Source organism: Streptomyces sp. NRRL F-5650 (assembly GCF_000721365.1).
In the GTDB taxonomy this organism is placed as follows: Bacteria; Actinomycetota; Actinomycetes; order Streptomycetales; family Streptomycetaceae; genus Streptomyces; species Streptomyces ardesiacus.
This window is the reverse complement of record NZ_JOGV01000024.1, coordinates 1-93352: the sequence shown is the minus strand read 5'-3', so window position 1 is coordinate 93352 and position 93352 is coordinate 1. Positions and strand designations below refer to the sequence as shown.

Here is a 93352-nt window from a genome sequence, read left to right as displayed (position 1 = left end):
GGCGCGGGGTGGGGGGAAGGGGCCCGGTCCCGGGTGAAGGGCGTGCCGGTCGCGGCCGGTGTGTGGCCGCCGGGGGAAGGCGGTGCACCGGCCGGGTGCGGTGGGGCCGCGCCGGGCGCCGGGGGCGTCCAGTGCCGCGCGGGAGGCGGACCGCCCGGCGTCGCGGCCACGCCCCCCGGCGCCGCACCGGGGGCGGCGGGATGCCGCTCGCCGGTGGACGTCGTACCGGTCGGAGTGGACGTCGTACTGATCGGAGTGGGCGGGGCGCCGGTCGGAGTGGGCGGGGCGCCGGGCGGCTGGGCGTCGTGCGCCGGGTCCGTGGAGGGCGCGCCGAGGAAGGCGCCGGACGGTGGCGTCGCCCACGGGGGAGGCGGCGGCACCTGTGGAGCGGGGCCCGGGTCCGCGGCGGTCGCCGTGTCGTCCAGGCCGGACGCCCTCCTGAGCGGCCCCTCGGGGCCGAACCCCGGTGGAAGCGGGCCCACTTGGTCGAAGATCTCGATCAGCTCGTCGTCGGGCCCCGGCTCCGGCAGCAGCTCCACCGCCGCGGCCAGTGCCTTGCGCGCCCCCGTCGCGGTACGGAACCTCGCCGACGGGTCCGGCTGCACCAGCGCCGCCACGACCTGCCACAGTGGTTCGGGCACCCCCCGCGGCGCGGGCGGCGTCCCGTGCTCGGCGAAGTGCTCGACGAGCGACTTGGCGTCCGGCTTGGCCCCCTCCAGCAGGTACAGGGCGACCAGGCCCACCGCGAACAGGTCCGCCGGGAAGTCCGGCTCCGCGCCCAGCATCTGCTCCGGTGCCAGGTAACCCGGCGTCCCCACCACCAGGTTGGTCTCCGTCAGCCGGGGTTCACCCAGCCGCATCGCGATACCGAAGTCGGACAGCCTCAGGCGCGGACGGCCCGTCCCGGTCGCCTCCAGGAGCAGGTTGGCGGGCTTGATGTCACGGTGCACCACGCCCTCCCCGTGCACCGCCGCCAGGCCGGACAGGAGCTGGTCGAGCAGCGTGCACACGAAGTCGGGCGGCAGGGGGCCGTAGTCCCCGACCAGGTGGACCAGCGAACCGCCCGTGACCAGGTCCATGGTGAACAGGACCTGGTCGTCGTCGGCGGCCCAGCTCGCGGGCGCCAGCACATGGGGATGATCGATCCGCAGCGCCTGCTCGCGGACGAACCGCAGCAGCGAGTGCGCGTCCCGCTGCTGGAGCACCTTCGCGGCCACATAACGCCTGCGCCGGTGGTCCCAGGCACGCCAGACGGCACCCACCCCGCCCCGGCCGACCGGGTCGACCAGTTCGTACCGGCCCGCGAAGACCTCACCCATGGCTGTGCGCCGCTCCTCCCCTGGGACCTGTCGCGCCACTCCCGCGGGCCCGGCCGCCGGCCTCCCGGCGAGCGGACCCGCGGGGTCAGTTCTGGTGGGACTGGTAGTGCGCGACCGCGTCCGAGGTGCGGCCCGCGCCGTACACCCGCAGGAACTCCGCCAGCTCCGGATGCGAGGAGGAGAGCGCGTCCGCCGCGTCGATGATGTCCCCCGCCGCCGCCACCGAGCGCAGCAGCGACTGGATCTCACGGACCACCCGCTTGACCGTCGGCGCACCCGAACTGCTCGTGGTCGCCGTGGTGTTGCTGAGTACGGAGCCCCCCTGCGACTTCTTGATCTCGTCCATGCGCTCCGCCGCCTCGGCCGCGCTCACACTGCCGTCGGCGACCTGGCCCGCCAGGTCCTGGAGCAACTGCACCCGCTGCACCACGGCAGGATTGCCGATCTTCGCCCGCTGGCCGCTCATCAACTGCGACAGCATCGGCGCGGACAGCCCCAGCACCCCCGCGAGACGAGCCTGGTTGAGACCGAGATCGTCGATGAGCCTGCGGAAGAGCGCCCCCAGTGGTTCCCCGTACCAGTTCCGCTGCAGTTCCCGCGCCCTCGCGGTGGCTTCCTGCTGTGCGGCGTCCATTGCGTCTCCCCATCGCTTCCCCAAAAACCGCAGTTCGCTCCAGCGAACCACGCCGAGCATCTTACGGAGCGTGGTCGTTCCCCGGGAGCCCCAATCATTTGTGAGATACGTGGGGCGACCCGGTACTCTTGTCCGCGGTGACCGGCGGTCCGCGACACCCGGACCGGCGACACCTCCCGAGGGGCCTTAGCTCAGTTGGTAGAGCGCTGTCTTTGCATGGCAGATGTCAGGGGTTCGACTCCCCTAGGCTCCACCGCGAAGAGCGCCTCCGACCTGCGGAAACGTAGGACGGGGGCGCTTTTTCCGTTCAGGGTCGCTTCGACGTGACTCACAACACCCGGAGGAACAGGCCCAGTTGACTGCCTGGAAGAATGCTCCGACGCCCGCGCCGCCATCGGCGCGGGCCCGCCCACGGGCCCTCTCGTCGCCCGGGCGGGGCTGTCTGCTCTTGATATCGTCACCCCACAGGGCATCAGCGCCACACCCCCGCGGGGCGGTGCCACGTGGCTCATCGCCGTCGGAGCAGTTCAGTCGCTACCGACGAGGTGGAAGGGGTTGACCATGCGAGCGAAGGTACGGGCCGCTCTCGACGCGCTCTACATGAAGCGGCTGGTCAGAGAGCTGGAGGGCCGTCCACGCCCCCAGCACATCGGCATCATGCTCGACGGCAACCGCCGGTGGGCCAAGATGTCGGGCATCGACGACCCGCGGGAGGGCTACCGGGCCGGCGGTGCCAAGGTGCTGGACTTCCTGCGCTGGTGCGACTCGGCCAAGATCGAGCACGTCACCCTGTTCATGCTCTCCGACGACAACCTCCACCGGCCCGAAGAGCAGCTCAACCCGCTCATCGACATCATCGCCGAGGTCGTCGAGCAACTGGCCGCGCCGGGCAACCCCTGGCCCGTCGAGGCCGTCGGCGCCCTGGACCTGCTGCCCGCCGAGTCCGCGAGCCGCCTCAAGACCGCCACCGCCGCCACCCAGGGACGCAAGGGCGGCACCAAGGTCGACGTCGCCGTGGGCTACGGCGGCAGGCGCGAGATCGTCGACGCCGTGCGCTCCGCCCTCACCGAGCACAGCTCGCAGGGCGGCGACATCGACGACTTCATCGAGACCTTCACCATGGAGCACATCTCCAAGCACCTGTACTCCAAGACGCGGTCCGAGTCCGACCTGATCATCCGCACCTCCGGCGAGCAGCGGCTCTCCGGGTTCCTGCTCTGGCAGTCCGCCTACGCGGAGGTCCACTTCTGCGAGACCTACTGGCCGGACTTCCGCGAGATCGACTTCCTGCGGGCCCTGCGCTCCTACTCCCTGAGGGAACGCCGGTACGGCCGCTGAGCCGCGTACGGCGTTGTTTCACGTGAAACGCCGCGGGGCGGGAGACACAAGGTCTCCCGCCCCGCGGCGATGAGAAGGCAGTCGGCGCCGGGACCGCGGTCAGGATCAGCGGGGCTCGTCGCCCTCGGCCGCTTCCTCCTGGGCCTGCTTGGCCTGTACCTCGGGGTCGAGGATCGCGTCGCCGGTGCCGTCCACCGACGTCAGCCGCCCCGACTCGGGGACCTCCGTCGCCTCCGGCGGCTCCACCAGCCAGTCCGGGTTGGCCTGCTTGTCCCACCACTTCCACGCGGCGAAGGCACCGCCCGCGACGATGCCCACCACCGCGAGAACCTTGGCGACCCGGCCGGCGCTGGCCCGACGCCGGTTCCTGCGGGTGAGCCGCTGGATCTCCTTGGCCGTCACCTGACCGCGCAGCGCGGCCAGCGCGGCGGCACCCCGGGCCGTGGCCTCGTCCCGCACGGGACCGGCCGCGGCCACGGCCTGCTCGATCCTCGGCCGTGAGTATTCGGCGGCCTGCCGAGCGGCCAGCCGGGCACGGACCGCGGCCTCCTGCGCGGCCGCGTCCATCTTCGGCGGCACATGCGTACGGGCCTGTTCCAGCCGCGGCGCGACATGCGTGCCGTACTGATGACGTGCCTGGCACGTGGCCTGCGACACCTTGGGCGCCAGCCGTACGCGCGCCTCCTGTGCATAGTGAGCGGCCCTGTCCTTGGCCGTGTCGGCGTAGGGCGCCACCACTTCCGCGGCGTGCAGCACGCTGTCCTTCGCCGAACCGGTCGCGGCGCGCACGCTGTCGATGCGGGTCACGGGTTCCTCCTCCTCGGTGGCGTACGGTAATTCGACTTTCCACCCTTTTACGGATCATGCCTGGGGACGCGTCACCAGGCATGCGAGGGCGGGCATCCGGGTCACGGGCGATGTCGCCGGGACCGCTGGGACAAGTGGGTACGAAGTTGCGAACACGAGCTGATCCACGTCAATAACCGCTGCATACCGGGCAGCACGAGCCTGTCCCCGACCATGCCACGGATCGGCCCCGCACGCTCGTGACCCAGCGGTAAGAGAGCCGAACGTGCCACCGGCCGTGCGAGGATCGGTGCGCATCACAGGACGACGGAAGGCACACCGTGGCCGAGCAGCTCTACGCCACTCTGAAGACCACCCAAGGCGACATCGAGGTCCGGCTGCTGCCGAACCACGCGCCCCGGACGGTCAGGAACTTCGTCGAGCTGGCCCGCGGCGAGCGGGAGTGGACCCACCCCGCCACCGGGGAGAAGTCGACGGCCCGGCTCTACGACGGCACGGTCTTCCACCGGGTCCTCAACGGCTTCATGATCCAGGGCGGCGATCCGCTGGGCAACGGCACCGGCGACCCGGGCTACCAGTTCCCGGACGAGTTCCACCCCGACCTCGCCTTCGACCGGCCCTACCTGATGGCTATGGCCAACGCGGGCCCCGGCACCAACGGCTCCCAGTTCTTCATCACCGTCTCCCCGACCACCTGGCTCAACCGCAAGCACACGATCTTCGGCGAAGTGACCGACGCGGCCAGCCAGAAGGTCGTCGACACCATCGCCGCCGCCCGGACCAACCCCCGCACCGAACGCCCCCTCAACGACATCGTCCTCGAATCGGTCGTCGTCGAGACCCGCGAGGCCTGACGGGGCCGTGGGCCGGGCAGGAACCAAAGGCCCCGCTCATCCGTAAAGAAGGACGGGGCGGTGCATGTGCACACACCGCCCGCAGGACGACCAAGGGGATGTCATGGACCACGCGGCCGCCGGCCCGCCGGACGCCGGCCCACCGGGAGCCCACAGCCTGCCCCGCTGCTATCGCCACCCCGACCGCGAGACCGGCATCCGCTGCACCCGCTGCGAGCGCCCCATCTGCCCGGACTGCATGGTCAACGCGTCCGTGGGCTTCCACTGCCCGGACTGTGCGAGCGGCCGTACCGGAGGAAGCGGCCCGGCGCCCGCCGCGTCCCGGCCCCGCACCCTCGCCGGCGGTGTCGTCGCCGCCGACCCGCGACTGGTCACCAAGGTCCTGATCGGGATCAACCTGGCCCTCTTCCTGGTCCAGCTCTCCGTCGGCGACCGCTTCACCCAGCAGTTCGAGCTGCTCGGGCGGGCGTACATCACCTTCCCCGGCCCGGTGGAGGGCGTCGCCGAGGGCCAGTGGTACCGGCTGCTGACCGCGATGTTCCTGCACAGCAGCTACCTGCACATCCTCTTCAACATGGTCAGCCTCTGGTGGCTTGGCGGACCCCTGGAAGGGGCGCTGGGGCGGGCCCGCTACCTCGCCCTCTACTTCTGTTCCGGACTGGCGGGCAGCGCCTTCACCTATCTGATCGCCGCACAGAACCAGCCCTCGCTCGGTGCCTCCGGCGCGATCTTCGGCCTCTTCGGCGCCACCGCCGCCCTGGTCCGCCGGCTCAACGCGGACATGCGGCCGGTCGTCATTCTCCTGGCGATCAACCTGGTCTTCACCTTCACCTGGTCCAACATCGCCTGGCAGGCACACGTCGGCGGCCTGGTCGCCGGAGGGCTGATCGGCTACGCCATGCTCCACGCCCCGCGTGAGCGGCGGACGCTCGTGCAGTACGGGACCTGTGCGCTGGTCCTCGTGGCGGTCGTCGTACTGACCCTGGTGAGGACCGCCCAGCTCACCTGAGCGCCCTGTTGTCCACAGTAGGTGGCGGATCTTGTGCACAGTGTGCGGGAACACGTGTGCCCCCTGTCGCTGACCAGTGTTCGTGCAGGTCAGGCAGGGGGCGAACGTGTTTTCGGGAGCGGGGTCCGACCGGTACTTCCGTCACACCGGCGTCAATGCCCGGTGGGTTATCCACAGATCGTCTTTCTTTTCCCCAGCGTGTGGACAGCGCCTGTGGATAACTCCGTGAATACCCCTGGGCAGAGCCTCCGGAGAGCTACCGCCCGGCTACTTCCACTGCGTCGAGACGCCGAACCCGGCGGCGATGAATCCGAAGCCCACCACGATGTTCCAGTTGCCCAGCGAGTCGATGGGCAGGGAACCGTCGGTGACGTAGAAGACGACGATCCAGGCGAGGCCGATGACGAACATGGCCAGCATGACCGGCGCGACCCAACTGCGGTTGGTCAGCTTGATACTGGCCGTCTGCTTCGAGGGCGGCGGCGTGTAATCGGCCTTCTTGCGGATACGTGACTTCGGCACGAGGGTCTCTCCTGTCGATGCGCTGCGTGGCCGCGCAGGGAACGGGGGGTCGGTCTCGGTGGGCGGCGTACATGGGGACAAGGGAACTTGGAGCGCTCCCCCGGGCGTCCGTTAGCGTAGTCCTTCCGTGGCGCCGAAGGAGATAAGGGTACGTTGAGCAATTCTGCCGACTCCCCCGGAACGGGATCCAGCCCTGGCCGCCGGCGCCGTTTCCGGCCCGTGCGGGTGCTCACGGCGGCCGTCTTCGCGCTCGCGGGACTTATTTTCTTCACCAGCTTCAATACCGCGAAGGGCACCAATATCCGTACGGACGCCTCTTTGCTCAAGTTGTCCGATCTCATCCACGAGCGCAGCCGGGAGAACGGCGCTCTGGAGGAGTCGAACGGTGCCCTGCGCGAAGAGGTCGAATCGTTCGCCGCGCGCGACGACGGCCGGACGAAGTCCGAGGACGACAAGCTCGCCGCGCTGGAGAAGAAGGCGGGCACCCGGAAACTGAAGGGCGAGGCGATCACCGTCACGCTCGACGACGCCCCGCCGGACGCCACCGCGAAGCTCCCCGGCTATCCGGAGCCGCAGCCCGACTACCTGGTGATCCACCAGCAGGACCTGCAGGCCGTGGTGAACGCGCTGTGGCAGGGCGGCGCCGAGGGCATCAAGGTCATGGACCAGCGGCTGATCTCCACCAGCGCGGTGCGCTGCGTGGGAAACACCCTGATCCTCCAGGGCCGCGTCTACTCCCCGCCCTACAAGATCCAGGCGGTGGGCGATCCCGAGCGGCTGAAGAACGCGCTGGCGAAGTCGCCGGCGATCCAGAACTACATGGTGTACGTCAACGTCTACGGGCTCGGCTGGAAGGTCCAGGACGACGGGCGGGTGACGCTGCCGGGCTACTCGGGCACGGCGGACCTGCAGTATGCCCAGCCTGTGGATTAGGGCCGTTCCGGGGACCCCCGCGCCGCTAGTCTGGTGCCGTGCGGCGTGAGTCTGGCGCCGTGGTGCGACGGAAGGGACGGCATGTACGGCTGGATCTGGCGGCATCTGCCGGGGAACGCGTGGGTCAAGGCGCTGCTCTCGCTCATGCTGGCGATGATCGTGGTCTACGTGCTCTTCCAGTACGTCTTCCCGTGGGCGGAACCGCTGCTGCCCTTCAACGATGTGACGGTGGACAACCAGTGAGCGCGCGCATCCTCGTCGTCGACAACTACGACAGCTTCGTCTTCAACCTGGTCCAGTACCTCTACCAGCTCGGCGCCGAGTGCGAGGTGCTGCGCAACGACGAGGTGTCGACCGCCCGTGCCCAGGACGGGTTCGACGGCGTGCTGCTCTCGCCCGGCCCGGGCACGCCGGAGCAGGCGGGCGTCTGCGTCGACATGGTCCGGCACTGCGCGGCGACCGGGGTGCCGGTCTTCGGCGTCTGCCTGGGCATGCAGTCGGTGCAGGTGGCCTACGGCGGTGTGGTGGACCGGGCGCCGGAACTGCTGCACGGCAAGACCTCGCCGGTGGAGCACACGGGCAGGGGCGTCTTCGCGGGCCTGCCCTCCCCCTTCACCGCGACGCGGTACCACTCGCTGGCGGCCGAGCCGGCCACGGTCCCGGCGGAGCTGGAGGTGACGGCCCGCACCCCCGACGGGATCGTGATGGGCCTGCGCCACCGGGACCTGCCGGTGGAGGGCGTGCAGTTCCACCCGGAGTCGGTGCTGACCGAGCACGGGCACCGGATGCTGGCCAACTGGCTGGCGGAGTGCGGAGACCGGGACGCGGTGGCGAGGTCGGCGGGGCTCGCCCCGGTGGTGGGCAGGGCCACGGCGTGACCGCGCTGCGCCCCGAGCGCGACTCCGGCACAGCCGGTGACCAGGGATCCTCGTACGGGCAGCCGTACGGGGATTCCGGTGCGTTCGGGGACGACTGGTACGGCGGGTTCACCTCCGCCGGGCCGGGTGAGCCGTACCGCCCGCCGCCCGTCGACGACGAGACGGTGGCGCTGCGGATCCCGCAACCCCCGGTGCCGCGGACGGCCACCGGGACGGGTTCCGCAGCGGACGGCCCCGTGGGCGGCGGTCGCGCGGCCCGCCGGAAGGCCGCCAAACGCCGTCACGGGCGCCGTGGGGCGCCCCGGGCGCGGTCGGCGGAGGCGGAGGGCGAGGAGCAGCCCAAGGCGCCGCTGTCGCGCGTGGAGGCCCGTCGGCAGGCCCGGGCACGGAAGCCCGGCGCCGCGGTGATCGCCAGCCGGGTCATGGGCGAGCTCTTCATCACGACCGGTGTGCTGATGCTGCTGTTCGTCACCTACCAGCTCTGGTGGACCAACGTCCGGGCGCACGCGCAGGCCGACCGGGCCGCGAGCAGCCTCCAGGACGACTGGGCGAACGGCAAGCGCAACCCGGGGACGTTCGAGCCGGGCCAGGGCTTCGCGCTGCTGCACATTCCCAAGCTGGACGTGGTGGTGCCGATCGCCGAGGGCATCAGCAGCAAGAAGGTGCTCGACCGGGGCATGGTCGGGCACTACTCCGAGGGCGGGCTGAAGACGGCGATGCCCGACGCCAGGACCGGCAACTTCGGGCTCGCGGGCCACCGCAACACCCACGGTGAGCCGTTCCGGTACATCAACAAGCTGGAACCGGGCGACCCGATCGTCGTGGAGACGCAGGACAAGTACTTCGTGTACAAGATGGCGTCGATCCTGCCGGTGACGTCGCCGAGCAACATCAGCGTGCTGGACCCGGTCCCGAAGCAGTCGGGCTTCAAGGGACCCGGCCGCTACATCACCCTCACCACCTGCACGCCGGAGTTCACCAGCAAGTACCGCATGATCGTCTGGGGCAAGATGGTCGAGGAACGGCCGCGCAGCAAGGGCAAGCCGGATGCGCTCGTCAGTTAAGGGCGGATGACCAGTGGCAGCGACCACCGACACGGAGCAGCAGGAGCACGCCGGCGAGGACGGACCGGCGGAGTCCGGGACACGCCGCCGCCGGGGTCCCGGACGGATCGTCGCCCGGGCGGTCAGCGTCTTCGGCGAACTGCTCATCACCGCGGGCCTGGTGATGGGCCTGTTCGTCGTCTACTCGCTGTGGTGGACCAACGTGGTCGCCGACCGCGCGGCGGACCGGCAGGCCGACAAGGTCCGGGACGACTGGGCCCAGGACCGGGTGGGCCCGGACGGTCCGGGAACGCTGGACACCAAGGCGGGCATCGGCTTCCTGCACGTCCCGGCGATGGGGAGCGGGGACATCCTGGTGGAGAAGGGCACGTCGATGAAGATCCTCAACGACGGCGTGGCCGGCTACTACACCGACCCCGTCAAGGCGACGCTGCCCACCTCGGACAAGAAGGGCAACTTCTCGCTCGCCGCCCACCGGGACGGGCACGGCGCGAAGTTCCACAACATCGACAAGATCGAGAAGGGCGACCCGATCGTCTTCGAGACGAAGGACACCTGGTACGTGTACAAGACGTACGCCGTCCTGCCCGAGACCTCGAAGTACAACGTCGACGTGCTCGACGCCGTCCCGGAGGAGTCCGGCAGGAAGAAGGCCGGCCACTACATCACCCTGACGACCTGCACGCCGGTCTACACGAGCCGCTACCGGTACGTGGTCTGGGGCGAACTGGTCCGCACGGAGAAGGTCGACGGGGACCGGACGCCTCCCGCGGAGTTGCGGTGAGGCGAGCGAGTCGCCCGGCGCGGCCCGGCCCTCCGCCGGAGCGCCGTGGGGATCCCGCCGGGACATGACGCATGAGGGCACGTTCGACGCTGCGGCCCGAGCGGCTCGCCCACCTGGGCGGGCTGGTGGTGATGGGCGTCGCGCTGCTGTTCCTGTTCGGGGCGGTCGGCTCCGTCGTGGCCGTCGTGGTCGCGATGCTGTGCGTGGGGATCGTCGCCGGGGGCCGCGGTGGCGTCCGGGCCGTTCGTGAGCGGGCGTGGACGCGGCCCCGCACCTGGCTGTCGTGGGGTGCGGCCGGTGTCTCGGCGGGAGCGGCCGGTTCCGCCGTCGCCTACGTGACCGGCGTCCTGTCCGGGGGCCTCGATGTCGGGGAGGCGTGTGTCCACGGCCACGGTGTCCGCTACGACGCCTCCTACCGGGCCGCGCACGCGGAGGAGTTCGACCGCTGGTTCCCGCTGCGCAGCAAGTGCAACGAGGACTTCGATCTCGTTCCCGCCTGGGTGAACCCGGCCGTCGTGTTCTTCGTGCTGCTCGGGGCGGCCGGTGTGCTCTGTCTCGTCGTCGCGGTGGTGGCCGCCGTGCGGCGGCGGTCACGGGCGTAGCGGTGGCGGTGACGCCGCCGTGCCGCCGGGCCCGCGTCTCCGGAACCGCGCCGGCGTCCTGGACCGGCATCGCCGGCCTCCTGCACCGGCAGCACGGAGCCCCGGCCCCTCGGGTGAGGGACCGGGGCTCCGGTCGTCCGGGGGCGGGTCAGTCCCGGCCGCGGAGGCCGCCGATGAAGCCGCCGCCGTTGTCGCCGCCGCCGTTGTTGGCGTTGTTGCCGCCCACCGTGGTGAGGGTGATCTGCGTGCCGGCGGGGTCGTCCACCTCACTGTTGGCCGGCGGGTTCTGCCCTATGACGATGGCGTTGCCGTCGTTGGGGCCGCTGACCTGGATGTTGGTGAAGCCGGCCTGCTGCAGGGTCTGCTGGGCCTGGGACAGCGGCGTACCGAGCTTGATCTCGGGCACCTTCGTCTTCTCCGCCACCTTGCCGACGAAGATCGTGACCTTGGAGCCCTTGTCCACCTGGGTGTTGGCCGCGGGGCTGGTGGAGATGACCTTGCCGTTCTGGTTCGGGTCGTTCGTCGGCTGCTCCGCGCACTCGGCCGTGAGGTCGCCGCTGCTCTCCACCTGGGACTTGGCCTCGTCGCAGGACCGGCCCACCACGTCCGGCACCGTGGCCTTCTCCTGGGCCTTGGCGACCTCGAGGGTCACCGTGGAGCCCTTCTCCAGCTCCTTGCCCGGGTCCGGGTCCTGGCTGAGGACCGTGCCCTCGTCCTGGGAGGACTCGGTCTGCTTGGTCTCGACCTTGAAGCCCTTGTCCTCGAGCTGCTGGGTGGCCTCGTCCACGTTCTTGTCGATCACGTTCGGGACGGCGACCTTGGGCGCGCCCGTCGAGACCACGAGGTTGACGGTGGTGCCCTTGTCGACCTCGGTGCCCTGCTTGGGGTCCTGGGCGCAGATGCTGCCCTTCTTCTGGTCCTCGCAGGGCTTCTGCTCGACCGTGCCCAGCTTGAGGTCGGTGTTGGTGAGCTGTTTCTCGGCGTCGTCCTGCGTCTGACCGATCAGCGCGGGCACGGGCACCGTGCTGTCGCCCGGCCCGCCGCCCCCGCTGAAGGCGTACCTGCCGATCAGGATGGCGCCCACGAGGACGAGGATGCCGGCCAGCACCAGGAGGATCGTGGAGGTGTTCTTCTTGCGGGGCTGCTGGCGGCGCCGGTCTGGGCGGTCGTCGTAGCCGTAGCCGCCGTCGTCCGGGTTCATCGGCGGCAGCATGGTCGTGGCGGCGCCGCCCCCGTCCGAGCGCAGCGCGGTGGTCGGCTGGTCGTCGGGGTAGCCGCCGTAGCCGCCGGCGGCCATGGCGCCCATCGCGGCGGTGGCGCCGACGGGCTGGCCGTCGAGGCAGGCCTCGATGTCGGCGCGCATCTCGTCGGCCGACTGGTAGCGGTAGTCCGGGTCCTTGACCAGGGCCTTCAGCACGATCGCGTCCATCTCGGGCGTGATCTCGGGGTCGAAGACGCTCGGCGCCTGCGGTTCCTCGCGCACGTGCTGATAGGCGACGGCGACCGGGGAGTCGCCGACGAAGGGCGGCCGGACCGTGAGCAGCTCGTAGAGCAGGCAGCCCGTGGAGTACAGGTCGGACCGGGCGTCGACCTGCTCGCCCTTGGCCTGCTCCGGGGAGAGGTACTGGGCGGTGCCGATCACGGCGGCGGTCTGGGTCATCGTCATGCCGGAGTCGCCCATGGCGCGGGCGATGCCGAAGTCCATGACCTTGACCTGGCCGCCCCGCGTCAGCATGACGTTGGCCGGCTTGATGTCGCGGTGGACGATGCCGGCCCGGTGCGAGTACTCCAGGGCCTGGAGGATGCCGATGGTCATCTCCAGCGTCCGCTCCGGCAGCAGCTTGCGGCCGGAGTGGAGCAGCTCGCGGAGCGTGGAGCCGTCGACGTACTCCATGACGATGTACGGGATGGAGACCCCGTCGATGTAGTCCTCGCCCGTGTCGTAGACCGCCACGATCGCGGGGTGGTTGAGCGAGGCGGCCGACTGGGCCTCCCGGCGGAACCGGGCCTGGAAGGACGGGTCGCGCGCGAGGTCGGCGCGCAGCGTCTTCACCGCCACCTGGCGCCCGAGCCTGGTGTCATGCGCGTGGTAAACCTCCGCCATGCCACCACGGCCGAGCACCGGGCCCAGCTCGTACCGGCCGCCGAGGCGACGCGGCTCTTCCATAGCTACCTACCAGCCCTCTCCGTCGGTCCCGACCGGCATGCTTGTACGGTCGGAGGCTGCCGTCCGGCCTACCGTACCCGGCTCGCTCCGGGCCCCTTGGCCGAGCCGGGCAGCCGATACGGGACCGGTATCGCAACGTGCGCCGATGTGAAGGAGACGTGACGGGAGTCACGTCCCGTTCGGGGCGCGGTCACTTCTTGCTGTCGATGACGGCCTCCATGACGTTCTTCGCGATCGGCGCCGCGAGGCCGCCGCCGGAGATGTCGTCGCGGCCGGCGTTCTCGTCCTCGATCACCACGGCGACGGCGACGGGCGAGCTGCCGTCGTCGGTCTTGGCGTACGAGATGAACCAGGCGTAGGGGTTCTCGCTGTTGTCGACGCCGTGCTGTGCGGTACCGGTCTTGCCACCCACCGTGACGCCGTCGATCCGCGCGTTGGTTCCCGTGCCGTCCTCGACGACGGTCTCCATCATGGACTGGAGGATCTGGGCGTTGTCCGCCGACAGCGGCCTGCTCATCTCCTCGGGGTCCGTCTTCTGGATGGTGTCGAGGTTGGGGGCCTGGAGCGCGTCGACCATGTACGGCTTCATCAGGGTGCCGTTGTTGGCGACGGCCGAGGTGACCATGGCCATCTGCAGCGGGGTGGCGGCGGTGTTGTACTGGCCGATGGAGGAGAGCGCGACCTGGGAGTCGTTCATGCCGTCGGAGAAGACGGAGGCGCTGGAGCGGACCGGGACGAACTGCTCCTCGGTGAAGCCGAACTTCTTGGCGGTCTCCAGCATCTTGTCGTTGCCGAGGTCGTAACCGACCTTGCCGAAGACGGTGTTGCAGGAGACGCGCAGGGCCTCGCGGAGGGTCGCGTCCTCGCAGGGGAGGTCGCCCTCGTTGGGCAGGTCGGTGCTGGTGCCCGGCATCGTCCAGGGCAGCGGGGAGTCGGTCTTCTCGTCCGCCGAGCCGTACAGGTGGTGCTCCAGGGCCGCCGCCGCGGTGACCACCTTGAAGGTGGAGCCGGGCGGATAGACCTCGCGCAGCGCGCGGTTGAGCATCGGGTCGTCGGGGTTGTTCTTCTTCTGCAGCCTGTTCCAGGCCTCGCCTGCCGCGTCGTCGCTGCCCGCGATCGTGGTGGGGTCGAACGAGGGGTACGAGGCCATGGAGAGGATCTTGCCGGTGGACGGCTCGATCGCGACGACGGCGCCCTTGGCGCCCTGCTTCTTCAGGCCCTCGTAGGCGGCCTTCTGGGCGGCGGTGTTGAGGGTGGTGACGACGTTGCCGCCCTCGCGCTTCCTGCCCGTGACCATGTCGAGGGTGTTGCGGAAGAAGAGCCGGTCGTCGTTGCCGGTGAGGATGCCGTCGTCGATGGACTCCAACTGGGTGGCGCCGAAGGCCTGGGAGACGTAACCGGTGACGGGCGCCCACATGGCGCCGTCCTTGTAGGTGCGCTTGTACTTGAAGTCGCCCTCGGTGGCGGCGTGTCCGGTGATGGCCTTGCCGTCGACGATGATGTCGCCGCGCGGGGTGGCGTACCGCTCGATGGCGACGCGGCGGTTGTGCTCGTCCTCCTTGAGCTCGTCGGCCTGGACGTACTGGATCCAGTTGTCCCGGACGAGCAGGGTGAGGACGAGGAGCCCGCAGAAGATCGCGATGCGGCGCAGCGGCTTGTTCACGAACGCACCACCTGGGTCATCTCGGCATCGGGGCTGGCGGGCGCGGCGGGGGCCGGCCTGCGCGCGGTGTCGCTGATGCGCAGCAGAATGCCGATCAGCGCCCAGTTGGCGATGACGGAGGAACCGCCGTAGGCCAGGAAGGGCATGGTCATACCCGTGAGCGGGATGAGGCCCATGACGCCGCCGGCGACGACGAAGACCTGGAGGGCGAAGGCGCCGGAGAGGCCGATGGCGAGGAGCTTGCCGAAGGGGTCGCGGGCGGCGAGGGCGGTGCGCACGCCGCGTTCCACGATCAACGCGTAGAGCAGGAGCAGGGCCATCAGGCCGGCGAGGCCGAGTTCCTCGCCGAAGGTGGCGAGGATGAAGTCGGAGTTGGCGGCGAAGCCGATGAGGTCGGAGTGGCCCTGTCCCCAGCCGCTGCCGAGGGTGCCGCCGGAGCCGAAGGCCCACAGGGCCTGCATGGACTGCTCGGTGTGGCCGAAGATGCCCTGCCGGCTGAGCTCGTACTCGTGCATCGGGTCGAGCCAGGCCTGGACGCGCTGCTGTACGTGGGACTCGAAGGAGGCGACGCCGACGGCGCCGGCCGCCGACATCAGCAGACCGAAGACGATCCAACTGGTCCGCTCGGTGGCGACGTACAGCATGATCACGAACATGCCGAAGAAGAGCAGCGAGGTGCCGAGGTCGGTCTCGAAGACCAGGATCAGGATCGAGATGATCCAGACGACGATGATCGGACCGAGGTCACGTCCGCGGGGCAGGTAGAGGCCCATGAAGCGGCGGCTGGCGAGGGCCAGGGCGTCGCGTTTGACCATGAGGTAGCCCGCGAAGAACACCGCGAGGATGATCTTGGCGAACTCGCCGGGCTGGAGAGTGCCGAGGCCGGGGATCTTGATCCAGATCTTGGCACCGAAGGTGTTGTGCCCGAGGCCCGGAACCAGCGGCAACAGCAGCAGGACCAGCGCGCCGGCCATGGAGATGTAGGTGTAGCGCTGGAGGACTCGGTGGTCCCTGAGGAAGACGAGCACCGCTACGAACAGGGCGACGCCGAGTGCGGAGTACAGGAGCTGGCGAGGCGCCGCCTCGACGAACAGCTTGCTCGCCTGGAGACGCCCCGACTGGTCCAGGCGCCAGATGGCGACGAGGCCGAGCCCGTTGAGCAGGGTGGCCAGCGGCAGCAGCAGCGGGTCGGCGTACGGCGCGAACTTGCGCACGACGAGGTGGCCGACGCCGGCCAGCAGGCCGAGGCCGAAGCCGTAGCTCAGCAGCCCGGCGGGCACCTCGTCGTTGATGGCCAGGCCCACGTTGGCGTAGGCGAAGACCGGGATCAGGACGGCGAACACGAGCAGAGCCAGCTCGGTGTTGCGCCGGCTCGGGGCGCCGATGGCGCCGATCGTGGACGTGTGGTGCGTCGACGGGTTGGTAGTACTGCTCATCGTGTGACAGGGCCTCTCACGGCTTGCCTACTGCTTACCGCACAGCGAGACGACCTTCTGTTCTTCCTCCGAGAGGGTCGGTCCTGAGCCTGGGTTGGGTGCGGTCGTGGACTCGGGCGATTCGGGTGCCTCGGCCGATCCCGAGGGGGTCGGGCTCGGCGAGGCCTTGGACGTGAAGGAGGCGGGGCTGGTTCCCGTGGTGCCTCCGGCCTCGCCCTCACCGGTCTTCGCGTTCTTCTCGGTCTCCGTGGAGCGCTTCTCCGCCTGCTTCTTGCAGGCGGAGGCCTGGACCGCCAGCTCCTCGATCTTGGCCCGGGCGTCGTTGAGGTCGCCCTCGGGGATGGTGGCCTCGACCAGTTTCTGCTGGTAGGGCGGCAGGTACTTGAGTTCGATCTCGGGGTGGTCCTTCTGGACCTTGGAGAGCGAGACCCAGGCGAGGTCCTGGCTGATGCCCCGGTACAGCGCGAGGTGGTCGTCGTTGGTGCCGACGTAGTACTGGGTCTGCGTCCAGCGCCAGCCGCCGTAGGTGCCGCCGCCGATGACGGCGAGGGCGAGGGCGGTGTACAGGGACCGCTTGAGCCACTTGCGGTTCTTGCGGGGCTTGGCGAAGTCGTCGGGGCCGTAGTCGTCGAAGCCGTCGGTGGAGACGAAGCCCGTGGTGTCGCCGCTGCCGGGCGGGCCGAACTCGCCGCCCCCGCCGCGCGGCCGGCCCAGACCCGCGGCGCGGCCGGCCGGGGTCTGCATGATGCCGTTGTCGCCCGTCTGGGCCTGGTTCTCGGCCACGGCGCCGACGACCACGGGGGTGTCGGAGAGCTGTGCGGCGAGGGTGTCGCCGGTGTCCAGGTCCAGGACGTCGGCGACGATGACGGTGATGTTGTCGGGGCCGCCGCCGCGCAGGGCGAGCTGGATCAGCTCCTGGACGGTCTCCTGGGGGCCCTGGTAGCTGGCGAGGGTGTCCTCCATCGTCTGGTGGGAGACGACGCCGGAGAGACCGTCGGAGCAGATCAGGTAACGGTCGCCGGCCCGCACCTCGCGGATGGACAGGTCGGGTTCGACGTGGTCGCCGCTGCCGAGGGCGCGCATCAGCAGGGAGCGCTGCGGGTGGGTGCCCGCCTCCTCCTCGGTGATGCGTCCCTCGTCGACGAGGCGCTGCACCCAGGTGTGGTCCTGCGTGATCTGGGTCAGCACGCCGTCGCGCAGGAGGTAGGCGCGGGAGTCGCCGACGTGGACCATGCCCAGGCGCTGCCCGGTCCACAGCAGGGCGGTCAGGGTGGTGCCCATGCCCTCCAGGGCCGGGTCCTCCTCGACCATCTGCCGGAGCTGGTCGTTGGCGCGCTGCACGGCGGCGCCGAGGGAGGTGAGGACGTCGGAGCCGGGCACGTCGTCGTCGAGGGCGACGATGGTGGAGATCACCTCGGAGGAGGCGACCTCGCCGGCCGCCTGGCCGCCCATGCCGTCGGCGATGGCGAGCAGGCGGGGCCCGGCGTAGCCGGAGTCCTCGTTGCCCTCGCGGATCATGCCCTTGTGGGAACCGGCGGCGAAGCGCAGTGACAGACTCATGCGCACCTCGCCCGTCGGCTCCGACTGCAGCCGGTCGTGTCGAGCCACACTGCCCACCCTCCGGTCGGGAGCGCGCCGGGGCCCGGGGTGCCGGCCGCCGCTGCGTGCTCGCTCCGCTCGCGCTCATTCATTGGTGTAGCACTACTTCCGCAGCTCGATGACGGTCTTGCCGATGCGGATCGGCGCCCCCGGGCCAATCGGGGTGGGGGTCGTCAGCCGGGCCCGGTCCAGGTAGGTGCCGTTGGTGGAGCCCAGGTCCTCGACGATCCACTGGCCGTTCTGGTCCGGGTAGATCCTGGCATGGCGGCTGGAGGCGTAGTCGTCGTCCAGCACGATCGTCGAGTCGTGGGCCCGGCCGAGCGTGATGGTCTGGCCCTGGAGGGCGACGGTGGTGCCGGTGAGGGTGCCTTCCGTCACGACCAGCTTGGTGGGCGCGCCCCGGCGGCCGCGGCCGCCGGACTGCTGGCGCTGCTGCGGAGGCGCCTGCCCCTGGCGCGTGGCGGTCTGCTGCGGTCGGGCGGCGTCGCGCCGCGCGCCGCGCTGGGTGACCCGCGTACCGAAGAGGTCGCTGCGGATGACCTGCACGGCCACGATCACGAACAGCCACAGTACGGCGAGAAAACCCAGCCGCATGACCGTGAGGGTCAGCTCTGACATTGCCCCCGGATCACCCTTCGGCTTGCCTGTAGATAACGGTGGTGCTGCCCACGACGATCCGCGAGCCGTCGCGGAGCGTAGCGCGGGTGGTGTGCTGCCCGTCCACCACGATGCCGTTGGTGGAGCCGAGATCCTGGATCGTCGAGGGCGTTCCGGTCCGGATCTCGCAGTGCCGGCGGGAGACGCCGGGGTCGTCGATCCGCACGTCGGCCTCGGTGCTGCGGCCCAGCACGAGCGTCGCGCGGGAGATCTGGTGGCGGGTGCCGTTGATCTCGATCCAGTGGCGGGTGCGTCCGCCGGGGGCGGGCGTCGCCGGGGGCTGCGGGCCGCCGGCGGGCTGCGGGTAGCCGTACCCGCCGGGGCGGCCGCCGGGCGGCGGCGCGGACGGCATGGGCGGGGCGCCCGCGGGGGCGGCCGGCGGGTAGCCGTACCCGCCGCCCGGCTGGGCGGGACGCGCGGGGGGCGCCGGGGGCGCGGCGGCGGCCGGGCCGCCCTGGTGGCTGCTGGAGGAGGCGAGGGTACGGCTGCGCACCCGGTACAGGCCGGTGTCGAGGTCGTCCGCCTTCTCCAGGTGGACCTTGATCGGGCCCATGAAGGTGTAGCGCTGCTGCTTGGCGTAGTCGCGGACCATGCCGGCCAGCTCGTCGCCGAGCTGCCCGGAGTAGGGGCTGAGGCGCTCGTAGTCGGGCGTGCTCAGCTCCACGATGAAGTCGTTGGGCACCACGGTGCGGTCGCGGTTCCAGATGGTCGCGTTGTTGTCGCATTCACGCTGAAGCGCTCCCGCGATCTCCACGGGCTGCACCTCGGACTTGAAGACCTTCGCGAAGGTGCCGTTGACCAGGCCTTCGAGCCGCTGCTCGAACTTCTTCAGGACTCCCATGGGGCACCTCCTCCGTCGCTGCCGTCCTGTCCGCTTCCACTGTCCTGCGTAGTGCTGTGCGGGCGCGCACCGCCCACCTGGTACTGCTTACTGATCGTATCCACGCGCCGGTCGATCGGCTGGTTCCCCCTGTCGGCCCGGTCGACGGGTGTCGACGCCTCTCGGAGTTCCCGCCCGGGCTCCCCTTCGAACTCCGGCGGGACCTTCGGGGTGTGCTCCCTCAGGTACTCATGCCCAGGATCGTAGAGGCGGCCGCAGACCAGTGTCCCGCACCTGGCCGCGGTCCCCTACCGGCTCCTGGGGAGACGGGCCGGACCGGTACGAGGTTGATACGTGAACGGCCACGGACCGGGACGAGTGCCCGAAGGAGGGCGGGCGCCCCGCTCCGCCCGGGGAAAGGGATGTGAATCGACCCGTTCCAGCGTGCTAATGTTCTCGTGTCGGAAGGCGCCGGACCGCAAGGAAAGGCCCGGAAGACACACCCAATGCGCGGGTGGCGGAATAGGCAGACGCGCTGGATTCAGGTTCCAGTGCCCGCAAGGGCGTGGGGGTTCAACTCCCCCCTCGCGCACCAGCCGGAAGCCCCCCAGGTCTCGGACCTGGGGGGCTTCCGCGTGTCCGGGCACGGCGGCCCGTGGCGCGTGCTGTGAGGAAGGTCTCAGGACTCCGGAGCCCACAGGGCCGGCACGTTCGGCGGCTCCCAGCCCGTCATCGCGGTGTGCGCCTGGAGGCAGCGGTACGAGCGGCCGCCGTACGTCACCCGGTCACCGGAGGTGTAGGCGTGGCCGGTCGCCCAGGTGCCGCTCGGCGGGTCGGTGGGCGGGTCGGTGGGCGGATTCGTGGGACCGGTGCCGCCGTCCACGTCCAGGACGAAGTCGAAGGTGCCCTCCTTGCCGTTGCCGGCGCCGCGGACGTTCATCAGCAGGGCCGGATCGAAGATCGCGTCCGTGCTGTTGCGGGGCTCGCCGGGGAAGTAGAGCTGGGTGGTCAGGACGGGTTTGCCCGGGGCCTGCACCTTGACGTGGATGTGCCGGGTCCGGCCGGGGTAGAGGCCGGGGACGATCGTCTGCAGGGTGAAGGCGCCGGTGGAGTCGCTGAACTGGTGGCCGCGGAAGGTGTACCCGGCCATGTCGTAGTTGCCGTTGGTGTCCGCCTGCCAGAAGTCGAGCAGCACGCCGGACAGCGGGACGCAGTTCCGGCCGAAGACGTAGCCGCTGACGGTCAGCGGGGTGCCCGGGGTGCCGGGCGTGACCAGGCTGGTGCGCAGCGGCGAGTTCGGCTTGAAGTACGGGCCCTCCATCTGGTCGGGCGTCAGGTCGTCGCCGTCGTCGCAGTACGGCGTCGGCGTCAGGGTCCGCCCGTCGTCGGCGCGGGCGGCGTCCCGGGCCAGCGCGATGCCGCCGGTGGCGAGCAGCGGGACGGTGGCGCCGGCGGCGACGGCCGCCCTGAGCAGCGTCTTGCGGCTGATGCCGCGGTCGCCGCCGGAGTCCGTGCCGGGGCCGGACTCGTCGGGGGTGGTGGGGGTGTGGGAGGTCATGGCGGTTCCTCGGTCTCCTCGGTGAGTGGTCCCTGGGCGAGCTGAGCGGGACGTGCGGCATCCGGGACGTCGGGGACAGGGAGCGCGCCCGCCGGCGCGGGGCAGGCTGCTGTGGTTGCTTCGGCGGGCGCGCTCCGTGGTGATCGCTGGCCACCGTAGGCGGGCGGCGGGGGGCGCGGGCACCTCCTGTTTCGCCCCCTGCCCGGCGTTATGCGGGCGGGCGGGCCCGGCCGTGTACGCGCGGTGCGGCCCGGCGGTACGGTCGTGGCGCGCCGGGGGCGGGGCGGCGGACCCGGCCCGTGGCGGGGCGGGGCCGTCGGCGTTCTCCGTGGGCCGGGCAGGTGTCCGGTGCGGGCCGGCCCGACGTACAGGTACGGACGAGGGACGTGGAGGGGGCCGGGATGACCGGGGCGACAGTGCACGGAGGCGTGGCGGGGGCGGAAGGCGTCGGCGGGGCGCGCGGGGGCGCAGGGGCTTCGCGGGGCGGGCGGGTGCCGGTCGTTCCGGGGTTCGCGCGGTGGCCCGCGGAGGGTTCGCCGAAGGCGGAGGGCAAGGCGCTGCGCACGCGCGTCGCCCGGTCCGCGCACGCCGACCTCGATCTGGACCCCGCCCGGCCGGACGCGGTGAGCGCGGTCGAGGAGTCCCACCGCGGCCGGATACCGGGGCTCACCCCGATCCGGGCCGGGCGGATGGCGGCCACGCCGTTCGCGTTCCTGCGCGGGTCGGCGGGCCTGATGGCGTACGACCTGGCCCGCACCCCGGTCACCGGGATCGGTGCCCAGATCTGCGGTGACGCGCACGCCGCGAACTTCGGCCTCTACGGCGACGCCCGCGGCCGTCTGGTCATCGACCTGAACGACTTCGACGAGACGGTCCACGGACCCTGGGAGTGGGACCTCAAGCGGCTCGCCGCCTCGCTCGTCCTCGCGGGCCGGGAGGCCGGTGCCGACGAGGACACCTGCCGCGAGGCCGCCCACGACGCGACCGGCGCCTACCGGCGCACCATGCGGCTGCTGGCGAAGCTCCCCGCGCTGGACGCCTGGAACGCCATCGCGGACGAGGAACTCGTCTCCCACACCGACGCCCACGACCTGCTCGGCACCCTGGAACGGGTCTCCGAGAAGGCGCGGGCCAACACCAGCGGGCGCTTCGCGGCGAAGTCGACCGAGCCCACCGGGGACGGCGGGCGGCGCTTCGTGGACGCGGCTCCGGTGCTGCGCCGGGTGACGGACGCCGAGGCGGCGGCGGTCGCCGGCGCCCTGGAGGCGTACCTGGACACGCTCTCCGAGGACCGCCTGCCGCTGCTGGCCCGGTACGCGGTGCACGACGTGGCCTTCCGCGTCGTCGGCACCGGCAGCGTGGGCACGCGGTCGTACGTCGTGCTGCTCCTGGACCACCGGGGCGAGCCGCTCGTGCTCCAGGTCAAGGAGGCCCGGCCCTCCGTGCTGCTGCCCCACCTGGCGGCCGCCGGGTTCGACGCCCCCGAGGCCGCGCACGAGGGCCGCCGGGTGGTCCTGGGGCAGAAGCGGATGCAGGTGGTCAGCGACATCCTGCTGGGCTGGACCTCGGTCGACGGGCGGCCCTTCCAGGTGCGCCAGTTCCGCAACCGCAAGGGCAGCGTCGACCCCGGGGCCCTGGCCGCCGACCAGCTCGACGACTACGGCCGCATGACCGGCGCGCTGCTGGCCCGCGCCCACGCGCACAGCGCCGACCCGCGGCTGATCGCGGGCTACTGCGGCAAGAACGGCGAGCTGGACGAGGCCGTGGCCGCCTTCGCCGTCGCCTACGCCGACCGCACCGAGGCCGACCACGCGGACCTGGTGGCGGCGGTGCGCGCGGGGAGGGTCGCGGCGGAGCTGGGGGTGTGAGGGGCGGTGGGGCCGCGCGGGCGGCTCCCGGTGCCGGAACCCCCTAGGCTGGTCGGGTGACGACGCCGGAAGCTGAGCCCGAGCAGCAGGGTGCGCCGCGTCCCGAGGAACGGCTGGAACAGGCCGTACGGGCCGCCGAGCAGGCACTCATCGAGTACGAGATCGCGCTGGAGACCTTCCGCGTGGAGGTCGAGAACTTCTCGCGGCTGCACGAGCAGCGGCTCGGCCCGGTGTACGCGCGGCTCGAGGAGCTGGAGGCGGAGATCCTCGAGGCCCGCGCGGCCCGCACGGGCGACGCCGAGGACCTGCGCCGGGCGGACGAGGCGCGGGCGCGGCTGATGCCGATCCCCGGGGTCGAGGAGCTGCTGAACGGCTGGATGGACGGGGACGGGCTGTTCCCGGAGGCCGCCGCGATGCTCACGGACCAGGCGGTCCGCCCCCCGCAGCGGGTCCGGCCGAGCGAGGAGGCCCGCAGGCTCTACCGCGAGCTGGCCCGCAAGGCCCATCCCGACCTGGCGCAGGAGGAGGCCGAGCGGGTCCGGCGCGAGGAGTTCATCACCCGTGTCAACGCCGCCTACGCCGCCGGTGACGCGGCCCGGCTGCGCGAGCTGGCCGAGGAGTGGGCCGCCGGGCCGGTGCCCGAGCGGCGCCCGAGCCGCGCCGAGGAGCTGTACGCGCGGCTCGAATGGCTCGACCGGCGCAAGGAGATGCTCACCCTGCTCGCCAAGGAGCTGGAGGAGAGCGCGATCGGCGCCATGCTCAGGCTGGCCCCGGACGACCCCGACCGGCTGCTGGAGGAGATCGCCGAACAGCTCGCCGCCCAGGTGCGCGAGCGGGAGGCGGAGCTGGCGGGGATGCTCGCGCAGGACTGAGTCCGCCCGCGGCTCCGGTAGCGTCTGGGGCATGAGTTTCGGAGCTGGTGTGCCCACGGTCGGCATCGACGACCTCAAGGACGGCGACTTCCTGCTGGACGTCCGCGAGGACGACGAGTGGCAGGCGGGCCACGCCGCCGGGGCGCTGCACATTCCCCTCAGCGAGTTCGTGGCCCGCTACGGCGAGCTGGCCGAGGCCGCGCCGCAGGACGGCCGGGTGCACGTGCTCTGCCGCGTGGGCGGCCGCTCGGCGCAGGTCACCATGTACCTGGTCCAGCAGGGCGTCGACGCGGTGAACGTCGACGGCGGCATGCAGGAGTGGGCCGCGGCCGGACGGCCCGTGGTCGACGACAAGGGCGAGCCCGGGCACGTCCTCTAGCGGCGGGCGCGCCGGACCCGTCGTCCTCGCCGCGACCCGCCGGGGCCGGGCCGTCCCGGCCGGTGTGGTGACGGCCACGGTGCGGCCGGTCCGGAGGGGGCTGTACGGCCGGCCGGTCCTGAGTACCGTTCCCGTTCGAACGTCGCCGCGCGGCCGCACGGGTGGCGCGGGGCGTCCCGGGACGGGACGGGCGGACGGACGGATCGGGACCGAACGGGGCGGAATGGACGCGTACGACAAGGGCTCGGACGCCCGGCAGGGGCCGGGGCGGGACGACCCGGACGGGCCGGGTGGCCTGGACGGGCCGGGTGACCCGGACGGGGCCGGGACCGCCTCCGGGGAGGACGGTGCCGCACTTCCCGGCCCGCGTCCCGGCCCGCATCCCGGCCTCGCCGCGCTCTCACCGCGCTACCAGGCCGGTGCCCTGGCCGCCCTCGCGGTGGTCGCGGTCGCCGTCTGCGCCCACCTCGGGCTGGTGTTCCTGCACGTGGCCCCGTCCAACACGCTCACCAAGCAGCACGGCGCCGCGGTGGACGAGTGGGTCTTCCCGGAGTTCGAGCAGAACTGGAAGCTCTTCGCGCCCAACCCGCTCCAGCAGAACGTCTCCGTCCAGGTCCGCGCCGAGATCGGTACCGCGGACGGCGGGATACGCACGACCGGCTGGTACGACCTGTCCGCCGAGGACGGCCGGGCCATCGACGGCAATCCGCTGCCGAGCCACACCCAGCAGAACGAACTGCGCCGTGCCTGGGACTTCTTCGTCGCCACCCACGACTCGGAGCACCGCCCGGTGGGGCTGCGGGGCTCCCTGTCCGAGACGTATCTGCGGCGCATCGCGCTGCTGCGCCTGGAGCGCAACGACGCGGCCGGACCGGGGGGCGTCGTCGAGCGCGTGCAGTACCGGTCCCGGACCACGAACGTGGAGCCGCCACCGTGGAGCGGCGAGAAGGTCTCCCCACGGCCGTCCGTGCGCGAGCTGCCCTGGTGGTCGGTGGCCGCGGAGACCGGGGGCGCCAGGGCCGGGGGCGCCGCGTGAAGGGCATCGTCGCCCCGGTCTCCCGGTCCGTCGCCCGCGTCACGGGCGCGGCGCTCGGCCCGTACCAGACCGCCGTGGTCCGCATCGGCTTCAGCGCCACCTGGCTGCTCTTCCTGCTGCGCGAGCTGCCCCACCGCCACGAGCTGTACGGCCCGGACAGCCCCTGGGGCCACGACCTCGCCGAGCAGTTGACCGCCGACAACGGCTCCTTCACGGTGCTGATGTGGTCGGACGGGCGGATCTGGTTCGAGGCCGTCTACGCGCTGGCCGTCCTGAGCAGCGTGCTGCTCCTGCTGGGCTGGCGCACCCGCACGCTGTCCGTCCTGTTCATGGTCGGCGTGCTCTCGCTGCAGAACCGCAGCGTGTTCATGGGGGACGGCGGCGACAACGTCGTGCACCTGATGAGCATCTACCTGGTCCTCACCCGGTGCGGCCGGGTGTGGTCGCTGGACGCGCGCCGTGCCCGGCGCGTGGCTGCGGCACGCGCGCGGGGCGAGCGGGCCGTGGACAGGACCGGGCCGGTGCTCTGGTGCGTCCTCGGGTTCGCACTGATCGCGGCGACCTCGGCGGGCCTGCTCGACGGCGACTGGTTCGTGCCGGCGCTGCTGTGGGCGGTGTGGGTCTCGCTCGGCCTGTGGTGGGCCGCGGGGCGCGGTGCCGAGGGCGGCGGTCAGCCGCGGATCCTGCTGGACGTGGTCACGAACGTCGTGCACAACGGCGCGCTCGTCGTGATCATGGCCGAGGCGTGCCTGATCTACGCGACCGCCGGCTGGTACAAGATCCAGGGATCGCGCTGGCAGGACGGCACGGCCGTCTACTACCCGCTGAACCTGGACTACTTCTCGCCGTGGCCCGCGCTGTCCGACGCGCTGGCCGCCAACGGCACGGTGATCATGCTCATCACGTACGGCACGGTCGCCGTGCAGGTCGCCTTCCCGTTCACGCTGTTCAACCGGCGGATCAAGAACGTGCTCCTCGCCGTGATGATGACCGAGCACGCGGTGATCGCGGTGACGCTCGGGCTGCCGTTCTTCTCGCTGGCGATGATCGCCGCCGACGCGGTCTTCCTGCCGACCCCGTTCCTGCGCCGGCTGGGCGGCCGGGCGGCCCGCGCGGGGGGCCGGCTGGCGCGCCGGTTGCCCTCGGCGGTGTTCGCGGGGACGGCGCACGGGGACGCCGACCGGGACGGGGACGAGTACGGGCACGGGCACGGGGAAGGTCGTGCGGCGACGGTGCCAGGGCCGCGGACCCGGGGAGACGACGCGGGGGCCGCCGGAGCCGGGGCGGGTGCGGTGGAGGACAGGGCCCCCGACCCGCGCACGTAGGCTTCCGCACATGACCGACCCCGCCGACCCCGCCGACCCCGCCGCCCCCGGCCCGCCGGCCGCCTGGCGGCTGCACGCCGGCCGGTGCGTGCTCCTGGACGGCTTCCACGCCCTCAAGCACGCGCTGCGCTTCGGCGCCGAGGTGCCGGTGGCCGTCACCAGCGACCGCGCGGGCGCCCTGGCCCTCGCCGACGAGCTGGCGCCGGACGTGCGCGAGGCGCTGGCGGGGCTGCTGACCGAGGTGCCGCACGAGACGTACGCGTCGCTCGTCGCCCGGCCGCACCCCACCGCGGTGGCCGCCCTGGCCGTACGGCCCGCGCGGGCGGCCGGTCTGGAGGCGCTGGCGCGCCTTCCGCGCCGCGCCCCCGTCGTCGTCCTCGACCAGCCGCGCAACCTCGGCAACGCGGGGGCCGTGATCCGGCTGGCCGCCGGGTTCGGGGCGACCGGTGTGGTCACCACCGGCACGCTGGACCCCTGGCACCCCACGGTGGTGCGCGGCGGGGCGGGGCTGCACTTCGCGACCGTCGTGGAGCGGCTGGAGGCCGCCGGTCTGCCGCCGGGGCCGGTGTTCGCGCTGGACCCGGAGGGCGAGGACATCCGGGGGCTGAGGCTGCCGGACGACGCGCTGCTCGCCTTCGGCTCCGAGCGCAGCGGGCTGACCCGGGAGCTGCGCGCGCGGGCCGACCACCTGGTGGCCCTGCCGATGCGCCCCCAGGTCTCCAGCTACAACCTCGCGACCAGTGTGGCCATGACGCTCTACCACTGGAGCGCCGGCGGGGGCGCACCCCGGATGCCGTAGGAGCCCCGGCTCAGGCCGGGCGGCGGACCTCCACCACCCGGAAGCGGTTGGCCACGAAGGCGCCGTCGCACAGGGCCGCGTTGGCCGCCGGGTTGCCGCCCGAGCCGTGGAAGTCGGAGAAGGCGGCCGTCTGGTTGACGTACACCCCGCCGGTGAGGTTGAGCGAGAGCTGGGCCGCCTCCTCCAGGCAGACCTCCCGCACGGCCTCCTCGACCTGCGGGTCGGTCGTGTACGCGCCTACCGTCATCGCGCCCTTCTCGCGGACGCTGCGGCGCAGCAGCTCCACGGCGTGGTCCGCCGAGTCGACGGCGACGGCGAAGGAGACCGGGCCGAAGCACTCGTTGGTGCAGGCGGCCTCGTCCTCGGGCTTGGCGCCGTCCAGCTTGACGACGACCGGCGTGCGTACGACGGCGTCCGGGAACTCCGGGTTGGTGACCTCGCGGGAGGCGAGGGCGATCTCGCCGAGACCTGCGGCGGCCTCCAGGCGGGCCTTGACGTCCGGGTTGACGATCGCGCCGAGCAGGGCGTTCGCGCGGGCGTCGTCGCCGAGGAGGCCGTCGACGGCGCGGGCCAGGTCGGCGGTGACCTCGTCGTAGGACTTGTCGCCCTGGTCGGTGCGGATGCCGCCGCGGGGGATCAGCAGGTTCTGCGGGGTGGTGCACATCTGGCCGCTGTACAGGGACAGGGAGAAGGCCAGGTTGGCGAGCATGCCCCGGTAGTCGTCGGTCGACTCCACGATCACCGTGTTGACGCCGGCCTTCTCCGTGTACACCTGGGCCTGGCGGGCGTTGGCCTCCAGCCAGTCGCCGAAGGCGGTGGAGCCGGTGTAGTCGATGATCCGGATCTCGGGGCGGGTGGCCAGGGTCTTGGCGATGCCCTCGCCGGGGCGCTCGGCGGCCAGCGCGACCAGGTTCGGGTCGAAGCCCGCCTCCGCGAGGACCTCGCGGGCGGCCCGGACGGTGAGCGCCAGCGGCAGCACCGCGCGGGGGTGCGGCTTGACCAGGACCGCGTTGCCGGTGGCCAGGGAGGCGAACAGGCCCGGGTAGCCGTTCCACGTCGGGAAGGTGTTGCAGCCGATGACCAGGCCGATGCCGCGGGGGACCGGCGTGAACCGCTTGGTGAGCGCGAGCGGGTCGCGCTTGCCCTGGGGCTTGGTCCACTCCGCGGTCCCGGGGGTGCGGGACTGCTCCGCGTACGCGTACGCCACGGCTTCCATGCCGCGGTCCTGGGCGTGCGGGCCGCCCGCCTGGAAGGCCATCATGAACGCCTGGCCGGAGGTGTGCATGACCGCCTGCGCGAACTCCATGGTCCGGTCGGCGATCCGCCGCAGGATCTCCAGGCAGACCACCGCGCGCAGCTCCGCGCCCGCGTCCCGCCACGCCTTCTGGCCGGTCCGCATCGCGGGCAGCAGCACGTCGAGGTCGGCGTGCGGGTATTCCACGCCCAGCTCGATCCCGTACGGGGAGACCTCGCCGCCGACCCAGCCGTCGGTGCCGGGCTGGCCGAGGTCGAGGCGGGTGCCGAGCAGGGCGTCGAAGGCCGCCTTGCCCGCGGCGGTGTCCAGGCTGCCGTTCTCCCCGTAGGCCTTGGGGTGCTCGGGGTGGGGGGACCAGTACGCGCGCGTGCGGATCGTCTCCAGCGCCAGGTCGAGGGTCGGCCGGTGCTGGGCGATGAGCTGGTGGGCGGTGAGTTCGGCGGCCATGCGGGACCAACTCCTCGTCTCTCACGGACTCGCCGTCGAGTCCGTGGACCTGGGGGAAACCTGGGCGGAAACAGGCGGACACGGCTAGAGTAACCGAACGATCGGTCGGGACAAGGGGGACCGCCGCATCTGTGGAAAACCCCGTGCGGGAGGATCGCGCACATGACAGCACTCGACCTCAGCAGCCCCGTGGCCGTCGTCGGCACCGGCACCATGGGCCAGGGCATCGCCCAGGTGGCGCTGGTCGCGGGCCACCCGGTGCGGCTGTACGACGCCGTCGCCGGGCGGGCCCGGGAAGCGGCCGACGCGATCGCCGCCCGGCTCGACCGGCTCGTCGAGAAGAAACGCCTCACCGGTGCCGAACGGGACGCCGCCCGTTCCCGGCTCGCGCCCGCCGGGAGCCTCGCCGACCTCGCCGGGTGCGCGCTCGTCGTCGAGGCCGTCGTGGAGCGGCTGGACGTCAAGCAGGAGCTGTTCCGGGCCCTGGAGGACGTCGTCGGCGACGCCTGTCTGCTGGCCACCAACACCTCCTCGCTGTCCGTCACCGCCGTCGGCGGCGCGCTGCGCGTCCCCGGCCGCCTCGTCGGCCTGCACTTCTTCAACCCCGCGCCGCTGCTGCCGCTCGTGGAGGTGGTCTCCGGGTCCGCGACCGACCCCGCGTCGGCCGCGCGCGCGTACGAGACGGCCCGCGCCTGGGGCAAGACCCCGGTCGCCTGCGCAGACACCCCCGGCTTCGTCGTCAACCGCATCGCCCGGCCCTTCTACGCCGAGGCCTTCGCGGTCTTCGAGGAACAGGGCGCCGACCCGGCCACGATCGACGCCGTGCTGCGCGAGTCCGGCGGCTTCAGGATGGGCGCCTTCGAGCTGACCGACCTCATCGGGCAGGACGTCAACGAGTCCGTCACGCACTCCGTGTGGCGGTCGTTCTTCCAGGACGTGCGCTTCGCCCCCTCGCTGGCCCAGCGCCGCCTGGTCGAGTCCGGCCGGCTCGGCCGCAAGAGCGGGCAGGGCTGGTACGACTACCGGGACGGCGCCGAGCGCCCCCGGCCGCACACCGCCGGACCCGCCGGGGCGCCCGCGTCCGTCGTCGTCGAGGGCGACCTGGGGCCGGCCGCCGAGCTGGTCGAGCTGATCGGCGAGGCGGGGATCGAGGTCCGCGCGGAGGACGGCGGGAGCACCGGGCAAGTCGTGCTGCCCGGCGGCGGCCGGCTCCGCCTCACCGACGGGCGGACCTCGGTCGAGACCGGCGGCGTCGTCCACTTCGACCTCGCCCTCGACTACCGGCGGGCCGCCCGGATCGCCCTCGCCCCCGGCGCGACCACCCCGCCGCACGCGCTCGCCGAGGCCACCGGCCTGTTCCAGGCGCTCGGCAAGGAGGTCAGCGTCGTCGGCGACGTGCCCGGCATGATCGTGGCGCGCACGGTCGCGCGGATCGTGGACCTGGCGTACGACGCGGTCGACCGCCGCGTGGCCTCGGCGGCGGACGTCGACACCGCCATGCGCCTTGGCGTGAACTACCCGCTGGGACCCGTCGAATGGGGCCGCAGACTGGGACTGCGGTGGGTCTACGAACTCCTGGGCGAACTGCGGGAACTCGACCCGTCCGGGCGCCACGCCCCGTCCCTCGCGCTCCACCGCCACACGCACGTCTCCGACGCCGGGGAGGGCACCCCCTCATGACCACCGCCAGGCGTGACACGTACACGCCCGAGACGCTGCTGTCGGTCGCCGTGCAGGTCTTCATCGAGCGCGGCTACGACGGCACCTCCATGGAGCACCTGTCCAAGGCGGCGGGGATCTCCAAGTCCTCGATATACCACCACGTCAGCGGCAAGGAGGAACTGCTGCGCCGGGCCGTGAGCCGGGCCCTGGACGAGCTCTTCGGGATCCTCGACGAGGAGCACGCGCGCGTGGGGAGCGCCGCCGAGCGCCTCGAGTACGTGGTGCGGCGCATGGTCGAGGTGCTCATGGCGGAGCTGCCCTACGTCACGCTGCTGCTGCGGGTGCGCGGCAACACCGGCACCGAGCGGTGGGCGCTGGAGCGGCGGCGCGAGTTCGACCACCGGGTCGCCGCCCTGCTCAAGGACGCGGCGGCCGAGGGCGACGTGCGCGCGGACGTGGAGGTGCGGCTCGCCACGCGCCTCGTCTTCGGCATGATCAACTCGATCGTGGAGTGGTACCGCCCGGACGGTCCCGACGGCCGGGGTGCCACGGGCCGGCAGGAAGTGGTCGACGCGGTGGCGCGGCTGGTCTTCGGCGGGCTGCGCAAGGCGTCCTGAGCCGCGCGGGACCGGCCCGTGCGCTATCCGGCCGGTCGCGCCGCTCAGCCCTGCGGTTCGAGGTCCTCGGTCTCGAAGACCAGCAGCGTGCGGGTGCTGAGCACCTCCGGGATGGCCTGCAGGCGGCTGAGCACCAGCTCGCGCAGGGCCCGGTTGTCCGGGGTGTGCACCAGCAGCAGTACGTCGAAGTCGCCCCCCACCAGCGCGATGTGCGAGGCCCCGGGCAGCTTCCGCAGCTCGGCGCGGACCGTGCGCCAGGAGTTCTGGACGATCTTCAGGGTGATGTACGCCGAGGTGCCGTGCCCGGCGCGTTCGTGGTCGACGCGGGCGCCGAACCCGCGGATGACGCCGTCCTCGACGAGGCGGTTGATGCGCGCGTAGGCGTTGGCGCGCGAGACGTGCACCCGCTCGGCGACCGACCGTATGGAGGCGCGGCCGTCGGCCTGGAGCATGCGCAGGATGTCGTGGTCGATGGCGTCCAGCGGGCGTGGGGGCGGCGCGGCGGGCTCGTCGGGGCCGCCGCCCTCCCCGTGACGGTCGGCCATTTGTTCATCTGCCACGTGCCCCCGCCTTCCCCTGGTGGACGTACTGCGTCCATCACAGGCTGTGGAGAACCGTTTGTCCACAGCCCGGGGCCGCATGTAGCCAAAATGTGCCGACGACCGAACAATCGGTAGGTGAGGCCCGTCACACCCGTGACGAGCCCAGAGCTTCGCTCCCACGAGGAGGTGCCGTCATGACGGTCATGGAGCAGCGGGGCGCCTATCGGCCCACACCGCCGCCCGCCTGGCAGCCCCGTACCGATCCCGCGCCGCTGCTGCCGGACGCCGAGCCCCACCGCGTCCTGGGGACCAAGGCCGCGGACCGCGCCGACACCGAGCTGCTGCGCACGCTCTACGCCCGGCTGGTGCGCGGCCGCCGCTACAACGCGCAGGCCACGGCGCTGACCCGGCAGGGTCGGCTGGCCGTCTATCCCTCCAGCACCGGCCAGGAGGCGTGCGAGGTCGCCGCCGCGCTGGTCCTGGAGGAGCGGGACTGGCTCTTCCCCAGCTACCGCGACACCCTCGCGGTCGTCTCCCGCGGCGTCGACCCGGTCGAGGCGCTCACCCTGCTGCGCGGCGACTGGCACACCGGCTACGACCCCTGCGAGCACCGGGTCGCACCGCTGTCCACGCCGCTGGCGACCCAGCTCCCGCACGCCGTGGGCCTCGCCCACGCCGCCCGCCTCAAGGGCGACGACGTGGTCGCGCTCGCCATGGTCGGCGACGGCGGCACCAGCGAGGGCGACTTCCACGAGGCGCTGAACTTCGCCGCCGTCTGGCGGGCCCCGGTTGTCTTCCTCGTGCAGAACAACGGCTTCGCGATCTCCGTCCCGCTCGACAAGCAGACCGCCGCACCGTCGCTGGCCCACAAGGCCGTCGGCTACGGGATGCCCGGCCGCCTGGTCGACGGCAACGACGCCGTCGCGGTGCACGAGGTCCTCTCCGACGCCGTACGGCACGCGCGCGCGGGCGGCGGTCCCACGCTGGTGGAGGCGGTGACGTACCGCGTCGACGCGCACACCAACGCCGACGACGCCACGCGCTACCGGGGCGACGCCGAGGTGGAGACCTGGCGCCGGCACGACCCGGTCGAGCTGCTGGAGCGCGAGCTGACCGAGCGCGGCCTGCTCGACGAGGACGGCGTCCGCGCCGCCCGCGAGGACGCCGAGGCCCTGGCCGCCGACCTGCGCGCCCGCATGAACGAGGACCCGTCGCTGAACCCGTTGGACCTCTTCGACCACGTCTACGCCGAGCCCACCCCGCAGCTTCGCGAGCAGCGCGACCAGTTGCGGGCGGAGCTGGAGGCGGAGTCCGAGAGCGCGGCCCGGGACATGGGAGCGGCGGAAGGGGGACGTCGATGACCACCGTCGCCGTCAAGCCGGCCACCATGGCGCAGGCCCTCACGCGCGCGTTGCGCGACGCCATGGCCGCCGACCCGGGCGTGCACGTCCTCGGCGAGGACGTGGGCACGCTCGGCGGCGTCTTCCGGATCACCGACGGGCTCGCCGCGGAGTTCGGCGACGACCGCTGCACGGACACGCCGCTCGCCGAGGCCGGCATCCTCGGCACGGCCGTCGGCATGGCGATGTACGGGCTGCGGCCGGTCGTCGAGATGCAGTTCGACGCCTTCGCGTATCCGGCGTTCGAGCAGGTCGTCAGCCACGTCACCAAGATGCGCAACCGCACGCGCGGGAAGATGCCCCTGCCGCTGACCATCCGCATCCCCTACGGCGGCGGCATCGGCGGCGTCGAGCACCACAGCGACTCGTCCGAGGCGTACTACATGGCGACTCCGGGGCTCCATGTCGTCACGCCCGCGACCGTCGCCGACGCCTACGGGCTGCTGCGCGCGTCCATCGCCTCCGACGACCCGGTGGTCTTCCTCGAACCCAAGCGGCTGTACTGGTCGAAGGACTCCTGGAACCCCGAGGAGCCCGCACCCGTTGAGCCGGTGGGCCGCGCGGTGGTGCGGCGTTCCGGCCGGAGCGCCACGCTCATCACGTACGGGCCGTCGCTGGCCGTCTGCCTGGAGGCGGCCGAGGCGGCCCGGGCCGAGGGGTGGGACCTCGAAGTCGTCGACCTGCGCTCCCTGGTGCCGTTCGACGACGAGACGGTGTGCGCCTCGGTGCGGCGGACGGGACGAGCGGTGGTCGTCCACGAGTCGGGTTCCTTCGGGGGCCCGGGCGGGGAGATCGCGGCCCGGGTCACGGAGCGCTGTTTCCACCACCTGGAGGCACCGGTGCTGCGGGTGGCCGGTTTCGACATCCCGTATCCTCCGCCGATGCTGGAGCGTCACCACCTGCCCGGTGTGGACCGCATCCTGGACGCCGTGGGGCGCCTGCAGTGGGAGGCCGAGAGCTGATGGCACACGCTTCTGACGGGCACAGCCTGGAGTTCAAGCTCCCCGACCTCGGTGAGGGGCTCACCGAGGCGGAGATCGTGCGCTGGCTGGTCGAGGTCGGCGACGTGGTCGCCGTCGACCAGCCGGTCGTCGAGGTCGAGACGGCCAAGGCGATGGTCGAGGTGCCCTGCCCCTACGGCGGTGTGGTCACCGCCCGTTTCGGCGAGGAGGGCACGGAACTGCCCGTCGGGGCGCCCCTGGTGACCGTGGCGGTGGGCGCGACCGCGGCGGACGGACCGGCGCGTGCGTCCGGCACCGGCACTGCTACCGGTGAGGCACCGGCCGCCGAACCGCCGGCCGCGGAGAGGGAGCCGGAGGGCTCCGGCAACGTCCTGGTGGGGTACGGCACCTCCGAGGCTCCCGCGTCGCGGCGGCGCCGGGTGCGGCCCGAGCGCCGGGTCGCCACCGGCGCCGCCGGGCGGGCCAACGGCCGGGCCCGCGACGCCGGGGGGCCCACCGGACCGGCGGGCCCCGTCGGCGAGCCGGTGGAGGGCCCGGTCCCGGTCATCTCCCCGCTGGTGCGCAGGCTGGCCCGCCAGCACGACCTGGACCTGCGCGAGCTGGCCGGTTCGGGACCGGACGGGCTGATCCTGCGCGCGGACGTCGAGTACGCGCTGCGGGCCGCCGCCGCACAGGGCGGCCGTACGGCGGACCAGGCGGCCGGGACGAGCGGGGCGCGGGCCGCGGCGGCGGCACCCTCCGACGGCACCCGCGTTCCTCTCAAGGGCGTGCGCGGAGCCGTCGCCGACAAGCTCTCCCGCAGCCGGCGCGAGATCCCCGACGCCACCTGCTGGGTGGACGCCGACGCGACGGAGCTGATGCGGGCGCGCACCGCGATGAACGCCGCCGGGGGGCCGAAGATCTCCCTGGTCGCCCTGCTGGCCCGGATCTGCACGGCGGCCCTGGCCCGGTTCCCGGAGCTGAACTCGACGGTCGACCCGGAGGCCCGGGAGATCGTCCGGCTCGACCGGGTCCACCTCGGCTTCGCCGCCCAGACGGACCGCGGTCTGGTCGTGCCGGTCGTCCGGGACGCGCACGCGCGGGACGCCGAGTCGCTCACCGCGGAGTTCGCCCGGCTGACCGAGGCGGCCCGGGCCGGCCGGCTGGCCCCGGGGGAGCTGACCGGCGGCACCTTCACGCTGAACAACTACGGCGTGTTCGGCGTCGACGGCTCCACGCCGATCATCAACCACCCCGAGGCCGCCATGCTCGGCGTCGGCCGCATCGTCCCCAAGCCGTGGGTGCACGAGGGCGAGTTGGCGGCGCGCCAGGTCGTGCAGCTCTCGCTCACCTTCGACCACCGGGTGTGCGACGGCGGCACGGCGGGCGGCTTCCTGCGGTACGTGGCGGACTGCGTGGAACAGCCTGCCGTGCTGCTGCGGACCCTGTGAAACCCGCGCCGGCGCCGCCCGGGTGACGGCGCGTCCGACCACGCTTCGATCGCGCGGGCTCCCCTGCGTTCCCTGTGATCGCGCAGGGCCCCATACTCGGGGGATGACCGCGTACGAGCCCGCCGGCGCCCCGCGCGCCGGCAGCGACCCCGCCCCGGACGCCGGTGCCGGGCCGGTGGAACCCCCGCCGGGTTCCGGCCCCGCCGGGTACGACGCCGTCGTGCTCGCCGGAGGGGCCGCCCGGCGGCTCGGCGGCGCGGACAAGCCCGGACTGCGGGTGGGCGGCCGGGCGCTGCTCGACCGGGTACTGGCCGCCTGCGCCGGGGCCCGGACCACCGTCGTCGTCGCCGAACCCCGGCCCACCGCGCACCCCGTGACCTGGGCGCGCGAGGACCCGCCCGGCGGCGGACCGCTCGCCGCCCTCGCCGCCGGCCTGCGGCACACCACCGCGGAGCACGTCGTCGTGGTCTCCGCCGACCTGCCGTTCCTCGCCGGGCCGGCCGTCGAGAGGCTGCTGTCGGCCCTCGCCGCGGGCGACGCCGACGGAGCGCTCCTCACCGACGCCGACGGCCGCGACCAGCCGCTCGTCGCCGCCTACCGCGCCTCGGCACTGCGCCGTGAGCTGGCAGTGCTCGCCCGGGACCGGGCCGAGGGGGCGGAGGGGACCGAGGGGGCGGAGGGGGCCCCCGAGGGGGCCGCGCTGACCGGGCTGCCGTTGCGCCGCCTGACCGGCGCGCTGCGCCTCACCCGCCTCCCGGACGCCGTCGCCTCCTTCGACTGCGACACCTGGGACGACATCGCCACCGCAAGGGCACGCATCAGGGAGCATGGTCACGTGTTGGATGAATGGATTACCGCAGCCAAGGACGAGTTGGGCATCGACCTGGACGTCGACACCAAGGTCCTGCTCGATCTCGCGCGCGACGCCGCACACGGGGTGGCCAGGCCCGCGGCCCCGCTGACCACCTTCCTCGTCGGTTACGCCGCCGGGCGGGCCCAGGGCGGCCCCGAGGCCGTCGCCGAGGCCGCCCGCAAGGCCGCGGCCCTCGCGCTGCGCTGGGCCGAGGAGAGCGCCGGCACCGGTACCGCCCCCGCGCAGGGCACACCCGACGCCGCCCCCGACACCCGCCCGGACGCGTGATGACCTCCCCCGGCACGCGGGACGACGCGGAGACCGAGGACCTCGACGTCGAGGAGGCGCTCGCCCTGGTGAGGGAGAACTCCGGCCCCGCCCGCCGCGGCCCCGGCGGTCACGGCACGCCCGACCCGCACGCCCCGCACCGTCCGGCCGACTCCCACCCCCGCGCCCTCCCCTGGCCCGAGGCCCGGGCGACCGCCGAACGGGCGGCCCGCGCCGCCGCCCGTTCGGCCCGCCGCTCCCCGGTATCCGTGCCCCTCGACGCCGCCCTCGGCCTCACCCTGGCCGCGCCCCTGGCCGCCCTCACCGACCTGCCCTCCTTCGACACCTCCGCGATGGACGGCTGGGCCGTCGCCGGACCGGGCCCCTGGGCCGTGCGCGACGAGGGCGTCCTGGCCGGACACGCGGTACCCGCGCCCCTCACCGACGGCGAGGCCGTCCGCATCGCCACCGGCGCACGCGTCCCCCCGGACACCACCGCCGTTCTGCGCACCGAGCACGGCCGCACCGACGAGCGCGGCCGTCTGCACCCCACCCGTGAGGCCGTCCACGGCCAGGACATCCGCCCGCGCGGCCAGGAGTGCCGCAGCGGCGACCACCTGCTGCCCGTCGGCACCCTCACGACCCCCGCCGTACTGGGGCTCGCGGCGGCCGCCGGGTACGACACGCTCACCGTGGTGCCCCGCCCCCGCGTCGACGTCCTAGTCCTCGGCGACGAGCTGCTCACCGAGGGCCTCCCGCACGACGGCCTCATCCGGGACGCGCTCGGCCCGATGCTGCCGCCGTGGCTGCGCGCGCTGGGCGCCGAGGTCCGCACCGTCCGCCGCCTCGGCGACGACGCCGAGGCCCTGCACCGCGCCGTCACCACCTCCGACGCCGACCTGATCGTCACGACCGGCGGCACCGCGGCGGGCCCCGTCGACCACGTCCATCCCACCCTGCACCGGACCGGAGCCGAGCTTCTCGTCGACGGCGTCCGGGTCCGCCCCGGCCACCCCATGCTGCTGGCCCGCCTCAAGGACGACCAGCACCTCGTCGGGCTGCCCGGCAACCCCCTCGCCGCCGTCTCCGGACTGCTCACCCTCGCCGAGCCCCTGCTGCGCACCCTCGCCGCCCGGCCGGCGCCCGAGACGTACGCGCTGCCGCTGCGGGACGCGGTGCACGGGCACCCGCACGACACCCGGCTCGTGCCGGTCGTGCTGCGCGGGGAGGGCGCCGTGCCGCTGCGGTACAACGGTCCGGCGATGCTGCGCGGCATCGCGGCAGCCGACGCGCTGGCCGTCGTACCCCCGGGCGGAGCGCGGCCGGGGCAGGAGACCGAGCTGCTCGACATGCCCTGGGCGGCCGGCGGAATCGGGGTGTGTTTCACGTGAAACTTCCGGGCCAGGACGCGATCGCCCGCCAGGCGGACGAACACCTGGTGACCCACAAGGTGAAACTCCCCAGGAAGCTGGTGGAGCACCCGTTCCGTCAGGTCGCCAAACGGTTGTCCATCGCCCTGGTGGTCCTCGTGGTGACGGCCGTCATCGTGTACGCGGACCACGACGGCTACACCGACAACTCCGACGGCTCCGTCGACCTCCTCGACTCCTTCTACTACGCCACCGTCACCCTCTCCACCACCGGGTACGGTGACATCACGCCCGTCAGCGACGCCGCCCGGCTGACCAACATCTTCGTCATCACGCCCCTGCGCGTGCTGTTCCTGATCATCCTGGTCGGTACCACGCTGGAAGCCCTCACCGAGCGCACTCGGGAGGAGTGGCGCCTGAACCGCTGGAGGTCCGCCTTGCGCGATCACACCGTCGTCGTCGGCTTCGGGACCAAGGGCCGGTCGGCGATCCAGACCGTCTGCGCGACCGGGCTCCGCAAGGACCAGGTGGTCGTGGTCGACCCCAGCGGAAAGGCCATCGAGGCCGCGGCGGCCCACGGCTACGCGGGCGTGATCGGTGACGCCACCCGCAGTGACGTGCTCAACCGGGCCGAGGTGTTCCGCGCCAGGCAGATCATCATCGCCACCCAGCGCGACGACACGGCCGTGCTGGTCACGCTGACGGCCCGGCAGCTCAACCGCGCGGCGAAGATCGTGGTCGCGGTCCGCGAGGAGGAGAACGCGCCGCTGCTGAAGCAGTCCGGCGCCGACGCCGTGATCACCAGCGCCAGCGCGGCGGGCCGGCTGCTCGGACTCTCCGTGCTCAGCCCCGCCGCCGGCATGGTGATGGAGGACCTCATCAGCCAGGGCAGCGGCCTCGACCTCATCGAACGGCCCGTCATAAAGTCCGAGGTCGGCAAGAACCTGAGGGAGGTGGACGATCTCGTGGTGAGCGTGCTGCGCGGGCACCGGGTCCTGGGTTACGACGATCCGGCCGTCGGCGGACTGGAACTGACGGACCGCCTGATCACGATCGTCCGGGCGACCCCGGCCACCCACGTGGCCCCCGACGCCCGCCCGCTGCCCCGCGACTGAACCGCCCCCGCGCGGCCAGGTGAACGGGGCGGCGGCGTTCTCGGGGCCGGGGCGGGACACAGGAGTAGCGTCGCCCTCATGCATGCGATCACGATTTCCGAACCCGGCGGCCCCGAGGCGCTGGTGTGGACCGAGGTCCCCGATCCGCAGCCCGGCGAGGGCGAGGTCCTGGTCGAGGTGACGGCCAGCGCCGTCAACCGCGCCGACATCATGCAGCGCCAGGGCTTCTACGACCCCCCGCCCGGTGCCTCCGCCTACCCCGGCCTGGAGTGCTCCGGGCGCGTCGCCGCGCTCGGCCCGGGGGTGTCCGGCTGGGCCGTCGGCGACGAGGTGTGCGCGCTGCTCGCGGGCGGCGGCTACGCCGAGAAGGTCGTCGTCCCGGCCGGGCAGCTCCTGCCGGTGCCGCAGGGCGTCGGTCTGAAGGAAGCGGCGGCGCTGCCCGAGGTGGTCTGCACGGTCTGGTCGAACGTCTTCATGGTCGCCCACCTGCGCCCCGGCGAGACGCTGCTCGTGCACGGCGGCTCCAGCGGCATCGGCACCATGGCGATCCAGCTCGCCAAGGCCGTCGGTGCGAAGGTCGCGGTGACGGCGGGGACGAAGGAGAAGCTGGAGCGCTGCGCAGAGCTGGGCGCGGACGTCCTGGTCAACTACCGCGAGCAGGACTTCGTCGCCGAGGTGAAAGACGCGACCGGCGGTGCGGGTGCCGACGTCATCCTCGACAACATGGGCGCGAAGTACCTCGACCGCAACGTCCAGGCCCTCGCCGTGAACGGCCGGCTCGCCATCATCGGCATGCAGGGCGGCCGCAAGGGCGAGCTGGACATCGGCACGCTGCTCGCCAAGCGCGCCGCGGTGAGCGCCACCTCGCTGCGGGCCCGCCCCCTGGAGGAGAAGGCGGCCATCGTGGCGGCCGTACGGGAGCACGTCTGGCCGTTGTTCGCCGGGGAGCACATCCGTCCGGTGGTCGACCGTGAGCTGCCGATGAGCGAGGCCGCGCAGGGCCACCGGGTGGTGGAGGAGAGCGGCCACATCGGCAAGGTGCTGCTGGTCACCTCGTAGCCGGCCGGGGGTGGCCCGCGGGCGAGTGGCGGCCCCTACCCCCGGCGCAGGCGCAGCCCCACGAGGCCCAGGGCGAGGCCGAGGCCGATGAGGACCAGCCCGGTGCCCAGCGGGAGGACCCGCAGCCCGGGCTCGGCGGCCTGCTGGGTCCGCACGCCGGCCGGCGCCGCGGAGCGGGACGGGGAGACCGAGGGGACCGGCGCGGCCTCGGACTCTCCGGCCGGAGCCGCGGTGACGGCGGCCGGGGGCTCGGGTACGCCGTCGCCGTCGTCGTCCGGGTCACGGCCGGTGTCCCGGTGCGTGTCCCGGTGGTCCCGCTCACGCTCCTCGGCGCGGCCGGGCCGCTGCCGTCCCCCGCCCGGCCCGTCCCCGCCCCGGGAGGGCTCCGGGGCGGGAGTGGCACGGGAGGCGGACGGGGCGGGGGAATCGGGGGACGGCTCGCCGGAACCGTCCGGGGGGCCGGCATCCGCGGTGGGCCGGGAGGCGGGCGGGGGGTCCGGGCGCTCGGGCCGGCCGGGATCGGCGGGGCGCCCGGGACGTTCGTGACCGCCCCGTCCGTCGTGGGTGGCGAAGCCGTCCGGGTCGGTGGCCGAGTCCGGCCCCGCGTCGTGCCCCGGACCGGAGGACACCGGGGACGGCTTCGCGGGGGCCGCCGTGACCGGCCCCGCCGTCACCGCGGCGGGTCCCGCACCGGCGGCCAGGGCCGCTCCCGCACCGCAGGGCGACACCACCGCGCCGACGCCCAGGGCCGCCGTCAGCCCCGTCGCCCGCAGTGTGCGCAGCCATGGAGTCACGTCGGTGACCCCCTCCCGCTGATACCCGTACGTGGAAACCGACGGAACAAGCCTCACACCGGTCGGCGATACCGGCATTCCGGGCGCCTCCGAACGCGTGGGCCGGGTTTTCCCCGGGGCAGCGCCCCTTCGCCGGGAACGGGTGAGGGACAATGGCGGCATGGAAATGCCGAGGAACGACAGGTCGCCGGAGAACCCCCAGATCCTGGTCGTCGGCCAGGACGGAATGGCGCTCAGCGGCGGCGGGGACGACGAATCCCGTGAGATCCCGGTGACCGAGCAGGTGGAGCAGCCTGCCAAGGTCATGCGGATCGGCAGCATGATCAAGCAACTGCTCGAGGAGGTGCGGGTCGCGCCCCTGGACGAGGCCAGCCGGGTCCGGCTCAAGGAGATCCACGCCAGCTCGGTGAAGGAGCTGGAGGACGGACTGGCTCCGGAGCTGGTGGAGGAGCTGGAGCGGCTCTCCCTGCCCTTCACGGACGACGGCACCCCCACCGACGCCGAACTGCGGATCGCCCAGGCACAGCTCGTCGGCTGGCTCGAGGGTCTCTTCCACGGCATCCAGACCACGCTGTTCGCCCAGCAGATGGCCGCGCGGGCCCAGTTGGAGCAGATGCGCCGTGCGCTGCCGCCCGGCTCCGTCCCCGAGGGCGAGGAGCCCCCGCACCCGGGCGGCCGGTCCGGCGGCCCCTACCTGTAGGAACGGCGTCCCACCACCCGTACGAACGGCATCGGCCGACAGCGCGAAGGGCCCGGCAGCACCTGCTGCCGGGCCCTTCGTCGTCGGCCTCGCGTCACGCGGTCACGGGCTCATTCGGTGGCCGGGTTGCCCGTGGAGACCTTGAGCTGGATCGTCGGCATGTGCTCCGGGTCGACGTCCGTGCCCGCGACGGGGAACTGGTCGCGGACCGATCCCTCGCCGTAGGTGTTCTCGTCGACCTCGACGACCTTCATCCGCCAGCCCGCGGCGTTGAAGCACGCCTTGACCGAGTCGATGTGCTTGAAGGTGAAGTCCGGCACCTCGATCATGTCCGGGTCGTTGTACGACTCCTGCGGCTCGGTGCACTTGTCCGTCTCGATGGTCTTCTTCTTGTCCGGACCGCGGTAGCCCTCCGCCTTCGACGGCGACGCCGACGCGCTCGCGGAGCCGCCGCCGGCCTCCGGGTCGTCGTCCCCGCCGCCGTTCATCAGCAGCGCGGCGATCAGTCCGCCGACGGCCACCACGGCGACCACGATCGAGCCGATGATCACCGGCATGTTGTTCCTGCCCCCGCCGGAGGAGCCCGGAGCGGACGGCGTCAGGTTGTACGGCGGCGGCGTGGCGGGCTGCTGTCCGTACGGGGCCGGCGTCTGGTACCCGGCCTGCTGCGGATAGCCGTACGCGGACGAGTGCGCCGCCGGTGCCGGGGTGCCGTACGGGTTCGGGCCGGCGGCCGGGGACGGCTGGTACGGCGTCTGCACCGGGCCCGTGGGCGCCGGGGTGCTCTGGTCGACCGGCGGGAAGACCGCGGAGCCGACACCCGCGCCGCTCGACGTCTGGGCCCCGGGCACGATGCTCGGCGGTGCCGCCTGGAAGGACGCCGCCACGCGCAGGCACTCGTCGCGCATCGCCTCGGCGCTGGGGAAGCGTTCGTTGGGGTTCTTCTTCAGCGCGCGGGCCACCAGCGCGTCCACCGCCGGGGGCAGCGCGCGGTTGACACTGGACGGGGCGACCGGCTCCTCCTGCACGTGCGCGTAAGCGATCGCCAGCGGCGAGTCGGCGTCGAACGGCAGACGGCCGGTGACGAGCTGGAACAGCATGATGCCGACCGAGTACAGGTCGGAGCGGGCGTCGACGCCGCGGCCGAGGGCCTGCTCCGGCGAGAGGTACTGGGGGGTGCCGACGACCATGCCGGTCTGCGTCATCGAGGTCACGCCGGACTGCATGGCGCGGGCGATGCCGAAGTCCATGACCTTGACCACGCCGCGCTTGGTCATCATCACGTTGCCCGGCTTGATGTCGCGGTGGACCAGGCCCATCTCGTGGCTGATCTCCAGCGCCGCCAGCACGTCGGCGGTGATCCTCAGCGCCTTGTCGGCGGGCATCGCGCCCTGCTGCCGCACGTCCTCGTCGAGCACCGAACCCAGCGGCCGGCCCTCGACGTACTCCATGACGATGTACGGAGTCGTCAGACCGTCCAGGTCGTCCTCGCCGGTGTCGAAGACGGAGACGATGTTGGTGTGCGTGAGCTTCGCCACGGCCTGGGCCTCGCGGCGGAAGCGCTCGCGGAAGGCCTGTTCGCGACCGAGTTCGGTGTGCAGCGTCTTGATCGCGACCTGGCGGTCGAGGACCGAGTCGTACGCCAGGTGCACCGAGGCCATGCCGCCCTCGCCGAGCAAGTCGCGCAGCTGGTAACGGCCGCCGGCGAGTGCCCGCCCCGCGTACCGTCCCTGTCCGGCGTCCTGGCTCATGTCTCTGCGTCCCCCATAGACGGCGGGCGCCGGTGGCGGCGGCACGCGCGCTCGTGATCGAAAGTGCTATTCCCGGCCAAGTCTGCCCCAGGGCACTGACACGTCAAGCGCGGTGCCCGTTCCGTGACCGTACGCGAAAGAAGCGTCGCGGAAGCGTTACAGCGGGCGTACCGCCGGTACACGGAATTTGCACGAGAGTACGGAACCAGGGTTTCATGACCGGTCCGTCTCATGTCCGGTCCCGGCGCCCATCCCGGACCGGAGGCCCCCGCGAAGGCTGTAGCGTGGCCGACGGAGACCGTAACAACACCGCGCGTACCGCGGGCAGAAACGACGGCGAGGACTGATGGCACAGCAGCAGCGCGCCCAGGGCCCGTCCGAACCCGAGGCATCTGGCGGCGGTATGTCTGACGCGCCGGAGAACTGGGGCAACGGCGGCCTGGTCGGCGACGGCCGGTACCGGCTGACCCGCAGGCTCGGGCGGGGCGGCATGGCCGAGGTGTTCGCCGCCGAGGACGTCCGCCTGGGGCGCACCGTGGCGGTCAAGCTGCTGCGCGCGGACCTCGCCGAGGACCCGGTCTCCAAGGCCCGCTTCACGCGCGAGGCGCAGTCGGTGGCGGGCCTCAACCACCACGCCATCGTGGCCGTGTACGACTCGGGCGAGGACGTCGTCGGCGGCCAGTCCGTGCCGTACATCGTGATGGAGATCGTCGAAGGACGCACCATCCGCGACCTCCTCCTCAACGCCGAGGCGCCGGGGCCCGAACAGGCGCTGATCATCGTCTCCGGTGTCCTGGAGGCGCTCGCCTACTCCCACCAGCACGGCATCGTGCACCGCGACATCAAGCCGGCCAACGTCATCATCACCAACGCGGGCGCGGTCAAGGTGATGGACTTCGGCATCGCCCGCGCCCTGCACGGCGCCCAGTCGACGATGACGCAGACCGGCATGGTCATGGGCACCCCGCAGTACCTCTCCCCGGAGCAGGCCCTCGGCAAGGCCGTCGACCACCGCTCCGACCTGTACGCGACGGGCTGCCTGCTCTACGAACTCCTCGCGCTGCGCCCGCCGTTCACCGGTGAGACCCCGCTGTCGGTGGTCTACCAGCACGTGCAGGACATCCCGACGCCCCCGTCCGAGGTCTCCGACGCCACTCCGCCGGAGCTGGACGGCCTGGTGATGCGCTCGCTGGCCAAGGAGCCCGACGACCGCTTCCAGACCGCCGAGGAGATGCGCGGCCTGGTCCAGTACGCGCTGCAGATGCTGTACGAGCAGGGCGGTCACACCGGCACCTGGAACACCGGCCCGGTCGCCGCGCACGACGGGCGGCACACCCCCTCGGCCGGCCTGGCGGGCACCACGGTGATGCCCCACCCCGCCGACCACGGGGCGTCGGGCACCCAGCAGATCCCCCAGCCGATCCTGCCGCGCGGCTACGGCGGGGGCGACGACGGCGGCTTCGAGGGCGCCGGCAACAAGGGCAGCGGCCGCGGCAAGCTGTGGATACTGGCCGTCCTCGCGGTGATCGCGGTCGCGGCGGGCGTCGCGCTGGCCCTGAACAACAGCGGCGGTGGCGGGAGCGGCACCGAGACGGACAAGAGCCCGTCGGCGACCACGTCCCAGAGCACCGGCGAGGAGTCGCCCAGTCCGTCGCCCAGCGACGAGGAGACACAGCAGAGCAAGGACCCGGGCACGGAGCAGGGCTCGGGCGGGGGCGGCTCCGGCGGCGGGGACTGGGACCGGCCGTACACGCCGTCGTGGACGCCGTCGCAGACCGAGACGGGTGATCCGACCGGTGACCAGACCGGTGGCGGTGAGCCGACCGGCGGCGGGGAGCCCACCGGTGGCGGTGAGCCGACTGGTGGCGGTGAGCCGACTGGTGGCGGTGAGCCGACCGGTGGCGGTGACCAGACCGGTGGCGGCGAGCAGCCGACGGGTGGCGCCACCGGCGCCCCGGGCGGTTCCGAGGGCGGCGACGGCAGCGGCTGAGCCGTTCCACACCCCCCACGCGCGCGTGCGGCCCGCAGTCGGGCTTCACGCGCGCGTTGCGTTCGCCTACGCGGGTCCCGCCGCCCCGTCCGTGAAGTGCACCGTGCCGAACTGCGGGTCGACGCTCAGGTAGGCGGGCTCGAACGGCTCGCCGTCCACCCGGCTCGGCGCCGGACCGAACCGCTCCAGCTCGGCGGCGCTCGGCTCGTGGGCCTCGCACCGGCCCACCACCTGTACGGTCCACAGGCTCTCGCCGGGCCGCGCGGAGGTCAGGTTGTCCGCTCCGTACGCGACGACGCTCCCGGCGCACACCTGGTGGTACCCCCAGCTCCTGGGCATGCGCAGCAGCACCCGGCCGTCGGTCACGATGTGGCGCGCGAGGGCGAGGATGGGCAGGGCGCGCATGGTGGTGGCCGCCCGGCCGTAGGCGGTGCGGCCGAGCAGGCCGACGGCGAGCTGTTCGTCGGAGGGCATGGACTCACTGTGCGCGAGCGCGTGGCCCCGCACCAGAGTCGCCCGCCCCGACAGGAGGGGACGTAAGTCCCGAGTAGGCCGCCGAACGGGAGTCCCGAGCAAGCCCCCGCGCGGGCCCGGGGCCGGGGACGGCCCGGCGCGGAGCGGGGGCCGTCAGCGGTTCTCGGCCTCCAGCCGGGCCACGAAGGCGGCCGCCTGGGAACGCCGCTGCATGCCCAGCTTGCCCAGCAGGCTCGACACGTAGTTCTTGATCGTCTTCTCCGCCAGGTGCAGCCGCTCGCCGATGGCGCGGTTGGTCAGGCCCTCGCCGATCAGCTCCAGGATGCGGCGCTCCTGGTCGGTGAGGCGGGCCAGCCGGTCGTCGGGCTTCGTGCCGCCGTCGCGCAGCCGTTCCAGCACCCGCGCGGTGGCCGCCGGGTCGAGCAGCGACTTCCCGGCCGCGACCTCCCGCACGGCGGCGAGCAGCTCGGCGCCGCGGATGTCCTTGAGGACGTAGCCGGAGGCGCCCGCCATGATCGCGTCGAAGAGGGCCTCGTCGTCGGCGAAGGAGGTCAGCATCAGGCAGCGCACGGACTCGTCCCGGGAGCGGATGTCGCGGCAGACCTCCACTCCGCTGCCGTCCGGCAGCCGTACGTCCAGCACGGCGACGTCCGGACGGGTGGCGGAGACCCGGGCCTGCGCCTCGGCGGCCGTGCCGGCCTCGCCCACCACCTCGATGTCGGCCTCGCCGGCGAGGAGGTCGTGCACCCCGCGCCGGACCACCTCGTGGTCGTCGAGGAGGAATACCCGGATTTTTCCGTCTTCGCGCACGCGGTCAGTGTCACACACCGACTCTTCCCGTGCCCGGGGTGGCCGGGATAACGTGCCGTTGTTCCGGCCCCCTGCAAGGCTGTGACCAGTAAAACTTCCGCCCTACGTCGATTTACTCGGATATCCAAGTAAAAACGCAGGTCAGGAGGGGTTTCACAGAAATGTGGAGCACTGGGTAACGTGCTGTTCGCAGGGCGCTCGCCGGGGCACCTGTCACGCCTGTCCCCGACCGGGCCGCACCCACCCTTGTGCGTCCCGCCGGGCCGCAGGTGAGCCGCACTGGCTTCCGGCGAACCCGGGGGCCGGACCGACGGAGGAGCACACGTGACCGAGAGCACTGCCGCGCGCAAGCCGCGACGCAGCGCCGGAAGCAAGGCGGCCGGGACCACCGGCACCAAGGCGGCCGGTACCACCGGCGCCAAGGCCGGCACCGGCAAGCGCACCACTCGCACCACCGGCACCACCCGTACCGCTGCCCGCAAGGGCACCGAGCCGGAACTGGTGCAGTTGCTGACGCCCGAGGGCGAGCGCGTCGAGGACGCCGCACACGCCGAGTACGCCTCGTACGTCGCCGGCATCACCCCCGAGGAGCTGCGCGGCCTGTACCGCGACATGGTGCTCACCCGGCGCTTCGACGCCGAGGCCACCGCCCTGCAGCGCCAGGGCGAGCTGGGACTGTGGGCCTCCCTGCTGGGCCAGGAGGCGGCCCAGATCGGCTCCGGCCGGGCCACCCGCGAGGACGACTACGTCTTCCCGACCTACCGCGAGCACGGCGTCGCCTGGTGCCGCGGGGTGGACCCGACCAACCTGCTCGGCATGTTCCGCGGCGTGAACCACGGCGGCTGGGACCCCAACAGCAACAACTTCCACCTGTACACCATCGTCATCGGCTCGCAGGCGCTGCACGCCACGGGCTACGCGATGGGCGTGGCCAAGGACGGCGCCGACTCGGGCGTGATCGCGTACTTCGGCGACGGTGCCTCCAGCCAGGGCGACGTGAGCGAGGCGTTCAACTTCGCCGCCGTCTACAACGCCCCCGTGGTGTTCTTCTGCCAGAACAACCAGTGGGCGATCTCCGAGTCCAACGAGAAGCAGACCCGGGTGCCGCTCTACCAGCGCGCCCAGGGCTTCGGCTTCCCCGGCGTCCGCGTCGACGGCAACGACGTGCTGGCCTCCCTCGCGGTCACCCGCTGGGCCCTGGACCGCGCGCGACGCGGCGAGGGACCGGCCCTGATCGAGGCGTTCACCTACCGCATGGGCGCCCATACCACCTCGGACGACCCCTCCCGCTACCGGCACGACGACGAGCGGGCCGCCTGGGAGGCCAAGGACCCGATCCTGCGCCTTCGCCGCTTCCTGGAGTCCGCACACCACACGGACGAGGGATTCTTCGCGGAACTGGAGGCCGAGAGCGAGGCGTTGGGCAAACGAGTGCGCGAAGTGGTCCGCGCCATGCCGGACCCGGACCGTTTCGCCATCTTCGAGAACGTGTACGCGGACGGACACGCGCTCGTGGACGAGGAGCGGGCGCAGTTCGCCGCCTACCAGGCATCGTTCGCAGACGCAGAGGGGGTCTGACATGGCAGCGGAGAAGATGGCGCTGGCGAAGGCGATCAACGAATCGCTGCGCCGCGCGCTGGAGTCGGACCCCAAGGTCCTGGTCATGGGCGAGGACGTCGGCAAGCTCGGCGGTGTCTTCCGGGTCACCGACGGCCTGCAGAAGGACTTCGGCGAGGACCGGGTCGTCGACACCCCGCTGGCCGAGTCCGGCATCGTGGGCACCGCGATCGGCCTGGCCCTGCGCGGGTACCGCCCGGTGGTGGAGATCCAGTTCGACGGCTTCGTCTTCCCGGCCTACGACCAGATCGTCACCCAGCTCGCGAAGATGCACGCGCGCTCGCTGGGCAAGGTCAGGATGCCGGTCGTCATCCGCATCCCCTACGGCGGCGGCATCGGCGCGGTCGAGCACCACTCCGAGTCCCCCGAGGCGCTGTTCGCGCACGTGGCGGGCCTGAAGGTGGTCAGCCCGTCCAACGCGGCGGACGCGTACTGGATGATGCAGCAGGCCATCCAGAGCGACGACCCGGTGATCTACTTCGAGCCCAAGCGCCGGTACTGGGACAAGGCCGAGGTCGACAAGGAGGCCATCCCGGGCCCCCTGCACGCCGCGCGCGTGGTGCGCGAGGGCACCGACCTCACGCTGGCCGCGTACGGCCCGATGGTGAAGCTCTGCCAGGAGGTCGCCGACGCGGCGGCCGAGGAGGGCCGCTCCCTGGAGGTCGTCGACCTGCGCTCGATCTCGCCGGTCGACTTCGACACCGTCCAGGCGTCGGTGGAGAAGACCCGCCGCCTGGTCGTGGTCCACGAGGCGCCGGTGTTCCTGGGCTCGGGCGCGGAGATCGCCGCCCGGATCACGGAGCGCTGCTTCTACCACCTGGAGGCCCCGGTGCTCAGGGTCGGCGGCTACCACGCCCCCTACCCGCCGGCCCGCCTGGAGGAGGAGTACCTGCCCGACCTGGACCGGGTACTGGATGCCGTCGACCGCTCGCTGGCGTACTGAGGAGGGGAGCGTGACGACGATGACGGACAGCTCCGTGCGTGAGTTCAAGATGCCCGACGTGGGCGAGGGACTCACCGAGGCCGAGATCCTCAAGTGGTACGTCCAGCCCGGTGACACGGTCACCGACGGCCAGGTGGTGTGCGAGGTCGAGACGGCCAAGGCCGCCGTCGAACTGCCCATCCCCTACGACGGCGTGGTCCGCGAGCTGCACTTCCCCGAGGGCACCACGGTCGACGTGGGCACGTCGATCATCGCGGTGGCGGTGGGCGACGGTGCGGCGGCGGCCGCGGAGCCGGCGCAGGAGGCCGTCGCGGACACGCCGGCCACCGCCGAGGCGGAGGAGCCCAAGCCCGAGGGCCGCCAGCCGGTCCTGGTCGGGTACGGGGTCGCCACCTCCTCGACCCGGCGCCGCCCCCGCAAGGCCGCCCAGGCCCCGTCCGGAGCCCAGGAGGCGTCCGCGGCGGTCCAGGCCGAGCTGAACGGCCACGGACCCGCGGCACCGGCTGCCCCGGCGGCACCGGCTGCCCCGGTCGCCGGAGACCGTCCGCTGGCCAAGCCCCCGGTGCGCAAGCTGGCCAAGGACCTCGGCGTCGACCTGGCGACCGTGGTCCCCTCCGGCCCGGACGGCATCATCACCCGCGAGGACGTCCACGCGGCGGTGACGGCCCGGCCCGCGTCGCCCGAGCCCGAGCCGCAGACGGCCCCCGCACCCGTCGCGCCCGCCCCGTCCCCGACGGCGGCACCGACGTCGTACGACACGGCGCGCGAGACGCGTGTCCCGGTCAAGGGCGTGCGCAGGGCGACGGCGGCGGCGATGGTCGGCTCGGCCTTCACGGCGCCGCACGTCACCGAGTTCGTGACGGTCGACGTGACGCGCACGATGAAGCTGGTCGAGGAGCTGAAGCAGGACAAGGAGTACGCGGGCCTGCGGGTGAACCCGCTGCTCCTGATCGCCAAGGCCCTGCTGGTCGCGATCAGGCGCAACCCGGACATCAACGCCTCCTGGGACGAGGCCGCCCAGGAGATCGTGGTCAAGCACTACGTCAACCTGGGCATCGCCGCCGCCACCCCGCGCGGCCTGATCGTCCCGAACATCAAGGACGCCCACGCCCAGACCCTGCCGCAACTGGCCGGGTCCCTGGGGGAGCTGGTCTCGACGGCCCGGGAGGGCAAGACCTCCCCGGCCGCCATGCAGGGAGGCACGGTGACCATCACCAACGTCGGCGTCTTCGGCGTCGACACCGGTACGCCGATCCTCAACCCGGGAGAGTCCGCGATCCTCGCGGTCGGTGCGATCAAGCTTCAGCCGTGGGTCCACAAGGGCAAGGTGAAGCCGCGTCAGGTGACCACCCTCGCCCTGAGTTTCGACCACCGCCTGGTCGACGGCGAGCTGGGCTCCAAGGTCCTCGCCGACGTGGCGGCGGTCCTGGAGCGGCCGAAGCGGTTGATCAGCTGGGCATGAGCGTCACGAACCGGGTAGGTTCATGACGGAGGGGCGCCGCAAGTTGGAGTTGCGACGCCCCTTCGCCGTACCGGGCTCAGCCCTGGTGCAGCACGTACACCGGAGCCCCGCCCCCGTCCCCGCCCCGCGAACGGATGCAGGCGTGGGAGCGCAGCAGGCGGAGGCATTCGTTGACCCGCCGCACGGACAGCCCGGTACGGGCGGCGATCGACTCCAGCGGCTCCCTCAGCTCACCCGTCTCGACGAGCACCGGGGCGATGTCCAGGGCCACCGTCCACACGTCCTCGGTCACGGACAACCGCTGCCGCCAGTCGGCCAGTACGGACTCCGTCGTCGGAACCGGGGCGAGGCGGCCGCGGGGCACCCCCTGGTGCAGGACGAGGGTGTCGAAGCGGTCCGCGATGCGCTCCAGGGCGTGCACCATGGCCTGCTGCACGGCGAGCGTGGCCTGCTGGGTGGCGAGGGTGGCCTGCTGCGTGGACAGCATCTCCCTCTGCAACGCGATCGACGTGCGCTGTCCCTCGGCCAGTTCCTCGTCCAGCCGGAGGTTGTGCGCCTCCAGCCGGACGATGGCCTCGGCGACCTGGTCCGGCATGGCGTACGCGACGGGGGCACCGGGCTCGGCGGGCTGCACCTCGGCCTCGTCCAGGGAGTACGTGCCCTCGCGCTGCACCGTCTCGACGACTTCGGCGACCCACTGCTTGAAGGGGGCGCAGGCGGGCTTGGTGCAGGCGTTGACGAGGAGGATGAGACCTTGCAGAGAGATCACGTGCAAGTCTCGGCGCCACCCCCTGCCTGCGGGAACGCTGAGACCGTAACGTCCAGTTACAGTCTCGAGCACTTCTCGGTGCTCTTCGGGGACGTGATCCGTGAGTGCCTTCCGAGAGTTGCTGTGTCCGAGTTCCTTGCACACGTCCACCGCCGGAAACCAATGGCTTCCGTCCGGCATGGTCAGCCGGCGCACCCGGGCGCCGGTGGCCGCGTACACGAAGTCGCCGGCGTCGATCGCCTCGGGGCGGGCGCCGGAGTTCTGCCGCTTGCTGGGTTCGTTCATGGGAACCACCTCCGCCGCGGAACGTAAAGCGGCGATACGGGCATATGCCAGCCGGCCCGCGCATGTTCACGACTGCGAGCGAAGATGATCGAAAGGGCTGCGGTGGCCGCCGCCTGTGTGTATGACGGCGGCTCCCGAAGCCGCGTCGGGCTCAGCCCCGGTTCCCCTTCGTGCGCAGGGCGTTGAGGAGGGCCGCGCCGCGCTCCGCGTCGTCGACGCTCACCGCGAAGTCGCTGCGGCGGCCCCGGGGGCGTACCACCAGGCACTCGCCGGCGCGCAGCATCACCGTGGTGCCGAGGCCGCTGAAGCGGTAGCCCCAGCCACCGACCTCGGCGGGACGGCGGACCTCCATGCGCGCCGTCTCGATGTCGCCGGGCGCCCACCGGCGTCCGGGCCAGCCGAGGGGGCCGAAGGAGACCTCCAGGCCCCGTTCCGAGACGCGGGCCTGGACGGAGGAGAAGATGCCGCAGGCGACGGACGCGACGGCGCAGCCGGTGAAGACGGACCACAGGGTGCCAGGGGAGGCCACTCCGCCGGCCAGGGCGACGAGCGTGCCCACGGCCACCAGGCCGGTCGCGGCCGCGAGCAGTTGCAGCCAGGGGTTGGCGCTCCGGGAGAACCAGACCAGCCGCCGGCCCTTCGGGATGTCCAGCGCGGGGGCGTCCTCGTCGGGCGTCGCGGTGTCGTCCGGGGCGCCGTACCGCCGGGAGGCGAGCAGCCAGCCGGCCACGCCCGCGAGTACGGCCGCGGCGAGGATCGCGACGACCCAGCCGGTGGGCAGACGGGCCTCGTGCCAGTCCGCGCGGTCGAGGTTGGAGCGGATGAGCGCGGCCTGCGCTCCGGTGAGGACGATGCCCATGGGGAGCAGCGTCGCGGTGGTCCACGGGCGGGCCGCCGGGCCCGCGCGCAGCAGCGGGACGGTGACCGCGGCCGCCGTCACCAGCCATATCAGCGCGGGGAAGAGGGACGCCGCCCACAGGGGCATCGAGCCGTCGGGGGCCTCGCCGTCCGGGCCCCAGTGGGTCGCCAGCCGGTCCGGGAGCCGGTCGCGCGCGAGGAGCGGCATCCCGGCGAGGACGACCGTGACCCCGGCCGTCCACAGTGCCGCCGCCGCGCGTCCCGCCGTCGTCGTGTCTCTCGTGCCCGTCCCGTCCCTCACGGCAACCCCCTGATCATGTCGATGAGATCGGTCCTGCTGTAGCCCAGCCGTGCCGCCTCGGTGAGCAGTTCCCGTACCCGGATCTGCAGTTCGGAGTGCGGCCGGGCGCCCTCGGCCACCGTCACCCCCCGGCCCCGGCGGAACTCCAGCAGGCCCTCGTCCCGCAGGCCGCGCAGGGCGCGCAGCACGGTGTTGACGTTGACGTCCAGTGCCTCGGAGAGGTCGCGGGCCGAGGGCAGCCGGTCCCCGGGGGCGCACTCTCCCTCGGCGATGGCGCGGCGTACGGCGCCGGCCACCTGCTCGTGCAGGGGGCGGGTGTCGGTCTTGTCCAGACTCAGCAGCATGGTGCTAATGACACTATCACCATCGGTTTCATCGGGGTGGTGAGTTCCTGCGGCGGACTCCGCGCGACGGGGCCCGGGCAGCGAGAAGGGCCCGTCGCGCCGGCGACGGGCCCCCGGTGGTGGTGCGGTGCGGGGACTACTTCTTGAAGGCGTAGTCCATGAGCTTCGTGGCGTCCTTGGCGCGCTGCGCCGACGACGAGGAGGCCAGTACCGTGCCGATCACGGTCTTGCCCTTCCGGGTCGCGGCGAAGACCAGGCAGTACTTGGCCTCCGGGCCCGAGCCGGTCTTCACGCCGATCGCGCCGCTGTAACTGCCCAGCAGCGTGTTGGTGTTGGTCCAGGGCGCCATCGTGCGGGTGCCGCCCTTCTTGGTCGTCGTCTTCGCCGTGTACTTCTTGGTCTTGACGACGGTGCGGAAGGTGGAGTTCTTCATCGCGTTGCTCGCGAGCTTGGTGAGGTCGCGCGGCGTGGAGTAGTTCTTGCCGTTGCCGATGCCGTCGAAGGAATCGAAGTGCGTGTTCTTCAGGCCGAGGCTCTTGGCGGTCGCGTTCATCTTGCCGATGAACGACTTCACGCGCGCCGCCCGCGTCTTGCCCGTGCCGAACTTGTCCGCGAGCGCGTACGCGGCGTCGCAGCCCGACGGCAGCATCAGGCCGTACAGCAACTGGCGGACCGTCACCTTGTCGCCGACGATCAGGCGGGCGGAGGAGGCGTTCTTCGACACGATGTAGTCGCTGTACGCCATCTGGATCGTGACCTTGGCGTCGAGGTTCAGCTTCGGCTGGGAGAGCACGACCTTGGCGGTCATGATCTTGGTCGTGGAACCGGTGGAGCGCTTGGTGTCGGCGGCCTTGGTGTAGAGCGACGTGCCGGTCGCGTTGTTCATCACGAAGCCGCCCTTGGCGGCGATCGAGGGCGCGGCGGCGGCCCGCGCGGCGGCGGCCGGGACGCGTTCGGGTGCGGCGGCCTGCGCGGGGGCGGTGGCGAGGGCCCCGGTGGCCAGGACGGCGCCGCCGGTCAGGGCGACGGCGAAGGCCCTGTGCGGACGGATGCCCGGAATGATGTTCATTGAGTTGATTACCCCGATTGTGGTGAAGTCACCTGGAACGCGGCCGAGTTGTGGTCGGTGGAGCGGTGGCCGCGTCAGTGCGACACCCGAGGGGGGTGAATGGTTGCACGCAGGGGCGGGGGAAGTGCCGGGTTCGCCCGGGTGAGTGAGCAGGGCCGGGTGGTGTCCGGATGCTGGAACGGATCCGTCTTGTGTCCCTGTTGTATCTATCCTGTCCTCATGACCACGGCAGTGAAGCAACCCCCGGCGGCGGACCGCGTCTACACCCACGTCAAGCAAGGCGTCCTGGAGCGCCGGTACGAGGGCGGGACGCTGCTCACCGAGGGGGAGCTGGCCGAGGCCGTCGGCGTCTCCCGCACACCGGTGCGCGAGGCGCTGCTCCGGCTGGAGGTCGAGGGGCTGCTGCGCCTCTACCCCAAGAAGGGCGCCCTGGTCCTGCCCGTCTCCGCGCAGGAGATCGCGGACGTGGTGGAGACCCGGCTGCTGGTCGAGGAGCACGCGGCCAGGAAGGCCGTACCCGCCCCGCCCGGGCTGGTCGAGCGGCTGGAGGAGCTGCTCGCCCGGCAGAAGGAGCAGGCGGCCGCCGGCGACTTCGCCGCCGCCTCCGTCACCGACCGCTGCTTCCACGCCGAGATCGTCCGCAGCGGCGGCAACGAGATCCTCTCCCGTCTCTACGACCAGCTCCGCGACCGCCAGTTGCGCATGGGCGTCGCCGTCATGCACTCCCACCCCGACCGGATCGCCCACACCCTCGCCGAGCACGAGGAGATCCTCGACGCGCTGCGCGCCGGGGACGCGGACGCGGCCGTGCGCGTGGTGGGACGGCACGTGGGCTGGTTCTCGAACCTGGCCCGCGGGGAGGTCCGATGAGCGCGGTCACCTCGGCCGGCCGCGTCCTGCCCGGTGATCCGCCGGGCGGCCGGCGGGCGGTCGCCGTGTGGAGCATCGGCGTGGCGGTCTACTTCGTCGCCGTCATCTTCCGCACCTCGCTCGGGGTCGCGGGCCTCGACGCCGCCGACCGCTTCCACGTCAACGCCTCCGCGCTGTCCACCTTCTCCATCCTCCAGCTACTGGTCTACGCCGGCATGCAGATACCCGTCGGCCTGCTGGTCGACCGGCTCGGCACGAAAAGGGTGCTGGGAATCGGCGTCGTGCTCTTCACGGCCGGGCAGCTCGGCTTCGCCTTCTCCCCCTCGTACGGCATGGCGCTGGCCTCGCGGGCGCTGCTGGGCTGCGGTGACGCGATGACGTTCATCAGCGTGCTGCGGCTGGGCACCCGCTGGTTCCCGGCCCGGCGCGGTCCCATGGTCGCCCAGCTCGCCGGACTGGCCGGCATGGCGGGCAACCTGGTCTCCACCCTCGTCCTCGCCCGGCTGCTGCACGGCATCGGCTGGACGGCGGCGTTCGCGGGCAGCGCGCTGGCCGGCGTCGTCGTCTTCGTCCTGCTGCTCCTCTTCCTCAAGGACCACCCCGAGGGCCACGAGCCGGAGCCGCTGCCGCACCAGGGCGCGGCCTACGTACGGCGGCAGATCGCCATGTCCTGGCGGGAGCCGGGGACCCGGCTGGGGCTGTGGGTGCACTTCACCACCCAGTTCCCGGCGATGGTGTTCCTGCTGCTGTGGGGGATGCCGTTCCTGGTCGAGGCGCAGGGGCTGTCCCGGGCCACGGCCGGCACGCTGCTCACCCTCGTCGTGCTGTCCAACATGGCGGTCGGCCTGGTGTACGGCCAGATCATCGCCCGGCACCACGCGGCGCGGCTGCCACTGGCGCTGGGCACGGTGGGTGCGACGGCCGCACTGTGGGCCGCGACGCTGGCCTACCCGGCCGAGCACGCACCGATGTGGCTGCTCGTGGTGCTGTGCGCGGTGCTGGGGGCGTGCGGGCCGGCGTCGATGATCGGGTTCGACTTCGCGCGCCCGGCGAACCCGCCGGAGCGGCAGGGCACGGCGTCCGGGATCACCAACATGGGGGGCTTCGTGGCGTCGATGACCACGTTGTTCGCGGTGGGGGTGCTGCTGGACGCGACGGGGGACGACTACGCCGTGGCGTTCTCGTCCGTGTTCGTGCTCCAGGCGCTCGGGGTCACGCAGATCCTGCGCCTGCGCAGGCGGGCGGCGCTGCGCGAGCGGGAGCGGTTGGTGGCGAGCCGGGTGGAGACGGTGCACGTGCCCGTGTAGGCGCCCGGCACGGGTGCGGGCCGGGACGGGGGCTGCCGCCCCGGGCCGGACCGGGGCGGCAGCCCCCAGACCCCGCCCCGCCGGAGACACCCACCGGCGCCTACTGCGTCACCGTGAAGTTCCGCAGGATCGCCGCCGACAGATCGGGGTCGCCCTCCGTCTTGATGCGGTCCTTCACCGCCTCCGGGGTCACCCGGCCGCAGGCCAGGCGGACGTAGGTCTCCCAGTCGAGGGTGAGGGCGGCGGCGGGGCCGAGGGCCGGGGACGATTCGAGGGTGCCGCGGCCCTGGATGTCGACGCGGACGGTGCGCAGGAACTCGACCGGGCCGTGGACGTCGAAGACGACGGCCGAACTGCGCGGCGCGTCCGCCCGGTCGGCGACGACGGCGGGCAGTTCGGCCAGCAGCACGTCACGGGCGACGTGCGCGCCGGGGGAGTCGAGGTTGCCGGGGCGGCCGAGAGCCGTGCGCAGGTCCTGCTCGTGCGCCCACACGTCGAAGGCGTGCCGGCGCATCGACTCCTCGAGGGTCAGCTCGGTGCCGAGCGGGCCGCGCACCTTCGTGCCGGGGTCCCGCGAGTCGTTGCGCAGTTGGCGGTTGCGCCGAATGATCATGTACTCCAGCTCGGACGTCATCTCCGGCGCCGTGTGGTGGCGGCGGACGTCGACCTGCATCTCCATGTAGCGCTGGTGGTCGCCCGTGACGTGGAAGAGGTCGCGCGGGAGGGTGTGGATGGGGCGCGGGTCGCCGAGCATCTCGGAGTCCAGTCCCAGCACGTGCGAGACGATGTCGCGCACCGACCACCCCGGGCAGGGGGTCCGGCGGTTCCACTCTGCCTCCACAAGCGGCTGGACCAGCTCGGATATCGCCTCGATGGAGTGAGTCCAGGCGTCGGCGTAGGGCTGGAGGGCGGGATGCAGACTCACGGAAACGGGACCCCTCGGCGGTCGGTACACGGGCGGTTGGTGGCGGCGGTGCCAGTGGCGGCGGCGGCAGTCGGCGGGCGTCTTGAGAGGCTAAGTTACGCTGCTGTGCGGCACCCCGGCAGTGCTTTCGTGTGACGATCGTAGGCCCGTGTGGACGGCTCGAATGCCAGGACGGTGGTAGTGTGCGCGCCTCTCTGATCCAAATCGCCGTGAACGAGGACGAAACGGTCGAAGCGCGTCGCCTGCGGGCGGCTGCCCTGGTGCGGGAGCAGTCGGACGCCGACCTCGTGGTGCTGCCGGAGCTGTGGACCACCGGCGCGTTCGCCTTCGAGGCGTTCGACGCGGCGGCCGAGCCGCTGCGCGGGCCGACGTACGAGGCGATGGCCGAGGCGGCGGGCGACGCGGGGGTGTGGCTGCACGCGGGGTCGGTCCCCGAGCGCGGCGCGGACGGACGGCTCTACAACACCTCCCTGGTGCTCTCCCCCTCCGGCGACCTGGCCGCCTCCTACCGCAAGATCCACCGCTTCGGCTTCGACAAGGGCGAGGCCGTGCTGATGGGCGCGGGGCGCGAACCGGTGACGGTCCGGGTGCCGGACACCACCACCCTCGGCGTGGCCACCTGCTACGACCTGCGCTTCCCCGAACTCTTCCGCTCCCTCGTCGACGCCGGTGCCGAGGTCCTCGTCGTCCCCGCGGGCTGGCCGGAGCGCCGCCGTACCCACTGGACGCTCCTGGCCCGGGCACGCGCGGTGGAGAACCAGGCGTTCGTCCTCGCCTGCGGAACGGCCGGGACGCACGCCGGAGTTCCGCAGGCCGGCCACTCGATCGTGGTGGACCCCTGGGGCGAGGTGCTCGCGGAGGCGGGCGCCGGCGAGGAGGTCCTCACGGTGGACCTCGACCCGGCGAAGGTGGCCCGGACCCGGGAGCAGTTCCCGGCCCTCAAGGACCGGGTGCTCGGGCTTGAGACCCCGGGCGAACGGCCGGGCACACAGGGTGCCGGAGCGTGACGCACCGCGTTTGAGGCCCGTCCGTGCCGCCCAGGATCACGGGTATGGCACGCACCGCCCGCTGCGCCCCGGCCGTCCGCCGCGTCCGGGTCGACCCCGTCGGCGCCCACTTCGCCACGGCGTTCGAACTCCCGACGGCCGGACTTCCCCGGCTGGCGCCCGAGGAATGGGTGCGCGCCAGCTACGAGGACGTCCCGGTGATCCTGCGCGAGCTGATCCGGGCGGGCTGGGCGGGCTGGCTGGGGCTGCGGCTGGGACCGCGCACCTCGCGGCGGCACGTGGTGGGCTGGCGCGTCCTGGAGACCGGACCCGGCAGGGTCGCCCTGGAGGCACGCGCACCGTCGCTGACCGTGCGCAACGTCGTGACCGTCGACGAGGCACGGCTGCTCTGGGCGACGTACGCCGTCTACGAGCGCCGGACCGGCCGGGTGCTGTGGTCCCTCGCCGCGCCGGTGCACCACCTGGCCGTGCCGCTGCTCCTGGGCCGCGCCGTCCGCCGCACCGCCTGAGGAGGCTCCCTCAGCCGTCCTCCCGCTCCTTCTCCGCCAGGTGGATCACACAGACGGTCAGGGCGATCAGCAGCGCCGGGTCCGCGTCCTCCCGTACGACGTCCACGCCGTAGGTGTCGCGGAGGGTCAGCCAGCGGCGGGAGACGACGGCCAGGAGTTCGCCGTCGTACTCGATGGCGAACTCGCGGTCGAGGATCTTGCCGCTGACGTCCAGTTCGGTGCCGTCGGCCAGGGTGACGCGGTAGTGGTTGCGCAGCAGGGAGAGACGTTTGCGCTTGAGGCGGGCCAGGGGCTCGCCGCCCCGCGCGATCACCATCGTGTCGCGCAGGGCGAACATCTTCTGGTGGATGTCGATGAGCACGCGCCCCTGGGCGTCCTTCAGCTCCCAGGTGTCCCGCAGCCGCAGCGCCTTGCCGTCGACGAGGAAGACCTTGTTGCCGCGGTCGTCCTCGATCCAGTAGTCGTCACCGATGCCGAGGAGCCGGTCGTACACGAGGAATCTCATGCCCTGACCGCTTCCCCGCCGGGCGCCGGCGAACGCGGCCGGTAGGCCGACAGGCTGAGTGCCGGACGGGCGTCCGGGCCCGGCCGGCCGGCACCGGGCCGGTTCAGGAGCCGTAGCCGTTCTGGTAGCCGTCCTGCGTGTGGTGGTGGGGCCGTTCCTCCACGACCGGGGTCGCCGGTGGCATCACGACGCGGCGGCGCCGGGCGATGCTGCTGAACGTCGCGACGCCGATCAGGCCGACGACCATGAAGATCACACCGACCAGGTCGAGGTTGACCCCCCGCATGTCCCAGTCGGTCGCGAACGTGAGGATGGCTCCCACGGCGATGAGGATGATGCACCCGCCGAGGCCCATGAGTGTTGCCTCCCTGTCAGATCCGGTCGGTTCCGGGTTTCCGGCCGATCCGGTTCCGTGCGGGTACCCCCGGCTCCAACCCTCATGCCGCGGGGCGCTGTTGTACGCGTTCCCCTACGGCCGCAGGAAGGCCACCAGCGCGTTGGCCAGCAGGTGCGGGTCGTCGGCGGCGCACAACTCCCGGGCGCTGTGCATCGACAGGATGGCCACGCCGATGTCGACGGTGGCGATGCCGTGCCGGGCCGCGGTGATGGGGCCGATGGTGGTGCCGCACGGCATGGAGTTGTTGGAGACGAAGGTCTGGAAGGGGACGTCCGCCTTCTCGCAGGCCGCGGCGAACACCGCGCGGCCCGAACCGTCGGTGGCGTAGCGGTTGTTGACGTTGACCTTGAGGATCGGGCCGCCGCCCGCGCGCGGGTGGTGCGTCGGGTCGTGCCGCTCCGCGTAGTTGGGGTGGACGGCGTGGCCCGTGTCGGAGGACAGGCAGACCGTGCCCGCGAAGGCGCGCGCCCGGTCCTCGTAGGAGCCGCCGCGGGCGAACACCGAGCGCTCCAGCACGCTGCCGAGCAGCGGGCCGTCGGCACCCGTGTCCGACTGCGAGCCGGTCTCCTCGTGGTCGAAGGCGGCCAGCACGGGGATGTACGCGAGGTCGGCGCCGGAGGCCGCGACCGCGGCCAGGGCGGCCGTACCGGCGTGCACGGACAGCAGGTTGTCCATCCGCGGGCCCGCCACCAGCTCCCGGTCGCGGCCCAGGTACGCCGGGGGCTCCACGGAGTGCGTCATCAGGTCCCAGCCGGTGACCTCGCCGCGGGCGAGGCCCGCCTCGTCCTCCAGGAAGGCGATCAGGTCGCCGTCGCGCACGGTGTCGCCCAGGCCCCAGACGGGCTGGAGGTGGCGCTGCTTGTCGAGCTTGAGGCCGTCCGTGGAGACCGCGCGGTCCATGTGGATGGCGAGCTGCGGGACGCGCAGCAGCGGGCGGTCGACGTTCACCAGGCGGGTGGAGCCGTCGCGCAGCGAGAGCCGGCCGGCCAGGCCCAGGTCGCGGTCGAGCCAGGAGTTCATCAGCGGGCCGCCGTAGATCTCCACGGCGACCTGGCGCCACCCGTGCGCCCCGGTGTCCGGGCGGGGCTTGACGCGCAGGTTGGGAGAGTCGGTGTGGGCGCCGACGATGCGGAAGGGGGTGTGGGCGGCGGCGCCCTCCGGGACGTACCAGGCGATGATCGCGCCGCCGCGCAGCACGTAGCGGCCGCCGCTCGTCCCGTCCCAGGCGTCCGTCTCCGCGACCTGCCGGAACCCGGCCTTCTCCAGGCGCTCGGCGGCGTTCGCCACGGCGTGGTACGGGGTCGGGCTCGCCGACAGGAAGGTCATCAGGTCGTCGGTGTGGCCGCGGTCGAAGCGGGAGGGTGCGCTCATGGGGTTCACCTTAACGACGTACGAGGGCCCGCTTCCCGCGGAGCGGAAGCGGGCCCTCGCCGGGTGTCCGGAACGGGTGCGGAGGCGGCCGGTCCTAGAACGCGGCCTCGTCCAGCTCCATCAGGTCCAGCTCGACGCCCTGGGCGACCTTGCGGGCCAGGGTGAGGCCGGGCAGGACGTTGGCCGCGAAGAACTTCGCCGCCGCGATCTTGCCGGTGTAGAACGCCTTGTCCTTGGCGGACGCGGTCGGCAGCTTCTCGGCGGCCACGGCGGCGCCCTTGAGGAGCAGGTAGCCGACGATCACGTCGCCGGAGGCCTGGAGCAGGCGGGTGGTGTTGAGCCCGACCTTGTAGATGTTCTTGACGTCCTGCTCGGTGGCCGCGAGGTCGGTGAGCATCAGGCCGACGATGGCCTCCAGCTCGACGGCGGCCTTGGCCAGGTGCTCGCGGGCGCCGGCCAGTTCCTCGCCGCCGGTGGCGAGCGCCAGGAACTTCTTGATGTCCTCGGCGAGCGAGTTCAGCGCGGCGCCCTGGTTGCGGACGATCTTCCGGAAGAAGAAGTCCTGGCCCTGGATGGCCGTGGTGCCCTCGTACAGGGTGTCGATCTTGGCGTCGCGGATGTACTGCTCGATCGGGTACTCCTGGAGGAACCCGGAGCCGCCGAAGGTCTGCAGGGACTGGGCGAGCTGCTCGTAGGCCTTCTCGGAGCCGTAGCCCTTGACGACCGGCAGGAGCAGGTCGTTGAGGGCGTGCTCGGCCGAGGCGTCCTCGCCGTTCGCCTCCTTGACCTGGATCTCGTCCTGTACGGAGGCCGTGTACATCACCAGGGCGCGCATGCCCTCGGCGTACGCCTTCTGCGTCATCAGCGAGCGGCGCACGTCCGGGTGGTGCGTGATGGTGACCTTGGGGGCCGTCTTGTCCATGAAGTTGGCGAGGTCCGGGCCCTGCACGCGCTCCTTGGCGTACTCCAGGGCGTTGAGGTAGCCCGTGGAGAGGGTGGAGATCGCCTTCGTGCCGACCATCATGCGGGCGAACTCGATGATCCGGAACATCTGGCGGATGCCGTCGTGCTTGTCGCCGATCAGCCAGCCCTTGGCGGGGTGGCGGTCGCCGAAGGTCATCTCGCAGGTGTTGGAGGCCTTCAGGCCCATCTTGTGCTCGACGTTGGTGGCGTAGACGCCGTTGCGCTCGCCCAGCTCGCCGGTCTCGAAGTCGAACTCGTACTTCGGGACGAGGAAGAGGGACAGGCCCTTGGTGCCGGGGCCGGCGCCCTCGGGGCGGGCGAGGACGTAGTGGAGGATGTTCTCCGACATGTCGTGCTCGCCGGAGGTGATGAAGCGCTTCACACCCTCGATGTGCCAGGAGCCGTCCTCCTGCTCGACGGCCTTGGTGCGGCCGGCGCCGACGTCCGAACCGGCGTCCGGCTCGGTGAGGACCATGGTGGAGCCCCACTGCTTCTCGACGGCGATCGAGGCGATGTGCTTCTGGACCTCGTTGCCCTCCTCGAAGAGGATGCCGGCGAACGCCGGGCCGGAGGAGTACATCCACACGGCCGGGTTGGCACCGAGGATCAGCTCCGCGTAGGCCCAGATCAGTGAGCGCGGCGAGGTGGTGCCGCCGATCTCCTCGGGCAGGCCCAGGCGCCAGTACTCGGAGTCCATGAAGGCCTGGTAGCTCTTCTTGAAGGAGGCCGGGACCGGCGCCGTGTTGGTCTCCGGGTCGAAGACCGGCGGGTTGCGGTCGGCGTCGGCGAAGGACTCGGCCAGCTCGTTCTCGGAGAGGCGGGTCAGCTCCTCCAGCACGCTCCTGGCGGTGTCCGTGTCCATCTCCGCGAACGGGCCCGTGCCGTACACCTTGTCACGGCCGAGCACCTCGAAGAGGTTGAACTCGATGTCCCGGAGATTCGGCTTGTAGTGCCCCATGGCGACGGCTCCGTTGAGAGATCGGCGAGGCACTCGCTCCTCGCGTCCGTACACGTACCAACTAGTAGCTCCGATGATGCTACCCGTCGGTAATAAGAAGCAACCCCGAGCCGCCCATCTGTGACTCGTTACTCGTTACTCTGTGCTGCATGTACGGCTACGACCAGACCGCGGGCCAACAGCAGCAGCAGTACGCCCCGCCCCCGCAGCAGCCGATGGGCGGCGGGTACGGCCAGCAGCCGCCGCTGTACCCCGAGCCGTCCCCGCCCTCGCTCGCGGACGCGGTGCGCGCCTTCACCACCGGCCAGATGTCCGCCGAGGACTTCCAGCAGATCTTCGCGACCTCGAAGGTCTACTGCCCGCGCGGCGACAACCCCGGCTTCCTCGCGCTGCACAACACCCAGCAGCCGGTGATCCCGATGTTCACGGGCCTCAAGGAGCTGCGGCGGTACGCGGGCAAGGAGTCGAAGTACTTCGTGATCACCGGCGCGGAGGTGATCGACCTGCTGCCGACCGGCTACGGCTTCGTCCTGGACATGGAGGGCGAGCACCGGATGGTGTTCGACGCGAAGGCCGTCGAACAGATGGTCGATTTCGCCATGCGCCGCATGTACGGCTGACCTGCCGCCGTCGCCGCGAGCCCGGAGGGAATGCCCTCCGGGCTTTCTCCGTTTGAGGTGGCAAGAAGTTCAACGCTCAACTAAAGTGGGGCGCACGCCGCCCGAGGAGGTCGACATGCCCGCAGTGACCGTCGAGAACCCGTTGACGCTGCCCCGCGTATCCGCGCCCGCCGACGCCGTCGCGCGTCCCGTGCTCACCGTCACGACCGCGCCCAGCGGTTTCGAGGGCGAGGGCTTCCCGGTGCGCCGCGCGTTCGCCGGGATCAACTACCGCCACCTCGACCCGTTCATCATGATGGACCAGATGGGCGAGGTGGAGTACGCGCCGGGCGAGCCCAAGGGCACCCCCTGGCACCCGCACCGCGGCTTCGAGACCGTCACCTACATCATCGACGGGATCTTCGACCACCAGGACTCCAACGGTGGCGGCGGCACCATCACCAACGGCGACACCCAGTGGATGACCGCGGGCTCCGGGCTGCTGCACATCGAGGCGCCGCCGGAGCAGCTCGTCATGTCGGGCGGGCTCTTCCACGGGCTCCAGCTCTGGGTGAACCTGCCGGCCGCGGACAAGATGATGGCCCCCCGGTACCAGGACATCCGCAGCGGCAGCGTCCAGTTGCTCACCTCCCCCGACGGCGGCGCGCTGATGCGCGTCATCGCCGGTGAGCTGGACGGCCACGAGGGCCCCGGCATCACGCACACGCCGATCACGATGGTCCACGCGACCCTGGCGCCGGGCGCCGAGGTCACCCTGCCCTGGCGGGAGGACTTCAACGGCCTGGCGTACGTCATGGCCGGGCGCGGTTCCGTGGGCGCCGAGCGGCGTCCGGTCCACCTGGGCCAGACCGCCGTCTTCGGCGCCGGGGGCTCGCTGACCGTCCGCGCGGACGAGAAGCAGGACTCCCACACGCCGGACCTGGAGGTCGTGCTGCTCGGCGGGCGGCCCATCCGGGAGCCGATGGTCCACTACGGCCCGTTCGTGATGAACACCAAGGACGAGCTGATGCAGGCCTTCGAGGACTTCCAGAAGGGCCGGCTGGGCACGGTCCCGGCCGTGCACGGGATGTCCCAGGAGGGCCCCGGCGCCTGACCGCGCGTCACCCGGGCGGGCCGTCCGCGCAGGACAGCCCGCCCGGTGCGTGATCGGGTGGGGGCGTGCAGTTGCTCCCCGGTCCGGTGCGCCGGTTCGCCGCCTGGTGCGCCGTCATCCTGCTCGCCAGCGGTGTCGGCTACGTCGTGATCCGGCTCTGCGTCGAGTTCCGCACCGCCGTGATCCCGGCGCTGCTCGCGCTGCTCGGCACGGCGCTGCTCCGGCCGCTGCACCGGCGGCTGGTGAAGGCCCATGTGCAGCGGTCGCTGGCCGCCGGGCTGACCTGCGTCGCCGTGCTGGCCGTGGTCGGCGGGGCCGTGTACATCGTGGTCTCCGCGCTCGTCCGGACCGGCGACGAGATCCTCGCCTCCCTCCGGCACGCGGCCAAGGGCGTCGCCGACCACTTCGGGGCGGCCGGGACCTCGCTGGACGACCTCGCCTCCAACGGGCGCGACCTGCTCGGCAAGTTCGGCGGCACGGCCGCCTCGGGCCTGGTGAGCGGGATCAGCGTGGTCGGCGAGATGATGGCCATGGCCGTCCTCGCCCTGCTGCTCGTCTTCTTCTTCCTGCGCGACTCCGACCGGGCCGTCGGCACGGTGCGCGCCGTCGCCCCGCCCGGCGCCGCCGACACCGTCGAGGCCATGGCCCGCCGGGCGTTCGGGGCGGTCGAGGGCTTCATGCGGGGCACCACCCTGATCGCCCTCATCGACGCGGTCTGCATCACCGTGGGGCTGCTCGTCCTGCGCGTGCCCGGCGCGGTCGGGCTCGGGGCGCTGGTCTTCGTCGGCGCCTACATCCCCTACCTCGGCGCCTTCATCTCCGGTGCCGTCGCGGTGCTGGTGGCGCTGGCCGACCGGGGGTTCGTCATCGCCCTGTGGGCGCTCGGCGTGGTGCTGGCCGTACAGGTGCTGGAGGGGCACGTGCTCCAGCCGGTGGTCCAGAGCCGCACCGTCCAGATGCACCCGGCCGTGGTGCTGCTGGCGCTCACCGCGGGCGCCTCGGTGGCGGGCATCCTGGGGATGCTCCTCGCCGTGCCGCTGACCGCGGCGGCGTTCGGGGTCGTGCACGAGCTGCAGGGGCGTTACGAGGCCGCGGCCGGTTCCGGGCCCGCCGGTCCGCCGCCGGCCGGGGGACCGGGGGCGTCGTCGGGGGCCGGGGACTCGTAGATCTCGAACCAGATGCTCTTGCCCTCACCCCGCGGAGCGACGCCCCACGCGTCCGCGAGCAGTTCGATCAGCATCAGGCCGCGCCCGGAGGACGCCATCTCCCCGGGCCTGCGCTTGTGCGGCAGGTCGTCGCCCTGGTCGGTGACCTCGACCCGGATCCGCCGCTCGCCCGGCTCCCCGGCGACCTCGGCGACCAGGAGGGCGTCGGCGTCGGTGTGCACCAGGACGTTGGTCAGCATCTCGGAGAGCAGCAGCACCGCCGCGTCCCGCTGCTCCTCGCCGGGCCAGTCGTGCAGCAGGCCGCGCAGGTGCTCGCGGGCGGCGGCGATCCGCGCCGGCTCGGACTGGGCGACCGACAGCATCGTGCGGCGCACCGGTGCCTGGGCCACGGTGGGTTCCCCGCAGCCGCAGCCCTCGCCCTGCCGGCACAGCAGCACCAGCGCGATGTCGTCCTCCCGGCGGTCGGACAGCGGGCCGACGGTGTGGTGCGAGGAGGGTCCGTGCACGGCCTGGACCAGTGCGTCGGCCAGCTCCTCCAGGTCGCCGGTGTGCTCCTCCAGGATCACGCGCAGGCGGTGCCAGCCGCTCTGCAGATCGTGGCCGCCGGTCTCCACCAGGCCGTCCGTGCACAGCATCAGGGTGTCCCCGGGTTCCAGGGCGAGCCGCGTCGTCGGGTAGTCGGAGTCCGGGTCGATGCCCAGCGGCAGCCCGCCCGCCGTGGCGAGGATCAGCGCCGTGCCGTCCGCCATGCGCACGACCGGGTCCAGGTGGCCCGCGCGGGCGCTCTCCACGGTGCCGGTGGCGGGGTCGACCTCGGCGTAGTAGCAGGTCGCGAAGCGCTGGTCGCCGGGGTCGTCCTCGGCGGTGACCAGGCCGTGGAAGAAGTGGGAGGCGCGGGCGAGCACCGCGTCGGGGCGGTGCCCCTCGGAGGCGTAGGCGCGCAGCGCGATGCGCAACTGCCCCATCAGCCCGGCCGCCCGCACGTCGTGCCCCTGGACGTCACCGATGACCAGCGCGAACCGGTCCCCGGGCAGCGGGATCATGTCGTACCAGTCGCCGCCGACCTGGAGGCCGCCGCCGGTGGGGACGTAGCGGGCGGCGACGTCCATGCCGGGGATCCCGGGGCCGAGCATCGGCAGCATGGAGCGCTGCAGCCCCTCGGTCAGCTCCCGCTCGTTCTCCGCGGCGCCCGCCCGGGTCAGGGCCTGGGCCAGCATCCGCGCCACCGTGGTCAGCACGGAGCGCTCGTCGGGCGTGAAGGCGACCGGATAGGAGAAGGCCGCCAGCCAGGCGCCCATCGTGCGGCCCGACACGGTCAGCGGCAGGTAGGCCCAGGAGCGGCGGCCGGAGCGCTCGGCGAGAGGCCAGGTGAGGGGGTAGCGGGACCGGTACTGCTCGGGGGAGGAGAGATAGACGGCCCGGCCGGTGCGGACCACCTCGGTGGCCGGGTAGTCGGTCTCCAGGGACATGTCCGTGAACGGGTCGACCTCGTACTCGGGCTGTCCGTGGTGTCCGACGACGGTCAGCCGGTCGCCCGAGACCCCGAACACCGCGAGGCCGTCCGGGGAGAACCCCGGCATCGACAGCCGGGCCGCGACCCGCAGCACCTCCTCCGTCGACCGCGCCTCGGCCAGCGCCCGGCCCGCGTCCAGCAGGAAGGCCTCCCGGGAGCGGCGCCACTCGCCGGTGACCGCGCTGCGCCCGGCGGGGGTGCCCGGCCGGGGCTCGGCGACCTCCTGGAGGGTGCCGGTCAGCACGTACGCCTTGCGTACGGCGTCGAAGGAGGGCTTGGAGCGGCTGCGTACGACCCGGACGACGTGGCCGCGCTCGTCCATGATCCGGATCCGGACCTCGGCGAGGGTGCCCTCGGCGACGGCGAGCTGGACCACTCCGGTGATCTCGTTCCAGTCCACCGGGTGCAGCCGGGCCCGTACCTGTGCCTCGGTGAGGGTCGCCGGTTCGGCGGGCAGGCCGAGCAGGCGGGCGGCCTCTCCGTCCACCCTGACCTGTGCGGCGGCGGTGTCCCAGTGCCACAGTCCGGTCGCGAGGGAGGCGAGGACGTCCCCCACCTCGGGCAGGGGCTCACCAGTACGCATTGCCCCACTTTAAGAAGAGGTGATCGGACGCTGCCACCGCGCGCAGCGGCGCCCGGACGGCCCCGGAGCGGTCCCGGGGCGGTCCCGGGGCCGGGGTCAATGGGGAGGAAGGCAGCGGTGGCTGCCCGGTAGGCTGGGGTTGTTTCACGTGAAACGCGAAACGCCATCCCCGATCCGCGAAGGCTGGATGAACGACGATGCATCGGTACAGGTCCCACACCTGCGGCGAGCTCCGCTCCTCTGACGTCGGCACCGACGTCCGGCTGAGTGGCTGGCTGCACAATCGGCGCGACCTGGGCGGCATCCTCTTCATCGATCTGCGCGATCACTACGGCATCACGCAGCTCGTCGCGCGTCCGGGCACCGAGGCGTACGAGGCGCTGGACAGGCTGACCAAGGAATCGACCGTTCGGGTCGACGGCAAGGTCGTCTCCCGCGGCGCCGACAACATCAACCCCGATCTGCCCACCGGCGAGGTCGAGGTCGAGGTCGGCGAGGTCGAGCTGCTCGGCGCCGCCCAGCCGCTGCCCTTCACCATCAACACCGAGGACGGGGTCAACGAGGAGCGGCGCCTGGAGTACCGCTTCCTGGACCTGCGCCGCGAGCGCATGCACCGCAACATCATGCTGCGCACGTCGGTCATCGCCTCGATCCGCAGCAAGATGGTCGCCCTCGGCTTCAACGAGATGGCGACGCCCATCCTCACCGCCACCTCCCCCGAGGGCGCGCGGGACTTCGTGGTCCCCTCCCGCCTGCACGCGGGCCGCTTCTACGCCCTGCCCCAGGCGCCGCAGCAGTTCAAGCAGCTACTGATGATCTCGGGCTTCGACCGGTACTTCCAGATCGCGCCCTGCTTCCGTGACGAGGACGCCCGCGCCGACCGCTCGCCGGGCGAGTTCTACCAGCTCGACGTCGAGATGAGCTTCGTCGAGCAGGAGGACGTCTTCCGCCCGATCGAGCAGCTCATGACCGAGCTGTTCGAGGAGTTCGGCAACGGCCGCCACGTGACCTCGCCGTTCCCGCGCATCCCGTTCCGCGAGGCGATGCTGAAGTACGGCTCCGACAAGCCGGACCTGCGCGCCAAGCTGGAGCTGGTCGACATCACCGACGTCTTCGAGGACTCGGAGTTCAAGGCCTTCGCCGGCAAGCACGTGCGTGCCCTGCCCGTTCCGGACGTCGCCGCCCAGCCCCGCAAGTTCTTCGACCAGCTCGGCGACTACGCCGTCTCGCAGGGTGCCAAGGGCCTGGCCTGGGTCCGCGTCGGCGAGGACGGCAAGCTGTCCGGCCCGATCGCGAAGTTCCTCACCGAGGAGAACGTCGCGGAGCTGACCAAGCGGCTCTCCCTGGCCGCCGGCCACGCGGTGTTCTTCGGCGCGGGCGAGTTCGACGAGGTCTCGAAGATCATGGGCGCGGTCCGTGTCGAGGCCGCCCGGCGTGCCGGGCACTTCGAGGAGGACGTCTTCCGGTTCTGCTGGATCGTCGACTTCCCGATGTACGAGAAGGACGAGGAGACGGGGAAGATCGACTTCTCCCACAACCCGTTCTCGATGCCGCAGGGCGGCATGGACGCCCTGGAGAACCAGGACCCGCTGGACATCCTCGCCTGGCAGTACGACATCGTCTGCAACGGCGTCGAGCTGTCCTCCGGTGCGATCCGGAACCACGAGCCGGAGATCATGCTCAAGGCCTTCGAGATCGCGGGCTACGACGCGGAGACCGTCGAGCGCGAGTTCGCCGGCATGCTGCGCGCCTTCCGCTTCGGCGCCCCGCCGCACGGCGGCATCGCCCCCGGTGTCGACCGCATCGTGATGCTGCTGGCCGACGAGCCCAACATCCGCGAGACCATCGCCTTCCCGCTCAACGGCAACGCCCAGGACCTGATGATGGGCGCCCCGACGGAGCTGGACGAGACCCGGCTGAGGGAACTCCACCTGACGGTGCGCAAGCCGCAGCCGAAGTAGTCCCCGACGGCACGCACAGGGGCCCGGCATCGTGATCGATGCCGGGCCCCTCGCGCGTCCCCGCCGGGTGTCCGGGCGCGGTCTAGCGCGCCACGAACTGGGTCAGGATGGCCTGGACCTCGTAGATGTCGACGCCCTTGGTGAAGGTCTTCTCGATCGGGGCCTGGGAGCCGGAGAGCCAGATCTTGAGCTCGGCGTCGAGGTCGAAGTGGCCGGCCGTCTCGACGGCGAAGTGCGTGATGCTGCGGTACGGGACCGAGTGGTACTCGGTCTTCTTGCCGGTGATGCCCTGCTTGTCGATCAGGATCAGCCGCCGGTCGGTGAACAGGATGGTGTCGCGGATCAGCAGGTAGGCCGCGTGGACCTGCTCGCCCTGGCCGAGCAGCCGCGCGTACTCCTGCTGTGCCTGGGCCGGGTCTATGCGGTGCGCGTTGCCGAAGAGTGCCATGGACGGTGTCCCCCCACGTGTGCCGAGTGTCCGCTCGATCCTCGCAAAGGGCGGGGCCGGAGAGAAGGACGGTTCTTCCCCGGGGCCGTGCTGTAGCGAGCGTGTTACGCGGCCGTCAGACGTGCGGCGGGCGGCGGAGCCGGTACCCCGGCACGGGGCCGAGGTCTTCGCCGTCCACCTCGATGCTGTCCGACCAGTCCCGCCGTTCCAGGGGGGCCAGCAGGGACTCGAGCGTGCAGGACCAGACCTCGCACAGGGTGCGGAGGAAGAGGCCGTACAGGTCGTCCGACGTGCGCCACCAGTGCTTCTGCCAGGTGTGCGTGGTGTGGTCGCGGGCGAACTCGTACCCGGTGTCCCGGTGCGCGGTGGACGGGAACACCTCCGCCAGGGGGGAGGCGAGGCCGTACTGGAGGATGAAGACGCAGTCGTCGGGGATCCGGACCCTTTCCCCCGACAGCCGGTGGGTGAGTTCGGGCGGGCGCGTCCGCCAGCTCAGGGGCCAGCCGAACCCACGAAGATCTCGGTGCGCGAGCCCGCCCACTCGGGCACGTCGGACAGGCGCAGCACCCCCTGGGACGTCAGCGCGAAGGCGATGTCGTCGGCGAGCGGGTGGAGGGCGCAGTGCAGGCTGTAGGCGAGTTCGAGCTGGAGCGAGTCGTCGAAGAGCCCGGCGTCGCGCAGCCGTTGCTCCTGGCCGCGCATCCACTGCTGCATCTGGCTCCGGTCCGCGACGAGCGCGGCCTTGTCCCGGGACGCCCGGCTGGGCTGCCCGGCGAGGTACCCCGCGAACGAGAGCGAGGCGTCGGAGCGGAAACCGTTGAGCGTGACGATGCCCGGGTAGTCGCGCTGGCCGTGGTGCAGCATGCTGCTCCACAGCATGGCGATCCCGATGCGCTGCCCCTTGTCGTCCCGCACCTCCGTGGCCCTGCTGACGAAGTCGTCGCGCATCCTCAGGCGGAACTTCTCCTCCCCGGCGCGCCCCTTGGCCGCCTGGGGCGGATAGAGGCGGTCGAACACCTCCTCCGGCGACCCGGACGCCAGGGAGAACGGCGGAAGGACCTCGGGGTCGGCCGCCTTCGGTTCCCAGGTGTGGATGGGGACCGCGTTCTCCAGGACCAGACGGCGGGTGAGCTGGGCCAGCCGCTCGTCGTCGGACCTGCTGAACAACCCCTTGAGCGCGTAGGGGCTGGTCCTGAGCCTGACCCGCACCACCGTGCCCTCGTGCACCCAGCCCTGCCCGGGGACGGAGGTGAGCAGGGGCCGGTGGGAGGGGCCGTCGAAGGTGAGGCGACGGGCGTCCGCGAGCGAGGCGTCGTACCTGCGGGTGATCAGTTCCACCTGGTCGCCGAGCAGGAAGACGGAGAAGAAGCCGATGCCGAAACGGCCACTGGGCCGGAAGCCGCCGCCGGCCAGCCCGGGGAGCCGGTTGCGTACGCCGGTGGAGCTCCAGCCGCTGGTGCCGAAGTCGAGCAGCCCGTGGACCAGCGTGTCCTCGTCCATGCCGGTGCCGTAGTCGCGCACCTCCAGGAACCAGCCCTCCTCGTCCTCGGTCAGACGGATCTCCACCCGCCCGAGTGGGAAGTCCGGCTGCAGCGTCTGCCGGGCCAGCACGGCGTCCTGGGCGTTCTGGATCAGCTCGCGCAGGGCGACCTCGGGTTCGTCCCCGTAGAGCTGCTGCCCGCCGAGCGTGCCGACCAGCGCGGGGCTGTCGGAGACCTTGACGGTGGCGTCGATGGGGCGCCAGTCCTGCACCCGGAACAGTTCCGCGAAGCGCTCCGGGGAGTCGACACCGGCGACGGCGCGCGCCGCGAGCCGGTCCCGGCCGAGGTCGTGCAGGAGGGCGTCGACGGCCTTCAGCTCGCGGTCGATGCCGCGCAGGTACTCCAGCGCCAGCCACCAGGCGGTGGCGTCCTGCGGGGTGAAGGGACGCAGCGAGCTGTAGGTGACCCGGTCGCCCTTCCGGTAGGGGCGGCTGATGTGCTCCTGGAACTTCCAGTGCTCGCGCGAGACACCACGCGGCCGCCGCAGGGAGAACAGGAAACCGGGCGCCCGCCGGCTGTCGACCTGGGTGGCGTCGGCGAGCCGCAGGATGCAGGCCAGCTTGAGCGGTTCGATGATCCACTCGCTGGGCTGCCAGGGCAGCGACCCGATCGAGTGCCGGAACTCGCCGGCGAGGCGGTCCACGGGCCACCAGTGGCTGGCCGCGAGCTCGCCGATCAGCGGGCCGTACCACTCCCGTAGCTGGGTCTCCTCGATGAGGAAGATCTCGTTGCCCGCACTCGACCGCCACGGCTGGTCCACCAGCCGCCTCGCCTGCTCCGCGTGGGTCTCGCGGATCGCGGTCGCCACGCAGGCCTCGGCGATCTCCGCGGGCGGGTCCCCCAGCTCCTCCCGGTCCGGCCAGCAGCCCTCCCGCTCGTAGTAGGCCAGCGACACGAGGTCGTACCACCGTTGCTCCCCCAGCGCCTCGGGCACCGTCGTCCCGTAGGCGGCCGCGCCCATCGCCGCGTCGTGCAGCACGAACGCGCAGCCCAGGACGTAGGCCTCGGCCGGATTCAGGGTGACGCCCTCACCGCACACGAGGTCGGCCGTCTCCCACAGCGCGTCCACGTGGCTGATGTCGTGCACGGTGAAGTCGGGCATGCTCCGGGCGTTCTCCTCCAGGAGGACGCCCGCCTTGCGCCGCAGCTCGGTGTACGACGTGCGCAGCCGCTCCCGCTGCCCGGAGTGCGGGTCGGCGCCCGGACGGGCGGCCAGGGTCTTCTGCCACAGGGGCGTGCTCATGTGGACGTGCTCGGTCACGGGGGACGCTCACCTCATCCCGGGCAGGAGGAACAGGGCGGCGAGCACCCACATGGTGATCACCGACACGAGGATGAAGAGCACCACGTACGTCTCGTACCAGCGCAGGTAGTTGCCGGGGCGGGGACGTTTGCGGAAGCCCGGTCCGACGAACTCGTCGGTGATGTCGCACTCCTCGTGGCGGTAGTCGAGCCAGGCGACGGCGCCCACCACGATCAGCGTGGCGGTGAAGGCGGCCACCACCGTGGTCAGCGTCAGCAGACCGATCACCCCGCCCCGGGCGGTGGCCGCCGCCAGCTCCCACTTGCGGTACCCGACGAAGAGCGCGAGCGCCGCGGTGACCAGGCCGGTGGCCAGGGTCTGGTAGAGGGCGAGGAAGCGGTGTGCGTTCTCGTTCACGGCCTGGATCTGCTGCAGCACGTACCGGTAGCGCTCCAGCGCCAGTTCGTTGCGGATCGCGGCGGTGTTGGTGTCCGCGTCCGTGTCCGCGGCGGTGTCCGCAGTCGTGTCCGGACGCGCCTGTCCCGGTTCCCCCATAGCCCCCACCCGTTGGCCTGCCGTCCACCGTCCTATACCCACCCGTGTCCGTTCCACCCGACGGACGCCCAGCGCGAAGGCCCGGGAGCACGATGCTCCCGGGCCTCGGTACGCGCGGCACAGGTGACTACGCGCTCGGCTTCTCCTCGAGGCGCGGGAAGAGCACCGCGCCCTTGGTGACCGTGACGCCGGCGGGGAGGCGGCCCCATTGCGCGGCGTCCTGGACCCGCTGGTCCGCCAGGGCGCCCAGGGATGCCTCGGCGCCCAGGGAGTCCCAGAGCTTGCGGGAGGTGTCCGGCATGACCGGGTTGAGCAGGACCGCCACCGCGCGCAGGGACTCCGCGGCCGTGTAGAGGATCGTGGCCAGGCGGGCCCTGCCCTCCGGGGAGTCGTCCTTGGCGACCTTCCAGGGCTCCTGCTCGGTGATGTAGCCGTTGACCTGCTTGACGAAGTCGAAGACCGCCAGGATGCCGCCCTGGAAGTCCAGCTCCTCGCCGATCTTCCGGTCGGCCTCCGCGACCGCCCTGGTCAGGCCGTCGTGGATCGCCTTCTCCGCGTCCCCGTCGGCCGTCGCGGCCGGCAGCTCGCCGCCGAAGTACTTGTTGACCATGGCCGCCACGCGGGAGGCGAGGTTGCCGTAGTCGTTGGCCAGCTCGCTGGTGTAGCGGGCGGAGAAGTCCTCCCAGGAGAAGCTGCCGTCCTGGCCGAACGCGATCGCGCGCAGGAAGTACCAGCGGTACGCGTCCACGCCGAAGTGGGTGGTCAGGTCCTGCGGCTTGATGCCGGTCAGGTTGGACTTCGACATCTTCTCGCCGCCGACCATCAGCCAGCCGTTGGCCGCGATCTTCCCGGGCAGGGGCAGGCCCTGCGCCATCAGCATGGCCGGCCAGATGATCGCGTGGAAGCGGAGGATGTCCTTGCCGACCAGGTGCACGTCGGCCGGGAACGTCGACTCGAAGCGCGCCGGGTCCTCGTTGTAGCCGACCGCCGTGGCGTAGTTCAGCAGGGCGTCGACCCAGACGTAGATGACGTGCTTGTCGTCCCAGGGGACCGGCACGCCCCAGTCGAAGGTCGAACGGGAGATGGAGAGGTCCTGCAGGCCCTGGCGGACGAAGTTCACGACCTCGTTGCGCGCGGACTCGGGCTGGATGAAGCCCGGGTTGGCCTCGTAGTGCGCGAGCAGCTTCTCGCTGTACTCGCTCAGCTTGAAGAAGTAGTTCTCCTCGCTGAGGATCTCCACCGGCTTCTTGTGGATGGGGCACAGCTTCTGGCCCTCGTACACGCCCTCGCCGTCGAGCAGCTCGCCGGGGAGCTTGTACTCCTCGCAGCCCACGCAGTACGGGCCCTCGTAGCCGCCCTTGTAGATCTCGCCCTTGTCGTACAGGTCCTGCACGAACTCCTGGACGCGGTCGGTGTGCCGCTTCTGCGTGGTGCGGATGAAGTCGTCGTTCGCGATGTCGAGGTGCTCCCACAGGGGCTTCCACGACTCCGTGACGAGCTTGTCGGCCCAGGCCTGCGGGGTGACCCCGTTCGCCTCGGCCGTGCGCATGATCTTCTGACCGTGCTCGTCCGTGCCGGTGAGGTACCACACCTTCTCGCCGCGCTGGCGGTGCCAGCGGGAGAGCACGTCGCCTGCGACGGTCGTATAGGCGTGGCCCAGGTGAGGAGCGTCGTTGACGTAGTAGATGGGGGTCGAGACGTAGTACGCCTTCGCCCCCTGCTTCTCTGATCCAGTGGCCGCCATGGTCGAAATCCTACTGGGCCCGTGCAGGTCGGCTCACACGCGTTTCGGGGGGTGGACGGGGGGGCTCCCCTTCGTCCACCCCCCCGAGGGACGTGCGTGCGGCTGCTGGGCCCGGCTACGGGCGCCAGGCGGACAGGACGCCCTCGTACAGCTCCTTGTCGGTCAGCTCCTTCGGGGTCTCGCCGGCCAGGAAGTGGGAGGCGTTGCCCGTCTTGAGCTTGCGGAGGTAGTCGAAGGCCTTGTTCTCGGGGTCGCCGAAGGCGACGAAGGAGAAGTGGACGTTCGGGTGGTCCTGGGCCGCCTTGGTGAGGGCCTGGGTGGCGGGGGTCTTGGCGTCGGGGGCGCCGTCGGTCTGGAAGACCACCAGGACGGGGGTGCCGGGGGCGTCGTTCTCGGTGTGGTGGGCGAGGACGGCCTCCACGGCGGCGTGGTAGCTGGTGCGGCCCATGCGGCCCAGCGCCGCGTGCAGCTCGTCGATCCTGTTCTCGTGGCCGGTGAGGGTCAGCTCGCCGGTGCCGTCCACCTCCGTGGAGAAGAACGTGACGTGGACCGTGGCCTCGGGGTCGAGGTGCGCCGCGAGGGCGAGGGTCTGCTCGGCGAGGGCCTGGGCGGAGCCGTCCTTGTAGTACGGGCGCATGGAGGCGGAGCGGTCGAGGACGAGGTGGACCCGGGCGCGGGTGCCGGTGAGGCCGTGCTTCTTGAGGGTGGTGCCGGCGGCCTTGTAGGCGGTGGTGAGGGCGGGGGCGCGGTGGCGGAGCCGGGTGGCGGTCGTCGCGGGTTTCGGCGCCTCGGCTGCGCCTTCGGCGTCGCTGTTCCCACGGGGTGCTTCCGGCGGGCCGGCTGTTGTGGGCGCCTCGGCTTCGCCTTCGGCGTCGGTGTTCCCACCCGCACCGCCCGTGCTGGTTTCGTTGTCCGGTGCGGGTGGCCCCTGTGGGGCTTCCTGGCCGTCGGCGGCTGCGGGTTCCGGGGCCGGTTCGGGCTCGGGCTCGGGCTTGGCTTCGGGCTCCGGTTCAGGTTCCGGCTTGGCTTCCGGCTCCGCCTTGGCCTCCGGCTTCGGCTCGGGGGTCGCCTCGGGATGAGGGGCCGTTGCCGCTGGCTCGGGGGTCGTCTCCGGCTCGGAGGCCGGGGTCGGCTCCGGGGCCGGGGTCGGGGGTTGCTTGGCCTCCGTCGGTGCCGTCGGCTCCGTGGGCCTGGGGACCGTGACGTTGGTGAAGGCGGCCTTGACGAGGTCGTGCTCGTCGGGGGCGGGTTCCGAGCGGGGCTCGGGGATCCGGGAGGTCTCCGGCTCGGCCGGGGCGGACTCGGCCGCCGGCTCCGGGGATGCGGCGGGCTGGGACGGGAGCTTCGGCTCCGGCTCGACGGCCGGCGGTGCCGCCTCCTGCGTCGCACCCTCCGCCTGGGCGGCCCGTTCTTTGCGTGACCGGCCGAACGCGTTCCGCAGGAGAGTGAGAATGCCCATGTGCGCAACCCTTCGAGTGAGTTGGTGCCGTCAATCCCTGGCCAGGACGGACACGTAAGGTTAGCGGTCCCGGCTTGTGATCTTGTGCAGGGTCTGACATGCGAGCGGTGACGCGTCAAGGCCGGATCGAGACGTCGTCGTAGGACCCCCGAGGATTCCGCGGGTTCACCCTCCGTTCACCGCGATGCCCGGTCCCCGCACGCATGCGCGCCTACGGTCGCGCTGACACCAGGGCATCCAGGGATTCTCAAGGGGAGAACACAGTGCGCAAGCTCCTGCCGTTGATCGGAACGCCGTCCGGTTCGCACCCCGGCGGCCGGTCCGCGATGACCTGCCGTTTCCGGTGTGGCGACGCCTGCTTCCACGAGGTGCCGAACACCAGCGGCAACGAGTACGTCGGTGACGTCATCGCCGGTGCGCTCAGCCGCCGTTCCATGATGCGGGCCGCCGCCGTCGTGACCGTCGCCGCGGCGGGCGCCGGGGCGGCGGGCGTGGCGGGGGCGCCGTCGGCGCAGGCCGCGCCCGCGGCCGGAAAGGGCCACGGCGGGCCCTCCAAGGCGTCCGGTGCGCGGGGGCTGCGGTTCGCGCCGGTGGCTCCCAACACCGACGACACCGTGACCGTTCCGGAGGGGTACCGGCAGAACGTCGTCATCCGTTGGGGTGAACCCATTCTGCGCGGGGCGCCGGCCTTCGACCCGGAGAAGCAGAGCGCCAAGGCGCAGGCGGGGCAGTTCGGTTACAACAACGACTTCCTCGCGCTGCTGCCGCTGCGCGGCGAGCACGGCCGTCAGCTCCTCGTCGCGAACCACGAGTACACCGACGAGGTGCTCATGTTCCGCGGCTACGACCCCGAGAACCCGACGCGCGAGCAGGTCGAGACCGCCTGGGCCGCGCACGGGCTGTCCGTCGTCGCCGTCGAGGAGGAGAAGAAGAACGGCCGGCTCACGGCCGTCCCCCGGCACCGGCTCAACCGCCGGGTCACCGCCACCACCGAGTTCCGGCTGACCGGGCCCGCCGCCGGGTCCGACCTGGTGAAGACCTCCGCCGACCGCAGCGGGCGCAAGGTGCTCGGCACCCTCAACAACTGCTCCGGCGGCACCACCCCGTGGGGCACGACGCTGCACGGCGAGGAGAACTTCAACCAGTACTTCGCCAACGCCTCCAGCGCCACCGACAAGCGGTACGGGGTCGGGACCGGGGCCACCGAGCGCAAGTGGGAGCGGTTCGACAAGCGCTTCGACGTGGCGCAGGAGCCGAACGAGGTGCACCGGTTCGGGTACGTCGTCGAGCTGGACCCGTACGACCCCGACTCCACGCCGCGCAAGCACACGCTGCTCGGCCGGTTCAAGCACGAGGCCGCGACCGTGCGGCTGACGCAGGACGGGCGTCCGGTCGTCTACACCGGCGACGACGAGCGGTTCGACTACTTCTACAAGTTCGTCGGCAGCAAGCGGATGCGGCAGGGCAACTCCCGCTGGGCGCGCGAGCACAACCTCTCGCTGCTCGACGAGGGCACCCTGTACGTCGCCAGGCTCACCGGCGACTCCCCGGCGACCGAGATCGACGGGACGGGCACCCTGCCGGCCGACGGCGAGTTCGACGGCTCCGGGACGTGGATCCCGCTGGTCACCGCCACCGAGCGCGGTGCCGTCTCGCACGTGGAGGGGATGAGCGCCGAGGAGGTGTGCGTCTTCACGCGGCTGGCCGGGGACAAGGTCGGCGCGACCAAGATGGACCGTCCCGAGGACATCGAGCCGTCGCCGGTCACCGGCAAGGTGTACGTCGCCCTCACCAACAACTCCAACCGGGGCAAGGCCGGTTACGCCGGCCCCGACGAGGCCAACCCGCGCAACTCCAACAAGCACGGGCACATCCTGGAGCTGACCGAGCACCGGAACCGGGCCGACGCCACCGCGTTCGCCTGGTCGCTGTTCCTGGTCGCCGGTGATCCGGAGGACCCGGCGACGTACTTCGCGGGCTTCCCCAAGGACCGGGTCAGCCCGATCTCCTGCCCGGACAACGTCGCCTTCGACGACCACGGCAACCTGTGGATCTCCACCGACGGCAACGCGCTCGGCAGCCACGACGGGCTCTTCGGCGTCGCGACCAAGGGCGACCGGCGCGGTGAGCTGAAGCAGTTCCTGACCGTGCCGACCGGCGCCGAGACCTGTGGACCGCTCGTCCAGGACCGGCGGGTGCTGGTCGCGGTGCAGCACCCGGGAGAGGTCGACGGCGCCTCCGTGGAGCAGCCCGCCAGCACCTGGCCCGACGGGCCGGGGAAGATCGTGCGTCCGGCCGTCGTCGCGGTGTGGCGCGCGGACGGCCGCGACATCGGCGTCTGAGCCGACCCGGGCGGCGCCGGGGCGGACGGGAGTTCTACGCCCGCGCGTGGAACTCCCGTACGACCTCGATGCGGCCGACGATGTGCCGGTTGAACTCCGCCAGTTCCTCCGCCGGCACCCACAGCTCGAGGATCGTCTCGCCGCCGGCCCGGCGGACCGGGTAGCGCTCCAGGAACTCCGCGTCGACCTCGAAGCGGGTGACGTAGCCGGAGCCGGAGGCGGGGACGTTCCAGTCGCGGGCGATGCGGACCGCGTAGTCCTCGTTGAGGACCGGGTAGAAGATCGGCTGCTCGGGCAGGCGCGGCGGCCAGGCCGTCCAGCCGGAGGCCTCGACGAGCGCGAGTTCCTCGGGGCCCGTGGGGCGCCACAGGGTCGTCGTCCGGGTCCCGGGGATGGTCTGCGTCATGGTCGGGGAGCGTAGCCGTCGGGTTTCGGGCCCCGCCACGGGATTCAGGGGCCGGTGCGCGTCGGCCGGGGCGGCGCCGGCCCGGTGACGGGCTGCTCCGGGGAGCGGCGCCGAGGGCGCCGGTGCCGGCCGGTGAGCCAGGCGGCCAGCGCGACCGTGAGGCCGAGGGCGACCAGGACCCAGGAGACGGTGCGCAGGGTCTCGGTGAGGGCGTCGTACACGGCGCCCGCGGCGGGGCCGTCCACCGGGCCGGGGAGTTCGGCGACGGTGAGCCGGCGGCCGAGCACGACGGCGAGGGCGAGCAGCGCCCCGCCGAGGGCGGTGCCGAGGCCGGCGGCCGCGAGGGCCCGGCGGCGGCGGGCGGCTACGGCGATGCCGCCGACCGCGAAGACGACGGCCGCCAGTGGCAGCCAGAGGGCGGCGACGTCGAGCATGCGGTAGCCCTCCCGGAGCCGGTCCGCCTCGGGGGCCGTGAGCAGGGTGACCGCGGTGTGCCGGACCGGGATGCGCCGGGCGAAGGGCACGTGGTCCTCGGCGAGCCGGTCCCGCACGCGTTCGGTGACGGGGGCCAGGTCGACGGTGACCGGGTGTCCGGCCGCCGCGTGGTCCCGCAGGGCGCGCAGCACGGCGGCGTGGACGGTGCGGTTGGCCTCGTCCCAGCCCTCGTGGAAGGCCTCCGTCCGGGTGAACGACCGGGCCGCGTCCCGCACGAAGAGCCGCACGGTGCCGTTGACGGGGCCGGCCGTGACCTCGTCGACGATGCCGGCGAACCCGGCGCCCAGGGTGTCGGCCGCCGCGTCCCGTACGTCGGGGTCGTCGGCGAGCGGTGCCACGGCGGCGACGTACCGGCCGGTGTCGGCCAGCGCGTACACCGACCAGCCCGCCAGCGTCGCGCACGGCGCGAGCAGGCAGGCCAGGGCGATCAGGGCGGCCGACAGGGCGCCCCGCAGGCGTGCGGACACGCTCTCAGCCAAACCCCCGGGCCGGTCCGGGGCGACCGGCGTGACTGCATATGGCCGCCCGGGACGAGCCGGTCAGGTGGTGCGGGAGCGCCCGGCTCGCCCCGGGTCCCGGCGCGTGTAGTAGTGGTAGACGAGCCCGGCCGTCACCGCCCCCGCCAGCAGCAGGGACGCCAGGATCGACGTGAACATGGCCACGCCGCTGCCGGAGTAGATGAACCCCAGCGCGCAGCCCGCGAACGCCCCCCACAGTGCCGCGTGGATCTCGGGCGGCAGGCGCCGGGTCACCGCGCGGAGGGCGAAGTACAGGATGACGAACGCGAGCGCCGACATGAAGCCGGTCAGCAGGTTCCAGCCGGTGATGGGCCCGCCGTGGCGGCGGACGGACGCGACCCAGTAGCCGTAGACCAGGGCCGTCACGACGGGCAGCCCCCACTTCACCAGCAGGTGGGTCCTCGGGCCCAGGACGTCGGGCGTCGTGCGCCGCACCGGCCCGGTCGGGCCCGTGCCGGTGCGGGTGCCGGCGGTCGTTCCGGGTGTGGGTACCGCGTGAGCCATGAGAGCACTCCTCTGCCTCGTCGCCCCGTCTGCCCTGCCCCCGTCTACCAGGGCACACCGGGGTGCCCCGGGCGGCAAGTCGGGATGCGGGGCGGGCGGGGGCGTGTTTCGCTGAGGCCCGTGAGGGGTCGCGTCCGCAGTCCGTTGCGCGCCCGGTGGCGGCCGCTCGGCCGGCTCGTGCACGCCGCCGGTCAGGGGGACGCCGTGTCCCGGCACGAGCTCCTCAGCGTGCGCGGCCGCACGGTCGCCTGGCTGTTCCCGCTGCTCCTGCTCGTGGGCATCGCCGCGGGCGACGTCGCCACCGGCGCGTTCGAGATCATCTCCTGGACGGTGCTGGTGCCGGGGGTCGCCGCCGCGATCTGCGGGGTGCGGGGGACGGCCGTCCTCGCCGTGCTCTCGCTCGTCGTCTACGTCATGGCCGACACCGTCTGGCAGCACCGTGACGAGACGGGGCTGCCGGGTCTGGTCCTCGTCGTGCTCGGCGGGAGTATCGCCGTGGTCGCCGCCGCGTTCCGCGTCGGCGGCGAGCGGCGCATGCTGCACATGCGGGACATCGCCGACACCACCCGCCGTACCGTGCTGCGTCCGCTCCCGGCGGGCTTCGGGGGGCTCGACCACGCCGCCGTCTACCTCCCCGCGGACAGCGAGGCCCGCGTGGGCGGCGACTTCTACGACATCCAGCCCGGACCGCACGGCACCCGGGTCCTCGTCGGCGACGTGCAGGGCAAGGGCCTGGGCGCGGTGGAGACGGCCGCCGCGCTGCTCGGCACCTTCCGCGAGGCCGCCTACCACGAGCCGGACCTCGCGACGGTCGCCGAGCGCCTGGAGACCCGCATGGTGCGCCACCGCGGGCACACCGCGGCCCTCGGCCGGTCCGACGGCGACCGGTTCGCCACCGCCGTGCTGATCGGCTTCTCCCCCGGCCTGCCGGACACGGTGGAGGCCGTGGTCTTCGGCCACGAGCCCCCGATGGCGGTCGGGCCCGGCGGCGTGCGCGTCCTGCCGGTCGCGGGCGGGCTGCCCCTGGGCATGGCCGAGCTCCTGCCGGGCGGGCCGGACGCGGTACCGCCCGTGCGCCGGCTGCCGCTGGCCGCGGACGAGACGCTGCTGGTGGTCACCGACGGGGTGACCGAGGCCCGGGACCCGGCCGGGGGCTTCTACCGCCCGGCCGGCGACATCGCCCGTGCCCTCGCCGCCGACGACCGGTACGCCGCGCCCGCGCGCCTGGTCGCCCTCGTCCGGGACGGGACGCTGCGCCACTGCCGGGGGCGGCTGTCCGACGACACCACCGTCTTCGCGGTACGGCGGCGCGGGCCGCGGCGGGAGGAGCCCGGCGACGCGTGAGTGCCCCGCCCCGCGGCCGCAGCGGTTACCGTGCTGCCGTACGTGATCGACCGGTGAGGACAGTGCCCGGCACTGCTCGACAGGGGAGGGGCCATGCCCGGAACCGTGCTGCTGCTCGCGGCGGCGCCCGTGGGCCGCGGGTGCCTGGTGGACGCCGCCTCCGTGCTCCCCGTGCTCGCGGCCGTGCCGCCCGCCGTGCTCTCCGGCGCGGACACGGCCAACGTCGTCGAGCTGGCGGACCCGCTGGAGCCGCAGGCCGTCCTCACCCGGCTGCGGGCCGCGGCGGCGGCCCCCGGACCGCTCACCGTCTACGTCGCCGGGCAGCTCCAGCTCGATCGGCGCCAGCGCCTGCCGCACCTGGCGCTGGCCCGCACGACCCCCGCGAACGTCCGCTACACCGCCCTGCCCTGGCACTGGATCCGCGAGGAGCTGCGGCTGCGGCCGAGCGGCGCGACGACGCTGCTGCTCGACCTGCACGCCGACCACGAGACCTGGCAGTGGCTGCGGACCAGACCGCTGGACTGCGGGCGCAACAACGCCGTCTACGGCCGTGTCGCGCCGCCGCCCGCCCGGCGGACGGTGGCCGTACCGGCGTACATGCGGGGCGTTGCGACGATCCTGCGCAGCGGGCACCGGCCGCCGCCGGACGAGCTGCACCAGCAGGCGCTGGCCCGGGCCGCCGCCGACGCCGCGGCCGCAGGTGCGGCGGCCGGTGCGGACCTGGTGCTGACGGCGCCGGGGCCGGTGGCGGGCGACCCGCACGCCGTCATCGCCGCCGCCGTGCGCTCCGGGCGGCACGGGGACGCCGACGCGCTCGCCGCCCGGCACGAGCGGGCCGCGGCCCACGCCCACGGGCCCGCCTCCGAGGACGCCCTGCACTGGACGGAGGTCCGGGCCGACCTGGCGATGTTCGCCGGGGACCCGGTGCGAAGCTGCCGGGCCTGGCTGGCGGTGGCCGAGGTCCGGCTCGGCGCCGGGCAGCCCCCGCAGGCGCCCGCCGTGGAGGCGGCCGTCGACCGGGCCCACCACCAGTGGGGACGCATCCGCGACGCCGTGAGCGCCCGCGAACTGGGCCCGCCGCTCGCGGCGTTGCGCGGCCGGGTGCCGGGTCGCCGCGAGGGCGCCCTGGACCACGTACGGCGCGAACTGAGCCGCTTGCAGACCCAGGGCTGAGCCGCGGCACCGGGACCGGGCCCCTCCGCGCCCTAGCGGGCCGCGGTCGCCAGGCCGTCCTGGGCGGGGGCGGTGCCGGACACCTGTGCCGGGGAGGAAGAGCGCGGTTCCGCGTCCGCCGGGGCCGCGTTGGCGGCCAGCAGCAGAGCGGCCACGGTGACGACGCCGGCGGCGGCGGCCCTGGCGTAGCGTTCGGCGGTGCGGGTGCGTACGGGCACGGTGTCCTCGGTGGGATCAGGGGCTTGTGTCAAGCACGGTTAAGCGCACTTAATACGCCGTTTAACCTAGAGCCGTCCGAGCCGAACGGCAAGAGCGTCATGGGGAGTTGGCAGTGGGGGATCGTGACGACCGAAACGCCGTCGGACGCCGGGTGCAGCGGCTGCGCGCCGAGCGCGGGCTGACCCAGCGCCAGCTCGCGGAGCCGGCCTACACGCCCGCGTACATCTCCACCCTGGAGGCCGGCCGCGTCCGCCCCTCCGAGGAGGCCCTGCGCTACCTCGCCGAGCGACTCGGCGTCGGCTACGAGGAGCTGGCCACCGGACGCCCCGCCCACCTCGCCACCGACCTGCGCCTGCGGCTGACCGGCGCGCAGCGCACCCTCGCCGCCGAGGGCGCCGAACAGGCCGCCGGGCAGTACGCCGAGCTGCTCGCCGAGGCCGAGGCGTACGAGCTGGCCGAGGAGCGGGCCGCCGCGCTGCTCGGGCTCGGGGAGTGCGCGGTGGAGACAGGTGAACTGGTCGCCGGACGCCAGTACTTCGAGCGGGCCGAGCAGTGCCTCGCCGACGCCGGCGCCCCGCTGCCCGCCCGCGTCCCCGCCGTACGCGGACGCGCCCTGTCCCACTACCTCGCCGGTGAACTGCGGTACGCCGTCTACCTGCTGGAGTCCACCCTCGACGAGCTGAACCGCGGTGGCCTGCACGATCCGGACGCGCTGCTGCTGCTGTACGCCAGCTCGATCGGCCCGTACATGGACATGGGCGCCCACGCGCGCGCCGCCCAGGCGGCCGAACTCGCCCTCTCCCTGGCCCCCAGCGCCGGTGATCCCGCGCTGGTGGCCCACATGCACCGGTCGGTCGCCCGCACCCTGCTCGCCGAGGGCCGCCTCGCCGACGCCGACGCCTCGCTCGCCAAGGCCGCCGAGCTGTACCGGACGCTGCAACTGCGCACCGAGCTGGCCAACTGCCACTGGATGCGGGGGTACGTCTGTGCGCAGCAGGGCGAACTCCGGCGTGCCGAGGCGGAGATGCGCGAGGCCCTCGGCATGCTGTCGGCCAGCCGCGCCGCCCTCTACAGCAGCCAGGTCGCCGTCGAGCTGGCGGACGTGCTGCACCGGCGGGGCAAGTCGCAGGAGGCCGCGGAGCTGTTGCACGGCGTCCTCGACGACCTCTCCTCCGAGCGCGGCGCCGTGCACGCGGCGGGCGCGCACCGGCTGCTCGGCATCATCGCCGAGGACGCCCGGGACACCGAGGCCGCCGAGGAGCACTACGTCCGCGCGCTGAGCCTGCTGGAGCGGGCCGGGGCGGCCGGTGACCTCGCCGACCTGTGCCGGCTCCTCGGCGACCTGCTGCGCCGCACCGGCCGCGTCGAGGCGGCCCTGGACGCCTACCGCACCGGCCTCGGCCACCGCACCGCCCCGGGCACGACCACCCTGGGACCGGCACCGGCGGCACCGCCGCTGTAGGGGCCATGCCCGACCGCCGGTGCCGTGCCGCCGGTCGGCGTGCCGGGGCCAGCGGGGGCGCGGTCCGGTCGTGCTGGGTTCCGGCGCGTCAGCGCTGGGGGCGGGCCTGTCCCGGCTGTGCGCCCGTGCCCGGGGTGCGGTGGCTGCCGGGGCTGTTTCTGATCGCCGGTGCCGTGCCACCGGGCGGGGCGGGCGGTCCGGTCGTGCTGGGTTCCGGCGCATCAGCGGTGGGCTCGGGCCCGTTCCGGCCATCGGCCCGTGCCCCGGGGCGTGGTGGGCACCGGGGCGTTCCTCACCGATGGGGCCGTGCCGTCGGTGGTGCCGGGCGGGGCGACTGCGGCTGCCGCGTCTTCACGGCACCGCCGTTCACGCCCCGCCGCCGGCGCGCACGGCTGTCCGGGTCAAGGGGGCGGGACCGTCACAGGCCCAGCCACACCGTCGTGTCCGGGCCCAGCCGGCCGTCCTCCAGGGGCGCGCTGCTCAGCAGGACCTCGCCGGCCGGCAGGTCGACCGTCCGGGCGGAGAGGTTGGTGACGCAGCGCCAGCCGTCCGAGCGGTCGAACCGCAGCACCCCCGCCGGAACCTCGTCCGACCAGGTCAGTTCCTCGCCGTCGAGCAGCTTGCGGCGCAGGCGCAGGGCCGTGCGGTACAGCTCCAGCGTCGAGCCCGCCACCCCGTCCTGGGCCTGGACGGCGTACCGGGCGAAGGACGGTGGCTGCGGCAGCCATGCCGCGCCCGCGCCGAAGCCGTACGACGGCCCGTCCACCGTCCACGGCAGCGGCACCCGGCAGCCGTCGCGGCCCTTGCGGACGTGCCCGGTCTGCTCCCAGATCGGGTCCTGGAGTACCTCGGTGGGCAGGTCGGCCACTTCGGGCAGTCCCAGTTCCTCGCCCTGGTAGAGGTAGGCAGAGCCGGGCAGCGCCAGCATCAGCAGCGTCGCCGCGCGGGCCCGCCGCAGCCCGGCCGCCGTGTCGACGGCGGGCGCGTGGCCGCCGGACAGCAGCCAGGCGTCGGTGTCGGTGCCCGGCGGCAGCACGAGGCGGGTGGCGTGGCGGACGACGTCGTGGTTGGACAGCACCCAGGTCGCCGAGGCGCCGGCGGCCCGCGCGTCGGCCAGCGAGCCGGTGATCACTTCGCGCAGCTCGGCGGCGTCCCACCCGGTCTGCAGGTACTCGAAGTTGAAGGCCTGGCCGAGTTCGTCCGGGCGGGCGTACAGCACGCGCCGGGCACCCGGGACCCATGCCTCGGCGACCGCGGTGCGGGGCGGGGTGTAGGAGTCGAGGATCTTGCGCCAGTCGCGGTAGACCTCGTGGACGTCGTCGCGGTCGTAGAAGGGGTGGGTGCCCGGCGCGAACCGGGACAGGGCCGCCTCGCCGCTCAGTTCGGGGGCGCCGAGGTCGCGCAGCGGCTCGGTCAGGTCCTTGACCAGCGCGTGCGCCACGTCGACGCGGAAGCCGTCGACGCCCCGGTCGCACCAGAACCGCAGCGTGGTGCGGAAGTCGGCGCGGACCTGCTCGTTCTCCCAGTTGAGGTCCGGCTGCTGGGGTGCGAACAGGTGCAGGTACCACTGTCCGTCGGGCACCCGCTCCCAGGCGCTGCCGCCGAAGACGGACTGCCAGTCGGTGGGCGGCAGTTCCCCGTGCTCGCCCCGGCCGTCCCGGAAGACGTAGCGGTCGCGGGCCGCCGAACCCGGGCCCGCCCGCAGCGCCTCGCGGAACCACGCGTGGCGGTGCGAGGTGTGGTTGGGCACCAGGTCGACGATCACCTTCAGGCCCAGCCGGTGCGCCTCGGCGGCCATCGCGTCGAAGTCGTCCAGCGTGCCCAGCCGCGGGTCGACGTCGCGGTAGTCGTCGACGTCGTAGCCGCCGTCGGCGAGTTCGGAGGGGTAGAACGGGCTCAGCCACAGGGCGTCGACGCCGAGCGCGGCCAGGTGGGCCAGGCGCTGGGTGACACCCCGCAGGTCTCCGAGCCCGTCGCCGTCGGCGTCGGCGAAGCTGCGGGGGTAGACCTGGTAGATGACGGCCTGCCGCCACCAGTTGGGGTCCTGGGACGACAGGTCGGGGGTGCTGGCGGCGCTGGGGGTGCTGCGTACGGTCACGCGGCCTCCTTCGAGATGCCGAGTCGGTACGTGCGGGCGACGGGAACCGATCTGATCAGGTACGTCTGTCCAGATCACCCGAAAAGCGAACCCGTGCGCCCGCGACGCGCCGGGGGCTGTGCCTCCGTGCGCTCGACCGCCCCGAGGTACAGCTCCACGTAACGGGCCACGTCCACGTCCAACGCCACGTCGACCAGCGGCTGTTCGCGCACGCCCTCGTGCAGCTCGGACTCGCCGGCGCGCAGGCGCCGGTCGACGAGCGTCTGACCGCGTGCCGGACCGGGGGCGAGGGACACCTCGACGGGCAGCCGCCGCGTGGTCAGGCCCTCCGGGTCGATCACCGCGCAGACCGCGCCCGCGTCGCCGAGCCCGCCGCCCGGGTCGGACGCGTCGGTGGCCGGGCCGCGGTGGGCGAGCAGGTCGCCGGCGAGCCGGGTGCCGGGTTCGGCGCTCGCGCGCAGCCGCCGTACGTGCGCGCCGGGCACGATCACCCGCTCGAAGACGTCCAGCCCGTACATCGTGATCGGCACCCCGGCCGTGAGCAGGATCGCGGCCGCCTCGGGGTCGTGCCACACGTTGAACTCGGCGACCGGCGTCGCGTTCCCGGTGGCCACCGCGCCGCCCATGAACACGATCCGCTCGATGTTGCCGGTGACCTCCGGGTGGGTGCGCAGCAGCAGGGCGATGTTGGTCAGCGGCGCGGTGGGGACGAGCGTGACCGGGCGCGGTGAGGCGAGGATCTCCCGGCGCAGCAGCGTCACCGCGTCCACGTCGGCGGGGGCGCGGGTGGGGGCGGGCAGTCCGAGGTCGCCCATGCCGTCGGCGCCGTGCACGTGCCGCGCCGTGCGCACGCCCTCGATCAGCGGCCGCTCGGCACCCCGGGCGACGGGGACGTCCGGCGCGCCGGCCCGCTCCAGCACGGTCAGCGTGTTGCGCACGACGCCCGCCACGTCGGTGTTCCCGGCCACGCAGGTGACCGCGCGCAGGTCGAGGCGCGGGTGGCGGACCGCCAGCAGCAGGGCCAGGGCGTCGTCGACGCCGGTGTCGCAGTCGATGATCACCGGGACGGGCTGCTGCTGGTCGGATTCGGAGGGGGACGTCACGGCGGGGCTCCTTACGGTGGGCGGGGTGCCGGTGACCTTACGCGGACTCCGCGCGGTCCCCCTGGCCCGGACGAGCCCGAACGAGCCCAAACGAGCCCGGACGAACCCGGACGATCACGGACGAGCCCGGACCAGTCCGTCGGATCAGTGGACGACCACCAGCTCGTGCGAGGCGGTGTTGAGCCGCCGGCCACCGTCCTCCGTGCAGGTCACGACGTCCTCGATGCGGACGCCGAAGCGGTCCGGGAGGTGGATGCCGGGCTCTATGGCGAAGCACATGCCGGGTTCGAGCGGCTGTTCCTCGCCCTCCGCCAGACAGGGCGGCTCGTGGGTGGTGACGCCGACGCCGTGTCCGGTGCGGTGCGCGCCGTGCCCGGCGTGTCCGGCCTCCTCCAGCACCGCGCGGGCCGCCCGGTCGACCTCCTGGCAGGACACCCCGGGCCGCACCGCCGCGAACGCCGACCGCTGCGCGGCCCGTACGGTCTCGTGGACCCGGCGTTCCTCGTCCGTCGGCTCCCCGACGTGGACGGTGCGGGCGATGTCGAAGCCGTAGCCGTCGCGCAGGCCGCCGAAGTCCAGGACGACCATGTCGCCGTCCTCGACGATCCGGTCGCCGGGCCGGTGGTGCGGGTCGGCCCCGTGGGGTCCGGCGCCGACGACCGTGAAGTCGACCCGGCTGCGGCCGGGCCCGCGCAGCAGCCCGGCCAGGTCGGCGGCCAGCTCGCGTTCGCTGCGCCCGGCGAAGCGCAGCCCCAGCACCTCCTCGTACGCGGCGTCCGCCGTCGCTGCCGCGGCCGCCAGCCGGGCCACCTCGTGCTCGTCCTTCACCGCGCGCCGCATGGGCAGGACGGCGGACAGCGGCTGGTAGGCGGCGAGCGGGAGGGACTTCTGGAGGCAGAGCAGGTGCAGTGCCCAGGTCGCGTCGGAGACGGCGTAGCGGCCGTGCGGACGCAGCAGCCCGGCCGCGGCGGCGTAGGCGTCCTGGCCCTCCCACCAGTCGAAGACGCGCAGCGCGCCCGCGCCCGGGGCCGCCTCGGCGGTCGGCCGGTCGAGTGCCGGCACCAGCAGCCGGGGTTGTGCGTTGGCCGTGAGGACTAGGAGGGTGAGGCGTTCGGCCGGGGCGGTGGGCCGGTAGCCGCACAGCCACACCAGGTCCGGGCCGGGGGTGACCAGCACCCCGGCGAACCCGAGGGCGGCGGCCTGGTACGCGGTGCGCTCCATGCGGGCCGCGTAGTCCTCGTCCGTGAAGGCGGCGGGGGCGCCGTCGCCCGCACCCGCATCTTCACCCGCATCCGCACCCGTGGCCGTGTCGTTCGTCCCGGGCGACGCGGTGCTCTCGCCGGTCACGGCCGCCTCACCCGGCCCGCGCGGGAGCCCACGGCCGGTGCCTGCCGTGCGCCGTGGCACCCCGGCCCCGGCGGCTCAGCCCGGTCCACCGCTGCCGAAGGACCCGCTCGACCCCGGCGACCAGCGGCGCCGGTGCTGGTCGTCGCCGCGGCGGCTGCCGGCGTGGTGCAGTTGGTAGGGCATGAGCCGCGGGCTCCCGTCCTCGTTGAGGGGGATCTCGTCGGGTTCCCGTATCTCCCGCTCCTCGTGGACGGCGCCGGTGTCCGGGAGGTGCGGCTGTTCGTCGGCACGCGGGCGGCCGGGCTCCCGGTCCATGACCCGCAGGCCCGCGCGCACGGCCCAGATCAACGCGCCGGCGATCACCAGCCCGATGATGAAGGCCACCGTCACTTTGACCTCGCCCGAGGCCAGCACTACATCCGTTGCCGTACTCATGTTCTGATTATCTACCCCCATATGGCATAAAGCGCCTCATGTGTCCGTACTTGTGCGGACTTGTGCTGCCCGTGATTGGGAGGGTCCGGTGGCTGGTACCCGGGCCGCACGGGGCGGCACCGGCCTCGGTCCCCGTCCCGGCCGCGTCACCGGTGGAAGGAGCACCCATGACCGTGCCGCTGACGGCCGACGCGCACGACTACGGCCTGACCGGGGACGGTGTCGCCGACGACCGGCCGGCCCTGCAGGAACTGGTGGACGCGCTGGGCGACGCCACCGCCGCGGACGGACGGCCGCGCACCGTGCGCGTGCCCGCCGGACGGTACGTGATCCGGGACCGGCCGGTCCTGTGGCGCAGCGGGGTCTCGCTGGTCGGCGCCGGACGCGGCGCCACGTGCTTCGAGCTGTCCAACCCCGGCGCGCCCGCGCAGCCGGTGCCGCTGGCCTGGTTCACCACCGCGCAGCACGGCGCCGGGCGCGAGCACCACATCGCCGACGTCACCTTCGCCCACTTCGAGATCGACGGCCTGCGGGTGCGGACCGAGGAGTACGACGTCCTGGCCAAGGGGCTGGGTCTGCAGTACGTGCTGCGCGGGCGCTTCACCGACCTGTACGTCCACGACACCGCCGCCACCGGCTTCGGGTGCGACTTCCTCCAGGACACGGTGGTCGAGGGGGTGCTGACCGAGCGGTGCGGGCGGCAGGACCCCGGCGAGGACATGGGCGGCGCGGGCATCGGGATCGGGGTCGGCGGGTGGGGGCCGGTCGAACGGCTCGCGGTGACGGACTGCACCGCGCGCGGCAACGGCACCAACGGCATCTTCCTCGAGCTCCAGCAGGACGACTGGGTCCCGCCGCGCGGCATCCGCATCACCTCCTGCCACACCGAGGACAACCGTTACGGCATCTCCGACTGGGGCGCCGACGGCCTGCTCGTCACCGGCTGCACCATGCTCGGCAACCACGTCGCCGGGTTCGACGTGTCGGCGCAGGGCACGACGAACGTCGGCGGGCGCGGCGGCCTCGTCACGGGCTGCGTGATCGACGCCAACGCGGGGGACGGGATCGCGCTCGGCAACACTCCCGGGCCGTACGGCTTCCACGGCAACCGGATCAGCAACAACGGCCGGTACGGCTACTGGGAGCACAACCTGGCCGGCGGCGACCAGGAGCCCGCCACGGACATCGTCCTGGAGTCCAACGACATCCATGACAACGCGCTGGACGGCGTCCGCGTCGACGCACCGCTGCACGAGCCCGCGTTCCTGGGCAACCGGATCCGCGGCAACGGCCGCCGCGCCGCGCCCCGGACCGGCGGAGGCGGCGAGGGCGTCCACTGCGGGCCGCTGTCCCTGACCGACGAGCGGGCCGACTGGCTCCCGGGCGGCCACCGCGGCAAGGAGCTGACGGTCGGCGCCGGACCGGAGCGGGGCGACGTCACCGCCGTGGTCGTCGACAACACCGCCACCGAGCTGACCCTCGCCCCGGTGCGCCCCGGCGCCGGCACCGCCTGGCCCGGCGGCACCCCCGGCCCCGGCGCCGCCTACCGCCTCCCGGACTGCCCGGCCCCGCGTGCCGGCCTCACCGCGGCCGCCGCCGTGACCCACCCGTACGTGCAGGGCAACCGCGTCCGGGACGACGGGCACCCCCGCACCCAGGTCCACGCCGTGTGGATCGCCCCCGAGGCGACCTGGACGGGCGGCCGGGTCTCCGGCAACGACTTCGGCGGCAACGCCTCGGCGTCGACCCGCTTCGACTCGGCGCCGAGCGGCGGGCGCTGGCGCGACAACGCGGCCTGACGCGGGCCGTGCCCGGGGGCCCCAGGAGGGGCTCCCTCAGGGGGCCCGCAACGCGTCCACCGCGATCCGGGCGGCGGTGCCGATCACCGCGTCCGCCGCCGGGAGCACGGCCGCGGTGTGGGCGGTGCGGGTGAAGACGGCCACGGCGTAGCGGCCGCCGTCGGGGTACTCGACGACGCCCACCTCGTTGCGCAGGGTGGGCAGGCTGCCGGTCTTGCCGGCCACGTGCACGTCGTCGAAGGGGAAGCCGGCGGCCAGGCGGTGCGGCCACACCTGGAGCCCCATGATCCGGCGCATCGCGGCGCCGTACTCGGGCGGGCAGGCCTCGTCCCGCCACACCGCGCCGAGCAGCCGGGTCATGTCCCGGGGGGTGCTGCGGTTGGTGCGGGCCGGGTCCAGGGCGCGCAGCCGGGTGATGACGTGCGGGTCGGTCAGTGCCCGGGCGCCGTCGGGCCCGGCGTCCTCGCGCATGGTGCCCAGCATCTCGCCGAAGCCGTACACCGCCCGCGTCCGGGTGAGGCCGAGCCGGGCCGTGGTGCGGTTGACGGCGTCCAGGCCGACCCGGCGAAGCAGCAGGTCGGCGGCGGTGTTGTCGCTGACGGACATCATCAGGAACGCCGCGTCGCGCAGCGACAGCCGCACCGGGTCGAGCATGGCCGCGAGCCCCGTCGGCCCCGGGGTGCGTCCGGCGGGCGGGCACTCGACCTGCTCGGTGAGGTCCAGCGTCCCGGCCGCCGCCAGCTCGTGCAGCGTCACCAGGAGACACAGCTTGTGGACACTGGCCGTGCACACCGGCTGCTCCGCACGGGTCCCGACCTGCGCCCCCGAGTCGATGTCCACGGCATGCAGCCACCCGGTGACCCCGGCATCGGCGAAGGCCGCGTCGAGGCGTCCGGCGACGACGCTGTCGCGCGCCGGGGGTGCGGGGTGCCGGGGGCGTGTCGGGTCGGTCGGTGGGGGCGACGGTGGTGGTGTCGTGGTGTGCCGCCGGGTGGCCGGGGGCGGCCCTGCGGGAGTGGGGGCCGGTGGCCGCGTCGCGTCCGTGGTGTGTGCCGGGGGTGTGCGGTGCCGGGCGGGTGAGGGGTGCAGGGGAGCGGCGGGCGGTGGCCGCCGGGGTGGCGGGACGCGTCCGTGGGCGGAGCGTGGTGACGGGGGCTCCGTCGTGGCGCGGGGACCCGCCGACGGCACGGCGTTCGCGGCGCGCGCCGGGGGTGCGGGGTGCCGGGGGCGTGTCGGGTCGGTCGGTGGGGGCGACGGTGGTGGTGTCGTGGTGTGCCGCCGGGTGGCCGGGGGCGGCCCT

The 93352-nt window shown here is 72.8% G+C and carries 84 protein-coding genes and 2 tRNA genes; 44 read left to right on the top strand and 42 right to left on the bottom strand.

Going from position 1 to position 93352, the window contains the following annotated elements:
- Both IG88_RS38840 and IG88_RS0121510 read right to left on the bottom strand, forming a co-directional pair.
- A partial coding sequence (locus IG88_RS38840; RefSeq protein WP_051851999.1) for a serine/threonine-protein kinase occupies positions 1–1319 on the bottom strand: 1319 nt, incomplete at its 3' end.
- A gap of 85 nt (positions 1320–1404) precedes the next feature.
- Positions 1405–1953 carry a helix-turn-helix domain-containing protein gene (locus tag IG88_RS0121510; RefSeq protein WP_030405065.1) on the bottom strand — a complete coding sequence of 183 codons (549 nt, stop codon included), beginning with the start codon at positions 1951–1953 and terminating at the stop codon, positions 1405–1407.
- A gap of 180 nt (positions 1954–2133) precedes the next feature.
- On the opposite strand from IG88_RS0121510, the gene IG88_RS0121505 reads away from it, so the two are divergent.
- Both IG88_RS0121505 and IG88_RS0121500 read left to right on the top strand, forming a co-directional pair.
- Positions 2134–2206, top strand: a tRNA-Ala gene (locus tag IG88_RS0121505).
- Positions 2207–2514: 308 nt separating this feature from the next.
- On the top strand, positions 2515–3291 hold the full coding sequence (locus IG88_RS0121500) for an isoprenyl transferase (protein ID WP_031043582.1): 777 nt from the start codon (positions 2515–2517) through the stop codon (positions 3289–3291).
- Positions 3292–3396: 105 nt separating this feature from the next.
- On the opposite strand, the gene IG88_RS0121495 is transcribed toward IG88_RS0121500, so the two are convergent.
- Positions 3397–4098 (bottom strand): DUF5324 family protein, encoded by a 702-nt coding sequence (locus IG88_RS0121495; protein ID WP_031043580.1) that lies wholly within the window; start codon positions 4096–4098, stop codon positions 3397–3399.
- A 320-nt stretch (positions 4099–4418) separates the two neighbouring features.
- Here IG88_RS0121495 and IG88_RS0121490 point away from each other — a divergent pair, with 320 nt between their 5' ends.
- The gene (locus IG88_RS0121490; RefSeq protein ID WP_031043578.1) at positions 4419–4952 is read left to right on the top strand and encodes a peptidylprolyl isomerase; all 534 of its coding nucleotides are present in this window, start codon (positions 4419–4421) and stop codon (positions 4950–4952) included.
- 103 nt (positions 4953–5055) lie between these two features.
- Positions 5056–5961: a rhomboid family intramembrane serine protease gene (locus IG88_RS0121485; RefSeq protein WP_031043575.1), complete on the top strand. Its 906-nt coding sequence runs from the start codon at positions 5056–5058 to the stop codon at positions 5959–5961.
- Between the two features lie 267 nt (positions 5962–6228).
- Here the strand turns inward: IG88_RS0121485 and crgA are convergent, their stop codons facing one another.
- Positions 6229–6483, bottom strand: a complete 255-nt coding sequence (gene crgA, locus IG88_RS0121480; RefSeq protein ID WP_030405060.1) for a cell division protein CrgA — start codon at positions 6481–6483, stop codon at positions 6229–6231.
- Between the two features lie 153 nt (positions 6484–6636).
- Here crgA and IG88_RS0121475 point away from each other — a divergent pair, with 153 nt between their 5' ends.
- The 6 genes from IG88_RS0121475 (at position 6637) to IG88_RS38835 (ending at position 10744) form a co-directional block, all read left to right on the top strand.
- Positions 6637–7416: a DUF881 domain-containing protein gene (locus IG88_RS0121475; RefSeq protein ID WP_031043573.1), complete on the top strand. Its 780-nt coding sequence runs from the start codon at positions 6637–6639 to the stop codon at positions 7414–7416.
- A 45-nt stretch (positions 7417–7461) separates the two neighbouring features.
- On the top strand, positions 7462–7659 hold the full coding sequence (locus IG88_RS42700; protein WP_174256084.1) for a hypothetical protein: 198 nt from the start codon (positions 7462–7464) through the stop codon (positions 7657–7659).
- Complete coding sequence (locus IG88_RS0121465; protein ID WP_031043568.1) at positions 7656–8294, top strand: aminodeoxychorismate/anthranilate synthase component II; 639 nt, start codon at positions 7656–7658, stop codon at positions 8292–8294. Before IG88_RS42700 ends, IG88_RS0121465 begins: the two co-directional genes overlap by 4 nt.
- Positions 8291–9358: a class E sortase gene (locus IG88_RS0121460; protein ID WP_031043567.1), complete on the top strand. Its 1068-nt coding sequence runs from the start codon at positions 8291–8293 to the stop codon at positions 9356–9358. Before IG88_RS0121465 ends, IG88_RS0121460 begins: the two co-directional genes overlap by 4 nt.
- Before the next feature lie 13 nt (positions 9359–9371).
- On the top strand, positions 9372–10142 hold the full coding sequence (locus IG88_RS0121455; protein ID WP_031043565.1) for a class E sortase: 771 nt from the start codon (positions 9372–9374) through the stop codon (positions 10140–10142).
- 71 nt (positions 10143–10213) lie between these two features.
- Positions 10214–10744 (top strand): hypothetical protein, encoded by a 531-nt coding sequence (locus IG88_RS38835; protein ID WP_051851998.1) that lies wholly within the window; start codon positions 10214–10216, stop codon positions 10742–10744.
- Positions 10745–10892: 148 nt separating this feature from the next.
- Here the strand turns inward: IG88_RS38835 and pknB are convergent, their stop codons facing one another.
- From pknB to fhaA, 6 genes are all read right to left on the bottom strand, one after another.
- Complete coding sequence (gene pknB / locus IG88_RS0121445) at positions 10893–12911, bottom strand: Stk1 family PASTA domain-containing Ser/Thr kinase (RefSeq protein ID WP_031043560.1); 2019 nt, start codon at positions 12909–12911, stop codon at positions 10893–10895.
- A gap of 190 nt (positions 12912–13101) precedes the next feature.
- Positions 13102–14574, bottom strand: a complete 1473-nt coding sequence (locus tag IG88_RS0121440; protein WP_031043557.1) for a peptidoglycan D,D-transpeptidase FtsI family protein — start codon at positions 14572–14574, stop codon at positions 13102–13104.
- Entirely contained in the window at positions 14571–16010 is a 1440-nt protein-coding gene (locus IG88_RS0121435; protein ID WP_031043555.1) for an FtsW/RodA/SpoVE family cell cycle protein, read from the bottom strand. Before IG88_RS0121435 ends, IG88_RS0121440 begins: the two co-directional genes overlap by 4 nt.
- Positions 16011–16037: 27 nt before the next feature.
- Positions 16038–17570 carry a Stp1/IreP family PP2C-type Ser/Thr phosphatase gene (locus tag IG88_RS0121430; protein ID WP_037836361.1) on the bottom strand — a complete coding sequence of 511 codons (1533 nt, stop codon included), beginning with the start codon at positions 17568–17570 and terminating at the stop codon, positions 16038–16040.
- Positions 17571–17711: 141 nt separating this feature from the next.
- Positions 17712–18227, bottom strand: coding sequence for an antibiotic biosynthesis regulator FhaB (gene fhaB / locus IG88_RS0121425; RefSeq protein WP_030405050.1), 516 nt, complete (start codon positions 18225–18227; stop codon positions 17712–17714).
- Positions 18228–18237: 10 nt separating this feature from the next.
- Positions 18238–19107, bottom strand: coding sequence for an antibiotic biosynthesis regulator FhaA (gene fhaA / locus IG88_RS0121420; RefSeq protein WP_031043548.1), 870 nt, complete (start codon positions 19105–19107; stop codon positions 18238–18240).
- A 487-nt stretch (positions 19108–19594) separates the two neighbouring features.
- Here fhaA and IG88_RS0121415 point away from each other — a divergent pair.
- A tRNA-Leu gene (locus IG88_RS0121415) sits at positions 19595–19681 on the top strand.
- An 84-nt stretch (positions 19682–19765) separates the two neighbouring features.
- Here IG88_RS0121415 and IG88_RS0121410 read toward each other — a convergent pair.
- On the bottom strand, positions 19766–20644 hold the full coding sequence (locus IG88_RS0121410; RefSeq protein WP_031043545.1) for a carbohydrate-binding protein: 879 nt from the start codon (positions 20642–20644) through the stop codon (positions 19766–19768).
- Positions 20645–21045: 401 nt separating this feature from the next.
- Between IG88_RS0121410 and IG88_RS0121405 the strand changes: the two genes are divergently transcribed.
- From IG88_RS0121405 to IG88_RS0121380, 6 genes are all read left to right on the top strand, one after another.
- The gene (locus IG88_RS0121405; protein ID WP_037836352.1) at positions 21046–22512 is read left to right on the top strand and encodes a DUF2252 domain-containing protein; all 1467 of its coding nucleotides are present in this window, start codon (positions 21046–21048) and stop codon (positions 22510–22512) included.
- A 56-nt stretch (positions 22513–22568) separates the two neighbouring features.
- On the top strand, positions 22569–23384 hold the full coding sequence (locus tag IG88_RS0121400; RefSeq protein ID WP_031043540.1) for a hypothetical protein: 816 nt from the start codon (positions 22569–22571) through the stop codon (positions 23382–23384).
- 49 nt (positions 23385–23433) lie between these two features.
- Complete coding sequence (locus IG88_RS0121395) at positions 23434–23763, top strand: rhodanese-like domain-containing protein (RefSeq protein WP_031043538.1); 330 nt, start codon at positions 23434–23436, stop codon at positions 23761–23763.
- A 223-nt stretch (positions 23764–23986) separates the two neighbouring features.
- On the top strand, positions 23987–24799 hold the full coding sequence (locus IG88_RS0121390; RefSeq protein ID WP_031043534.1) for a DUF5819 family protein: 813 nt from the start codon (positions 23987–23989) through the stop codon (positions 24797–24799).
- A complete protein-coding gene (locus IG88_RS0121385) occupies positions 24796–26124 on the top strand; it encodes an HTTM domain-containing protein (RefSeq protein WP_234332240.1) in 1329 nt (442 codons plus the stop codon). The genes IG88_RS0121390 and IG88_RS0121385 overlap by 4 nt, the downstream gene beginning before the upstream one ends.
- A 10-nt stretch (positions 26125–26134) precedes the next feature.
- Positions 26135–26923: a TrmH family RNA methyltransferase gene (locus IG88_RS0121380; RefSeq protein ID WP_031043529.1), complete on the top strand. Its 789-nt coding sequence runs from the start codon at positions 26135–26137 to the stop codon at positions 26921–26923.
- 10 nt (positions 26924–26933) lie between these two features.
- Here IG88_RS0121380 and paaN read toward each other — a convergent pair whose 3' ends face one another.
- Positions 26934–28625 (bottom strand): phenylacetic acid degradation protein PaaN, encoded by a 1692-nt coding sequence (gene paaN / locus IG88_RS0121375; RefSeq protein ID WP_031043526.1) that lies wholly within the window; start codon positions 28623–28625, stop codon positions 26934–26936.
- A gap of 162 nt (positions 28626–28787) precedes the next feature.
- Between paaN and IG88_RS0121370 the strand changes: the two genes are divergently transcribed.
- The gene (locus tag IG88_RS0121370) at positions 28788–30305 is read left to right on the top strand and encodes a 3-hydroxyacyl-CoA dehydrogenase (RefSeq protein ID WP_031043523.1); all 1518 of its coding nucleotides are present in this window, start codon (positions 28788–28790) and stop codon (positions 30303–30305) included.
- Entirely contained in the window at positions 30302–30904 is a 603-nt protein-coding gene (locus IG88_RS0121365) for a TetR/AcrR family transcriptional regulator (RefSeq protein ID WP_031043520.1), read from the top strand. The genes IG88_RS0121370 and IG88_RS0121365 overlap by 4 nt, the downstream gene beginning before the upstream one ends.
- Before the next feature lie 44 nt (positions 30905–30948).
- On the opposite strand, the gene IG88_RS0121360 is transcribed toward IG88_RS0121365, so the two are convergent.
- Complete coding sequence (locus IG88_RS0121360) at positions 30949–31449, bottom strand: Lrp/AsnC family transcriptional regulator (protein WP_031043517.1); 501 nt, start codon at positions 31447–31449, stop codon at positions 30949–30951.
- Between the two features lie 191 nt (positions 31450–31640).
- Here IG88_RS0121360 and pdhA (IG88_RS0121355) point away from each other — a divergent pair, with 191 nt between their 5' ends.
- The 7 genes from pdhA (IG88_RS0121355) (at position 31641) to IG88_RS0121325 (ending at position 39902) form a co-directional block, all read left to right on the top strand.
- A complete protein-coding gene (gene pdhA / locus IG88_RS0121355) occupies positions 31641–32807 on the top strand; it encodes a pyruvate dehydrogenase (acetyl-transferring) E1 component subunit alpha (protein ID WP_031043515.1) in 1167 nt (388 codons plus the stop codon).
- Positions 32804–33808, top strand: coding sequence for an alpha-ketoacid dehydrogenase subunit beta (locus tag IG88_RS0121350; protein ID WP_031043512.1), 1005 nt, complete (start codon positions 32804–32806; stop codon positions 33806–33808). Before pdhA (IG88_RS0121355) ends, IG88_RS0121350 begins: the two co-directional genes overlap by 4 nt.
- Complete coding sequence (locus IG88_RS0121345; RefSeq protein ID WP_031043509.1) at positions 33808–35238, top strand: dihydrolipoamide acetyltransferase family protein; 1431 nt, start codon at positions 33808–33810, stop codon at positions 35236–35238. The genes IG88_RS0121350 and IG88_RS0121345 overlap by 1 nt, the downstream gene beginning before the upstream one ends.
- A 103-nt stretch (positions 35239–35341) precedes the next feature.
- The gene (locus tag IG88_RS0121340; protein ID WP_031043506.1) at positions 35342–36379 is read left to right on the top strand and encodes an NTP transferase domain-containing protein; all 1038 of its coding nucleotides are present in this window, start codon (positions 35342–35344) and stop codon (positions 36377–36379) included.
- Positions 36379–37749: a molybdopterin molybdotransferase MoeA gene (locus IG88_RS0121335; RefSeq protein WP_031043503.1), complete on the top strand. Its 1371-nt coding sequence runs from the start codon at positions 36379–36381 to the stop codon at positions 37747–37749. Before IG88_RS0121340 ends, IG88_RS0121335 begins: the two co-directional genes overlap by 1 nt.
- A complete protein-coding gene (locus IG88_RS0121330) occupies positions 37746–38843 on the top strand; it encodes a potassium channel family protein (RefSeq protein ID WP_031043501.1) in 1098 nt (365 codons plus the stop codon). Before IG88_RS0121335 ends, IG88_RS0121330 begins: the two co-directional genes overlap by 4 nt.
- Positions 38844–38921: 78 nt before the next feature.
- Entirely contained in the window at positions 38922–39902 is a 981-nt protein-coding gene (locus tag IG88_RS0121325; protein WP_031043498.1) for an NAD(P)H-quinone oxidoreductase, read from the top strand.
- 35 nt (positions 39903–39937) lie between these two features.
- On the opposite strand, the gene IG88_RS41465 is transcribed toward IG88_RS0121325, so the two are convergent.
- Complete coding sequence (locus IG88_RS41465; RefSeq protein ID WP_078861557.1) at positions 39938–40696, bottom strand: hypothetical protein; 759 nt, start codon at positions 40694–40696, stop codon at positions 39938–39940.
- A gap of 160 nt (positions 40697–40856) precedes the next feature.
- Here IG88_RS41465 and IG88_RS0121315 point away from each other — a divergent pair, with 160 nt between their 5' ends.
- Positions 40857–41396 (top strand): bacterial proteasome activator family protein, encoded by a 540-nt coding sequence (locus IG88_RS0121315; RefSeq protein ID WP_031043494.1) that lies wholly within the window; start codon positions 40857–40859, stop codon positions 41394–41396.
- Positions 41397–41506: 110 nt separating this feature from the next.
- Here IG88_RS0121315 and IG88_RS0121310 read toward each other — a convergent pair whose 3' ends face one another.
- Complete coding sequence (locus tag IG88_RS0121310) at positions 41507–43147, bottom strand: Stk1 family PASTA domain-containing Ser/Thr kinase (RefSeq protein ID WP_031043492.1); 1641 nt, start codon at positions 43145–43147, stop codon at positions 41507–41509.
- Positions 43148–43493: 346 nt separating this feature from the next.
- Between IG88_RS0121310 and IG88_RS0121305 the strand changes: the two genes are divergently transcribed.
- Entirely contained in the window at positions 43494–45137 is a 1644-nt protein-coding gene (locus IG88_RS0121305) for a protein kinase domain-containing protein (protein ID WP_031043488.1), read from the top strand.
- Between the two features lie 66 nt (positions 45138–45203).
- Here the strand turns inward: IG88_RS0121305 and IG88_RS0121300 are convergent, their stop codons facing one another.
- Positions 45204–45611, bottom strand: a complete 408-nt coding sequence (locus tag IG88_RS0121300) for a hypothetical protein (protein WP_031043485.1) — start codon at positions 45609–45611, stop codon at positions 45204–45206.
- Between the two features lie 153 nt (positions 45612–45764).
- On the bottom strand, positions 45765–46421 hold the full coding sequence (locus IG88_RS0121295) for a response regulator (RefSeq protein ID WP_031043482.1): 657 nt from the start codon (positions 46419–46421) through the stop codon (positions 45765–45767).
- A 324-nt stretch (positions 46422–46745) separates the two neighbouring features.
- On the opposite strand from IG88_RS0121295, the gene pdhA (IG88_RS0121290) reads away from it, so the two are divergent.
- From pdhA (IG88_RS0121290) to IG88_RS0121280, 3 genes are read left to right on the top strand one after another with little or no spacing between them, the layout of a single operon-like run.
- Positions 46746–47999 carry a pyruvate dehydrogenase (acetyl-transferring) E1 component subunit alpha gene (gene pdhA / locus IG88_RS0121290; protein ID WP_031043479.1) on the top strand — a complete coding sequence of 418 codons (1254 nt, stop codon included), beginning with the start codon at positions 46746–46748 and terminating at the stop codon, positions 47997–47999.
- A 16-nt stretch (positions 48000–48015) separates the two neighbouring features.
- The gene (locus IG88_RS0121285) at positions 48016–48981 is read left to right on the top strand and encodes an alpha-ketoacid dehydrogenase subunit beta (RefSeq protein ID WP_031043476.1); all 966 of its coding nucleotides are present in this window, start codon (positions 48016–48018) and stop codon (positions 48979–48981) included.
- A gap of 10 nt (positions 48982–48991) precedes the next feature.
- Entirely contained in the window at positions 48992–50443 is a 1452-nt protein-coding gene (locus IG88_RS0121280; protein WP_031043473.1) for a dihydrolipoamide acetyltransferase family protein, read from the top strand.
- Between the two features lie 76 nt (positions 50444–50519).
- On the opposite strand, the gene IG88_RS0121275 is transcribed toward IG88_RS0121280, so the two are convergent.
- The 4 genes from IG88_RS0121275 to IG88_RS0121260 form a co-directional block, all read right to left on the bottom strand.
- Entirely contained in the window at positions 50520–51497 is a 978-nt protein-coding gene (locus tag IG88_RS0121275; protein ID WP_031043471.1) for a Bro-N domain-containing protein, read from the bottom strand.
- A gap of 151 nt (positions 51498–51648) precedes the next feature.
- Entirely contained in the window at positions 51649–52656 is a 1008-nt protein-coding gene (locus IG88_RS0121270) for a DUF1648 domain-containing protein (RefSeq protein WP_031043468.1), read from the bottom strand.
- A complete protein-coding gene (locus IG88_RS0121265) occupies positions 52653–53000 on the bottom strand; it encodes a GntR family transcriptional regulator (RefSeq protein WP_031043466.1) in 348 nt (115 codons plus the stop codon). The genes IG88_RS0121270 and IG88_RS0121265 overlap by 4 nt, the downstream gene beginning before the upstream one ends.
- 136 nt (positions 53001–53136) lie before the next feature.
- A complete protein-coding gene (locus IG88_RS0121260) occupies positions 53137–54069 on the bottom strand; it encodes a D-alanyl-D-alanine carboxypeptidase family protein (RefSeq protein ID WP_031043464.1) in 933 nt (310 codons plus the stop codon).
- A 219-nt stretch (positions 54070–54288) separates the two neighbouring features.
- Here IG88_RS0121260 and IG88_RS0121255 point away from each other — a divergent pair, with 219 nt between their 5' ends.
- Both IG88_RS0121255 and IG88_RS0121250 read left to right on the top strand, forming a co-directional pair.
- Positions 54289–54939: a GntR family transcriptional regulator gene (locus tag IG88_RS0121255; RefSeq protein WP_031043461.1), complete on the top strand. Its 651-nt coding sequence runs from the start codon at positions 54289–54291 to the stop codon at positions 54937–54939.
- Positions 54936–56246 carry an MFS transporter gene (locus IG88_RS0121250; RefSeq protein WP_031043457.1) on the top strand — a complete coding sequence of 437 codons (1311 nt, stop codon included), beginning with the start codon at positions 54936–54938 and terminating at the stop codon, positions 56244–56246. The genes IG88_RS0121255 and IG88_RS0121250 overlap by 4 nt, the downstream gene beginning before the upstream one ends.
- A 100-nt stretch (positions 56247–56346) precedes the next feature.
- Here IG88_RS0121250 and IG88_RS0121245 read toward each other — a convergent pair whose 3' ends face one another.
- Positions 56347–57171 carry a maleylpyruvate isomerase family mycothiol-dependent enzyme gene (locus tag IG88_RS0121245; RefSeq protein ID WP_031043455.1) on the bottom strand — a complete coding sequence of 275 codons (825 nt, stop codon included), beginning with the start codon at positions 57169–57171 and terminating at the stop codon, positions 56347–56349.
- Between the two features lie 182 nt (positions 57172–57353).
- Here IG88_RS0121245 and IG88_RS0121240 point away from each other — a divergent pair, with 182 nt between their 5' ends.
- On the top strand, positions 57354–58178 hold the full coding sequence (locus IG88_RS0121240) for a carbon-nitrogen family hydrolase (RefSeq protein ID WP_031043452.1): 825 nt from the start codon (positions 57354–57356) through the stop codon (positions 58176–58178).
- Positions 58179–58222: 44 nt separating this feature from the next.
- Positions 58223–58687 (top strand): DUF2867 domain-containing protein, encoded by a 465-nt coding sequence (locus IG88_RS0121235; RefSeq protein WP_031043450.1) that lies wholly within the window; start codon positions 58223–58225, stop codon positions 58685–58687.
- 10 nt (positions 58688–58697) lie between these two features.
- Here the strand turns inward: IG88_RS0121235 and IG88_RS0121230 are convergent, their stop codons facing one another.
- From IG88_RS0121230 to IG88_RS0121215, 4 genes are all read right to left on the bottom strand, one after another.
- The gene (locus IG88_RS0121230; RefSeq protein ID WP_031043447.1) at positions 58698–59192 is read right to left on the bottom strand and encodes an LURP-one-related/scramblase family protein; all 495 of its coding nucleotides are present in this window, start codon (positions 59190–59192) and stop codon (positions 58698–58700) included.
- A 103-nt stretch (positions 59193–59295) separates the two neighbouring features.
- A complete protein-coding gene (locus IG88_RS0121225) occupies positions 59296–59547 on the bottom strand; it encodes a DUF6458 family protein (protein WP_031043444.1) in 252 nt (83 codons plus the stop codon).
- Between the two features lie 114 nt (positions 59548–59661).
- On the bottom strand, positions 59662–60960 hold the full coding sequence (locus IG88_RS0121220) for a M18 family aminopeptidase (protein ID WP_031043443.1): 1299 nt from the start codon (positions 60958–60960) through the stop codon (positions 59662–59664).
- 94 nt (positions 60961–61054) lie between these two features.
- A complete protein-coding gene (locus tag IG88_RS0121215; protein ID WP_031043440.1) occupies positions 61055–62881 on the bottom strand; it encodes an acyl-CoA dehydrogenase in 1827 nt (608 codons plus the stop codon).
- Between the two features lie 149 nt (positions 62882–63030).
- Between IG88_RS0121215 and IG88_RS0121210 the strand changes: the two genes are divergently transcribed.
- The 3 genes from IG88_RS0121210 to IG88_RS0121200 all read left to right on the top strand — a co-directional run bounded on the left by IG88_RS0121210 (position 63031) and on the right by IG88_RS0121200 (position 65760).
- Positions 63031–63501 (top strand): SseB family protein, encoded by a 471-nt coding sequence (locus tag IG88_RS0121210; protein ID WP_003975142.1) that lies wholly within the window; start codon positions 63031–63033, stop codon positions 63499–63501.
- Between the two features lie 115 nt (positions 63502–63616).
- A complete protein-coding gene (locus IG88_RS0121205) occupies positions 63617–64594 on the top strand; it encodes a pirin family protein (RefSeq protein WP_031043435.1) in 978 nt (325 codons plus the stop codon).
- Between the two features lie 65 nt (positions 64595–64659).
- Positions 64660–65760: an AI-2E family transporter gene (locus tag IG88_RS0121200; protein ID WP_031043434.1), complete on the top strand. Its 1101-nt coding sequence runs from the start codon at positions 64660–64662 to the stop codon at positions 65758–65760.
- Here the strand turns inward: IG88_RS0121200 and IG88_RS0121195 are convergent.
- Complete coding sequence (locus tag IG88_RS0121195) at positions 65676–67856, bottom strand: SpoIIE family protein phosphatase (protein ID WP_031043429.1); 2181 nt, start codon at positions 67854–67856, stop codon at positions 65676–65678. The two genes, IG88_RS0121200 and IG88_RS0121195, sit on opposite strands and share 85 nt — an antisense overlap.
- A 197-nt stretch (positions 67857–68053) precedes the next feature.
- On the opposite strand from IG88_RS0121195, the gene aspS reads away from it, so the two are divergent.
- Positions 68054–69817 carry an aspartate--tRNA ligase gene (gene aspS, locus IG88_RS0121190; protein ID WP_031043427.1) on the top strand — a complete coding sequence of 588 codons (1764 nt, stop codon included), beginning with the start codon at positions 68054–68056 and terminating at the stop codon, positions 69815–69817.
- A gap of 82 nt (positions 69818–69899) precedes the next feature.
- Here the strand turns inward: aspS and IG88_RS0121185 are convergent, their stop codons facing one another.
- From IG88_RS0121185 to IG88_RS0121160, 6 genes are all read right to left on the bottom strand, one after another.
- On the bottom strand, positions 69900–70265 hold the full coding sequence (locus IG88_RS0121185; RefSeq protein ID WP_031043424.1) for a PH domain-containing protein: 366 nt from the start codon (positions 70263–70265) through the stop codon (positions 69900–69902).
- 115 nt (positions 70266–70380) lie between these two features.
- On the bottom strand, positions 70381–70806 hold the full coding sequence (locus IG88_RS0121180) for a hypothetical protein (RefSeq protein WP_031043422.1): 426 nt from the start codon (positions 70804–70806) through the stop codon (positions 70381–70383).
- Positions 70758–73067 carry an ATP-binding protein gene (locus IG88_RS0121175; protein ID WP_051851997.1) on the bottom strand — a complete coding sequence of 770 codons (2310 nt, stop codon included), beginning with the start codon at positions 73065–73067 and terminating at the stop codon, positions 70758–70760. The genes IG88_RS0121180 and IG88_RS0121175 overlap by 49 nt, the downstream gene beginning before the upstream one ends.
- A gap of 9 nt (positions 73068–73076) precedes the next feature.
- The gene (locus tag IG88_RS0121170) at positions 73077–73604 is read right to left on the bottom strand and encodes a hypothetical protein (protein WP_031043417.1); all 528 of its coding nucleotides are present in this window, start codon (positions 73602–73604) and stop codon (positions 73077–73079) included.
- 127 nt (positions 73605–73731) lie between these two features.
- Complete coding sequence (metG, locus tag IG88_RS0121165; RefSeq protein WP_031043416.1) at positions 73732–75348, bottom strand: methionine--tRNA ligase; 1617 nt, start codon at positions 75346–75348, stop codon at positions 73732–73734.
- Between the two features lie 115 nt (positions 75349–75463).
- A complete protein-coding gene (locus IG88_RS0121160) occupies positions 75464–76807 on the bottom strand; it encodes a VWA domain-containing protein (protein WP_031043413.1) in 1344 nt (447 codons plus the stop codon).
- A 263-nt stretch (positions 76808–77070) separates the two neighbouring features.
- Between IG88_RS0121160 and IG88_RS0121155 the strand changes: the two genes are divergently transcribed.
- Positions 77071–79149: a PhoX family protein gene (locus tag IG88_RS0121155; RefSeq protein ID WP_031043411.1), complete on the top strand. Its 2079-nt coding sequence runs from the start codon at positions 77071–77073 to the stop codon at positions 79147–79149.
- A gap of 34 nt (positions 79150–79183) precedes the next feature.
- On the opposite strand, the gene IG88_RS0121150 is transcribed toward IG88_RS0121155, so the two are convergent.
- From IG88_RS0121150 to IG88_RS0121140, 3 genes are all read right to left on the bottom strand, one after another.
- Positions 79184–79555, bottom strand: a complete 372-nt coding sequence (locus IG88_RS0121150; RefSeq protein WP_031043409.1) for a hypothetical protein — start codon at positions 79553–79555, stop codon at positions 79184–79186.
- 44 nt (positions 79556–79599) lie between these two features.
- A complete protein-coding gene (locus IG88_RS0121145; protein WP_037836346.1) occupies positions 79600–80517 on the bottom strand; it encodes a hypothetical protein in 918 nt (305 codons plus the stop codon).
- A 72-nt stretch (positions 80518–80589) separates the two neighbouring features.
- Positions 80590–81072 (bottom strand): hypothetical protein, encoded by a 483-nt coding sequence (locus IG88_RS0121140; protein ID WP_031043404.1) that lies wholly within the window; start codon positions 81070–81072, stop codon positions 80590–80592.
- 84 nt (positions 81073–81156) lie between these two features.
- Between IG88_RS0121140 and IG88_RS0121135 the strand changes: the two genes are divergently transcribed.
- Positions 81157–82416: a PP2C family protein-serine/threonine phosphatase gene (locus IG88_RS0121135; RefSeq protein ID WP_031043401.1), complete on the top strand. Its 1260-nt coding sequence runs from the start codon at positions 81157–81159 to the stop codon at positions 82414–82416.
- Between the two features lie 93 nt (positions 82417–82509).
- Entirely contained in the window at positions 82510–83589 is a 1080-nt protein-coding gene (locus tag IG88_RS0121130) for a hypothetical protein (protein WP_031043395.1), read from the top strand.
- 32 nt (positions 83590–83621) lie between these two features.
- Here IG88_RS0121130 and IG88_RS0121125 read toward each other — a convergent pair whose 3' ends face one another.
- The gene (locus IG88_RS0121125) at positions 83622–83807 is read right to left on the bottom strand and encodes a hypothetical protein (RefSeq protein WP_031043394.1); all 186 of its coding nucleotides are present in this window, start codon (positions 83805–83807) and stop codon (positions 83622–83624) included.
- Positions 83808–83920: 113 nt separating this feature from the next.
- On the opposite strand from IG88_RS0121125, the gene IG88_RS0121120 reads away from it, so the two are divergent.
- Positions 83921–85270: a helix-turn-helix domain-containing protein gene (locus IG88_RS0121120; protein ID WP_031043391.1), complete on the top strand. Its 1350-nt coding sequence runs from the start codon at positions 83921–83923 to the stop codon at positions 85268–85270.
- A 418-nt stretch (positions 85271–85688) separates the two neighbouring features.
- Here the strand turns inward: IG88_RS0121120 and IG88_RS0121115 are convergent, their stop codons facing one another.
- From IG88_RS0121115 to IG88_RS0121100, 4 genes are all read right to left on the bottom strand, one after another.
- The gene (locus tag IG88_RS0121115; RefSeq protein WP_031043387.1) at positions 85689–87368 is read right to left on the bottom strand and encodes an alpha-amylase family glycosyl hydrolase; all 1680 of its coding nucleotides are present in this window, start codon (positions 87366–87368) and stop codon (positions 85689–85691) included.
- A 74-nt stretch (positions 87369–87442) separates the two neighbouring features.
- Positions 87443–88471, bottom strand: coding sequence for a nucleoside hydrolase (locus tag IG88_RS0121110; RefSeq protein ID WP_051851996.1), 1029 nt, complete (start codon positions 88469–88471; stop codon positions 87443–87445).
- A 144-nt stretch (positions 88472–88615) separates the two neighbouring features.
- Entirely contained in the window at positions 88616–89692 is a 1077-nt protein-coding gene (locus IG88_RS0121105) for an aminopeptidase P family protein (protein ID WP_051852001.1), read from the bottom strand.
- 201 nt (positions 89693–89893) lie between these two features.
- Positions 89894–90253, bottom strand: coding sequence for a DUF6479 family protein (locus tag IG88_RS0121100; RefSeq protein WP_031043379.1), 360 nt, complete (start codon positions 90251–90253; stop codon positions 89894–89896).
- 167 nt (positions 90254–90420) lie between these two features.
- Between IG88_RS0121100 and IG88_RS0121095 the strand changes: the two genes are divergently transcribed.
- Positions 90421–92052 (top strand): right-handed parallel beta-helix repeat-containing protein, encoded by a 1632-nt coding sequence (locus IG88_RS0121095; RefSeq protein ID WP_107452245.1) that lies wholly within the window; start codon positions 90421–90423, stop codon positions 92050–92052.
- 36 nt (positions 92053–92088) lie between these two features.
- On the opposite strand, the gene IG88_RS0121090 is transcribed toward IG88_RS0121095, so the two are convergent.
- Positions 92089–92901: a serine hydrolase gene (locus IG88_RS0121090; RefSeq protein WP_051852000.1), complete on the bottom strand. Its 813-nt coding sequence runs from the start codon at positions 92899–92901 to the stop codon at positions 92089–92091.
- Positions 92902–93352 lie beyond the last annotated feature (451 nt).

What these genes read in the sequence shown, in the direction of transcription:
- pknB (WP_031043560.1), bottom strand. Translation starts at nt 12,911, where the DNA reads ATGGAAGAGCCGCGTCGCCTCGGCGGCCGGTACGAGCTGGGCCCGGTG.
- metG (WP_031043416.1), bottom strand. Translation starts at nt 75,348, where the DNA reads ATGGCGGCCACTGGATCAGAGAAGCAGGGGGCGAAGGCGTACTACGTC.
- IG88_RS0121410 (WP_031043545.1), bottom strand. Translation starts at nt 20,644, where the DNA reads ATGACCTCCCACACCCCCACCACCCCCGACGAGTCCGGCCCCGGCACG.
- IG88_RS0121215 (WP_031043440.1), bottom strand. Translation starts at nt 62,881, where the DNA reads ATGGGGCACTACAAGCCGAATCTCCGGGACATCGAGTTCAACCTCTTC.
- IG88_RS0121185 (WP_031043424.1), bottom strand. Translation starts at nt 70,265, where the DNA reads ATGGCACTCTTCGGCAACGCGCACCGCATAGACCCGGCCCAGGCACAG.
- IG88_RS0121205 (WP_031043435.1), top strand. Translation starts at nt 63,617, where the DNA reads ATGCCCGCAGTGACCGTCGAGAACCCGTTGACGCTGCCCCGCGTATCC.
- IG88_RS0121390 (WP_031043534.1), top strand. Translation starts at nt 23,987, where the DNA reads ATGGACGCGTACGACAAGGGCTCGGACGCCCGGCAGGGGCCGGGGCGG.
- IG88_RS0121380 (WP_031043529.1), top strand. Translation starts at nt 26,135, where the DNA reads ATGACCGACCCCGCCGACCCCGCCGACCCCGCCGCCCCCGGCCCGCCG.
- IG88_RS0121430 (WP_037836361.1), bottom strand. Translation starts at nt 17,570, where the DNA reads ATGAGTCTGTCACTGCGCTTCGCCGCCGGTTCCCACAAGGGCATGATC.
- IG88_RS0121275 (WP_031043471.1), bottom strand. Translation starts at nt 51,497, where the DNA reads ATGAACGAACCCAGCAAGCGGCAGAACTCCGGCGCCCGCCCCGAGGCG.
- IG88_RS0121135 (WP_031043401.1), top strand. Translation starts at nt 81,157, where the DNA reads ATGCGGGGCGGGCGGGGGCGTGTTTCGCTGAGGCCCGTGAGGGGTCGC.
- IG88_RS0121285 (WP_031043476.1), top strand. Translation starts at nt 48,016, where the DNA reads ATGGCGCTGGCGAAGGCGATCAACGAATCGCTGCGCCGCGCGCTGGAG.
- IG88_RS0121220 (WP_031043443.1), bottom strand. Translation starts at nt 60,960, where the DNA reads ATGAGCGCACCCTCCCGCTTCGACCGCGGCCACACCGACGACCTGATG.
- IG88_RS0121230 (WP_031043447.1), bottom strand. Translation starts at nt 59,192, where the DNA reads ATGAGATTCCTCGTGTACGACCGGCTCCTCGGCATCGGTGACGACTAC.
- IG88_RS0121255 (WP_031043461.1), top strand. Translation starts at nt 54,289, where the DNA reads ATGACCACGGCAGTGAAGCAACCCCCGGCGGCGGACCGCGTCTACACC.
- IG88_RS0121345 (WP_031043509.1), top strand. Translation starts at nt 33,808, where the DNA reads ATGGCACACGCTTCTGACGGGCACAGCCTGGAGTTCAAGCTCCCCGAC.
- IG88_RS0121265 (WP_031043466.1), bottom strand. Translation starts at nt 53,000, where the DNA reads ATGCTGCTGAGTCTGGACAAGACCGACACCCGCCCCCTGCACGAGCAG.
- IG88_RS38835 (WP_051851998.1), top strand. Translation starts at nt 10,214, where the DNA reads ATGAGGGCACGTTCGACGCTGCGGCCCGAGCGGCTCGCCCACCTGGGC.
- IG88_RS0121250 (WP_031043457.1), top strand. Translation starts at nt 54,936, where the DNA reads ATGAGCGCGGTCACCTCGGCCGGCCGCGTCCTGCCCGGTGATCCGCCG.
- IG88_RS0121170 (WP_031043417.1), bottom strand. Translation starts at nt 73,604, where the DNA reads ATGGGGGAACCGGGACAGGCGCGTCCGGACACGACTGCGGACACCGCC.
- IG88_RS0121130 (WP_031043395.1), top strand. Translation starts at nt 82,510, where the DNA reads ATGCCCGGAACCGTGCTGCTGCTCGCGGCGGCGCCCGTGGGCCGCGGG.
- IG88_RS0121260 (WP_031043464.1), bottom strand. Translation starts at nt 54,069, where the DNA reads ATGAACATCATTCCGGGCATCCGTCCGCACAGGGCCTTCGCCGTCGCC.
- IG88_RS0121235 (WP_031043450.1), top strand. Translation starts at nt 58,223, where the DNA reads ATGGCACGCACCGCCCGCTGCGCCCCGGCCGTCCGCCGCGTCCGGGTC.
- IG88_RS0121315 (WP_031043494.1), top strand. Translation starts at nt 40,857, where the DNA reads ATGGAAATGCCGAGGAACGACAGGTCGCCGGAGAACCCCCAGATCCTG.
- IG88_RS0121405 (WP_037836352.1), top strand. Translation starts at nt 21,046, where the DNA reads ATGACCGGGGCGACAGTGCACGGAGGCGTGGCGGGGGCGGAAGGCGTC.
- IG88_RS0121225 (WP_031043444.1), bottom strand. Translation starts at nt 59,547, where the DNA reads ATGGGCCTCGGCGGGTGCATCATCCTCATCGCCGTGGGAGCCATCCTC.
- IG88_RS0121360 (WP_031043517.1), bottom strand. Translation starts at nt 31,449, where the DNA reads ATGGCCGACCGTCACGGGGAGGGCGGCGGCCCCGACGAGCCCGCCGCG.
- IG88_RS0121325 (WP_031043498.1), top strand. Translation starts at nt 38,922, where the DNA reads ATGCATGCGATCACGATTTCCGAACCCGGCGGCCCCGAGGCGCTGGTG.
- fhaA (WP_031043548.1), bottom strand. Translation starts at nt 19,107, where the DNA reads ATGGGAGTCCTGAAGAAGTTCGAGCAGCGGCTCGAAGGCCTGGTCAAC.
- IG88_RS0121485 (WP_031043575.1), top strand. Translation starts at nt 5,056, where the DNA reads ATGGACCACGCGGCCGCCGGCCCGCCGGACGCCGGCCCACCGGGAGCC.
- paaN (WP_031043526.1), bottom strand. Translation starts at nt 28,625, where the DNA reads ATGGCCGCCGAACTCACCGCCCACCAGCTCATCGCCCAGCACCGGCCG.
- IG88_RS0121340 (WP_031043506.1), top strand. Translation starts at nt 35,342, where the DNA reads ATGACCGCGTACGAGCCCGCCGGCGCCCCGCGCGCCGGCAGCGACCCC.
- IG88_RS0121310 (WP_031043492.1), bottom strand. Translation starts at nt 43,147, where the DNA reads ATGAGCCAGGACGCCGGACAGGGACGGTACGCGGGGCGGGCACTCGCC.
- IG88_RS0121435 (WP_031043555.1), bottom strand. Translation starts at nt 16,010, where the DNA reads ATGAGCAGTACTACCAACCCGTCGACGCACCACACGTCCACGATCGGC.
- aspS (WP_031043427.1), top strand. Translation starts at nt 68,054, where the DNA reads ATGCATCGGTACAGGTCCCACACCTGCGGCGAGCTCCGCTCCTCTGAC.
- IG88_RS0121195 (WP_031043429.1), bottom strand. Translation starts at nt 67,856, where the DNA reads ATGCGTACTGGTGAGCCCCTGCCCGAGGTGGGGGACGTCCTCGCCTCC.
- IG88_RS0121305 (WP_031043488.1), top strand. Translation starts at nt 43,494, where the DNA reads ATGGCACAGCAGCAGCGCGCCCAGGGCCCGTCCGAACCCGAGGCATCT.
- IG88_RS0121500 (WP_031043582.1), top strand. Translation starts at nt 2,515, where the DNA reads ATGCGAGCGAAGGTACGGGCCGCTCTCGACGCGCTCTACATGAAGCGG.
- fhaB (WP_030405050.1), bottom strand. Translation starts at nt 18,227, where the DNA reads ATGTCAGAGCTGACCCTCACGGTCATGCGGCTGGGTTTTCTCGCCGTA.
- IG88_RS0121160 (WP_031043413.1), bottom strand. Translation starts at nt 76,807, where the DNA reads ATGGGCATTCTCACTCTCCTGCGGAACGCGTTCGGCCGGTCACGCAAA.
- IG88_RS0121370 (WP_031043523.1), top strand. Translation starts at nt 28,788, where the DNA reads ATGACAGCACTCGACCTCAGCAGCCCCGTGGCCGTCGTCGGCACCGGC.
- IG88_RS0121365 (WP_031043520.1), top strand. Translation starts at nt 30,302, where the DNA reads ATGACCACCGCCAGGCGTGACACGTACACGCCCGAGACGCTGCTGTCG.
- IG88_RS0121335 (WP_031043503.1), top strand. Translation starts at nt 36,379, where the DNA reads ATGACCTCCCCCGGCACGCGGGACGACGCGGAGACCGAGGACCTCGAC.
- IG88_RS0121350 (WP_031043512.1), top strand. Translation starts at nt 32,804, where the DNA reads ATGACCACCGTCGCCGTCAAGCCGGCCACCATGGCGCAGGCCCTCACG.
- pdhA (WP_031043515.1), top strand. Translation starts at nt 31,641, where the DNA reads ATGACGGTCATGGAGCAGCGGGGCGCCTATCGGCCCACACCGCCGCCC.
- IG88_RS0121510 (WP_030405065.1), bottom strand. Translation starts at nt 1,953, where the DNA reads ATGGACGCCGCACAGCAGGAAGCCACCGCGAGGGCGCGGGAACTGCAG.
- IG88_RS0121300 (WP_031043485.1), bottom strand. Translation starts at nt 45,611, where the DNA reads ATGCCCTCCGACGAACAGCTCGCCGTCGGCCTGCTCGGCCGCACCGCC.
- IG88_RS0121150 (WP_031043409.1), bottom strand. Translation starts at nt 79,555, where the DNA reads ATGACGCAGACCATCCCCGGGACCCGGACGACGACCCTGTGGCGCCCC.
- IG88_RS0121140 (WP_031043404.1), bottom strand. Translation starts at nt 81,072, where the DNA reads ATGGCTCACGCGGTACCCACACCCGGAACGACCGCCGGCACCCGCACC.
- IG88_RS0121105 (WP_051852001.1), bottom strand. Translation starts at nt 89,692, where the DNA reads ATGGAGCGCACCGCGTACCAGGCCGCCGCCCTCGGGTTCGCCGGGGTG.
- IG88_RS0121100 (WP_031043379.1), bottom strand. Translation starts at nt 90,253, where the DNA reads ATGAGTACGGCAACGGATGTAGTGCTGGCCTCGGGCGAGGTCAAAGTG.
- IG88_RS0121095 (WP_107452245.1), top strand. Translation starts at nt 90,421, where the DNA reads ATGACCGTGCCGCTGACGGCCGACGCGCACGACTACGGCCTGACCGGG.
- IG88_RS0121210 (WP_003975142.1), top strand. Translation starts at nt 63,031, where the DNA reads ATGTACGGCTACGACCAGACCGCGGGCCAACAGCAGCAGCAGTACGCC.